120 protein-coding genes, 1 tRNA gene and 1 pseudogene (2 of these 122 cut by a window edge) are annotated in these 111961 nt (G+C 66.4%); 73 read left to right on the forward strand and 49 right to left on the reverse strand.

Going from position 1 to position 111961, the window contains the following annotated elements; genetic code table 11:
* A protein-coding gene (locus OG394_RS21350; RefSeq protein ID WP_328988775.1) for an NAD(P)/FAD-dependent oxidoreductase crosses the window boundary here: on the forward strand, nt 1-599 show its 3' portion. It extends 559 nt beyond the left edge of the window; only the last 599 of its 1158 coding nucleotides appear in the window; the start codon falls outside the window, past its left edge; the stop codon is at nt 597-599.
* On the opposite strand, the gene OG394_RS21355 is transcribed toward OG394_RS21350, so the two are convergent.
* From OG394_RS21355 to OG394_RS21365, 3 genes are read right to left on the reverse strand one after another with little or no spacing between them, the layout of a single operon-like run.
* Nucleotides 596-1450 (reverse strand): alpha/beta fold hydrolase, encoded by an 855-nt coding sequence (locus tag OG394_RS21355; RefSeq protein ID WP_328988776.1) that lies wholly within the window; start codon nt 1448-1450, stop codon nt 596-598. The two genes, OG394_RS21350 and OG394_RS21355, sit on opposite strands and share 4 nt — an antisense overlap.
* A 15-nt stretch (nt 1451-1465) precedes the next feature.
* Nucleotides 1466-2491: an ABC transporter substrate-binding protein gene (locus tag OG394_RS21360; protein WP_328988777.1), complete on the reverse strand. Its 1026-nt coding sequence runs from the start codon at nt 2489-2491 to the stop codon at nt 1466-1468.
* Between the two features lie 55 nt (nt 2492-2546).
* Nucleotides 2547-3554: a LacI family DNA-binding transcriptional regulator gene (locus tag OG394_RS21365; RefSeq protein WP_328988778.1), complete on the reverse strand. Its 1008-nt coding sequence runs from the start codon at nt 3552-3554 to the stop codon at nt 2547-2549.
* 155 nt (nt 3555-3709) lie between these two features.
* On the opposite strand from OG394_RS21365, the gene OG394_RS21370 reads away from it, so the two are divergent.
* The 8 genes from OG394_RS21370 to OG394_RS21405 are packed head-to-tail and all read left to right on the forward strand — an operon-like array spanning nt 3710 to nt 12063.
* Nucleotides 3710-5179 (forward strand): ABC transporter substrate-binding protein, encoded by a 1470-nt coding sequence (locus tag OG394_RS21370; RefSeq protein ID WP_328988779.1) that lies wholly within the window; start codon nt 3710-3712, stop codon nt 5177-5179.
* Complete coding sequence (locus tag OG394_RS21375; protein ID WP_328988780.1) at nt 5179-6114, forward strand: carbohydrate ABC transporter permease; 936 nt, start codon at nt 5179-5181, stop codon at nt 6112-6114. Before OG394_RS21370 ends, OG394_RS21375 begins: the two co-directional genes overlap by 1 nt.
* Nucleotides 6114-6953: a carbohydrate ABC transporter permease gene (locus OG394_RS21380; RefSeq protein WP_328988781.1), complete on the forward strand. Its 840-nt coding sequence runs from the start codon at nt 6114-6116 to the stop codon at nt 6951-6953. Before OG394_RS21375 ends, OG394_RS21380 begins: the two co-directional genes overlap by 1 nt.
* A gap of 7 nt (nt 6954-6960) precedes the next feature.
* Nucleotides 6961-7860 carry a 5-dehydro-4-deoxyglucarate dehydratase gene (locus OG394_RS21385; protein ID WP_328988782.1) on the forward strand — a complete coding sequence of 300 codons (900 nt, stop codon included), beginning with the start codon at nt 6961-6963 and terminating at the stop codon, nt 7858-7860.
* Complete coding sequence (locus tag OG394_RS21390; RefSeq protein WP_328988783.1) at nt 7857-9122, forward strand: glucarate dehydratase family protein; 1266 nt, start codon at nt 7857-7859, stop codon at nt 9120-9122. The genes OG394_RS21385 and OG394_RS21390 overlap by 4 nt, the downstream gene beginning before the upstream one ends.
* Nucleotides 9116-10276 (forward strand): hypothetical protein, encoded by a 1161-nt coding sequence (locus tag OG394_RS21395; RefSeq protein WP_328988784.1) that lies wholly within the window; start codon nt 9116-9118, stop codon nt 10274-10276. The genes OG394_RS21390 and OG394_RS21395 overlap by 7 nt, the downstream gene beginning before the upstream one ends.
* Nucleotides 10273-11226 carry a D-2-hydroxyacid dehydrogenase gene (locus OG394_RS21400; protein ID WP_328988785.1) on the forward strand — a complete coding sequence of 318 codons (954 nt, stop codon included), beginning with the start codon at nt 10273-10275 and terminating at the stop codon, nt 11224-11226. The genes OG394_RS21395 and OG394_RS21400 overlap by 4 nt, the downstream gene beginning before the upstream one ends.
* A gap of 51 nt (nt 11227-11277) precedes the next feature.
* Nucleotides 11278-12063 carry a polysaccharide lyase family 7 protein gene (locus OG394_RS21405; protein ID WP_328988786.1) on the forward strand — a complete coding sequence of 262 codons (786 nt, stop codon included), beginning with the start codon at nt 11278-11280 and terminating at the stop codon, nt 12061-12063.
* A 49-nt stretch (nt 12064-12112) separates the two neighbouring features.
* On the opposite strand, the gene OG394_RS21410 is transcribed toward OG394_RS21405, so the two are convergent.
* From OG394_RS21410 to OG394_RS21450, 9 genes are all read right to left on the reverse strand, one after another.
* Entirely contained in the window at nt 12113-13384 is a 1272-nt protein-coding gene (locus tag OG394_RS21410) for an alpha-L-fucosidase (protein ID WP_328988787.1), read from the reverse strand.
* Nucleotides 13385-13395: 11 nt separating this feature from the next.
* Nucleotides 13396-13572 carry a hypothetical protein gene (locus tag OG394_RS21415; RefSeq protein ID WP_328988788.1) on the reverse strand — a complete coding sequence of 59 codons (177 nt, stop codon included), beginning with the start codon at nt 13570-13572 and terminating at the stop codon, nt 13396-13398.
* Nucleotides 13565-14620: a glycoside hydrolase 5 family protein gene (locus OG394_RS21420; protein ID WP_328988789.1), complete on the reverse strand. Its 1056-nt coding sequence runs from the start codon at nt 14618-14620 to the stop codon at nt 13565-13567. The genes OG394_RS21415 and OG394_RS21420 overlap by 8 nt, the downstream gene beginning before the upstream one ends.
* The gene (locus OG394_RS21425; RefSeq protein WP_328988790.1) at nt 14617-15660 is read right to left on the reverse strand and encodes an ABC transporter ATP-binding protein; all 1044 of its coding nucleotides are present in this window, start codon (nt 15658-15660) and stop codon (nt 14617-14619) included. The genes OG394_RS21420 and OG394_RS21425 overlap by 4 nt, the downstream gene beginning before the upstream one ends.
* On the reverse strand, nt 15653-16684 hold the full coding sequence (locus OG394_RS21430) for an ABC transporter ATP-binding protein (RefSeq protein ID WP_328988791.1): 1032 nt from the start codon (nt 16682-16684) through the stop codon (nt 15653-15655). Before OG394_RS21430 ends, OG394_RS21425 begins: the two co-directional genes overlap by 8 nt.
* On the reverse strand, nt 16681-17577 hold the full coding sequence (locus OG394_RS21435) for an ABC transporter permease (protein ID WP_328988792.1): 897 nt from the start codon (nt 17575-17577) through the stop codon (nt 16681-16683). The genes OG394_RS21430 and OG394_RS21435 overlap by 4 nt, the downstream gene beginning before the upstream one ends.
* Nucleotides 17574-18644: an ABC transporter permease gene (locus tag OG394_RS21440; protein WP_328988793.1), complete on the reverse strand. Its 1071-nt coding sequence runs from the start codon at nt 18642-18644 to the stop codon at nt 17574-17576. The genes OG394_RS21435 and OG394_RS21440 overlap by 4 nt, the downstream gene beginning before the upstream one ends.
* A 7-nt stretch (nt 18645-18651) precedes the next feature.
* Nucleotides 18652-20340: an ABC transporter substrate-binding protein gene (locus OG394_RS21445; RefSeq protein ID WP_328988794.1), complete on the reverse strand. Its 1689-nt coding sequence runs from the start codon at nt 20338-20340 to the stop codon at nt 18652-18654.
* Nucleotides 20341-20565: 225 nt separating this feature from the next.
* The gene (locus OG394_RS21450; protein ID WP_328988795.1) at nt 20566-21564 is read right to left on the reverse strand and encodes an ArsR/SmtB family transcription factor; all 999 of its coding nucleotides are present in this window, start codon (nt 21562-21564) and stop codon (nt 20566-20568) included.
* A 64-nt stretch (nt 21565-21628) separates the two neighbouring features.
* Here OG394_RS21450 and OG394_RS21455 point away from each other — a divergent pair, with 64 nt between their 5' ends.
* Nucleotides 21629-22954 carry a tryptophanase gene (locus tag OG394_RS21455; RefSeq protein ID WP_328988796.1) on the forward strand — a complete coding sequence of 442 codons (1326 nt, stop codon included), beginning with the start codon at nt 21629-21631 and terminating at the stop codon, nt 22952-22954.
* 11 nt (nt 22955-22965) lie between these two features.
* On the opposite strand, the gene OG394_RS21460 is transcribed toward OG394_RS21455, so the two are convergent.
* Entirely contained in the window at nt 22966-23853 is an 888-nt protein-coding gene (locus OG394_RS21460; RefSeq protein ID WP_328988797.1) for a fumarylacetoacetate hydrolase family protein, read from the reverse strand.
* Nucleotides 23850-24248: a RidA family protein gene (locus OG394_RS21465; protein WP_328988798.1), complete on the reverse strand. Its 399-nt coding sequence runs from the start codon at nt 24246-24248 to the stop codon at nt 23850-23852. Before OG394_RS21465 ends, OG394_RS21460 begins: the two co-directional genes overlap by 4 nt.
* A gap of 163 nt (nt 24249-24411) precedes the next feature.
* On the opposite strand from OG394_RS21465, the gene OG394_RS21470 reads away from it, so the two are divergent.
* The 3 genes from OG394_RS21470 to OG394_RS21480 are packed head-to-tail and all read left to right on the forward strand — an operon-like array spanning nt 24412 to nt 26159.
* Nucleotides 24412-25029 (forward strand): TetR/AcrR family transcriptional regulator, encoded by a 618-nt coding sequence (locus tag OG394_RS21470; protein WP_328988799.1) that lies wholly within the window; start codon nt 24412-24414, stop codon nt 25027-25029.
* Nucleotides 25026-25727, forward strand: a complete 702-nt coding sequence (locus OG394_RS21475) for a YqeB family protein (protein WP_328988800.1) — start codon at nt 25026-25028, stop codon at nt 25725-25727. Before OG394_RS21470 ends, OG394_RS21475 begins: the two co-directional genes overlap by 4 nt.
* 33 nt (nt 25728-25760) lie before the next feature.
* Nucleotides 25761-26159, forward strand: a complete 399-nt coding sequence (locus tag OG394_RS21480) for a pilus assembly protein CpaE (RefSeq protein WP_328988801.1) — start codon at nt 25761-25763, stop codon at nt 26157-26159.
* 46 nt (nt 26160-26205) lie between these two features.
* Here the strand turns inward: OG394_RS21480 and OG394_RS21485 are convergent, their stop codons facing one another.
* A complete protein-coding gene (locus OG394_RS21485) occupies nt 26206-26457 on the reverse strand; it encodes a hypothetical protein (RefSeq protein ID WP_328988802.1) in 252 nt (83 codons plus the stop codon).
* Between the two features lie 71 nt (nt 26458-26528).
* Nucleotides 26529-26705 carry a hypothetical protein gene (locus OG394_RS21490; RefSeq protein WP_328988803.1) on the reverse strand — a complete coding sequence of 59 codons (177 nt, stop codon included), beginning with the start codon at nt 26703-26705 and terminating at the stop codon, nt 26529-26531.
* Nucleotides 26706-26871: 166 nt separating this feature from the next.
* On the opposite strand from OG394_RS21490, the gene OG394_RS21495 reads away from it, so the two are divergent.
* A complete protein-coding gene (locus OG394_RS21495; protein WP_328988804.1) occupies nt 26872-28161 on the forward strand; it encodes a sensor histidine kinase in 1290 nt (429 codons plus the stop codon).
* Nucleotides 28137-28898, forward strand: a complete 762-nt coding sequence (locus OG394_RS21500) for a response regulator (RefSeq protein ID WP_442914220.1) — start codon at nt 28137-28139, stop codon at nt 28896-28898. Before OG394_RS21495 ends, OG394_RS21500 begins: the two co-directional genes overlap by 25 nt.
* Here the strand turns inward: OG394_RS21500 and OG394_RS21505 are convergent.
* Nucleotides 28880-29224: an MmcQ/YjbR family DNA-binding protein gene (locus OG394_RS21505; RefSeq protein ID WP_328988805.1), complete on the reverse strand. Its 345-nt coding sequence runs from the start codon at nt 29222-29224 to the stop codon at nt 28880-28882. The two genes, OG394_RS21500 and OG394_RS21505, sit on opposite strands and share 19 nt — an antisense overlap.
* 54 nt (nt 29225-29278) lie before the next feature.
* Here OG394_RS21505 and OG394_RS21510 point away from each other — a divergent pair, with 54 nt between their 5' ends.
* The 8 genes from OG394_RS21510 (at nt 29279) to OG394_RS21545 (ending at nt 35591) form a co-directional block, all read left to right on the forward strand.
* Nucleotides 29279-30328 (forward strand): alpha/beta hydrolase, encoded by a 1050-nt coding sequence (locus OG394_RS21510; protein ID WP_328988806.1) that lies wholly within the window; start codon nt 29279-29281, stop codon nt 30326-30328.
* A gap of 73 nt (nt 30329-30401) precedes the next feature.
* Complete coding sequence (locus OG394_RS21515) at nt 30402-31148, forward strand: esterase family protein (protein ID WP_328988807.1); 747 nt, start codon at nt 30402-30404, stop codon at nt 31146-31148.
* 24 nt (nt 31149-31172) lie between these two features.
* Entirely contained in the window at nt 31173-32411 is a 1239-nt protein-coding gene (locus OG394_RS21520) for an ATP-grasp domain-containing protein (RefSeq protein ID WP_328988808.1), read from the forward strand.
* A gap of 47 nt (nt 32412-32458) precedes the next feature.
* Nucleotides 32459-32755: a hypothetical protein gene (locus tag OG394_RS21525; protein WP_328988809.1), complete on the forward strand. Its 297-nt coding sequence runs from the start codon at nt 32459-32461 to the stop codon at nt 32753-32755.
* Between the two features lie 6 nt (nt 32756-32761).
* Nucleotides 32762-34129, forward strand: coding sequence for a hypothetical protein (locus tag OG394_RS21530; RefSeq protein ID WP_328988810.1), 1368 nt, complete (start codon nt 32762-32764; stop codon nt 34127-34129).
* 16 nt (nt 34130-34145) lie between these two features.
* A complete protein-coding gene (locus OG394_RS21535) occupies nt 34146-34472 on the forward strand; it encodes a hypothetical protein (RefSeq protein ID WP_328988811.1) in 327 nt (108 codons plus the stop codon).
* A 79-nt stretch (nt 34473-34551) separates the two neighbouring features.
* Complete coding sequence (locus OG394_RS21540; RefSeq protein ID WP_328988812.1) at nt 34552-35184, forward strand: hypothetical protein; 633 nt, start codon at nt 34552-34554, stop codon at nt 35182-35184.
* A gap of 260 nt (nt 35185-35444) precedes the next feature.
* Entirely contained in the window at nt 35445-35591 is a 147-nt protein-coding gene (locus OG394_RS21545; protein ID WP_328988813.1) for a hypothetical protein, read from the forward strand.
* A gap of 58 nt (nt 35592-35649) precedes the next feature.
* Here OG394_RS21545 and OG394_RS21550 read toward each other — a convergent pair whose 3' ends face one another.
* A complete protein-coding gene (locus OG394_RS21550; protein ID WP_328988814.1) occupies nt 35650-36144 on the reverse strand; it encodes an ArsR family transcriptional regulator in 495 nt (164 codons plus the stop codon).
* A 108-nt stretch (nt 36145-36252) separates the two neighbouring features.
* Between OG394_RS21550 and OG394_RS21555 the strand changes: the two genes are divergently transcribed.
* On the forward strand, nt 36253-37131 hold the full coding sequence (locus tag OG394_RS21555) for an amidohydrolase family protein (RefSeq protein ID WP_328988815.1): 879 nt from the start codon (nt 36253-36255) through the stop codon (nt 37129-37131).
* Here the strand turns inward: OG394_RS21555 and OG394_RS21560 are convergent.
* Nucleotides 37118-37939 carry an epoxide hydrolase N-terminal domain-containing protein gene (locus tag OG394_RS21560; RefSeq protein WP_328988816.1) on the reverse strand — a complete coding sequence of 274 codons (822 nt, stop codon included), beginning with the start codon at nt 37937-37939 and terminating at the stop codon, nt 37118-37120. The genes OG394_RS21555 and OG394_RS21560 overlap by 14 nt on opposite strands.
* Before the next feature lie 368 nt (nt 37940-38307).
* Here OG394_RS21560 and OG394_RS21565 point away from each other — a divergent pair, with 368 nt between their 5' ends.
* Entirely contained in the window at nt 38308-40122 is a 1815-nt protein-coding gene (locus OG394_RS21565) for a glycoside hydrolase family 2 protein (protein WP_328988817.1), read from the forward strand.
* On the opposite strand, the gene pqqB is transcribed toward OG394_RS21565, so the two are convergent.
* From pqqB to pqqA, 5 genes are all read right to left on the reverse strand, one after another.
* Nucleotides 40119-41027: a pyrroloquinoline quinone biosynthesis protein PqqB gene (pqqB, locus tag OG394_RS21570; RefSeq protein WP_328988818.1), complete on the reverse strand. Its 909-nt coding sequence runs from the start codon at nt 41025-41027 to the stop codon at nt 40119-40121. The two genes, OG394_RS21565 and pqqB, sit on opposite strands and share 4 nt — an antisense overlap.
* Nucleotides 41024-42118 (reverse strand): pyrroloquinoline quinone biosynthesis protein PqqE, encoded by a 1095-nt coding sequence (gene pqqE, locus OG394_RS21575; RefSeq protein WP_328988819.1) that lies wholly within the window; start codon nt 42116-42118, stop codon nt 41024-41026. The genes pqqB and pqqE overlap by 4 nt, the downstream gene beginning before the upstream one ends.
* Nucleotides 42115-42378, reverse strand: coding sequence for a pyrroloquinoline quinone biosynthesis peptide chaperone PqqD (gene pqqD, locus OG394_RS21580; protein WP_328988820.1), 264 nt, complete (start codon nt 42376-42378; stop codon nt 42115-42117). The genes pqqE and pqqD overlap by 4 nt, the downstream gene beginning before the upstream one ends.
* A complete protein-coding gene (pqqC, locus tag OG394_RS21585) occupies nt 42375-43067 on the reverse strand; it encodes a pyrroloquinoline-quinone synthase PqqC (RefSeq protein ID WP_328988821.1) in 693 nt (230 codons plus the stop codon). Before pqqC ends, pqqD begins: the two co-directional genes overlap by 4 nt.
* An 86-nt stretch (nt 43068-43153) precedes the next feature.
* Nucleotides 43154-43249, reverse strand: coding sequence for a pyrroloquinoline quinone precursor peptide PqqA (gene pqqA, locus OG394_RS21590; RefSeq protein ID WP_328988822.1), 96 nt, complete (start codon nt 43247-43249; stop codon nt 43154-43156).
* Nucleotides 43250-43642: 393 nt separating this feature from the next.
* On the opposite strand from pqqA, the gene thrS reads away from it, so the two are divergent.
* From thrS to OG394_RS21615, 5 genes are all read left to right on the forward strand, one after another.
* Nucleotides 43643-44842, forward strand: coding sequence for a threonine--tRNA ligase (gene thrS / locus OG394_RS21595; RefSeq protein WP_328988823.1), 1200 nt, complete (start codon nt 43643-43645; stop codon nt 44840-44842).
* Nucleotides 44843-44846: 4 nt separating this feature from the next.
* The gene (locus OG394_RS21600; protein ID WP_328988824.1) at nt 44847-45626 is read left to right on the forward strand and encodes an arylamine N-acetyltransferase family protein; all 780 of its coding nucleotides are present in this window, start codon (nt 44847-44849) and stop codon (nt 45624-45626) included.
* A gap of 36 nt (nt 45627-45662) precedes the next feature.
* A complete protein-coding gene (locus OG394_RS21605; RefSeq protein WP_328988825.1) occupies nt 45663-46364 on the forward strand; it encodes an ArsR/SmtB family transcription factor in 702 nt (233 codons plus the stop codon).
* 47 nt (nt 46365-46411) lie between these two features.
* Nucleotides 46412-46642, forward strand: a complete 231-nt coding sequence (locus tag OG394_RS21610; protein ID WP_328988826.1) for a hypothetical protein — start codon at nt 46412-46414, stop codon at nt 46640-46642.
* Between the two features lie 484 nt (nt 46643-47126).
* Nucleotides 47127-48050: an aminoglycoside phosphotransferase family protein gene (locus OG394_RS21615; RefSeq protein ID WP_328988827.1), complete on the forward strand. Its 924-nt coding sequence runs from the start codon at nt 47127-47129 to the stop codon at nt 48048-48050.
* Here OG394_RS21615 and OG394_RS21620 read toward each other — a convergent pair.
* Genes OG394_RS21620 through OG394_RS21630 form a run of 3 tightly spaced genes read right to left on the reverse strand, consistent with a single transcriptional unit; the run spans nt 48045 to nt 49679 of the window.
* On the reverse strand, nt 48045-48716 hold the full coding sequence (locus OG394_RS21620) for an anti-sigma factor family protein (protein ID WP_328988828.1): 672 nt from the start codon (nt 48714-48716) through the stop codon (nt 48045-48047). The genes OG394_RS21615 and OG394_RS21620 overlap by 6 nt on opposite strands.
* A complete protein-coding gene (locus tag OG394_RS21625) occupies nt 48713-49222 on the reverse strand; it encodes a sigma-70 family RNA polymerase sigma factor (protein ID WP_328988829.1) in 510 nt (169 codons plus the stop codon). Before OG394_RS21625 ends, OG394_RS21620 begins: the two co-directional genes overlap by 4 nt.
* Before the next feature lie 37 nt (nt 49223-49259).
* Nucleotides 49260-49679, reverse strand: coding sequence for a DoxX family protein (locus OG394_RS21630; RefSeq protein WP_328988830.1), 420 nt, complete (start codon nt 49677-49679; stop codon nt 49260-49262).
* A 331-nt stretch (nt 49680-50010) separates the two neighbouring features.
* Between OG394_RS21630 and OG394_RS21635 the strand changes: the two genes are divergently transcribed.
* From OG394_RS21635 to OG394_RS21650, 4 genes are all read left to right on the forward strand, one after another.
* Nucleotides 50011-50086: transfer RNA gene (locus tag OG394_RS21635), tRNA-Lys, on the forward strand.
* Nucleotides 50087-50210: 124 nt separating this feature from the next.
* A complete protein-coding gene (locus OG394_RS21640; protein WP_328988831.1) occupies nt 50211-51989 on the forward strand; it encodes a tyrosine-type recombinase/integrase in 1779 nt (592 codons plus the stop codon).
* A 49-nt stretch (nt 51990-52038) separates the two neighbouring features.
* Nucleotides 52039-52479: a hypothetical protein gene (locus tag OG394_RS21645; protein ID WP_328988832.1), complete on the forward strand. Its 441-nt coding sequence runs from the start codon at nt 52039-52041 to the stop codon at nt 52477-52479.
* Nucleotides 52480-53044: 565 nt separating this feature from the next.
* Nucleotides 53045-54427, forward strand: a complete 1383-nt coding sequence (locus OG394_RS21650; protein WP_328988833.1) for a pentapeptide repeat-containing protein — start codon at nt 53045-53047, stop codon at nt 54425-54427.
* A 290-nt stretch (nt 54428-54717) separates the two neighbouring features.
* On the opposite strand, the gene OG394_RS21655 is transcribed toward OG394_RS21650, so the two are convergent.
* Complete coding sequence (locus OG394_RS21655; protein ID WP_328988834.1) at nt 54718-55731, reverse strand: NAD(P)/FAD-dependent oxidoreductase; 1014 nt, start codon at nt 55729-55731, stop codon at nt 54718-54720.
* A 173-nt stretch (nt 55732-55904) separates the two neighbouring features.
* Between OG394_RS21655 and OG394_RS21660 the strand changes: the two genes are divergently transcribed.
* A complete protein-coding gene (locus tag OG394_RS21660) occupies nt 55905-56528 on the forward strand; it encodes a TetR/AcrR family transcriptional regulator (protein ID WP_328988835.1) in 624 nt (207 codons plus the stop codon).
* A 244-nt stretch (nt 56529-56772) separates the two neighbouring features.
* Here OG394_RS21660 and OG394_RS21665 read toward each other — a convergent pair whose 3' ends face one another.
* Together OG394_RS21665 and OG394_RS21670 are read right to left on the reverse strand one after the other, a co-directional pair.
* On the reverse strand, nt 56773-59160 hold the full coding sequence (locus OG394_RS21665) for a tyrosine-type recombinase/integrase (RefSeq protein WP_328988836.1): 2388 nt from the start codon (nt 59158-59160) through the stop codon (nt 56773-56775).
* A gap of 98 nt (nt 59161-59258) precedes the next feature.
* A complete protein-coding gene (locus tag OG394_RS21670) occupies nt 59259-59411 on the reverse strand; it encodes a hypothetical protein (protein WP_328988837.1) in 153 nt (50 codons plus the stop codon).
* 20 nt (nt 59412-59431) lie between these two features.
* Here OG394_RS21670 and OG394_RS21675 point away from each other — a divergent pair.
* The 12 genes and pseudogenes from OG394_RS21675 to OG394_RS21730 form a co-directional block, all read left to right on the forward strand.
* A pseudogene (locus tag OG394_RS21675) lies at nt 59432-59881 on the forward strand (ATP-dependent DNA ligase); the annotation flags it as partial.
* A complete protein-coding gene (locus tag OG394_RS21680) occupies nt 59878-61146 on the forward strand; it encodes an MFS transporter (protein WP_328988838.1) in 1269 nt (422 codons plus the stop codon). The pseudogene OG394_RS21675 and the gene OG394_RS21680, both read left to right, overlap by 4 nt.
* A 93-nt stretch (nt 61147-61239) precedes the next feature.
* Entirely contained in the window at nt 61240-61383 is a 144-nt protein-coding gene (locus tag OG394_RS21685) for a hypothetical protein (RefSeq protein ID WP_328988839.1), read from the forward strand.
* A gap of 529 nt (nt 61384-61912) precedes the next feature.
* Nucleotides 61913-62272 carry an ATP dependent DNA ligase gene (locus OG394_RS21690; RefSeq protein ID WP_328988840.1) on the forward strand — a complete coding sequence of 120 codons (360 nt, stop codon included), beginning with the start codon at nt 61913-61915 and terminating at the stop codon, nt 62270-62272.
* Nucleotides 62273-62364: 92 nt separating this feature from the next.
* Nucleotides 62365-63507 carry a tyrosine-type recombinase/integrase gene (locus OG394_RS21695; RefSeq protein ID WP_328988841.1) on the forward strand — a complete coding sequence of 381 codons (1143 nt, stop codon included), beginning with the start codon at nt 62365-62367 and terminating at the stop codon, nt 63505-63507.
* Nucleotides 63504-63842, forward strand: coding sequence for a helix-turn-helix domain-containing protein (locus tag OG394_RS21700; RefSeq protein WP_328988842.1), 339 nt, complete (start codon nt 63504-63506; stop codon nt 63840-63842). Before OG394_RS21695 ends, OG394_RS21700 begins: the two co-directional genes overlap by 4 nt.
* Before the next feature lie 305 nt (nt 63843-64147).
* Entirely contained in the window at nt 64148-65383 is a 1236-nt protein-coding gene (locus OG394_RS21705; protein ID WP_328988843.1) for a hypothetical protein, read from the forward strand.
* Between the two features lie 82 nt (nt 65384-65465).
* Nucleotides 65466-65729 (forward strand): MFS transporter, encoded by a 264-nt coding sequence (locus OG394_RS21710; protein WP_328996856.1) that lies wholly within the window; start codon nt 65466-65468, stop codon nt 65727-65729.
* A gap of 376 nt (nt 65730-66105) precedes the next feature.
* Complete coding sequence (locus OG394_RS21715; protein ID WP_328988844.1) at nt 66106-66597, forward strand: peptidase inhibitor family I36 protein; 492 nt, start codon at nt 66106-66108, stop codon at nt 66595-66597.
* 51 nt (nt 66598-66648) lie between these two features.
* Nucleotides 66649-67053 (forward strand): hypothetical protein, encoded by a 405-nt coding sequence (locus tag OG394_RS21720; RefSeq protein WP_328988845.1) that lies wholly within the window; start codon nt 66649-66651, stop codon nt 67051-67053.
* Between the two features lie 56 nt (nt 67054-67109).
* Nucleotides 67110-68060 (forward strand): ABC transporter ATP-binding protein, encoded by a 951-nt coding sequence (locus tag OG394_RS21725; RefSeq protein WP_328988846.1) that lies wholly within the window; start codon nt 67110-67112, stop codon nt 68058-68060.
* Nucleotides 68057-69046, forward strand: coding sequence for an ABC transporter permease subunit (locus tag OG394_RS21730; protein ID WP_328988847.1), 990 nt, complete (start codon nt 68057-68059; stop codon nt 69044-69046). The genes OG394_RS21725 and OG394_RS21730 overlap by 4 nt, the downstream gene beginning before the upstream one ends.
* Nucleotides 69047-69554: 508 nt before the next feature.
* On the opposite strand, the gene OG394_RS21735 is transcribed toward OG394_RS21730, so the two are convergent.
* Entirely contained in the window at nt 69555-70802 is a 1248-nt protein-coding gene (locus OG394_RS21735) for a hypothetical protein (RefSeq protein ID WP_328988848.1), read from the reverse strand.
* 578 nt (nt 70803-71380) lie between these two features.
* Here OG394_RS21735 and OG394_RS21740 point away from each other — a divergent pair.
* Entirely contained in the window at nt 71381-71506 is a 126-nt protein-coding gene (locus OG394_RS21740; protein WP_328988849.1) for a hypothetical protein, read from the forward strand.
* A gap of 706 nt (nt 71507-72212) precedes the next feature.
* Here OG394_RS21740 and OG394_RS21745 read toward each other — a convergent pair.
* On the reverse strand, nt 72213-72647 hold the full coding sequence (locus OG394_RS21745; protein ID WP_328988850.1) for a hypothetical protein: 435 nt from the start codon (nt 72645-72647) through the stop codon (nt 72213-72215).
* A gap of 290 nt (nt 72648-72937) precedes the next feature.
* On the opposite strand from OG394_RS21745, the gene OG394_RS21750 reads away from it, so the two are divergent.
* On the forward strand, nt 72938-73351 hold the full coding sequence (locus OG394_RS21750; protein ID WP_328988851.1) for a hypothetical protein: 414 nt from the start codon (nt 72938-72940) through the stop codon (nt 73349-73351).
* A gap of 87 nt (nt 73352-73438) precedes the next feature.
* Here OG394_RS21750 and OG394_RS21755 read toward each other — a convergent pair whose 3' ends face one another.
* Together OG394_RS21755 and OG394_RS21760 are read right to left on the reverse strand one after the other, a co-directional pair.
* On the reverse strand, nt 73439-73564 hold the full coding sequence (locus OG394_RS21755) for a hypothetical protein (RefSeq protein WP_328988852.1): 126 nt from the start codon (nt 73562-73564) through the stop codon (nt 73439-73441).
* 620 nt (nt 73565-74184) lie between these two features.
* The gene (locus OG394_RS21760) at nt 74185-74958 is read right to left on the reverse strand and encodes a GAF and ANTAR domain-containing protein (RefSeq protein WP_328988853.1); all 774 of its coding nucleotides are present in this window, start codon (nt 74956-74958) and stop codon (nt 74185-74187) included.
* A gap of 194 nt (nt 74959-75152) precedes the next feature.
* Between OG394_RS21760 and OG394_RS21765 the strand changes: the two genes are divergently transcribed.
* Nucleotides 75153-75734 carry a TetR/AcrR family transcriptional regulator gene (locus OG394_RS21765; protein WP_328988854.1) on the forward strand — a complete coding sequence of 194 codons (582 nt, stop codon included), beginning with the start codon at nt 75153-75155 and terminating at the stop codon, nt 75732-75734.
* Nucleotides 75735-75846: 112 nt separating this feature from the next.
* Here the strand turns inward: OG394_RS21765 and OG394_RS21770 are convergent, their stop codons facing one another.
* Both OG394_RS21770 and OG394_RS21775 read right to left on the reverse strand, forming a co-directional pair.
* Nucleotides 75847-76224, reverse strand: a complete 378-nt coding sequence (locus tag OG394_RS21770; protein ID WP_328988855.1) for a hypothetical protein — start codon at nt 76222-76224, stop codon at nt 75847-75849.
* A gap of 2 nt (nt 76225-76226) precedes the next feature.
* Nucleotides 76227-76883 carry a hemerythrin domain-containing protein gene (locus tag OG394_RS21775; RefSeq protein ID WP_328988856.1) on the reverse strand — a complete coding sequence of 219 codons (657 nt, stop codon included), beginning with the start codon at nt 76881-76883 and terminating at the stop codon, nt 76227-76229.
* A 65-nt stretch (nt 76884-76948) separates the two neighbouring features.
* Here OG394_RS21775 and OG394_RS21780 point away from each other — a divergent pair, with 65 nt between their 5' ends.
* The 6 genes from OG394_RS21780 (at nt 76949) to OG394_RS21805 (ending at nt 82662) form a co-directional block, all read left to right on the forward strand.
* A complete protein-coding gene (locus OG394_RS21780) occupies nt 76949-77383 on the forward strand; it encodes a MarR family winged helix-turn-helix transcriptional regulator (RefSeq protein WP_328988857.1) in 435 nt (144 codons plus the stop codon).
* A 55-nt stretch (nt 77384-77438) separates the two neighbouring features.
* Nucleotides 77439-77810 carry a nuclear transport factor 2 family protein gene (locus OG394_RS21785; RefSeq protein WP_328988858.1) on the forward strand — a complete coding sequence of 124 codons (372 nt, stop codon included), beginning with the start codon at nt 77439-77441 and terminating at the stop codon, nt 77808-77810.
* A gap of 310 nt (nt 77811-78120) precedes the next feature.
* Nucleotides 78121-80379 carry a DEAD/DEAH box helicase gene (locus tag OG394_RS21790; RefSeq protein WP_328988860.1) on the forward strand — a complete coding sequence of 753 codons (2259 nt, stop codon included), beginning with the start codon at nt 78121-78123 and terminating at the stop codon, nt 80377-80379.
* A 36-nt stretch (nt 80380-80415) separates the two neighbouring features.
* The gene (locus OG394_RS21795; protein ID WP_328988861.1) at nt 80416-80874 is read left to right on the forward strand and encodes a MarR family winged helix-turn-helix transcriptional regulator; all 459 of its coding nucleotides are present in this window, start codon (nt 80416-80418) and stop codon (nt 80872-80874) included.
* Nucleotides 80875-80952: 78 nt separating this feature from the next.
* Nucleotides 80953-81867 (forward strand): LLM class flavin-dependent oxidoreductase, encoded by a 915-nt coding sequence (locus tag OG394_RS21800; protein ID WP_328988862.1) that lies wholly within the window; start codon nt 80953-80955, stop codon nt 81865-81867.
* Nucleotides 81868-81894: 27 nt separating this feature from the next.
* Nucleotides 81895-82662, forward strand: coding sequence for a dienelactone hydrolase family protein (locus OG394_RS21805; RefSeq protein ID WP_328988863.1), 768 nt, complete (start codon nt 81895-81897; stop codon nt 82660-82662).
* Nucleotides 82663-82857: 195 nt separating this feature from the next.
* On the opposite strand, the gene OG394_RS21810 is transcribed toward OG394_RS21805, so the two are convergent.
* Both OG394_RS21810 and OG394_RS21815 read right to left on the reverse strand, forming a co-directional pair.
* Entirely contained in the window at nt 82858-83250 is a 393-nt protein-coding gene (locus OG394_RS21810; protein WP_328988864.1) for a hypothetical protein, read from the reverse strand.
* 100 nt (nt 83251-83350) lie between these two features.
* Nucleotides 83351-84856 (reverse strand): fibronectin type III domain-containing protein, encoded by a 1506-nt coding sequence (locus tag OG394_RS21815; protein ID WP_328988865.1) that lies wholly within the window; start codon nt 84854-84856, stop codon nt 83351-83353.
* A gap of 123 nt (nt 84857-84979) precedes the next feature.
* On the opposite strand from OG394_RS21815, the gene OG394_RS21820 reads away from it, so the two are divergent.
* Nucleotides 84980-85336: an MmcQ/YjbR family DNA-binding protein gene (locus OG394_RS21820; RefSeq protein WP_328988866.1), complete on the forward strand. Its 357-nt coding sequence runs from the start codon at nt 84980-84982 to the stop codon at nt 85334-85336.
* A gap of 15 nt (nt 85337-85351) precedes the next feature.
* On the opposite strand, the gene OG394_RS21825 is transcribed toward OG394_RS21820, so the two are convergent.
* Complete coding sequence (locus OG394_RS21825) at nt 85352-85999, reverse strand: dihydrofolate reductase family protein (protein ID WP_328988867.1); 648 nt, start codon at nt 85997-85999, stop codon at nt 85352-85354.
* 81 nt (nt 86000-86080) lie between these two features.
* Entirely contained in the window at nt 86081-87052 is a 972-nt protein-coding gene (locus OG394_RS21830) for an RNA polymerase subunit sigma-70 (protein ID WP_328988868.1), read from the reverse strand.
* A 53-nt stretch (nt 87053-87105) separates the two neighbouring features.
* Here OG394_RS21830 and OG394_RS21835 point away from each other — a divergent pair, with 53 nt between their 5' ends.
* Genes OG394_RS21835 through OG394_RS21845 form a run of 3 tightly spaced genes read left to right on the forward strand, consistent with a single transcriptional unit; the run spans nt 87106 to nt 89461 of the window.
* Nucleotides 87106-87648, forward strand: a complete 543-nt coding sequence (locus OG394_RS21835; RefSeq protein WP_328988869.1) for a Chromate resistance protein ChrB — start codon at nt 87106-87108, stop codon at nt 87646-87648.
* Nucleotides 87648-88826, forward strand: coding sequence for an MFS transporter (locus OG394_RS21840; protein WP_328988870.1), 1179 nt, complete (start codon nt 87648-87650; stop codon nt 88824-88826). The genes OG394_RS21835 and OG394_RS21840 overlap by 1 nt, the downstream gene beginning before the upstream one ends.
* A gap of 11 nt (nt 88827-88837) precedes the next feature.
* Nucleotides 88838-89461: a class I SAM-dependent methyltransferase gene (locus OG394_RS21845; protein WP_328988871.1), complete on the forward strand. Its 624-nt coding sequence runs from the start codon at nt 88838-88840 to the stop codon at nt 89459-89461.
* Nucleotides 89462-89464: 3 nt separating this feature from the next.
* Here OG394_RS21845 and OG394_RS21850 read toward each other — a convergent pair whose 3' ends face one another.
* Nucleotides 89465-90163 (reverse strand): GAF and ANTAR domain-containing protein, encoded by a 699-nt coding sequence (locus OG394_RS21850; protein WP_328996857.1) that lies wholly within the window; start codon nt 90161-90163, stop codon nt 89465-89467.
* Between the two features lie 133 nt (nt 90164-90296).
* Here OG394_RS21850 and OG394_RS21855 point away from each other — a divergent pair, with 133 nt between their 5' ends.
* Nucleotides 90297-90866 (forward strand): O-methyltransferase, encoded by a 570-nt coding sequence (locus tag OG394_RS21855; RefSeq protein WP_328988872.1) that lies wholly within the window; start codon nt 90297-90299, stop codon nt 90864-90866.
* Here OG394_RS21855 and OG394_RS21860 read toward each other — a convergent pair.
* Complete coding sequence (locus OG394_RS21860; protein WP_328988873.1) at nt 90863-93454, reverse strand: S8 family peptidase; 2592 nt, start codon at nt 93452-93454, stop codon at nt 90863-90865. The two genes, OG394_RS21855 and OG394_RS21860, sit on opposite strands and share 4 nt — an antisense overlap.
* A 139-nt stretch (nt 93455-93593) precedes the next feature.
* Here OG394_RS21860 and OG394_RS21865 point away from each other — a divergent pair, with 139 nt between their 5' ends.
* A complete protein-coding gene (locus tag OG394_RS21865) occupies nt 93594-95456 on the forward strand; it encodes a hypothetical protein (RefSeq protein WP_328988874.1) in 1863 nt (620 codons plus the stop codon).
* Here OG394_RS21865 and OG394_RS21870 read toward each other — a convergent pair.
* Nucleotides 95439-96644, reverse strand: coding sequence for an MFS transporter (locus OG394_RS21870; protein ID WP_328988875.1), 1206 nt, complete (start codon nt 96642-96644; stop codon nt 95439-95441). The genes OG394_RS21865 and OG394_RS21870 overlap by 18 nt on opposite strands.
* A 58-nt stretch (nt 96645-96702) precedes the next feature.
* On the opposite strand from OG394_RS21870, the gene OG394_RS21875 reads away from it, so the two are divergent.
* Nucleotides 96703-97254, forward strand: a complete 552-nt coding sequence (locus OG394_RS21875) for a CGNR zinc finger domain-containing protein (RefSeq protein ID WP_328988876.1) — start codon at nt 96703-96705, stop codon at nt 97252-97254.
* On the opposite strand, the gene OG394_RS21880 is transcribed toward OG394_RS21875, so the two are convergent.
* Complete coding sequence (locus OG394_RS21880; protein ID WP_328988877.1) at nt 97251-98099, reverse strand: NmrA family NAD(P)-binding protein; 849 nt, start codon at nt 98097-98099, stop codon at nt 97251-97253. The two genes, OG394_RS21875 and OG394_RS21880, sit on opposite strands and share 4 nt — an antisense overlap.
* Before the next feature lie 119 nt (nt 98100-98218).
* On the opposite strand from OG394_RS21880, the gene OG394_RS21885 reads away from it, so the two are divergent.
* From OG394_RS21885 to fdhD, 6 genes are read left to right on the forward strand one after another with little or no spacing between them, the layout of a single operon-like run.
* Nucleotides 98219-98701 (forward strand): NAD(P)H-dependent oxidoreductase subunit E, encoded by a 483-nt coding sequence (locus tag OG394_RS21885; protein ID WP_328988878.1) that lies wholly within the window; start codon nt 98219-98221, stop codon nt 98699-98701.
* Nucleotides 98698-100218, forward strand: a complete 1521-nt coding sequence (locus OG394_RS21890; RefSeq protein WP_328988879.1) for a formate dehydrogenase beta subunit — start codon at nt 98698-98700, stop codon at nt 100216-100218. Before OG394_RS21885 ends, OG394_RS21890 begins: the two co-directional genes overlap by 4 nt.
* Nucleotides 100215-103034, forward strand: a complete 2820-nt coding sequence (gene fdhF / locus OG394_RS21895; RefSeq protein WP_328988880.1) for a formate dehydrogenase subunit alpha — start codon at nt 100215-100217, stop codon at nt 103032-103034. The genes OG394_RS21890 and fdhF overlap by 4 nt, the downstream gene beginning before the upstream one ends.
* Nucleotides 103034-103258 carry a formate dehydrogenase subunit delta gene (locus OG394_RS21900; RefSeq protein WP_328988881.1) on the forward strand — a complete coding sequence of 75 codons (225 nt, stop codon included), beginning with the start codon at nt 103034-103036 and terminating at the stop codon, nt 103256-103258. Before fdhF ends, OG394_RS21900 begins: the two co-directional genes overlap by 1 nt.
* The gene (locus OG394_RS21905) at nt 103258-104466 is read left to right on the forward strand and encodes a molybdopterin molybdotransferase MoeA (RefSeq protein ID WP_328988882.1); all 1209 of its coding nucleotides are present in this window, start codon (nt 103258-103260) and stop codon (nt 104464-104466) included. The genes OG394_RS21900 and OG394_RS21905 overlap by 1 nt, the downstream gene beginning before the upstream one ends.
* Entirely contained in the window at nt 104454-105296 is an 843-nt protein-coding gene (gene fdhD, locus OG394_RS21910; RefSeq protein WP_328988883.1) for a formate dehydrogenase accessory sulfurtransferase FdhD, read from the forward strand. The genes OG394_RS21905 and fdhD overlap by 13 nt, the downstream gene beginning before the upstream one ends.
* 36 nt (nt 105297-105332) lie before the next feature.
* Here the strand turns inward: fdhD and OG394_RS21915 are convergent, their stop codons facing one another.
* Nucleotides 105333-106532 (reverse strand): glycoside hydrolase family 64 protein, encoded by a 1200-nt coding sequence (locus tag OG394_RS21915; protein ID WP_328988884.1) that lies wholly within the window; start codon nt 106530-106532, stop codon nt 105333-105335.
* A 319-nt stretch (nt 106533-106851) separates the two neighbouring features.
* Here OG394_RS21915 and OG394_RS21920 point away from each other — a divergent pair, with 319 nt between their 5' ends.
* Nucleotides 106852-107418 (forward strand): dihydrofolate reductase family protein, encoded by a 567-nt coding sequence (locus OG394_RS21920; RefSeq protein ID WP_328988885.1) that lies wholly within the window; start codon nt 106852-106854, stop codon nt 107416-107418.
* 13 nt (nt 107419-107431) lie between these two features.
* A complete protein-coding gene (locus tag OG394_RS21925) occupies nt 107432-108001 on the forward strand; it encodes a dihydrofolate reductase family protein (RefSeq protein WP_328988886.1) in 570 nt (189 codons plus the stop codon).
* Here OG394_RS21925 and OG394_RS21930 read toward each other — a convergent pair.
* The 3 genes from OG394_RS21930 to OG394_RS21940 all read right to left on the reverse strand — a co-directional run bounded on the left by OG394_RS21930 (nt 107998) and on the right by OG394_RS21940 (nt 110555).
* Entirely contained in the window at nt 107998-108687 is a 690-nt protein-coding gene (locus OG394_RS21930; protein WP_328988887.1) for a hypothetical protein, read from the reverse strand. The genes OG394_RS21925 and OG394_RS21930 overlap by 4 nt on opposite strands.
* Before the next feature lie 6 nt (nt 108688-108693).
* Nucleotides 108694-109293 (reverse strand): hypothetical protein, encoded by a 600-nt coding sequence (locus tag OG394_RS21935; RefSeq protein ID WP_328988888.1) that lies wholly within the window; start codon nt 109291-109293, stop codon nt 108694-108696.
* A 119-nt stretch (nt 109294-109412) separates the two neighbouring features.
* Nucleotides 109413-110555: a peptidoglycan-binding protein gene (locus tag OG394_RS21940; RefSeq protein WP_328988889.1), complete on the reverse strand. Its 1143-nt coding sequence runs from the start codon at nt 110553-110555 to the stop codon at nt 109413-109415.
* Nucleotides 110556-110738: 183 nt separating this feature from the next.
* Between OG394_RS21940 and OG394_RS21945 the strand changes: the two genes are divergently transcribed.
* Nucleotides 110739-111191 (forward strand): SRPBCC family protein, encoded by a 453-nt coding sequence (locus OG394_RS21945; protein WP_328988890.1) that lies wholly within the window; start codon nt 110739-110741, stop codon nt 111189-111191.
* Between the two features lie 90 nt (nt 111192-111281).
* Here OG394_RS21945 and OG394_RS21950 read toward each other — a convergent pair whose 3' ends face one another.
* A complete protein-coding gene (locus tag OG394_RS21950; protein WP_328988891.1) occupies nt 111282-111725 on the reverse strand; it encodes an Hsp20/alpha crystallin family protein in 444 nt (147 codons plus the stop codon).
* 147 nt (nt 111726-111872) lie between these two features.
* Between OG394_RS21950 and OG394_RS21955 the strand changes: the two genes are divergently transcribed.
* Nucleotides 111873-111961, forward strand: the 5' end (the start) of a protein-coding gene (locus tag OG394_RS21955; RefSeq protein ID WP_328988892.1) for a hypothetical protein. The gene runs 580 nt beyond the window's last position; only the first 89 of its 669 coding nucleotides appear in the window; its start codon is at nt 111873-111875; its stop codon lies off the right edge, out of view.

Here is a 111961-nt window from a genome sequence, read left to right on the forward strand (position 1 = left end):
AAATCCGGCGGGTCGTCACCAACCAGGGCGTGATCGAGACGTCTACCGTGATTTGCGTGGCGGGCGCTTGGTCGGCGTCTGTTGCGGCGATGGCCGGGGTCGAATTGCCCGTCACGCCGTTGAAGCGGCAAGTGCTGATCACCGAGGCGATACCGGGGTTGCCGCCCGAGTTGCCGATGACGATCGACTTCAGCAGCTCGTTCTACTTCCACGGCGAAGGGCAAGGCCTACTGCTCGGCATGTCCGATCCAGACCAGCCGCCCGGATTCGACCTCGCGCAGACGGACACGTGGTTGCCGGGCCTAACCTCGGCAATGGAACGACGCGCCCCGGCGATCCTCGATGCGGGCGTGGCGTCGGGATGGGCTGGCCTCTACGAGATCACGCCCGACCACAACGCGTTGATCGGCGAGGCCGAAGGCGTCAACCGCCTGCTCTACGCGACGGGCTTCTCCGGCCACGGCTTCCTGCAAGGCCCAGCCGTCGGCGAGGTTATCCGCGACCTCTACCTAGGCCGTACCCCCTTCGTCGACGTCACCCCGCTCGACGTCCGCCGCTTCCACAACACCACCCAACGCCGCGAACTCAACGTGGTCTAACGCGGATCGAGGATGGCCTCGGCCAGGCGCTCGGGGTACTCCAGCGGCGCGAAATGGCCAACTCCGTCAACGAATTCAAGCGTGGCATCGGCGAAGTAGTCGTCCAGCCGGTCGGACCATTCGCGCGGGAACAACGGGTCGAACTCGGGCCACAGAACAGTGGTGGGTACGGCGATCCGCTCCTCCCGGGCGGGCGTCGTTTCGGCCGCCGAGGTGGCAACGGCGCCCGAGCCGGCGCGGTACCAGTTGAGCGAGGCGACAAACGCGCCCGGCTCGGCGTACACCTCGACCAGGTGATCCAGATCCGCCTCGGACGGGGTATAGCCAGGGCCCGACCAGTGCTGCCAGAAGTAGCTCAGGTACGCCCGCACGGCCTCGGGTTTGCCGTCGACCAACTGCTCGGCGAGATCCAGCTGATGGAACGCCTGATACCAGAACTCCCGCTGCGGCTGGACCCCGAACACCCGCGACCCGATCCCCGGCACGGGCGGCGCGATGACCAGCCTTGCGACCAGCTCCGGCCGGGCCTTCGCGATCGCCTGCGCGACACGACTACCAACGTCGTACCCGACGACCACCGGACGCTCCAACCCCAGCTCGTCGATCAGCCCGGCAACGCTCCGCGCCTGGCCAATCGCGCTGTACTGCTCGGCGGGATCGGCCTCATGCTTGCCGGACGCCCCGAATCCCCGAAGATCCGGCACCACAACATCCCGATCGCCGAGCAACGGCACCAACGCGCGATAGTCGGTCCGATCCCCCGGCCACCCATGCAACAACACCACCGGCGACCCGCTACCAACCCGGTCGTACGCCAACTCGAACCCGTCAACCGCCGCGCTCCGCCTCATGCACGCAATTGTGATCTAGGGGGTGGTGAGGTATTTCTCTAGGTCGGTGAGGGTGGCTTGGGCGCCGAGGGGGCCTAGGCCTAGGAACCAGACTTCGTCGTCTACGTGGACGGCTTTGCCTGCTTTGACGACCTTGAGGGCGGACCAGAGTTTGCCGTTGACGACCTTTTGCTCGGCCGAGTCCTTCGCGCCGGACTGGGTGGACCAGAAGAGGCGGTCGGCGTCGGCCTGGGTGATGTTCTCCTCGGAGATCTCGACCGCGAGGTCCTCGACATCCTGGATCTTCGGGCGCGGAAGCCCGATGTCCTTGAGGATGACGCCGATGAAGGACTTGTTGCCGTACAGCCGGATCGTGCCGCCCGGGCGGAAACGCACCAGCGAGATCGTCGGCGAGCCGGTGACCTTGGCCTTCACCTCGTTGGCGCGCTTCTGGTAGTCGTTCAGCACCTGGACCGCCTTGGTCTCCTCGCCCAGCGCCTCGGCGGCGAGCAGGAAGTCCTCCTTCCAGGGGAAGCCCGGGCGGATGCTGAAGACGGTCGGCGCGATCGCGGACAGCTCGTCGTACAGGTCGTTGGCCCGGAGCTTGCTGCCGAGAATGAGGTCGGGCTTGAGTTTGGCGATGCCCTCGAGGTTGAGGTCGCTGACCGTGCCGACTGCCTGGATACCGGAGGCCTTGTCCGCGAGGTAGGCCGGTACGCCGATCTGGCCGGTGTTGACGCCCATGCCGACCGGGGTGACGCCGAGCGACAGGACGGCGTCCAGCTCGCCACTGTCGAGTACGACGACCCGCTCCGGCTTCTTGTCGAGTTTGGCCTCGCCGAGCGCGTGCTTGACCGTACGCGGGAAGACGCCCGCCTCGGCGTCCGAACCGAGCTTGGCCGTCTCCTGGTCGGCGGTCGCGAACAACCGGCCACCGGTCGCCACGTCGGTATCGCCGACACCCGAGTCCGGCTGCTGCTCGGCGCTACCACAGCCGGCCAGCACCAGCGCAAAAGCGACCAGACCGACAACGCCACCGGTCAAACGATTGGTCCTGATCACGAACGAGACTCCCAACTAAGTACAAAGTATGGCGAGCCTTACCTTAGGTGAATCGTCAACGAACCGACGAACCGGTCGTATCCCGGACGCGCAACTCCATCGGCAGATACCGCGGCTCAGCGTCGTACCCCTCGGTGAGCAGCAGCTCGAGCATCTCCCCCGCCTGCCGCCCGAGCTGGTCCCGCGGCACGGACACCGTGGTGAGGTTCGAATGGGCCACCCGGTCCAGCGAGATGTCGTCGAACCCGGTCACCGACACCTCACCCGGTACGTCGACACCGAGCTCGCGCAGCCGCATCAGCGCGCCGAATGCCACCAGATCGTTGTACGTCACGATGGCCGTCACGCCTTCGCCAAGGACGCCGGCGACCTCGTCGTACCCGGCCTGGCTGGTCGAACCGCAGGGCACCACGGTCACCTCTAGACCGAAGGCCTTCGCGCCGGAGAAGGCGCGGATGCGTTCGGCGTTGGCCCACGAGGCGGGCGGCCCGGCCAGGTAGACCGCGCGCCGGTGGCCGAGTTGGGCGAGGTGTCCACAGATGGCGGTCATTCCGCCGTGGAAGTCGACCGAGATCGACGGCACCGACAGGCCTGGTACGACCCGGTTGAACAGCACCATCGGGTGGTCGCGCGCGGCGAGCTCGGCGAGCTCCGCACGCGTCATCCGCGGCGAGCAGAGCAGGACGCCATCGCAGCAGCGCATCAGGTCCTCGACGAGGTCGTGCTCGACCGACGGATCCTCGTCGGACTCCATCACCAACATCCGGCGCCCGTGCGATCGGGCGACGGCGGAGACGGCCTTGAGCACGTCGGGGAAGTACGGATTGGCGAGATCGGGCACCAGCACGCCGATCGTCTCCCACTGGCCTCGGGCGAGACCTTGGGCGGCGGCGTTCGGCCGGTAGCCGAGCTCGGCGACGGCTTGTTGCACGCGAAGCGCGAGCGAGGAGTCGACTCGGGCCGTTCCGTTGAGGACGCGCGAAACGGTGGCCGGGGATACGCCGGCGGCCGCGCCGACATCGGTGATGGTGACGCGGGCGGATCGCGCCGGCCGGTTCTGCACCCGCTCAGCGTAGCCCAGACGAGAAAGCGGTTGCCACAGCCGCTCAAAGAATTCTGAAACCGCTTTCAGACGAACCCTTGTCCACCACCCGCGACCGGGTCTATGGTCACCGGCAAGCGCTTACCCCCAGCAGCTCCTGCCCCTGAGGAGGGCTCATGAAGGCACTACGCCGTGCCGCCACACTCACGCTGACCGTGGCCCTGACGACGGCGCTGATCGCGGCCTGCGGCACGGACCCGGACGGTCCGAACGCGAGCAGCAACGGCCAAATCACGCTGAAGATCTGGGACTTCTCCGCCGAACAGGTCGACTTCCACAAGGCCGTCGCGGCCGAGTACCACAAGTCGAACCCGAAGGTGAAGATCGAGTGGCGCTCGATCACCCAGGACGAGTACGCCAAGACGCTGCCGCTGGCCTTCCAGAGCAAGCAGGCGCCGGACATCTTCTACTGGAGCGACGGCGGCCCGATGAACATGGGCCAGCTGCTCACCCAGCAGTGGATCAAGCCGTTGCACCCCAGCGGCAAACCGCCGGAGGACTTCCTCAAGCGATGGCCGGCCGGTTCCTTCATCGAGGGCATCAACCAGTCGGACGGCAAGACGTACGGATTCCCGTTCTCGGAGAACCTCTACTGGGGTCCCGGCTACATGTACCTCAACAAGCAGGTCTTCCAAGAGGCCGGACTCGACACGAACAACCCGCCGAAGACCTGGTCCGAACTCAAGGCGGCCTGCGCCAAGGTCAAGGCCAGCACGAAGTCGGAGTGCATCGCGTCGCCGAGCAAGGGCCGCGAACTCCAGCGCATCTACTTCGCCCTCGCCTCCGGCGTACGGTCCGACCTATTCTTCGACCTCAAGACGGGCAAGTTCGCACTGGACGACGCCCCTGCGCTGAAGACGTTCGAGTTCATCCAGGACCTCAACAACAACGGCTACCTGGCCCCGGGCACGAACGACAAGAACTTCTCCCGCCAGCAGTTCGCGGCGAATCAAGCGGCCATCTACTTCGACGGCACCTGGATGCCGAGTGTGTGGAAGAGCCAGGGGTTCAGCAACGACAAGTACGCCGTGGCGCCGCACCCCAACCCGGACGCTGGTGCAACCGGTGCGCTCTCGCGGCAGCAGGACGGCAACAAGTACTGGATCAGCTCGCAGACGCCCAACCACCAGCAGGCCTGGGACTTCCTGAACTGGATGACCGATCCCGAGGGCTACTTCGTCAAGGAGTACTACAACCAGGGCTTCGGCACCTTGGCTTTCACGGACAACAAGAAAATGGTCACGGATCCGGCCATCCAGCAGATCATGAAGATCGCCGAGACGCCGGGCTTCCGCGTGAACGTGCCGGTGCCGGTGCTGAAGTGCCCGGATATCGCCAAGTCCAAGGCCTATCTCGAGGCGACCGGCAAACGTCCGTCGGGTGAGTACGAGGCGATGGTCGAGGCCTTGGTCGGCAAGAAGCCGCTGGCACCTCTCGCGAGCGCCCTGGTCCAGGAGCGGCAGACGACGTTCGAGAACAAGCTCAAGGAGGAGGCGGCGGCCGGGCTGAAGGTGTCGAAGGACTGCTACACCTTCCCCGACTGGGACTACACCGCTGACTTCGGGCTGGACAAGTACAAGCGCTGATGGCGACCACTACCGACACCGGCCGTGAACGGGTCCGGGGATTCGACCGAGTCTGGATCTTCGTCTTCCTGGGCCCGTTCCTGCTGCTGTACTTCGGATTCACGCTGTGGCCGTTGGTTGCCACTGTCTACTATTCGTTCTTCGACTGGTCCGGGATCGGGCCGATCGACAACTTCGTTGGCATGGGCAACTACGGCTCAATCCTGAACGACAAGCTGTTCTGGCTGGCCGTGGTGAACACGTTGATCTTCGCCGTGCTCAACACCGTGATCAAGTTGCCGCTTTCCTTGCTGATGGCAATCATCCTGACGCGCAAGTGGCTACGCGGCACGAAACTGTTCCGCACAGTGTTCTTCGCGCCACTGATCATTCCGGTCGCGATGGCCGGCCTGATCTTCACGTACCTGCTGAACCCGTCCAACGGCGCGCTCAACGCCCTGCTGCTGGACCTGCATCTCGTCGACAAGCCGGTCGACGTGTTCGCGGGCCGGTGGAGCGCGCTGACCGTGATCGTGCTGGTCTCGATCTGGCAGATCTTCGGCCAGTACATGATCTATTGGATGGCCGCGTTGCAGAACGTGCCCGAAGAGCTCTACGAGGCCGCCGATATCGACGGCGCCAGCGAATGGCAGAAGGCCACGCAGATCACCTTGCCGATGATCAAGCCGGTCGCGGTGGTGATCCTGCTGCTCGCGCTGGTCAACGCGATGCACGTGTTCGGCCTGGTCGTCACGCTGACCGGTGGCGGCCCCGGTACCAGCACGTACGTCGTGTCGTACTTCATCTACCAAGAGGCCTTTGGCAGCGTGCCATTCGCGTACGGCTACGCGTCTGCCGCGGCGCTGCTCTTCTCGGTGATCGCGTTCGTGCTGGTCACCAGCCAGGGCATCTTCGTCCGCCGGGCCCAGAAACTCAGGAAGGAGTACGGCGTCTGATGCGTCCCTCGAGTCGTCGCGCCCTGCGCAACAACGCCGTCGCGATCCCGATCCTGCTGGTGATCAGCCTGATCTGGATCTACCCGTTCCTGTGGACGATCTCGGCCGCCTTCAAAACCCAGGGCGGTCTGTTCACCGGTGGCGCGAGCCTGATCCCGGATCAGCTCAACTTCGACAACTTCGCCCGGGCCTGGGTGAACGCGGGGTTCTCGCAGTACTTCGCGAACACCGTGCTCTACTCGGTCGTCTCCACGTTCATCGAGCTGGTCAAGTCGGCCCTGTGCGGGTATGTGCTCGCGCGATTCGACTTCCCCGGCCGGGTTTTGCTGCACCGGTTGATCATCGCCACGCTGTTCATCCCGGTGGCCTCGATCATCATTCCGCAGTTCGTGCTGGTGCAGCAGCTCGGCCTGCTGAACACACGGGCCGGCGTGATCCTGGCGATGTCCGGATCGGCCGGAGCCCTTTATGTATTGATGTTCACGGGGTTCTTCGCCAGTGTCCCGAGTGACCTGTTCGACGCGGCCAAGCTGGACGGCGCGGGCTTCCCGCGTACGTTCTGGCTGATCCTGCCGCTGGCCAAACCGGTCATCGCGGTCGTCGTGATCTTCCAGTTCGTCAGCAACTGGAACGAGTTCAACATCCCGCTGGTGTTCACGTTAGGCCAACCAGAGTTGCAGAACCTTGCCGTCGGCATGCTCTCGTTCAAGGGCGAGCACGCCGTCGACTGGACCGGTTTCGCCGCCGGTATGACCATCTCCTTCGCTCCCATGCTGATCGTCTTCCTGTTGTTCCAGAGCTACTTCGTGCGCGGCCTCGCCGGCGCCACCAAGGGGTGATCCCGTTATGCGTCTCGACCGTTTGTCCGCCTTCCCCGTCACCGCGTTCGACGCCGAGGGCGACCTCGCCCTCGACCGATATCGCGAGCACCTGCGGGTGCAGATCGATGCCGGACCGGCCGCGATCTTCGCGTGTTGCGGCACCGGGGAGTTCTTCTCACTCACCCTCGACGAGTACGCCGCCGCCATCCGCGCGGCGGTCGCCGAGGCGGCCGGCGCCCTCCCGGTTTTCGCCGGCACGGGGTACGGCACCGCGGTCGCCAAGCAGTACGCCGATGCCGCTCGCGAGGCTGGCGCGGACGGCCTGCTGGTCCTCCCGCCGTACCTGGTGAAGGCCTCCCAGCAAGGGCTGCTCGACCACTACGGCGCGCTGGCGCGGCATGCGGGTCTGCCGTTGATCGCGTACCAGCGGGACAACGCGGTCTTCACGGCCGACAGCGTTGCGGCGCTCGCCAAGATCCCGGGCGTGATCGGGTTCAAGGACGGCGTGGGCGATCTCGACCTGATGCAACGGGCGATGGCGGCCGCGCCGGAGTTGCTTTATCTGAACGGATTGCCGACGGCCGAGGTGACCGCGCGTTCGTACCGGGCGATCGGCGTCCGGGCGTATTCGTCCGCCGTGCACTGCTTCGCGCCGGAGATCGCGCATGCCTTCGAGGCGGCAGTCGTCCGCGGGGACGACGTACAGGTCAACAGGTTGTTGAAGGAGTTCTACCTGCCGCTGGTGGCCCTGCGCGACAAGGGACAGGGGTACGCCGTGTCGTTGGTGAAGGCCGCCGTTCGGTCGCGGTGGACGGATGTCGGATCGGTGCGTTCGCCGTTGACCGATCCGACGCCCGCGCATCTCGAAGAGCTGGAGTCGATCATCGACCGGGGTCTCGCCCTGGTCCGTAAGGAGGCCGCATGAGGATCTCCGAGGTCGTCATCACGCCGATCGCGATGAAGGACCCGCCGCTGCGCAACATCCACGGCGTGCACCAGCCGTACGCGTTGCGCTCGATCCTGCAGGTCCGGACGGACGACGGTCTGGAAGGGCTCGGCGAGACGTACGGCGACAAGGCCATTCTCGACGCGTTGCGCCTCGTGGCTCCGCGTTTGACGGGGCTGGATCCGTTCGACCTCAATGGGCTGGAGCGGATCGTTGGCGAGGCTTTGGGCGGGGTCGCGTCGGAGGCGACGCATGGGTTGATCGGCGCGGCGAGTGCGTCGAAGACGTTGTCCACGGTGTTCTCCGCCTTTGAGGTCGCGTGCTGGGATCTGCAAGGGCGTGCGCTCGGGCGGCCGGTGGCGGAGCTCCTCGGCGGCCGCGTGCGGGATGCCGTTCCCTATAGCGGGTACCTCTTCTTCAAGCCGGCCACGCATGTGCCGTCACCGAGCTATGCGGATGACCCCTGGGGTGAGGCGATGACGGCGGACGGCATCGTCGCGCAGGCCCGGCGGATGGTCGACGAGTATGGGTTCGGCTCGCTCAAACTCAAGGGTGGCGTGCTGCCCGCTCTTGACGAGGCGGACGTGATTCTCGCGTTGCGCGACGCCTTCCCGGCCCATCCGCTGCGGCTCGACCCGAACACCGGCTGGACCGTCGAGACGAGTATCGCCGTCGGCCGCAAGCTGGAGGGAGTGCTCGAGTATCTCGAGGACCCGACGGGCGGTATCGAGGGCATGGCGACTGTTGCCCGCGAGGTGTCGATGCCGTTGGCAACCAATATGTGTGTTACGGCCTTCGAGCATCTCGAGCCGGCGATCCGGCAGAACGCGGTCGGCGTGGTCCTCTCTGATCACCACTTCTGGGGTGGGATGCGTCGATCGCGCGAATTGGCGGCGGTCTGCCGCACCTTCGGCCTCGGGCTCTCCATGCACTCGAACTCGCACCTCGGGATCAGTCTCGCCGCGATGACGCAACTGGCGGCTGCCACCCCCGAGCTGACGTATGCCTGCGACACTCACTACCCCTACCTGGTCGAGGACGTCGTGGTCGAAGGCGTATTGCGGTTTGTGGATGGCGCTGTGCCGGTTCCGACGGGGCCGGGGTTGGGCGTTGAGTTGGATCTGGACTCGTTGGGACGACTGGCTGAGCAGTACGAGCGGGCCGGGTTCGACACGCGGGATGACGTCACGCCGATGCTGGCGGTCGATCCGGCGTGGGACCCGGTGATCCCTCGATGGTGAGGCACGGGGTCTTCGCTTACACCTGGGACCTCGTCGGTGATCCCGACGCGGCTCGCCGTCTCAACGATCTCGGCGCCGATACGGTCACGCTGCAGGCGGCGTACCACTCGGTGCGGGCGACGACCGGCTGGCATCCACGGCATCGCGTCGTTCACGCCGACCACGCGGCGACGTACTTCCGGATCCGGCCCGAACGTTGGCGCGGGCAACTACTTCAGCCCGTTGCGCCGTCCTGGGGTGTGCCGGATGACGATCGCTTCGGTACGGCGCTCGCGGCGTTGACCGCCGAGGGGTTGCGGACCGAGGCTTGGCTGGTGTTGACGCATTCGTCGATCCTCGGGCGTTCGGCGCCGGACCTCACGGTGCGGAACGCGTTCGGCGAGACCTTCCAGTACGCATTGTGCCCGGCGCAACCCGCGGTCCGGGAGTACGCGTTGACCCTGGTCCGGGAGGTGTGCGACCAGTACGACGTACCCGCGTTGATGCTGGAGGCGTGCGGGTGGCTCGGTTTCGATCATGGCAGCCATCACGAGAAGACGGCCGGCGCTGACCTGTCTCCTTGTGCGCGGGATCTCCTGTCGCTCTGTCTTTGCCCGGCCTGCACGGCACACCTTGTTGCGCTGGGCATCGACACGGTCGACCTCGCGCAGGACATTCGCCTCAGCGTGAATCGCGAACTCCAGCAGGGTGTTCCGGCCGGTGCGAACCTCGCCGAGGCCATCGGGGCTGCTCGCGCCGAGGTGTTGTACGGGTATCGCACGAAGGTCATTGCCGACTTGGTGGCTGATATCCGGGGCGTGTCGTCTGATCGTGACTTGTTGCTGATGGCAACGGATGATCCGCAGGTGACCGGGCCGGATGTCGGCGCGGACTTGACGGGGTTTGCGGAAGGGCCGCCCGACGCCTTCGTACTGAAGTGCTGGCACGACGAAGAGGCGGCGCTCGCGCGAGTCAAGGCCGCAGCCGCGCGGACTGACGTACCGCTTGTCGCGAACGTGACGGCCTTGGAGCAGCGGCCCGAGGATTTGGCGTCGTTCACCAGTCGGCTGGTCGCGGCCGGCGTCTCGGAGGTGCGGTACTACCACGCCGGGCTGGCATCGCCCGCACGTCAAGCGGCCATCCGTACGGCGATCCGCGGCGGTGGCGGCGTATGAAGCTCGTGCTGGTACCACCGCAGATCGATGCGACCCGGGATTGGCCGTCGCGGTTGATGGCGGACGTGCCCGGCTGGTTGGTGGTCCGCCCATCGGACGACGCTGTTTACGAGGAGCTGCGGACGGCGGACGCGGCGTATGGCGTACTCACGCCTGCGCTGTTGCCCGACGGGTTGAGGTGGTTGCAGGCGCCGCAGGCCGCTCCGCCGCCGGGGTACTTCTTTCCCGAGCTCGTCGCGCATCCCGTCGTGGTGACGAATATGCGCGACACCTACACCGATCACGTGGCGGCTCATACGTTGGCGTTGGTGCTGGCGTTGTGCCGCGGCCTGCCGAGGTACTTTCGCGATCAGGTGGACGCGCATTGGGCGCCCGACTGGGAGCCGGCCTCGGTGGTGAACTTGCCCGAGGCAACGGCCTTGGTCGTTGGCGCAGGCGCGGTCGGTGCCGAAGTCGGCCGGCTGTTGGGAGCTTTCGGTACGACGGTTGTGGGGGTGGACGAGCGCTCCAAGGGCCCGCTGGAAGGCTTTGCGGCGGTTGAACCGGCTGAGGCGCTGGACTCGTTGCTGCCGACGGCTGACCTGGTCATCCTGACCGTGCCACATACGCCCGCGACCGAGGGCTTCTTCGACGTACGACGCTTTGGGTTGCTCAAGCCTTCGGCGTACTTCGTGAATATCGGCAGAGGTCCGACCGTCCAGCTCGACGCTTTGGTTGACGCGCTCTCCGAGGATCGGTTGGCCGGGGCCGCGCTTGACGTGTTCGAGAGTGAACCGCTGCCGCCAGGGCATCCGCTGTGGCAGCGCCCGGATGTCCTGATCACCCCGCATGTCGCCGGCGTCGGGCCTTATGCCGACGAACGCCGCTATGCCGTCCTGCGGGAGAACGCGCGCCGATTCGCGAGCGGCGTGGACCTTGTCAACGTGGTCGACAAGACCTCCTGGTTCTGAAAGGAGCTCGATACCAAGGGAAGTTCCGCTTTGAGAGAAGGAGAGTCCGCGATGCGTGGATACCGCCCCCTCGCCGTCCTGTTGTCGGTCGTCGCCAGTGTGACGACTGTCGCCGCGACGTCGAGTAGTTCCACCGCAGCACCCATTCCCGTTCCTGCCTGCACCTATCCCGCCGAGATCTTGAACCTGTCCCGGTGGAAGTTGCAGCTGCCGATTGACGACCCCAACCAGTCCGGCACACAGATCCTGCAGGTGACTCAACCCCGGTTGAACACCTACCAGATCTCGCCGTGGTTCAAGGTGTCTTCCACGTCCACCTGCGATGCCGTCCAGTTCCGGAATGCCGTGAACGGGGTGAAGACCCCCAACACGACGTACGCCCGCTCGGAGCTGCGTGAGATGAACAGTGGCGGCAATGAGGCCAGCTGGTCCTCGAACTCCGGCACGCACACGATGGTGATCGACCAGGCCATTACCCATCTGCCCAAGGTGAAGCCGCATGTGGTGGCTGGGCAGATCCATGACGGCAATGACCGTTCGGTGTTCCGGTTGGAGGGCTCGAGCCTCTATGTGACCCGGGACAACGACACCCACTACAAGCTCGTGACCAGCAACTACACGCTGGGCACCCGCTTCCAGGCCAAGTTCGTGGTCAGCAATGGCTCGATCAAGGCCTACTACAACAACGTATGGCAGGCGACCATCCCGGTCTCGTTCACTACTGGGTACTTCAAGGCAGGCGTGTATACGCAGGCCAACTGCACCAACTCGTCTCCTTGTGACGGCAGCAACTACGGCCAGGTGAAGGTCTACAACCTCACGGTCTCGCACAGCTGACCCGGCCCTAGGCATCTACTGAACGCCCCCAAGGGCGGCCAGCACACTCCTAGTCGCGGGTGTGCTGGCGGTAGACGTCGAGCTCGCCGTCCAGCTCTAGCTCGATCACCGTGCAGTCCCGGTCGAGGGCGGTGTCCGAGGCGACGGAGAGGTACTCCCAGCCGGGGACCTCGCCGAGGCCGCCGACGCGACGGTGTTGCAGGTCGACGCCGCCGCCGAGGATGGTTGCCTTGAGCACCTGGTTCTTCAGACCGCGGACCACTACGTACTCGTTGGGCCGGTCGAAGCAGAACAGGTAGAGCCGGCGCCGGTCGGTGGAGACCGTGGAGGCGCCGTAGAAGTGGCCGAGCGGGAGACCGCGGCCGGTGTCGTAGATCGCGGGTTCGTGCCGGCGGATCCAGTCGCCGAGCTCCCGCAGGCGCTCCACCTGCGGGCCGGGGATCGTGCCATCCTCTCGCGGTCCGACGTCCAGCAGCAGGTTCCCCCCGCCGCCGATCGTCTCGGCGAAGATCCGGACCAATTGGCGGATCGATTTGTAGTTGTCGTCCGCGTGCTGGAAACCCCACGAGTCGTTGATGGTCAGGCACAGCTCCCACGGACCGGCCGGCGGCTCGATCGGCACTCCCTGCTCCGGCGTCGCATAGTCACCGAAGCCACCGTTCATCCGCCCGTTGATCACCGCCTGCGGGGTGATCCTCATGATCAGCTCGCGGACCTCGTCCATCCGCCACTGCTCGGGGTCGCGCTCCCAGTCGCCGTCGAACCACAGCAGGTCTGGGCCGAACCGTTCCAGCAACTCGGTCAGCTGGGCCCGGTGGAAGGTGAGGAAGCACTCCCACCTGGCCGGGTCCTCCTCCCCTGCCGCCGGCACCGCGAACGGGTTGCCGCGCTCGTCGACCGGCATCTGGGCCGGCCGGACCGAGGCGTAGTTCGGGTGGGTCCAATCCAGGTGGCTGAAGTAGAGCCCGACCTTGAGGTCGTGCCGCCGCAACGCGTCGACATACTCACTGACGATGTCGCGGCGCGCGGGCGTCGCCTTCACCGTGGACAGATCGTTGGCCGCCGTATCGTAGAGCGCGACTCCGTCATGGTGCTTCGTGGTCAGTACGGCGTACCGCGCTCCGGCCGCCTCGAACAGGTCGGCCCAGGCGTCGGCGTCGAACTTGGCGGCGGTGAAGCCATCGAGCTGCTTCAGGTAGTCGTCGTGGCTGATCCGGCCATTGAAGAACGACCAGGACTCGGCGATCCCGTTGACGGCGTAGACACCGTAGTGGATGAAGATGCCGAGCTTGGCCTCGTCGAACCAGGGCTGGATCGCCACGGAGATTCTCCTCAGGTCGCAGATAGAACGGGATAGGGGATGCCGCGCCGCCGGAGATAGTCCTCGTCGGTCGACCGGTCGCTGGTCACGATCGCCGGCGGCGTTCCGTTCGCGGCAGCGGCCATCCACGCGTCGAACAAGGCGCCGCCGGGAGCACTCGCCCGCCGCGGCTCCGCACCGTCACCCACGTCCAGCACAACCGCTGTCGAGCGAGTCCCGGCCTGCGACGGGCTGTGCTTCAGCTCCGCGGCGACATCGCGCAGACGCTCGCCGACCGGCTTCGGTAGGCCGCGCTCGTCGCACAGGCCGAGGCTGTACTCCAGCTCGGGGAAGTCCCGCATCGTGCGCGAGACATCGTGGCTGCACCACCAGGTAACACCCCACACCCCCTTCACAGCGGGCCAGGTTCCGAACCGTCTGTTCGGCGAACTCCGGTGCCTGCTCCGGCGTGACCGAGCCGGCCGGTGCGCCGATCTCCTGCACCCAGATCGAGCGAGCCGGGTCCGGTGCCCAGGCCCGGGCCAGCTCCACGACGTACTCGGCGACATGGGCCGCCTCCGTGCTGAGGCCGCCGTACTTCTTGCCGATGCCGGCGGAGAACACCCACGGATGGACGACGGTCCGGGCGCCGAGCGTGGTCAGCTGGCGAGGGGTGAACGTATGGCCCTCGTCGTACCAGACCGCGTCGAACGCCGAGTGCGTATGCGGGTGGTCCGGGTCGGCCTCGGTCGCGGCCGTCAGCAGCCGGGTGATCCAGGCGTCCACCTCGGCCTCGGTGACGGCGTCCCGACCCACCGGCGCGATCATGTTGTTCGGCTCGTTGGCCAGGCTCACGCCGAGTTGGTTGCCGTGGTCCCGTAGCCGATGCGCGACGGCGGCGACCAGCTCCGCCTCGGCCTCCACCACGTCGGGATCAGTGAAGATGTTGCGCTGATGGTGCGTCACCGTCCACGAAGGGTAGAACTCGAAGCTGCTCAGATGTCCCTGCAGGACGTCGACCGTCACATCCAGGCCTGCCCCGGCCGCGACGTCGTACAGGCGGGCCAGGTCGTCGAGCGCGCGCTGCCGGATCAATCCCCGCTGCGGCTGGAAGAGCGGCCACAGGCAGAACACCCGGACGTGGTCGAGACCGAGCCCGGCCAGTGTTTCGAAGTCCTCCCGCTGTTCGGCCGGATCGAAGTCCAGCCAGTGGTGGAACCAGCCGCGCCGCGGTGTGTAGTTGGCGCCGAATCTCATCGGGTCAGCATCTCCTCAGCGGGTTCGTGCGAGTGACCGCCGTCGCCGTACAACCAGCATCGGGTCCAGCTGCCGTCGTCGAAGGAGGTCAGCTCGGGCAGCCGGGTGCGGCACTCGTCGCGCGCGAACGGGCAGCGCGGGTGGAAGCGGCAGCCCGGCGGTGGGTCGATCAGACTGGGCGGTTCTCCCAGGTCGTCGTCGAACCTGTCCACGACGCCGTCGTCGCGCCGGTCCGGGTCCGGCGAGCAGTCCAGCAGCAGTCGCGTGTACGGGTGCTTCGGCTGCTGGCTCACCGCCTCAGCCGGGCCGGACTCGACCAGCTGACCGGCGTACATCACGTTGATGTCGTCGGCGAAGTAGCGCGCGCTGGCGATGTCGTGGGTGATGTAGAGGATGGCAAGGCCCTCGTCATCCCGGAGTTTCGCGAGCAGGTTGAGGATGTCGAGGCGGATGGACACGTCGAGCATCGACACCGGCTCGTCACCGAGCAGCACCGCCGGCTCGACCGCAAGAGCCCGGGCGATGACCACCCGCTGGCGCTGGCCGCCGGAGAGCTGATGCGGGAACTTGTCGATGAAGTCCTTGGCCGGTGTCAGGTTCACCCGCTCCAGCAACTGGAGCACCTTGGCCTCGACCTCGGCCCGGCCGGCGGCGCGCCCGTGGATGCGCAGTGCCCGGCCGATGATGTAACGCACCCGCTTCAGGTGGTTCAGCGACGAGAACGGGTCCTGGAAGATCAGCTGGACGCGCGCGTAGTACCGCCGCCGGTCCTTCTGCCCGCGCGGATCGGCGGGCTCACCGTCGAGCAGGATCTCCCCGTCGGTGAGCGGGTAGGCCAGCGCCATCAGCCGGGCCAGGGTGGTTTTGCCGCTGCCGCTCTCGCCCACCAGGGCGGCGATCCGGCCGCGGTAGAGGGTCAGGTTCGCGGACTCCAGCGCATGGACCTCGTGGCCCTTGCTGCCCCGGCCGCGCAGTGCGAAGTGCTTGGTGGCGTTGCGCGCCTCCAGTACAGGCGTCGCCTTCGCGGTTGCCTCAGCCAACCTTCTCACCTTCCACTGGACGCTGCTGGCGTGCCATCACGGGTACGGCGGGGTCGTGCAGGTGACAGGCCACCTGACGGCCCTCGATCGGCTGCAGCAGCTGCGGCAGTTCGGTGTCACAAGGCGCGAACCTCTTCGGGCACCGAGGGTGGAACGCACAGCCGGGCGGCGGGTCACGGAGGTCCGGCGGAGAGCCCGGGATCCCTCGCAGGACGCGGATCGGGCCGTGCAGGGGCGGAAAGGAGTCCCGCAGCCCGGCCGAGTACGGGTGCAGTGGGTCGTCGTACAGCTGGCGGGCAGGGCCGAGCTCGACGATCCGGCCGGCGTACATCACCGCGATGCGGTCGGCGATCTCGATCAGCAGCGAGAGGTCGTGCGTGATGAAGAGGATCGCGAAACCGAGCTCGTCCTGCAGGCGCTGCACCTGGCGCAGGATCTGGCGCTGCATCACCACGTCCACCGCGGTGGTGGGCTCGTCCATCACGACCAGCTCGGGGTCGCAGGCAAGTGCCAGCGCGATGGTGGCGCGCTGGCGCATCCCGCCGGATAGCTCATGCGGGAAGGCTCGCAACCGGTCAGCAGGGATGCCCACCATCCGTACCAGCTCGGCCGCCCGGGCCTCAGCGTCGGTGCGACTCAGCCGGCGATGCGCCTGCAGCGTGTCGACGAACTGGGCCCCGAGCCGCAAGACCGGGTTCAGTGCGTTCATCGCCGACTGGAAGACGATCGACACCTCCTCCCAGCGGATCTTCGCGAGCTGGTCGCGATCGGCTCGCAACAGGTCGACCTTGTCGCCATCCTGGGCATGGAAGACCGCGGTCCCGGCCGTGGTGACGGCCGGCGGACGCTGTAGCCGGGTGATGGCGTTGATCAACGTCGACTTGCCGCTACCGCTCTCGCCGGCGATGCCCAGGATCTCGCCACGCCGCAGCGTGAAGGTCGCATCCACCACCGCGTTGACGGGCCGGTCGTCGGTCTCGTACCCGACGTGCAGGCCGTCCACCTCGAGCAGTACGTCGGTCATCGCTTGGCTCCCGTCAAGGCGGTCAGCCTGGTCGACGCCTTACGCGCGACAGTGCGCAGGCGTGGGTTGGAGATCTCGTCGATGCCGAAGTTGATCAGCCCGGCCGCCGTCCCGAGCAGGGCGATACAGGCCGCCGGCGGGACGAAGGTCCACCACTCGCCGTTGAACAGGGCGTTCGGTCCAGCGTCGTTGATCAGCATCCCCCAGCTGATGATCGAGGGATTGCCCGCCCCGATGAAGGCCAGTCCGGCTTCGGCGAAGATCGCGCCGACGACCGAGAACAGCAGGCTGGCCGCGATCAGCGGCGCCAGGTGCGGCACCAGTTCGAAGACGATCACCCGACGCCGGGATTCGCCGAGCATCTCGGTGGCGGTGACGAAGTCGCGATTGCGCAGCGACAGCGCCTGCGCCCGCTTCTGCCGGGCACCACCCGCCCAGCTGGTCAGGCCGATGATCAGCGCGGTGACCCACCAGCCGCCGCGGCCCTTGACGTAGCTGCCGACGATGATCAGCAGCGGCAGCCCCGGGATCACCAGGAATATGTTGGTGAAGGCGGTCAGGAACGCATCGGTCCGGCCGCCGATGTAGGCGCCGGCGATGCCGAGCAGCGTCGCCAGGCCGGTCGCGATCAGCCCGGCCAGCAGGCCGATCTGCAGCGAGGTCCGGGTCCCGACGACGAGCCGGGCAAGCAGGTCACGACCGTTCTTGTCCGTGCCGAGCCAGTGCGACCCGGACGGAGCCTCGCGCAGGTGGTCGACGTCCAGCTCCGTCGCGCTCAGGCCGAAGACGTGGGTGACCACGGTCGGGCCGACGAGGGCGACGAGCACGAAGAAGCCGAAGATCACCAGACCGACCCGGACCTTCGTGCTGTCCGGCAGCCGCAGCCTGCTCACACGTCCTCCCTGGCTCGTGGGTCGATCAACCCGTAGACGGAGTCGGCGATGAAGTTCGCGGCCAGCACCGACAGCGAGATGATCAGGAACAGCGCCTGCATCAGCTGGTAGTCCACGCTGGTCACCGACTGGTAGAAGAGGTACCCGACGCCCGGGTAGGCGAAGACCACCTCGGCCAGCAGCGAACCACCGACCACGAAGCCGAGCGACACCGCCAGGCCGGTGACGCTGGGCAGGATCGCGTTGCGGGCCGCGTACTGCGTCATCACCCGGCGCGGCGACAGGCCCTTCGCCTCGGCCAGCAGCACGTAGTCCTCGGAGATGGTGGTGATCATCATGTTGCGCATCCCGAGCAGCCAGCCGCCGATCGACCCGGCGATGATCGTGAACGCCGGCAGCAGCGCGTGGTGGATCACGCTCGGGATGAAGTAGATGTCGAACGCCGGCACCAGGTTGTCGACGTCGTACCCGTGGATATCGGGGAACCAGCCGAGCTTTCCCGCCAGGAACAGCTGTAGGAGTTGCGCGACCGCGAAGAACGGCAGCGCACCGATGAACGTCGACAGCGGTGCCGCGATCGCGTCGAACCCCTTACCGGGCTTGCGTCCGGCCAGGATGCCGAGACCGGTGCCCAACGCGAAGGCGAGGATGGTGGTGGTACCGACCAGGCCGAGCGTCCACCAGATGCCCGACCCGATCACCTGTGAGACCGGGGTCGGGTAAAACGCCGTCGAGATGCCGAAATCGCCCTGTGCGAGCTGCTTCAGGTAGCCGAAGTACTGCTGCCACAGCGGATCGCCCGAACCACCGAAGAGCCGCTGGATCGCCCGCACCTGTTCGGCGGACACGGCCTGGGTACGTCGGAGGTTCTCGATGATCGCGCCGGCCGGGTCGCCGGGCATCAGCCGCGGAATGAAGAAGTTCAGCGTGATCGCGACCCAGGTCGCCACCAGGTAGAACCTGATCCGCCGGGCGAAGTACCGCCACGACGACCCACGACCACGGACCGGCTTCGCCCTCGGTGGGGGTGCCGCAGCTGAGTCGACGACCTCGACACTCGACGTCATCCCTGCTTCAGCTTCCGTAGGTGTCTGGGTTCGGCTTCAAGGACAGGACCACCCGCAGGTTGTCGCCCGCGGCCCACGGCGGCGGCATCGCGTACGGGTTCTCCTCGTTCGGCCACCCGACCCACTGCTTGGAGTTGTACTCCGCCGAGGCACCGATACTGGCCAGCGGGAAGCTCGGCACCTTCTCGACCATGATCTTCTGCAGCTCCCCGACCACCGCGAGCTGCTCGGCCTGGTCTCCGGTTTCGGACAACTTCTTCAGCAGCGCGTCGGTCTCCGGGTCCTTCCAGCTCCCGTAGTTGGCCCAGGCGCCGGCGTTCTTCGAGCTCAGGATGTCGTTGTAGTAGCTCCAGGGGTTCGCGCCGTACACCGCGCCGCCCACGTTGACGTCCAGGTCGGCCGACTTCTTCAGTGCGTCGAGCTGGGTGCCGGGCACCGGCCGGACATTGGTCTTCACGCCGATCTTCTTCCACTGCTCGGCGATGATCTGGTCACGCTGGATGGCGTCCTTGTACTCCGCGTTCTCCGGCAGATCGACGGTGAGCTGTTTGCCGTCGGGGCCGACCAACTCCTCGCCCCGCTTGCTGAATCCGGCCTTGGCCAGCTCGGCCAGCGCACCGTCGACGTTCGCCTTGCCGAAGGGCAGGTCCTTGTACTGCGGGGCGATCCACTTGCCCTGGGTCTTCTGATCCATCCCGGTCGGGCTGATCGAGTACGACAGATCCTGGGTGACGATCTTCATCACCTGGTCACCGTCGATCGCCAGCGACAGGCCCTTGCGGACGCTCGGATTGTCGAACGGCTTGCGGGCCGGGTTGAAGTACACGTTCAGCGAGCCGTACGACGGGTACCAGGCGTGGTTGTGCTCGGGATCCTTGTCGACATACACCTTCTTGACGTTCGCGATCGCACCGCCGGACCACTCCAGCTCACCGGACATCAGCTTCTGCTCCTCGGCCTGACCGAGGATCGGGATCTTGATCTGCGGCACCGGCACCTTCTGCTTCCAGTAGTCCGCCCGCGCCTGCAGGACAACCTGCTGGCTGGAGAACTGCCCGAGCTTGTACGGCCCGCTGACCACCGGCTCGGGGTTGGTCCACTTCTTGAGGTCCTGCGACTCCCAGATCTTCTTCGGCACGATGGACACGCCACCGATGGTGCTCTCGAGCGTGTAGGCGGGCCCGGCGAAGGTGATCTCCGCGGTCTTGGCGTCTACCGCCTTCGCGGCGACGTACTCGAACTTCTGCAGCTCGGGGTCCTTCTTCAGGGCCTCGAGGGTGAAGACGAGGTCCTCCGCGGTGACGGACGAGCCGTCGCTCCAGGTTGCGTCCTGGTTCAGCTTGATGGTGATCTTCTTGCCGTCCTCGGACCACGCGGGCTTGTCTGCCAGCCAGGGGATGAACTCCCCCTGCTTGAGGATGTTGAACATCCACAACGGCTCGTACATGAAGAACGTGCCCGACGTGGCCGTCGGGGAGAACGGGTTGAAGTTCCGAACGAAGGTCGACTGACCACCGGCGAGTCCCGCTGTCAGCGTCGTCGGACAGGACGTCTTGCTGCAGGTGTAACCGGGGTCGTATCCGTCGGACTGCGCCGACTTCTTCGTGTTCGGTGAATTTGGGCTGCTGCAGCCCACCACGGTCATCAGGACCGCAACTGCGAGAGCACCCAGCGCCGCTGGCGAATGCTTCCTCATGCCGACTCCGTTTCCCTGACCACCGGCCGCGGAGGGGTTGGCCGGACTTGGGGACATACGTTGTCAATGCTTGCGAGTGATGTCAACAGGCATCAAGCGTGCAGTATTGTGCGTTTTTAGCGCTCATCAACACGAACCAACGCGCACCGGAACCCCAAGGCGGGATAACGTTGTCTCCCCCGCAACATGCCGCCATGACCGCTGTGCAAGTCAGGGTGATCGGGTTCATCTAGCCAATGTGCGGAGGTCGTAGGCCAGGTCGATCAGGCGCTGGCCTACGACTTCGTACAACACGTAGTAGCCCTCACGGCGGGTCTGGACCATTCCCGCGTCGAGCAACAGCTTGAGGTGGCGCGAGACCGCTGCACCGGACAGGCCGAGCAATCCTGACAACTCCTGCGTACTCCGCGGCTCCTCCGCCAAGAGCCGGATGATGTCGAGCCGCGACTGCCCCGCGAGCGCACGCAGACCCGACGACAACTCGACGGACTCCCTGCTCTGCGGATTCGGCGGTACGACGGGATAGGTCATCCGCAACGGCCACGGCTCGTCGCAAGTGACCCGCACGTGCGGCCACGCGTAGTAGCTCGGCGTCAACCGCAACGGCCCACGCTCGGCGACTTCGACCCGATGATCGTGCGGGCGATCCAGCAGCACCAGCCTACGTCGCACGTCGAGCCGGATCGCGGGCGCGAGTTGGCGAAGCAAGGGCAGAACCCCATCAGGTAAGGCGGTTCCGGCGTCCGCGACCGTGTCGAGCAGTTGCGGTTCGAGATGCTCCCATTCCTTGCTGAAGGCAACTTCCCAGTACGACGTGAGCACCGCGAGGATCTCGTCGAGCACGCTGCGCGGTTCCTTCTTGACGCGGCGCCGGAGCTCGGGATCGTTGCCCTCGTTGACCAGGACCGCCTCGGACAAATCGCGTGCGATGTCGCGCGCCGGCAGGGCCCGCACGATCTCGATCTCCTCCGCGAAGGTGCGATCGAGATGACCCGCACCCGCCTCGAACAAGGCCGGCACGTAGTCCCGCACCACCCAGCTCAACCTGCGCAGGTCGTTGCGCAATTCGGCCGGCAGATCCCGGCAACGCCGTACCCAGGGCAGTTGCAGCGCGTGGTGGCCGGGCGCGCTCAGGGCGTGCCACGAGTGCACCGCCTCGGCGAGGGCGGACAGCTCGAAACTGACGTGCTCGGCCGCGTCCGGCGGCATCCGCAAGGTGATCACGGAACTGATTATCTCTTTCGCGAATCTGTTGTCCGCTGCGGACGTCCGTCTCGACACTCAGGTCATGACCGCCTTTATGGAGCCCTTCCGGATCAAATCCGTCGAACCGATCGCCTTCCCGACCGCCGCGGAACGCCGCGCCGCGCTGGAAGCCGCCGGGTACAACCTGTTCAAGGTCGACGCCGCCCAGATCACCATTGACCTGCTCACCGACTCCGGCACGGGCGCGATGTCCGCCGCCCAGTGGTCGGCACTGCTCTCCGGCGACGAGTCGTACGCCGGGGCGCGATCGTTCCGCCGGTTCGAGTCGGTCGTGCAGGAGCTGACCGGCTTCAGCGAGGTGCTGCCGGTCCACCAGGGCCGTGCGGCGGAACGGCTGGTCCTTTCGACACTGCTCAAGCCAGGCCAGGCGAGCGTGAGCAACACCCACTTCGACACCACGCGGGCACACGTGGAACTGGCCGGCGGTAAAGCCGTCGACATCCCTGCGCCGGATGGCGGCGACATCGACCTCGACCAGCTGCGGAAGGCGTTCGCGGTGGAGGACGTCGCGTGCGTCGTACTCACCGTCACGAATAACGGCCTCGGCGGCAAACCCGTGCTGATGCAGAACATCCGCGACACCCGGGCGATCTGCGACGAGTTCGACGTTCCGTTGATTCTCGACGCGGCACGCTTCGCGGAGAACGCGTACCTGATCACCGAACGCGAGCCGGAATTCGCCGGCCGGCTGCCGCGCGAGGTCGCCGAGGAGATGTTCCGGCTGGCCGACATCATCTGGGCCAGCCTCAAGAAGGACGGCATCGCCAACATCGGCGGGCTGATCGCGATGAACGACCAGGACCTGGCCGCCCGGTGCCGCCTCGAACTGATCGCCTACGAAGGCTTCCCGACGTACGGCGGCCTGGCCGGGCGCGATCTCGAAGCCCTCGCGCAAGGTCTGCTCGAAGTCACCGAGCCGTCGTACCTGCGCTACCGCGCCGAGTCCGCCCGCTGGTTCGGCGAGGCGCTCCGGGCGGTCGGCATGCCCGTGATCGAGCCGGTCGGCCTGCACGCGGTCTACATCGACGCGGGCGAACTCCTGCCCGGCCGGACCCTGCCCGCCAACGCCCTACTCGCCGAGTTCTACCTCGAAGGCGGCATCCGCGCCAGCGAACTCGGCACCCTCGCCTTCGGCCGCATCGACCCCGCCGGCGGCCCCGACATCCCCTCCGCCCGCGAACTCGTCCGCTTCTGCCTCCCCCGCCGCGTCTACACCCAAAGCCACCTCGAGTACGTCGTCGAAACCGCCGCCGCCATCGCCAAACGCGCCGAGTCAATCCCCAGCTACCGCATAACCCACCAATCCCCCGTAATGCGCCACTTCACCGCCACCCTCGCCCCGGTCTAACGCGCGTTTGGTCAGGAGGGGTACGAGAGGGGGGCGTGGGTTAGGTGGTTGCAGAGTTCGCCGATGGCGGGGGCGCGGACGATTACCTCGTCGCCGTCCGTCAGGAAGAGCTGGGGGTCGCGGGCGTTGCCGATGCCGGAGGGGGTGCCGGTGAGGATGAGGTCGCCGGGGTGGAGGGTCATGCCGAAGGACAGCTCGCTGATCAGCTTCGCGATCGGGAAGGCCATTTCCGCGGTCGAGGCGCTCTGCCGGAGTTCGCCGTTGACCAGGCATTCGAGCCGTACGTCCTGCGGATCACCGAGTTCGTCCGGCGTCACGATCCACGGTCCCAACGGCATGGTCTGGTCGATGCTCTTGCCCTTGAGCCATTGCCCGCCATGCGCCCGCTGGAGGTCCCGTTGCGAGACGTCGTTCGCGAGCGTGTAGCCCCAAACGTGGTCGAGCGCCTTCTCCTCCGGGATACTCCGGCCGCGCCAGCCGATCACCACCGCGAGTTCGGCCTCGTAATCCCATTTGGCCGAGACGGCCGGGTCGTACGCGATGTCGTCGTACGGCCCGATCGCGGTATCCGGCGCCTTACCGAAGAACGTCGGCCGCGCCGGCGGATCCACGTCCTGGCCTTCGCGTTTACCCGCGCTCTCGTAGAAGTGGTCCCAGTAGTTCCACCCGGTGCAAAGGATGTCGCGCCGGAATCGCCGGATCGGTGCGACCAGGCGGATCTCGTCCATCACCACCCGTCGCAAACCCGGCAACGCCGTACGGACCGCGTCGATGGCGGGTTGGCCGCCTTCGATCACCGAGACCAGGTCCGGCCAGGTCGACGGCAGCACCAGGACTTCCTCGCCGTCGACGACCACGGGCCGTTCGACGCCTTCCACCTCGGCCGTCGCGAACCTCATGCGGCCAGCACTGCGATGGCGTTGATCTCGATCAGATAGTCGGGATGCGCCAGCCGGCTGACCTCCACCATCGTCGAGGCGGGCAAAGGCTCGTGGAAGAACTGCGCCCGCACTTCGTGGATGGCGGCGAAGTCGTCGATATCCCGCACGTACACGTCCAGCCGGCAGACGTCCTCGAGCGTGCCGCCTGCCGCGACGAGTGCGGCCCGGATGTTCTCGCAGACCTGGCGGGTCTGGGCCGCGATATCGCCGACGCCCACGATTTCGCCGTCCGGCCGGCGCGCGGTCATGCCGGAGACGAACACCAACCGGCCACTCGCCTCGACCACGGTGGCCTGGGAGAAGACACCGTTCGGGCTGCGCAGATCGGGGCTGCTGAGCTGCGTTTTGGGCATGACGAACCTCCATCAGGGGAGATTTGATCAAACATCACGAGCCGCCGCCTCCGCAACCAATGCGATCTGGACCAAATATCGCGCTGACCCGACCAGGCACTTCCTGGCAGGTTTCCGACTGACCGAGTGCACCATCGCAGGCCGGGCGTGCTAATTTCAGGCCGTGCGGTCTAAAAACGGAGCAGGCGGCCGGATGTCGTTCATCCAGACCGCCCGGCGAGCCCAGATCATCGAGGCCGCGATCGCGACAGTGACCGCGGTCGGCTACGGGCAGGCCTCGCTGGCCCGGATCGCCGCCGAGGCCGGGATCAGCAAGAGCGTCATCTCGTACCACTTCGTGAACAAGGAAGACCTGCTGGAGAAAGTGGTCGAGCAGGTCCTGGCCGATTGGGACGCGTCGATGCGGCCGATCGTCGACGCCGAACCGACCGCCACCGGACAGCTCGCGGCGTACGTCCGTTCCCGGCTCGCCTATCTCCGCGAAAACCGCACCCGGCTGATCGCCCTGGCCGAGATCATCGTGAACCACCGCGATACCGATGGCCGTCCGGTCTTCGCCGAGCGCGATACCGAACCGGTCGGCGAACTGCTGACCATCCTCCACGCCGGTCAAACGTCGGGCGAGTTCCGCGCGTTCGACCCGGTGGTGATCGCGATGACCGTGACGCAGGCGATCGACGGCGCCGTGACCCGCTGGGCCGAACATCCCGAAACCGACCTCACGTCGTACGCCGAAGAGCTGGTCACGCTTTTCCGGCTGGCAACCCAGGAGCATCGATGAACGCCGAGCGGCAGACCGTGATCGGGCATTCCAAGTTGGACAAACTCGTGCTGTACGGCGGTTTCCCGCTCGTCGGCCTGGTCCTCGGCTTCTTCCTGCCGCGGATCGCCGACTGGGCGATGACGGTGGACTGGTTGCCGAAGGGCCCGCTGCGGTTCGTCGCGGAGTGGGACGCCTGGTGGGTGACGCTGATCCTGATGCTGGCCGGCCTGATCGCCGGTGTGCTGCTGGCTGCGGTCGCGCTGGAGGACACCCTCAAGGTGACGATCACCGATGCCGACGTACAACTGCTGAAGAACACGAAGACCCAGACCGTACGGCGGAACGACGTGGCGCTGGCGTTCCTCGACGGCAAGGAGCTGGTGCTGCAGGACGCTCGCGGTGGCGAACTCGCGCGCGAGAAACATGACGAGCTCAGCTCGGGCGCAGGCAAGTTCGGGCCGGCCTTCCGGCTGCACGGTTATGCCTGGTCCGATGACGGCGATCCGCAGGCGGGCGCCTTCCACCGCTGGATCGAGGATCACCCGGACATCCCGCCGGCGGTCAACGCCGTACTGAAGGCGCGAGCGAAGGCGATGAAGGCGGGCGACAAGGGCAAGTCCGACGTGCGCGAGTTCCGGCTGGAGATCAACAAGCTCGGGTACGCCGTTCGCGACGAGGACGGTAAGCAGTTCGTCCGCGCAGTGGGCAAGCGCTAACCGGGTTTGCCGCTTGGTGGGCAGACTGGTGGGGTGATCACACTTGAGCAGGCGAGGCGGTTACGCAAGGCCGGCGTGTTGTGGGTGCCCGGGCCGGGTGATCGCTTCATCGTGCCGAACCGGGAGATGGACGACGACGTCTTCGTGGTCAGCGATATGACGGTCGAGGTGCACGACTATCCCGGTGGCAAGGTGATCGGGTTCAACGGCACCACCGAGTGGGCGCTGGACAGTATCGAACAGCGCGAGGTGGTCTGGCTGCCGCGGGAGAACCAGTTGCGCGAGCTGCTGGCCGACCGGTTCGTCCGGCTGGAGGCGGCGCCGGACGGGTACGCGGTCGATCTGGCGGCCGACAGCGGTGAGCACAGGTTCACCGGGCCGGATGCCGAACAGGCCTACGCCGAGGCCCTCATCGCACTGCTGACGCCTTAACGACTACCGGTCGACCCCTCCGTCAACCGGTCGTCAGTGGCCGGAGTCAGCGGTCGAGCACCGCGCGCAGCTCGCTCACGCGGCTGATCAGGCGGTCACGCTGCTCCGCCGTACCCCGATGGGTGCGCAGCAGACCTTCGTACATCTCCAGCTGAGCGTGGGCCTGGAGAAGCTGATCCGGAGTCAGCGGGTGATGGTCGGTCCCTCGGTCGATCCGGCCGTGCTCGTTGCGAACCACCTGACGCCAGAGTGCCGGTACGGCGTGGTGGCGGCCGCGGGTGATGGTGACAGTGCTCATATCGTCCTCCTCTGAAACCGCCGGGGCGGTGTGTGCCTACTCTGACGACGGATCGCCGCCATAAGTTCGGACTAGTCGGTCCCAGTAGTGGTCACCTGCAGCTTCGGGCCCTCCGAGGGCTTGAGAAGCTGACCGATACCGGGCCGCCAGATCGCGAGAATCGCAACGACGGCGACGATGCCGATGACCGTGATCAGCTGGGCCTTGATGGAGGCCTGGCGGCGGCGGGGCAGGAAGTCGTTCGTCATGGTCTCTACCCTCGCGAAATAAGCGCCGCGGGACATCGGCCCCTGGGACCGTCCTTCCAGCCGCCGGGTAAGACCTCAGTAGGGTGCCGCCTCATCCTTTAGAAGGACCCGAGTACCGTCCGTCCGCCGGACGTCACCAACCGTGCCGACGGCTACTCTGAGCAATGTGTTGAGCTACTGGCGCCGGATGTCGCAGTGGGGGCAGGACGCCCTCGTCGCGGCAGCTCTGGCCGTTGCCTGGGGCATCGGTCTAGCAGTCCTCAACCGGTACTACTCGCTCCTGGTGGAGTGGCAGGCCTACCTGGTCGCAGGGATCTTCCTGGTCTTCAGTGTCGCCTTCGTCCGCAGATTTCCGCGTACGACGCTTGCGACCGTCTGCGCGCTCTACCCGTTCATCTACAACCTGATCCTGGACCACGAGCAGACGTTCAACGCCTTGCACTCAGAGGTTCACCTGGCTCCGCTACTGGTTGTGGGCTACCAAGCGGCCGCAGGTGGCGTTCGGGTGCCTACCTGTCTCTTCTTCACTCTTGGCAGCCTGGCCACTCTGATGGTGTTCATACCGACAGCAGCCTCTCTAGCCATCAGCGTGCTCGGCGCCGATGCCCTGCCGATCACCGGCTTCCCGAGGACTCTGCCCGGTTTGATCCGGTATATCGACCTCTCCCTCTTCGTAGCGGCTGCAGCACTTGTGGGCGGCATGGTGCTTCTTGGCGCCAGCAGCCGTCGCCGCCGGTCCAGCATGATCCTGCTCGAGCAGAGGAACGCTGAGCTGGTACGACTTCGCGCAGACGCCGCCGAGCGCGCTGCCGCCGCGGAGCGCACCCGGATCGCCAGAGACCTGCACGACGTCGTCTCGCACCACATGAGCGCAGTGGTCATCCGGGCGCAGGCAGCAGACCGTGTCGCGGAGCAACGGCCTGAGGAGCTGCGCGAGGCTGTGCGCTGGATCGCGGCCAGCGGCAAAGAGGCGCTGACGGCGATGCGGGAGACCGTGCGGGTGCTCAATACGGCATCACCAGGGGGTTCCGCCGACACCGCGCCCGTGCCAGATCTGGACGACGTGGTCCGGATGGGCGAGCGGCTCAAGGCGGTTGGCGTTGACGTCGTACTAGATCTGCCTGTGCGCCAATCGGCTTCCGCCACGCAAGTGACCGCCGTACGGATCATCCAGGAGGCATTGACGAACGTGATGGTGCATTCGCGCGCCACCTCGGCCCGGGTCACCTGGCACAGCGCGCCCGAAGGCGAACTGTTGACGGTGGACGACAACGGCCGGACCGGGCCGCCACCACCGAACGTGCTGGCCACGGCCAAGCGCGAGGAGTCGGGCCGGGGCAACGGCCTGATCGGAATGCGCGAGCGATCGGCTGCCGTAGGTGGCACGCTGTCGGTCGGGCCGAGCCCCTTGGGCGGATGGAGGATCCAGGCATGGTTGCCGGCACCGGCGAGATGAGCGATACGAAGATCCGGGTGCTCGTGGTCGATGACCAGGGCGTGATCCGGATGGGTCTCGCGATGATCATCGACCACGAGCCCGACCTGGTCGTGGTCGGTCAGGCCGGTGACGGTGAGGAGGCGTTGCGCCTGGTCGCCGAGCTCCGGCCGGACGTCGTACTGATGGATATCCGGATGCCGGTGATGGACGGTTTGACCGCCACCGCTCGTATTACCGCCGCCACCGGCTCGGGTCGGCCGGGGGTGCTTGCGCTGACGACGTTCGACGATGAGGCGTACGTGTTGGGAGCGGTGCGTGCGGGGGCGTCGGGATTCTTGCTGAAGGACACGGATCCGGATCTGCTGGTGGGAGCGATTCGTGCGATTCACCGGGGCGATTCGCTCGTCGATCCGGCCTCGACGCGGGTGTTGTTGGAGCGGTGCGTTGAGCTCGAGCGCCGGGTCGGCGGGCGGGATCCGGTGCAGGCCGACCAGCGCTGGGCGACTCGGCTCGCGTCTTTGAGCGATCGGGAGCGGGATGTGCTGATCGGTTTGGCGCGCGGGCTGTCGAATCGGGATCTCGCCGACCATTTGTTCGTCACCGAGACGACGATCAAGAGCCACGTCAGCAGCGTGCTGAGCAAACTGGAGCTGTCCAGCCGGGTGCAGGCCGTGGTGGTCGCCTACGAGACGGGGGTCGTGCGGCCGGGAGAGACCGGTCTACAGGGGCTTGGGCCTCAGTCTCCTTCGAAGTAGGCTTTGGCGACGCTTTTCGGGACGCACATGGTCCAGGCGTCGAGCACCAACTCGCGCATCTCCTCGAAGTCCAAGGCGTCTAGGCGGCACTCGATCCACTGGTACCGCTCGTCGGCCTTGCTCGGCGGAAGGAACTTGTGCGGCTCGGCTTCGAGGGCTGCCGCGCGCTGTTCCTTCGGAAAGCCGAGGCCCATCTGCGTCTCGTCCCGGGAGAACGCGAGGTAGACGATCCGGCCGACGCGGAACTTGACCCGGTCCCGGACCAGCACCTCGTAGCTGCGTGGCAGGTCCGCCGTCACCGCGCGGACGTCGTCGATCGTCACCATGGTTTGCAGCCTGCCAGCTGCCGGGGACAATTTCCGGCCGCGTACCGTGTTCTGGTGTCCGACAAGCCGCCGGTGAGCGCCGTAGAAGGGGCCGAGGTGGTGTTCCGCCTGGCCGACGCGGAGCATGCCCTGACCGGCGTACGCCTCTGGCAGGAGCTCGGGATCCCCGCGGAACACCTGGGCTTCAAACCCGTCGAGTACGGCTGGGAACTACGTCTGCCGAGACCTTCGGTCCACCGGATGGAGTACCTGTTCGACGTCGCGGACCAGGGTACGACCGTTGACCCGACCAATCCGCGCGTAGTCGGCGGGGCCTTCGGGGAGCACTCGTGGCTGCCACTACCCGGCTATACCGAGCCAGACTGGATTTCGGTGCCACCGATCGCTGCGAGCCTTATGCCGCTCACGGTGGACTCTCCAGTTGGGCCGATCGACGTACAGGTGTGGGCGCCAGACGGGATCCTGCCGTCGTACGAGCTCCCCCTGTTGCTGTCGCACGATGGGCCTGAGTTCGCGTCGTACGCCGGTCTCACGCATTACGTAGGCGCCATGGTTGCCCGTGGCGCCTTGCCGCCGCTACGGCTTGCTCTGGTACGGCCTACCGCTCGGAACCCCTGGTACGCGGCTAATCCTGCGTACGCGACGGCCTTGACCCAGTACGTCGTACCAGGCGTCATGGATGCTTTTAAGAGCCGTAAGCCCGTCATGATGGGAGCGAGCCTCGGGGCGCTCAGTGCGCTTCACGCCGAGTGGAACCACCCCGGCACGTTTGACGGGCTCTTCCTCCAGTCCGGATCCTTCTTCACGCAGGAGACGGATCCGCAGGAGTCCGAGTTCGAGTTCTACGCCGAAGTCACGTCGTTCGTCACTTCAGTCCTCGGAGCTTCGGCCTCGCCTACCAGCGCAGACGTAGCCATGACCGCCGGAACGCCCGAGGAGAACGTCCACAACAACCGCGTAATGGCGGCCAAGCTCGACGCCCTCGGCGTGACGGTGGACTTCCAGGAAACCCCGGACATGCACAACTTCACCGCCTGGCGCGACGTCCTCGACCCCTGCCTGACCAAGCTCCTCCAGCGCGTCTGGGAACACCCCGTCCAGTAAGTCCCGACATGCGCCCACTACCCGGCTGGGGGCGAAGTACGTGATTCTTGTCTGACGGATGGGAGTGAGGCGGATGGAACGCGAACAGGTCGAACTGGACGCGCCTGGGCTCGACAGACCCGGCACGCTGATCCGATACGGGCACTACGGACGGCCGGTGCTGGTCTTCCCCAGTGAGCAGGGGCGTGCCTGGGACTACGAGAACAATGGAATGGTCGACGCCGTCGCGGATCTGATCGAGGCCGGCCGGGTGAAGTTGTACTGCGTCGACTCGTACGACCACGTCAGCTGGTCCGACCGCTCGATTCCGCTGGAGGAACGCGCCCAGCGCCACGGTCTGTACGAGTCCTGGATCCTCGACCGGGTCGTCCCGGCGATCGGCGCGGACTCCCCGGGGACGACGGACCTCATCACGACCGGCTGCAGTCTCGGCGCGTTCCACGCTTTCAACTTCGCGTTGAAACGGGCCGACCTCTTCCCAGTGGCGATCTGCCAGTCGGGCAACTACGACTCGACGGCCTGGCACGGCTGGGGCGAGCGCGGCGACGCGACGTACTTCAACAATCCCGCGGACTACCTGCAGGGCCTGTCCGGCGAGCATCTGGACTGGTTGCGCAGCCGGGTCTTCCTGGTGCTGACCGTGGGCCAGGGCGATTGGGAGACGCATCCGACCGGTTCGTTGCCGTCGGCCATCGCCACCGCCGGCCTGCTGCGGGAGAAGGAGATCCCGCACGAACTGGACCTGTGGGGTCATGACGTGGCGCACGACTGGCCCTGGTGGCAAAAGCAGATCGCCCATCACCTACCGCGATTCGTCTGAACCATTTCTTCAGGAGGAGTGAACGTGGCTGACCGCTCGCAGCACCTGGTCGGATTGTTACTCGGCGCCGAAGAGGATTGGCCGCAGGCGTTCGAGGCGCTGCTGCGGCGGGTCGGGCCCGTCACGGACGACACCGGCGTGACCCACGACTTCGTCAGCGAGCGGCTCTCGATCGAGCCGTTCGACCTGGCCGACCCGGTCCGGACCGACCTGGTGATCGACCGGCTCGCGTACTGGTACTACCACCCGCGCGAGTGGCTGAAGAAGGCCGCGCTGATGGACGGCACGTACCTGCTGAACTCGCCGTTCACCTTCCAGTCGATGGAGAAGCACAGCGCGTACTGCGCGATGATGCGGCTCGGGCTGAAGATCCCGCGCACGGTGCTGGTGCCGTACAAGAACCCGGTCGACAACGTGCGCTGGGCGTACACGTCCGCGAAGTACAACAAGCCGTTCGACCTGGACGCGATCGCGGACGACCTCGGCTATCCGATGTACATGAAGCCGTTCGACGGCGGCGGCTGGCGTGGCGTCTCGCGGATCAACAACCGCGACGACCTGCATCAGGCGTACGACGAATCCGGCGAGATGCTGATGCATTTGCAGGCGACGGTGGAGTACGACAAATTCGCGCGGGCGTTGTCGATCGGCGCCGAAACGATGGTGATGGATTTCCGTCCGGACGAGCCGATGCACAACCGGTACGCCGTTTCGCACGATTTCCTCAGCCCGTCGGCCGGGCATCAGTCCGTCGCGATCTCGCGCATCGTGAACGCCTTCTTCGGTTGGGAGTTCAACTCCTGCGAAATGCTGGTCAAGGGTGATTCGGTCCATCCGATCGACTACGCGAACGCCTGTCCGGATGTCGCCATCACCTCGTTGCACTACTACTTCCCCTGGGCCATCTCGGCTTTGGTGAAATGGTCGGCGTATTCGCTCGCCACCGGTCGCCGTACCAAGGTCGACCTGCATACCGAACGGTATTTCGCGATCGCCGACGACGAGTCACTCGATTACGACGCGAAACTCGAGGGATACCTGGCGCTCGCGGACGAGTACTTCGAGACGGAGCGGTATCAGGTGTGGTGCCAGGAGAATCTGGCGCATTTCGATGAGCAGGTGGTCGACTGGGTGTCCGGGCCGGACTGCGACCGCATCCTGGTCGAGACCGTGCGGGCGATGTACCCGGCGCATGAGCAGGAGAAATTCCTGGCGCATTTCCGCGGACTTCTCGGCCTTTGGGTGGCAGATCAGGCTCGGTGAACCACGCTGCGTCACAATGGATGCCCTACTGCGTATGAGGGGGCCTCGTGTCCGAATCGGGCTTGGACGCCGAAGCTGTCGAGCTGATGCGCCGACGGCAGATCGCCCAACAACAACTGGCCGCAGTCGCCGAGCAGATCGGGCGAGTGATCCAGCAGGTTTCCGGCTACGAGGAGGGCTACCTGCGCCAGAACGACCAGGTGCAGCAGCTCATCCGCGGCACCGAACCCGGCACCGACCACGCCATCGCCCGGCACCTCGGCGACGCCAGCGGCGCCGTACGCCAGGCCATGCTCTCCCTTCTCGCCGCCCACGCCACGGGCCGCGCGGCCAGCCGAGCCTGACCGCCGATGGCATCTGACCTGGAACGGATCGCGCAGGGTCTGCTCGACTACCTCGACCAGAACCCGCGCCTGTCCGCCGATCTCCGCAACGCCGCCGGCCAATGCATGGAGCTCGCCGCCGTCGCCGGCGAACTGTCCGTCCTCCTGCCCGAGGCCGCCGCCGTTGCGGAACACCTCGCCGCCGCGGCCCACGCCTGCGACGAAGCCGCCGCCCTCTCCGCCAACGCCACCACCATCGGCCGCACCTGGGCCATCTCCGCGGTAGGCGGCGGCACCGGCCCGTCCCCCGCCGGCACCGCCGACCGCAACCCCGCCACCACCCTCAACCGCCCAGCCGACCGCGAGGAGCGCGACGAGCGGGCGGATGAGGAGCGCGACCGGTTCCTGGCCGAGCGCGACGAACGGGACAAGCTGCCCGAGTCGGAGGAACAAGACGACCGCCCGGCCGAACGCGGCGCGCTCCCCACCCCACTCGACCTCCCCCTCCCCGAAGGCACCCCTCCACCCGTCATCGCCCTCGACCCGACCGCTTCCGATGACCCACCCGCCACGGAACAGCCGGATGACAAGCAGCCGGAGCCGGAGCCCGAGGAGCAAAAGCCCTTCAACCTGGACGTCAAGTTCGGCGAAGGCGACGACGCCCCCACAGCCCGCGACATCCTCAAGCGGTACGACCCGGCCAAGGCCAACCTCCCCGAGCTGACCCTGGCCGAAGCCGTCGACTACATCACCGCCAACAAGGACGCCCGCCCCTGGCTAGCCCCCGCCGCCGACTGCGAACCCGAAGTCCAACGCGTCTACGCCACCCTCGACAACGGCCTAGGCCACGCCCACCACCGCCACAACGGCCTAGGCGAAGACACCCTCTACGAACGCCGCGTCACCTACCTGGAAGACCCCGCCCAAACCGACCCCACCAAACGCACCAAAAGCGAAGACGCCTTCCGCCCAGGCGACCTCCATTTCTGCGGGATCGACTCGACACGGATTGCTAGCCCGAGGGCATTCGCAACTGCCTTCGTCCGCGCACTCGACAACGAGGAACTCAGCCTGGCCCTGCAGAGGGATTGGGACGAAACGACTGAACCCTTCAGCTTGAAGCTTCCAATCTCAGATCTTCTCGGCCCGGCTGGCCACGAGGAGTGCATCGGATACCGTCTCAATGGTGAATGGCCGGCTTCACGGCGCGAACGCAAGGCATGGGCGGTCGCGCGGGCGCGAGGCCAAAATCTGCAAAACCTTCCCGAGCCGACTGGCGCTCCGATCCAGTCTTTTAAGGACGGCGATATCGAAATTCGCCTCCGTCCCAACGGCGCCATGACCGGCTATGAGATCGGTACGATGTTCCCGAATCCAGCCGAGCCGGACTCATGAAGACGCGGAGACGAAAATGACCAAGATCAAGGAGTACTGGTACAAGGATCGAAGCGTCCCGTTCGGGACCTTGCTGAACCTCGTCGACGCGTATTGCAACCCGGAGGCGTACGACGGCGCCTATGAGGCACTCGTCCAGCGAGCGAGGAGCTCTAAGCCGGAAGACTCAGATATCCGAATCTTCAAAGCTGAACTGACCCAGTTGCTCCAAGGCGACAGGGACGGTCTCCATCCCCACGCATTGGGCACTGCAGCGGAGTACGACGATTATGACGACACCGCCTTCCTTGCGCGGCTCTGGCACGACCTCTACCCAGACGAGCCTGTTCCCGAAGCGAGCTGAGGTACCCGTGGCCGGCGTTAGGCCCTACTGGCGCAGGGACCCGGAGAGACTTGTTCCGTTCTCAGCACTTCTTAGCCTGGTGGAGACCTACTACCACCCGGAAGTCAGGCATGACAACTACCCGTCATTGATCTCGCGGGTCCGCAGGAGCGGCGCCAACGATGCAGACATCCAAAGGTTCAAACAAGACCTGATTGCCCTGCTAACCGGCGACCGCGAGGGTCTGCATCCGCAAGCATTGACGGAGGCCGCGTGGTACGACGAGGACGATGACACCGGGTTCCTTCAGCGCTTGTGGCGTGATCTGTACCCGGACGAGCCGCTTCCGCGGCGCCCGGGGCAGGACTCTGCGGGTGTCGATGACGGCAGGGCAACAGTGAGTCGGGTCAAGGGCCACACGGACCGGGGGACTCCGTACGGCACGCTATTGCGGATCGTTGACACCTACTGCCATCCAGAGGCTGACGATGATGCGTACGCTGCGCTGATCCGGCGGGCTGCAACCAGAGCAGACGATGCCGAAATGGTGACCTTCAGGGGCGAGCTGGTTCGGCTTCTCGAGGGCGATCGTGAGGGCCTCCGTCCTGAAGCGCTAAGCACGGCCGCTGAATACCCCGGCGGCAACGATGACGCATTCCTTGAACGACTTTGGCGCGATCTCTATCCAGACGAGCCACTTCCGAAGCGGGACGGAGGGTTGGGAATGCGATAGGTGAGCTTCTGCGGTTGTGACGCGGCTTGCATCCCGGTCAGCCGGCGCCGCTCCCGCGTTGCGACGGCTGCCTACTAGAACGGGCAAGGCTGGCACATGGCTGGCGTGAAGCCGTACTTGCACCAGGATCCTGACGGGCCTGTTCCGTTCTCGACATTGCTGACCACCCCGAAATCCCGCACGACAATTACGGCGAACTCATCGCCCGGGCTCGGGAGAGCCGACCGAGCGACACCGAACTCCAGAAATTCAAGAGTCAATTGCAGACACTGCTGGGCGATCGCGAGTGGCTGCATCCACAAGTGCTAACGGAAGCAGCTTGGTACGACGACGAAGACGACACGGCGTTGCTGGAGCGGTTGTGGCGGGATCTCCATCCGGAGGAGATCGTGCCGGGTAGGAACTAAGCATTTCGTGACCACTCGTGGGATTAGTGGGCCGCCTTCCTGTGGGGAGGCGGTTTTTTTATGGGGTTAGGGCGGTGAGGAGGGTTAGGAGGGCGGGGAGGCGGGGGGTGGGGATGGTGTAGGTGGCTCGGGTGGGGGTGTGGAGCCAGCCTTCGGCGGTTAGGTGGCGGAGGTGGTGGTAGATCTGGCCGCTGGTGCCTAGGCCTTCGACTTCGCCTAGGGCGGTTACGGAGGTTCGGCCGGCCAGGATTTGCTGGAGCAGCTTTAGGCGGATGGGGTTCGCCAGGGCGGCTAGGGCTGAGGCTCGGGTGGACCAGTCGGCTTCTAGGAGGTCGGCGGTTGGGTGAGCGTTCTGCCATTCGACCAAGCCCGTGGTGGGCAGGGTGACCGTGCCTGCCGAGAGCACTGCTCCGGGTGGTGACACCTGCTCTCGCAATGACTCCAGGACCGCATCAGCGGTGATGACTGGGGAGCGGGCGGTGGAAGCGGTGGACTCCAGGGCCGCGAGGCGGCGTTCCAGCCGGGCGAGACGCTCGGCCAGGGAGTTATCCACAGGCTCTTCCACAGTTGTGGATGTTACGTAGTTACGTAAAAGCTCACAAGGAGCCACGCTTCCAGCACCGCCTGAGAAAGAGGGCGGCCAGGCTCCTAGAGTGGCCGGATGGTGGATGAGGAGGTGCCGGCGTGGTGGCAGCGGCTGGGGTTGCCCGGGTTGGTCGACGTACACGTGCACTTTCTGCCCGACCCGGTGATGGACGCCGTGTGGGCCTACTTCGACCAGGCCGAACGGCACTACGGCGTCGCCTGGCCGATCAACTACCGGACTGACGTAGCCACCCGGCTGAAGACGCTGCAAGACCTCGGCGTGCGGGCGTTCCCCGCGCTGGTTTATCCCCACAAACCCGACATGGCCGCCTGGCTGAACGAGTGGGCCCGCGCGTTCGCCAAAGACACTCCCGGCTGCGTCGCCAGCGGCACGTTCTACCCCGAGCCGGGCGCAGCGTCGTACGTCGCGAAGGCGATCGAGCAAGGCACGCGCGTTTTCAAGGTGCACGTCCAGGTCGGGGATTACGACCCTCGCGACCAGGAGCTCGACCGGGTCTGGGGTCTACTCGCCGAGGCGGGTACGCCGGTCGTGGTGCATTGCGGGTCGGGCCCGATCCCCGGCAGGCATACCGGACCCGGCCCGTTCGGCGACGTACTCAAGCGGCATCCACGGTTGACCGCGGTGATCGCGCATTTGGGCATGCCGGAGTACGACGAACACCTCGCGATGGCCGAGGGCTATCCCAACGTGCACCTGGATACGACGATGGCGTGTACGCCGTTCACCGAGGCGCTCGCGCCATTGCCGAAGGACCTCAGGCCACGGCTCGGCGCGTTGCAGGACAAGGTCGTACTCGGGACGGACTTCCCCAACATCCCGTACGAGTACGCCGTACAACTGGAAGCCCTCGAGAACCTAGGCCTCGGGGACGACTGGCTCCGCGCGGTGTGCTGGGACAACGGTAAAGGGCTGCTGGACGTCAGCGAGGCCTGAGCGGATCGCGGATCGGCATCCCCGCGAGCCGGCCGACGAACCACGCGAGCGTGACGCCGGTGAGGATCGAGTCGCGGTCGGCGTCGAGGTTGACCTGCTGGGCGTTCCACGCGAGCACGGCCGTCGCGAGCACGAGGGCCGGGATCTGCTGGCGCTCGGTGAACGCGACGAGGTTCTGGTTGAACCAGCGCACGTCGCGCAGCTCCTCCTCGTACAACCCCTCGGGCGCGGGCTGCGGGATCTCCGGACCCTCGACGATCGTGTACGCCGGGGCCTCGCCGGGACCGCTGCGATCGTCGGCGACCAGGTACGACGGGTAGCCCAGGCGGGCCATCAGCTCGGTCCACCCCGCGGCCGTCTGGCGACTGGGCGAACCGCCAGGCGGACCAGCCAGCGCCGCCCACGCGATCGACGGGATGACCAGGTGGTAGTCCCCCTTCGCCTCGAGTGGCGCGGCGGCATCGATCACGTCGATGACCGAACTCGGCCACGCGTGCGTCAGCAGCAACGGCGTCGCGCTCGCCGTGGCCGAGGGGATGTGCAGGAAATGCACGGGCTGCCCGGCGATCGCCGTCCGGAAGTGCTCATACGCGTTGAGCCGGGCCTCGTAAGTCCGCCAGTTGTAGCTGTCGCACCAATAGTCGAGAAGATCCTGCACGTACGGCGCGGGCACCACGCTGCCGAGGCCGGCGGCGGCGAACATGCCCTCGTCCCGGTACTCCCGCAGGCGCGCGGTCAGCGTATCCAGGTCGCTCTGCGGCACCCGCAAAGCGAACTGCTGGACATCGGCCGTCGTATCGCTCGCCACCCACACCCCAATCGCAGAAACCGGCTACGCCCGACATGACGCAAGCCGGCCGCAAAGAGTTGCCCCACAGTGTCCTGGACCCGAAGTTCCTTGAGTGATTGCGGTGTTCAGGTGCGTGCATCGCGGTGCTGGCGGAGCGTCCTCGATGCGGAGCATCGTGGATGCTTCGCCAGTGCCGCGAGGTGCGTGCCTGGGCGCCGCAAGCGCCAAGGAACTTCGGGTCCAGGACACTAGGCAATCAGTTCAGCAGGTGGACCGCAAATGAGTTCGTCCAGGCCCGAATCCAGGGCGCGGGACAGGCCTTGTTGCGGCGATTCCAACGTTGTAAACTCCGGAAGCCAGCCGCCGCCAATCTCCTGGAGTCCCCTATGACGACCGCCGTGCCCCGTCCCGAGCACCCGCGCCCGCAGTTCGTCCGGCCCAACTGGCTCAACCTGAACGGCGAATGGCAGTTCGAGCTCGACCAGGGCGACTCCGGCCTCGAACGCGGTGTCGCCGAGCGCGAGCTGCTGGCCCGGATCACCGTGCCCTTCGCGCCCGAGTCGGAGCTGTCCGGTATCGGCAACACCGACTTCCTCGAGGCCGTCTGGTACCGCAAGACCCTGCAAATCCCGGCCGAGTGGACCGGCAACCAGGTCCTGCTGCACTTCCAGGCCGTCGACCAGGACGCCACCGTCTGGGTGAACGGCGTCGAGGTGGTCCGGCATCGCGGCGGCTTCACCCCGTTCAGCGCCAACCTTGCCGGCGTGGCCGGTCCCGGCGACGAGGCCGTCATCGTGGTCCGCGCCCGTGATACCCGGTACGGCGCGCAGGCCCGCGGCAAGCAGGCCGTCCGTTTCGCCAACCACGATTGTCTTTACACGCGTACCACCGGGATCTGGCAGACCGTCTGGCTCGAAGCCGTGCCGGAGACGCACCTACGCCGGCCGCGGATCACGCCGGATGTCGCGAACTCGATGTTCCACCTGGTCGTACCGCTGTCGGCGAACAAGCCAGGCTGGAAGGTGCGCGCGCTCCTTGCCGACGGCAACGGTGAAGTCGCGCGGGCCGAGGTGCCGGCCGATCTCGATCTGGCGCCACGGTTGGTGCTGGCGATCCCGGCGGACCAGGCCCGGCTGTGGACGACGACGGACCCGCACCTGTACGACGTACGGCTGGAGCTGGTCGATGCCGAGGGCAACATCGCGGACGCCGCTGACAGCTATGCGGGGCTTCGCTCAGTCGCGATCAACGGCAAGGCCATCCTGATCAATGGTGAGAAGGTCTTCCAGCGGCTCGTTCTCGACCAGGGGTATTGGCCGGACGGCCTGATGACCGCGCCGAGCGAAGAGGCGTTGATCGCGGATATCGAGCTCAGCCTGGCTGCCGGGTTCAACGGCGCGCGGCTGCACCAGAAGGTGTTCGAGGAGCGCTTCCTCTACCACGCGGATCGCCTGGGTTACCTGGTGTGGGGCGAGTTCGGCGACTGGGGTTCCAACCTCGGCGGCGAGACGCAGAACGACAACCAGCAACCGACGCCGTCCTTTGTGGCGGAGTGGCTGGAGGCGGTCGAGCGCGACTACAACCATCCGTCGATTATCGGGTGGTGCCCGCTGAACGAGACCCACCAGCACCTGCACGACCGGATCACCCAGCTCGACACCGTGACGCGCGCGATGTACCTCGCGACCAAGGCGGCCGATCCGACCCGGCCGGTGCTGGACGCCTCGGGCTATTCGCATCGCGTGCTCGAGACGGACGTCTATGACTCGCACAACTACGAGCAGGACCCGGAGAAGTTCAAAACGGCCATGAGTGGTTTGGCCGAGGACAAGCCGTACGTCAATCCGGGCGCCCGCAAAGACCTGGCGATCTCGCAGCCGTATGCCGGTCAGCCCTATTTCTGCAGCGAATTCGGCGGTATCTGGTGGAATCCGGAAAGCGCCGCCGCCTCGGCCGGGAACAACAATCTCGAGTCCTGGGGGTACGGCCCGCGCGTGCGCGACGAGGAGGACTTCTACAACCGTTTCACCGGCTTGGTCGACGTGCTTCTCGATGACCCGTTGATGTTCGGCTATTGCTACACGCAATTGACCGACGTCTTCCAGGAGGAGAACGGGATCTACCGTTTCGACCGATCGGAAAAGCTCGACGTGTCCCGCATCCACAAAGCGCAGACCCGGCGCGCGGCGTACGAAGGCTAAAGCTCAAGGACCGTGCCGTCGGGGGGCAGTTTCACCCCGACGGCACGGACTTCGGCGTACTCAGGTGACCGTGAATCCAATACCGGGTTGGTGTTGTTGAGATGTACGTACGCCCAGTTGGTGCCGGGTTGTACGGCACCGAGTTTGCGAATGCGTTCGAGGCTGCCGTCCGGCCCCGCGATCGGCACATGACCCATCGCGCGCTGTGCGGTTGACCCGACACCCGCACGAGTCGAACCCGACATCTCGTCCGGGCTGAAGAAAGTCCCGTCCAGCAAGACGTACGACGCACCGTCCACGAAGGTCTCGAGGCCGTCCGGCCAGGTGGCGAGGCAAGGCGCGTAGACGATCACCCCACCCGTCGCCGGGTCTTCGATGCGATAGGCAACGACCCACGGACCACCCCCGTCCGCCCTTGCATACTTGGGCTTTTTGTTGCTAACGGCAAGGACTCGGACGCGCAAGCGGCCAAGCGTCATCCCATCCTTGGCGGCGAACCAGGCCCAATCGCCGTACCGGCCGACGATCTGCTGGACCGCGAAGTCGTCCCGCAAGGCGTTGAGCGCAGCGACCGGAGCATAGACCTCAAGCCCAGCACCTTCGCGCAGCATCAACAGCCCGAGGCTATGGTCGAGCTCCGCATCGGTCAGCAACGCGCCACGAATCGGCGTCTCGCGCGGCCCCGGCCCGGGATCGAGCAGGTCGGTCGCGAGGATCTGCGCGCGGATATCGGGCGAGGCGTTCACCAGGTACCAGTCGGACCCGTCGGCGCTGATCGCGAGCCCATCCTGGCTGCGCGGAACGACGCCGGGCGCACCACCACGGCAAGAGGCGCAGCGGCCGCAGTTGCAGTTCCATTGCGGAAAGCCGCCGCCTGCCGCCGTACCGAGGAGAACGACCTTCATGCTCGCTTGCCTTTCGGGCCACGCATCGCGAAGTCGAGCACGCCGGCCGGTTTGGGCGCAGCCAGGATCAGGTCGACGAGGCCTCGATCGGGCGACTTCTTGCAGACCGGATCGGTGCTGGCGCCATCGCCGGTGAGAAGGAACGCCTGGCAGCGGCAGCCGCCGTAGTCGATACCGCGTCGATCGCAACTGCGGCAGGTGTCGCTCATCCAGTCCTCGCCGCGATAGGCGTTGAACGACTCGCTGCCGTACCAGATCTCCGCGAGCGGCCGGGTCGTCGCGTTGTCCAGGTTGAGCGTCTCGATCGCACTCGCGGCCGGGCAGGGCAACACCGTGCCGTCTGGGGCGATCGTCAACTGCCGCGCGCCCCATCCGTACATGCACGGCTTCGGGTATTCCTCGTAGTAGTCCGCGACAACGTAGATGACCTGCATCTTTCCCTTCAGCCGGTCGATCGCCGCGCGCACGATCGGGGCGGCCACGGCCAACTGCTCGGGTGTCGGCATCAGCGCGTCGCGATTTTTCAGGGCCCATCCGTAGTACTGCGTATTGGCCAGCTCGAGCCGATCGGCGCCCATTCGTTCCGCGAGGGCGATGATGCCTTCGAGCTGGTCATGGTTGGCCCGATGCAGGACGACATTCACGCTGAGCGGCAGGCCCGTGCGTTTGATCAGCTCGGCGGCCACGATCTTGTGGTGATGCGCCTTCGTACCGGCGATCTTGTCGGCGCGCTCGGCATCAGCTGCCTGGACGGACAACTGGATGTGCGCGAGGCCACGGTCGATCAGGTGGTTGAGGCGTTCCTCGGTCAGGCCGAGACCGCTGGTGACCAGGTTGACGTAGCAGCCGAGGTTCGCGGTGTGCTCGATCAGCTCGGGCAAGTCCGGTCGCGCGAGCGGCTCGCCGCCGGACAGGTGGACCTGCAGTACGCCGAGCTCGCGGGCCTGGGTGAGGACGGACTTCCACTGGTCGGTGGTGAGCTCGGACTCGCGAGCCAGTAGCTCCAGCGGGTTCGAGCAATACGGGCAGTGGAGCGGACAGCGATGCGTCAACTCCGCGGTCATCCCGAGGGGAGGCTCCGCACTGGTCATACCCATTCCACCACCTGTCGGTCGGCCAGCCGGTTGAGCACGTCGACGATCTGCTTCTCCTCGACGCCGTCGTACTGCTTGCCTAAGGCAACTGCCAGTTCGGCGACGGTCGTCTTGCCATCGCAGAGCTGGAGAATCGCGGTGGCGGTGGGATTCGGGACTAGCACGCCTTCGGGATAGAGCAGCACCTGCAGGTCTCTGGTGTGGTCGTAAGTGATCCGCACACCCCGCCGAAGACGCGGGATCAGCGTCGGGTTCATGCCTTGGCCGCCGCGAGCTCGATGTTGTCGAGCATCGACCAGAGCACGTCACACTTGAACGACAACGCGGCGATGGCGGCGTCCTGCTGCTCGCGGGTGATCGCGTGTTCGACCACCAGGTCGAGCGTGCCCTGCCCTTCGCCGGAAACCGCGTCGATCCGGTTGGTGAAATAGGCCAGGTCCTCGCGACGGATCCACTCGTAGTTGGCCAGCATGTCCACCACGCGCTGCTTCATCAGATGGCCCGAGAACATCTCGGTCAGGCCCGAGGCGACCGCTTCCACCCAGGGCCGGGTCCGCGCGAACGTGACGTACGCGTCGACGGCGAATCGCACGCCCGGCGCGAGATGCCGCTCGTCCAGCACCTCGTCGCGGTCCAGCCCGACCGCCTCGCACAGCCGCAACCAGCGTTCCAGCCCGCCATCCGCGCCATCGCGGCCGTCGTGGTAATTGATGCGGTCGAGCCACTGCCTACGGACCTGCGGCAGCGGGCAATTGCTGATGATCGCCGCGTCTTTTTGCGGGATCATGCTCTGGTAATACCACCGGTTCGCGGCCCAGATCTTGAGTTCGCGTTCGTCCAGCTCACCGGCATGCAGGCGCCGGTGGAACGGATGCGTTCCCCAGTAACGATGGGACAGACCGCGTAATGCGGTAACGAATTCTTCGGGATTCCTCGCGGCAGGCATGACTGACATGGCACCTCACAGCGGTTGCGGCAGGCTGGACAGTCAGGGGAACGGCGGGAGCGCAATCGCCCCCGCCGCCAAAGCAGTCAGTCCACGCGAGCCGCGTAGGAGGTGACCTCCGTCGGCGTCTCGAACTCGATGAAATCAGGGGCGATCCAGATCTCGCGCTGAGCTTCCACCATGGTGCACTCCCAACGATCGTGACGGGGCGAGCCGTCAATCCGTTACCCGGCCCGGCGGACCGGGCAAATGCACACTAAGACTTCCGAAGCGTCCTTTACTAGTGCTGTCCCGAATGATTCACGCGAATTCGGTGATTTGAACGCTCATAAATTCCGGGTGTTCCCCCACACGGACATCCCGCCGCCGAAGTTCCATCCACTGGCCGAAAAAGATGTGCGGCCCCAGGGCGTCCCGTACTACGGTTGTGAGTATGAAGTTCGTAGTGGTGACGACGACGCCGAGGTTTGTCCCGGCGCGCTGACTGCTACCTGTCAATCGAAGCCCTGGGGCGAGTGTCCCGGGGCTTTTTCGCGTCTGGCCACTTCGCCTCATCCACTTGAGGAGAACCCAAGATGTACGACCACCGCCGCCTCGGCCGTGAGCTCGAGCTGTTCGACAGCGACCCCCTGATCGGCGCCGGCCTGCCCTACTGGCTGCCAAAGGGCGCGGCCATCAAGCAATCCCTCGAGGAGTACATCCTCAAGGTCGAACGCCTCGCCGGCTACCAGCACGTCTCCTCCCCCGTGCTCGGCAAACGCGAGCTCTACGAGATATCAGGCCACTGGTCGCACTACCGCGACGACATGTTCCCGCCGATGGACCTCGGTGGTGAGGAGGTGGTCCTCCGCCCGAGCCTCTGCCCACACCACGCGCTGATCTTCCGATCCAGATCGCACAGCTATCGCGAACTCCCGTACCGCATGGCCGAGGTCGGCAACATGTACCGCTCCGAGTTGTCCGGCGTGATCGGCGGCCTCAACCGCGTCCGCGCCATCCAGCTGAACGACGCGCACATCTTCTGCAGCCTGGACCAGGTCGCGGCCGAGGCCCGTGCCGCGCTGGACCTGATTCGCGAGGCGTACCAGGCGATGGGGATCGAGGCGGCCCGCTATCGGTTGTCCCTGCCGGGGCCGGGCGGCAAGTACGTCGGCGAGCCCGAGATGTGGGCCCAGGCCGCCGAGATGCTGATCGACGCGCTGGGCGATATCCCGTACGAGCGCGGGGAGGGCGAGGCCGCGTTCTACGGCCCGAAGATCGACGTACAGATAGAGGATTCGGCCGGGCGGGAATCGACCTTGTCGACCGTACAGATCGACTTCCACCAGCCGGAGCGGTTCGACCTGCAGTACGTCGGACCGGATGGCGCGAAGCACCGGCCGGTGATGGTCCATCGCTCGATCATCGGCAGCGTAGAACGGGCCATCGCTCAGCTGATCGAGGTCCATGGTGGCGCGTTCCCGCTCTGGCTGGCGCCGGTGCAGGTCGTCGTACAACCGATCGCCGACGCCGAAGCGGACCAGGCCGAGGCCTTCGCGCGAGCGTGCCGCGTCGCCGGATTGCGCGCGGAGGTCTCCTGGCCGGAGGCGGGCACCTTGGGCGCTCGCATCCGCGCCGCCCGGCACGCGCCGTACCAGGCGATCATCGGCAATCGGGAGGCCGAAGCGGGCCAGGTGGCGTTGCGTCTGCGCGACGGCTCGCGGCTCGAGCCGATGAGCTGGGAAAAGGCTGTCGAGGCGGTGTTGTCTTCAAGTCCGCTTGAGGTTGCAAGCTAGGGCAATGACGATTGATCTGGACGCCTACCTCAAGCGGATCGGGCATGATCGGGTGACGCCGTCGGTCGCGGCGTTGGAGTCGCTGCACGCGGCCCACGTCGCGACCATCCCGTTCGAGAACGTGGACGTCATCCTGCATCAGCATCCCGGCATCGCCCTCGACGCCGTCGAAGCCAAGCTCGTCCACCGGCAACGCGGCGGCTATTGCTACGAGCATGCCCCGCTCTTCGGAGCGGCACTCGAACAACTCGGTTTCACCGTGCACGGCCGGATGGCGCGAGTCCAGCCGCATAAGAACGGTCCGCGTACGCACATGCTGCTGCACGTCGAGACCTCCGACGGCTTGTACCTGGCGGACGTCGGATTCGGCGCGGGCATGCTGCACCCGATGCCGCTCGTCGACGGCGCGACCGTGAGCCAGGCGGGCTGGTTGCATCGTCTCGACGTCGAGCAGACCGCGATCGGCCCGGTCTGGACGCTGTCGAAGCAGACCCCGGACGGCTGGGAGCCGCAACACCAGCACGACCTGCAGCCGCAACGCCAGATCGACTACGAGGCGGCGCACCACTATGTGTCGAGCCACCCGCATTCGCCGTTCAGCCACAAGCTCATCGTGATGCGTCTTGAGGAAGGCCTGAGCCGCCGTCTCGTTGGCGACCAACTCACCTTCGAGTACGCCGATGGGCGGACCGAGAGCCGTCAGGTGACCGACCTCCCCGAGGCGCTGGCCTCTCTTGGCGTCGAACTCACCGTGGACGAGGTGTCGCGCCTTTTGACCAGTTAGGTGGCCGCCGAACTGTTGCGGCGGCAGGATGGCGGTATGACGACTGCAGCGGAAGGGCGTGAGCTGGCGGCGTGGGCACGGATGCTCGCCGACGGTACGCGCGCGACGATCTGCCTCGCGCTGCTGGACGGGCGGGCCTGGACGGCGACCGAACTGGCCCGCCTGACGAAGGTGTCGGCGCCGACGATCAGCGAGCACCTCAACCAGCTCATCGCCGGCCGCCTGCTATCGGAACTCCGGCAGGGCCGCCATCGCTACGTACGGCTGGCCGGCCCGGAGATCGCCGAATTGCTGGAGAACCTCGCGGCCCTCCAACCCCGGAAGGCCGAGGTCACGACGACTTTGTCCGCCGCCAGCCGCCGTGACGCGTTCGCACGGGCGCGGACCTGCTACGACCACCTGGCCGGACGGCTCGGTGTGGCTCTGGCGGATGCAATGACCAGTGCGGAACTGATCGACTGGAGTGACGGCGTGACGCTCACTCCGGCAGGCGCGCGCCGGGTGGCGGACCTCGGCATCGACGTACCGGCTCGGCGGGGGCGGCCGCCGTTGCGTTCATGTCTGGATGTAACCGAACGGCGCCCGCATCTGGCCGGGCCGATTGCGGCCGCCTTGTGCGGACATGCGCTGAGTGAGGCGTGGATCACGCCCATCCCCGGTGGACGCGCGCTTCGCCTGACAGACAAGGGGATTCGCGGTTTCGCGGAGCACTGGAATGTCGAGTTGTCCGCGATCTGACACGCGAGATCAGGCAAATGTCGGTGGGACCGCCTAGGGTCCGCCCCATGGACAAGTTCGTTACTCCGGCGGATCCGGAGCTGATCCAACGACTGCCCCTGCCGAGCCATGTCACCGTGTTCGCTGGTGGAAAATGGCGTCCCGCCTGGCTGATCGCGCGGGTGCACGACCCGGATGGATGGTTTGGCACGGTCCAGTTCGACGACGACGAGGGGACCGAGGTCACCACCCAGCTGCCGGCCGACCAGATCGCCGCTCCGGACAGCCTTTCCGCCTGACCAAACAGTTGATTTGGCGGCGGCGCCCGAGCGGGGCGCCGCCGCCGTTTTTGCGTACAAGGCCCGTCGGGGCGCCAGGCGACAGGACCGTCTTGTACACGGTTTTTGCACACGGAGGACCTCGCTCCAGAACCTTCGGGCGGTCGGGTCGGGAACGAGGTCCTCACGGTCTTACTGACCGCTATATCGCTCACTGGCACCAAAGCGTTACAGCCAGTTCACAAAAAAATCTCAGCCAGCCTTCTAGCGCCACTTTCAACCACTTCCCCCTGGGCTCCCGGGCGCCCCACGGAAGGGTCGGCGAGGCGGCCCCGGCGCACGGATTCTGAACGCCGGAGCCTGGAATTCCCAGCCTCTCGAGCGACCAGAAACCCCTAAGTCGTCGGGCCCCTCTCATGCCAGGCCGGTCCCCCGGTACCCGCGGTCGCCCTCGGCAAACAAGTTGCCCACAGCAACGACCAGTGCGAGTAGGTAGGCTCCGGCCATGATCGGACAGTGGCAGGACCCCCTTTGGCAACACGAGGCGCGGACCTGGATCCACGAACAACTCGCGGCAGCGGGGTTAACCGTCACCGGCGAGATCACCCAGCCGCACGTACGGCCCTGGTCCACCGCCATGCGCGTGCCGACCACCAATGGACCAGTCTGGTTCAAGGCAAACGGCCCGGGTACGTCGTACGAGCCCGCGCTCTTGCGTTCCTTGGCCGATTGGGCCGCCGAGTGGACGCTCCCCGTGCTGGCCGTCGACACCGAACGCGCCTGGTCCCTGCTTGCCGATGGTGGCGAGCCACTCCGGATCCGCTTCGCGTCGGACCCGGATCCGGCGCACTGGGAGCGGGCCCTGGTCCGGCACGGCGCCATGCAACGGGCCTCGCAAGCGCGAGTGCCGGAACTACTCGCGCTCGGCGTCCCCGACGTACGCCCGGAGCGGATGCCGTCGTACTTCGCCGAGTTCGTGCCGCCCGAACTGGCGCGCTTGAAGCCGTCGTACGACGAATGGTGCGCGGAGCTCGTTCGCAGTGGCATCGCGCCCGCCTTGCAACACGATGACCTGCACGACAACAACGTGCTGATCGGGCCCGACGGCGTTTACCGGTTCTTCGACTGGGGTGATGCCGGGATCGCGTTCCCTTTCGGCGTACTGCTGGTGATGTTGCGTAGCGCGGCCGGCCGGTTCACCCGTGCCGAGCTGACCCGATTCCGGGACGCCTATCTCGAGGTCTGGACCGGCGACTTCCGTCGGGCCGAACTCGTCGCGCTCAGCAAGACGGCGATCAAGGTGGCCAAGGTCGGTCGTTCGCTTGCCTGGCAACGGGTTCTGGCGCCGCTGCCGGCGGAAGAGCGCGGGGAGTACGACGACGCGGTCGCCGGGTGGTTCGCGGAGCTGGCGGAACCCGACGTCCTATAGCGAGGCCTTCAGCAGGACGCGACCGCTTTCGGTGCTCCGGATGTCGAGGGTGCGGATCTCCGCGCGCGAGAGTTTCGTCGTGGCCGTGGGCGTGGCGATGCTGCCGGGAGCGGCCGACCAGCTCGCGATCTGCGTGACCGTGCCGTACGAGTCCGTGACGAACAGGGCGTATCCCCTGGCCCTGGTGCTCGAGGACGGGCTGCGGTCGTACATGCAGGTGGTCTGGATCGTCGTACCCCATGGTTCGTCGACGATGCGGACTTTCGCGTGCAGTTTGCTCGTTACGATCTGCGCCAGCGACACCACCTGGCCCGTCGGTTCGGCAGGCGTATCGCGCGGGACGAAGAAGCCGACGCACGCGACAGCCGCGGTGGCGACGGCGGCGGCCGCGACGACGACGGCCCGGCGCCTCGTACGTCGCTGCGCCGCTCGGGCCAACCCGGGCATGAGGTTCGGCGCGGGGGGCGTAATGGCTGGGGGCGCGATCGTGGCGAGGGCGCGATCGGCCGGGAGCACGGCCAGGACGCCGGGCACTCCCGCCATGCTCGCGACCGAGGCTGCGCACTCCGGGCAGGTCGCCAGGTGCTGCTCGAAGGCCCGGCGCTCCCCGGGCGAGAGGGCGCCGAGGAGGTAGGCCGCATCCCACTCGCGGAACTGGTCGGTCATTCCTTGGTCACCCCCCTCTCCTGCAATGCGAGCCGGAGCGCGCGCAGCCCGTAGTGCAGACGTGATTTCACCGTACCCGGCGGGATGTCGAGCTCCGCCGCGATATCCGTCACCGTGCGCCGGCCGTAATAGGCCCGCACGATCACCTGCCGATGATCGTCCGACAACTGCGCGAGCGAGTCGGACACCAGCCAGGCGTCCAGTACGGCGGTCGCGTGGTCCGCGCTCGGCCGCTCCGGCAACTCGTCGCTGCTGAACTCCCGGTTCATCCGCGCGCTACGCCGATCGTCGATCACCAGGTTGCGCGCCACCGTGAACAACCAGGCCCGCGCGGCCGCCTCGTCCTGCGACAGGATGTGCGGGCGCCGCCACGCCCGCAACAAGGTCTCCTGTACGACGTCCTCGGCGAATCCGTCGTCACCGGTCAACCTGACCACGAACCGCCAAAGCGACGGCGCGTGGATATCGTGCAGGGCTCGCAGGAGTGCCGCCCGATCATCGGACATCGGCGCTCCTCACCCCTCTTCTGTTCGTTCTTTCTGTTTAGGCGGCGACTTTTTCGCGGTCGCGGCTGCCGCGCTTGATGCCGTCCTCCACGGCCCAGGTGCCGGCGCCGAGGAAGGCGATCAGGACGAACGCGAACGCGAACAGCGCCGCCTTCTCACCGCCGTTCTCGATCGGTAACAACCCGGTCGACTGATGGACGACGAAGTAGGCGTACGCCATCGAACCAGAGCAAAGGAGCGCCGCGTACCGGGTACCGAGCCCGATCATCACCGCGGCACCGCCGACCAACTGGATGACGGCGGCCCACCAACTCGGCCAGGCGAACGCCTCCAGCTGCTTGCCCTCCGACCCGAGCACCCCGAACAACGAGGCGAACCCGTGGGTCGCGAACAAGAACCCGACGACGATCCGGAAAACGGCCAGCACTTCATCACGCCAACGCTCGAGCACGGTCATGGTCTTACCTCCATTGGACGGGAACGGGGGTTCCACACCGCCACCCAGAGGGCTGGGCCGGCGATGCCCTCACACCCGCAGAACGGACCAGCCCACGATTCGGTTCAACGCCCAGTGACCTTTTCGCCACCCATAGCAACCACGCCCTGCCCCCGTCAATACTTGAATCTGTGACGTCCCTCCACAGCTTTTCCCTTGCAATACCGCAGCATCAGCCGCTATCCGTTGCCCAACCGCCGGGGCCGTGGACACGCCGCCGGCGTCCACCGAGAACCCGGCGAGCGGATTCACCCCAAGACCTGAGACACTATTCCCGCAGCCCCCGGGCTGCGGGGCTCTAGCTCAACTGGCAGAGCAGCGGACTTTTAATCCGCGGGTTGTGGGTTCGAGTCCCACGGGCCCTACCACCCGAAAAGTGGCCTCTGACCTGCAGTTTTAGGCCAGAGGCCACTTCGTTTGAAAGCCCCGGCAGGGATCAAAACGACCTCCCGTGGAGCCATTCGTGGGGCGAGCGCGCTCTAGGATGACCCCATGGGGTCATCGAACGGACGCGAGAAGCGAGCCACGGGCCAGGTCGAAGTTCTACCGAGCGGCTCGATCAGAGTGCGCGTCTACGCGGGGATTGACCCCGTCACGAAGAAGCGCCACTACTTGGACGAGACGGTCCCGGCGGGGCCAAACGCTGAGAAGCTCGCAGAGAAGCTGAAGATCAAGTTCCTGAACCAGGTCCACGAGAAGCGCAACCCTCGAACCAAGGCAACGGTCAACCAGCTACTTGACCGCTACTTCGCCGAAGCCGACTTAGAGTTCAACACCGCCGATACCTACCGCGGTTATGCCGAGAAACACATCCGCCCGCTGCTCGGCGACCAGAAGGTTGGCTCCCTCGACGCCGGTGTGATGAAGTCGCTCTACGTCGAGCTACGACGGTGTCGAGAACACTGCAAGAAGACCAGGGCTCTGATCGACCACCGGACGCCGCGTGATCACGAATGCGACGATCGTTGCCGGCCGCATCAATGCCGAGGCCTCGCCCCGTCCACGGTCCGGCAAATTCACTTCATCCTGCACGGCGCGCTGCGTGAGGCCATCGTTTGGAATTGGGTAGCGACAAATCCAATCGCCACCGCGACCCCGCCACCAGCACCGAAGTCGAACCCTCGACCACCCTCGCCGAAGCAAGCAGCGCGCATCGTCAACGAGGCGTTCAAGGACCCCGACTGGGGAACGCTGGTGTGGCTCACCATGGTCACCGGACAGCGTCGCGGCGAACTCTGCGGGATTCGGTGGGCCCACGTCGACCTCGACGTGGCGACGCTTCACTTGGAGAAGGCGATCGGTCAGCGAGGTGCGAAAAAGTGGGAGAAAGACACCAAAGCCCATCAGGACCGCTGGATCACGCTCGACCCTGGAACCATCGAACTTCTCCGGGAGCACCAGTCGCGCTGTGAGAGCCGAGCCGCAGCCCTGGGCCTGGAACTCAGCGAAGACGCGTACGTCTTTTCTCTCTCGCCCGACGGATCGACCCACCTGGTCCCAGACTCGGTCAGCCAGCGGTACAGCAAGCTGGCCGAACGCCTGAAGATCAAGACCACGATCCACAAACTGCGCCACTACTCAGCAACCGAGCTGATTGCCGGGGGCGTTGACATCCGTACCGTCGCCGGCCGACTTGGTCACGGCGGTGGTGGGACGACGACGCTCCGGGCCTACACCGCGTTCGTGTCGCTCGCGGACCAGCGCGCCGCGGGCTCGCTGGCCACTCGAATGCCGCCACGACCATCGACTGCGACCCCTCCAACGGCCCTCCCCGACTTCACGCCGACGAGTCCGTACGAAGTAGTCGCCGCTGCCCTCCGAGTTCAGATCGCCTCCGGAGAACTCCGCGCTGGGCTACCACTCCCCCCGATCAAGCAGATTGCCGCAGCCCACGGCACGTCAGCTAGCACCGCCCAGCGAGCGGTGAAGCTTCTCGCTGAGTGGGGGCTCGTGGAAGTGATGTCCGGTCGCCGAACGACGGTCCGCTACGCGCACGCGATGGCAGAGCCTGCGCCAATTCCGGCCGCTGACCGCGAGACTATAAGCAGTCCGTCAACGAGGCCCCTAGAACTTGAAGTCCGCCAACTCGGACACTCGATCTCACGCTTCCGGGCAGATGCCGACCCCGAAAGTCACCCGGCCCTTCGTGCGCTGCTCGTCGGCGCGATCCGTCGAAACGGCGGCACCTTAGAAGCCATCTCCGACTACGAGCTTGTCGTGCGACAGATCGGATCAGCCGAGCCGCTCATAATCTTCGTCGCCACCAACTGACACTGACCGGCTGTACCCAACCGACGCGCACGCGCATAGCCTGCGTGCCATGGCTCCAACTCTTGAACCCGAACACCCGAAGTTTGGTCAAGTTGCGGGGCGGGCGGTCGCTGGCGTCGCTGCTGCCGTGACAGTGCTTGCACTCACCCCAATCATCGGTCCGGTCGGAGTTGCAGTGGCGACCGGTGCGCTGGTACCAGTCTTTGAGCAAATTGCCGCCTATGACCAGCGGGCCGCTGAGAATGCCGGTCGGGCGGCCGAGCTGGGTGCGGAGTTTGCAGGCCTCACTCCAGAGGACCTCGCCGACTGGGCGAAGGGGTCTCCTCAACGACTGGCTCTCCTCGCCAATGTTGTCGAAGCTGCATGGCGCTTTACCGACGAGGAAAAGACCGTAATGCTCGCCCGGCTGCTAGCAGATGGAGTGCAGGACGACGCAAGGATTGACATCGATCGTTTGTTCGTAGCGGCCATCCGTTACTCCGTTCGGTGACGCACTGCTGGATTTCCTCCGTGCCTCCAACGCAGAGGTCGCCGATTAGAGCTCGCGCCGGACCATCGGTGCCGGCCTGTAGAGCAGTGTCGGCGGCTACCTCGATCACGACCCGCGGCTGGACCTTCACTAGTGCCACGTTGCTGTCCTGGCCGCCCCATCGGCGTGAGGTGATCTCGTCAGGCCACGGATGCGTCGCTCCGGCTGGTTTCACCACGGCTGCAAGCTCGGCGGACTGATGGTCCTTGAGTGGCAAAGTCCGGCCCACAACCTGAAGCTCTCTGCCGGTAGCGGCCAGTATCACCGCCTCGGGCCGCGTCAGCGAGCCGGTCAACGCTCCCACGATCACTTCGATCGTGTCTCGGTGGCGGACTTTTCATCGGGGTCTCTAAGGCCTCGCGTACTGTCGTGTTGAGAGTGTCGAGCGGCACGTGGGCGACACCCATATGGGGAAGTGGCAGAACCCACGAGGTGTTACTCGCTCGATGGACAGCCGGCTGTGGGATCCGGCACCGTGAAGGACCGCGGGGGTAACAGAGCCTCGCACCGTGCCAGTAGGGGGCCCGTGGTGATTTCACTTCAACGAGTTCTGCGCCCGGTTCGCCGCGAGCGGCGCGACCGTGATCTGGCCCGGACCCCGAAGTTCGGGCCGTTGCTACTGCAGGGGACTGTGGCCGTGCTCCTAGCGATCGGCGGCGCTGTGGGGCTCTATCTTCTCTTGGCCTGGTTGCTAGGCGTCTCACCACACCTGTCAGGCCCGACTGCCGGCCAGCCGAGCCTCCCCCGCGCTGACCAACAGAAGTTGCTGGCCGACCTCGTCAAGGTCGCCCTTGGTCTGGCAGCGGGCATCGGAGCCGCCTTCGCTCTCGTCGTCAGCTTCCGCCGCGCACGCGCCGAAGAAGCCAGCAGCCACCGCGACGACCGCCGGCTGTTCAGCAGCCGCTACCAAGACGCCGCCGATCTCCTCGGCAGCGATAAGGCCGCCGTTCGGCTTGCCGGCATCTACGCGATGGCACGCCTGGCCGACGATTGGCACGAACAGCAACAACAATGCATCGACGTACTGTGCGCCTACCTACGGCTGCCCTACAACACGTTAGACAGCGATCCCAGCGAACGAGGCGACCACGGCGAACGTGGCGAACGCGAAGTCCGCCTCACAGTCATTCGCCTCATCTCTGCACATCTCCAACCCTCGGCTACCCGTTCATGGCAAGGACGTGACCTAGACTTCACCGGCGCAGTCTTTGATGGTGGCCGTTTCAGCGGGGCCGTGTTCTCCGGCGGCAAGGTCGACTTCACCGGGGCGCAGTTCACCGGCGGCACCATCGACTTCACCGGGGCGCAGTTCACCGGCGGCACCATCGACTTCACCGAGGCGCAGTTCACCGGCGGCACCGTCCACTTCAGGCTGGCAAGGGTCGACGGCGGACGCGTCTACTTCACCAAGGCGCAGTTCGCCGGCGGCAGCGTCGACTTCTTGGCGGCAGAGTTCACTGATGGCGGCATCCCCAGCGACGAGAGGGAGCAGTTCACCGGCGGCACCGTCAGCTTCGCCGGGGCGGAGTTCTCCGGCGGCACCGTCAGCTTCCACAGGGTGAACTTCGGCGGCGGACGCGTGTATTTCAGCAACGCGCAGTTCTCCGGAGCTACCGTCTACTTCAGGGACGCAAGGTTTTCCGGCGGCACCGTGTACTTCGATAGGGCCCAGTTCTCCGGTGGGGGCGTCGACTTCGACGAGGCGCGATTTTCCGGCGGCAGAGTTCGGTTCCCCCAGGCGCAGTTCTCGGGCGGAACCGTTGATCTCTCCGCAGCGATCCTCTTGGCCGATGGCAGCGAGCCAGAGGGCCTTCCGACGCTTTCCATACACGGGACGGTGCGCGCGAGTGACACCGGCATCGCGGGTCTGCGGCTACCGGCCTGGCTGCGCACTCCCGAGCGGCGCTGAACAACCGGTCGCAGGCCGTTATCACGGGTAGTCCGGACTGTCGGAACCGATGACCTTCTCATTACGAGGAGGATATTCACCGGCGTGTATGCCCTCCACAGGCGCAAATTCTGACAGTCCGCGTGGCGCCACGCCCGCTATTCCCCATGTCTATCAGGTCCTGGGATCCACGAACGGATCCACGGCGCATCGGTGCCTGTCGCTGGGTAGCGATGCGGAAAACTGATCAATTTCCTCGCCAATGAAGGTGAGGCGAATGGGTGACGGGCTGAGATCTCAGGGCTTCAAGATCATCCTGTGGCCCCTTTGGGGCTTACCTCGGCGATCCCCTGGAGGGCCGCGTCGGTGTCTGCGGTGGCCAGCATCCTGTTGATGTCGGCGCCGGCCAGTGCGCCGGCCGCTGCGGAGGCCCCGACCTGGGCGACCAGATCGGTGGCGTTGCCGGCCACCCACACCCCCGGCACCTCAGTGGTGCCGGCGATTCCGGAGGCGAAACCGCGGCCCTTGTTCGGCAGGTCCTGCACCGGCAGGCTCAGACCTTCCAGGCCCTGGGCGCGGATCTGCAGCTGCGCGAGGACCGCGAGGATGCGGCGGGTCACGACCTGGCCGTCGGCCAGGCGCACCCCGGCCAGGGCACCGTCCTCGTCGTTGACGACCTGGGTGACCGGGGTGTCGATGATGCGGATGCCGCGGGCGGCGAAGCGGGCACGGCTGTCCTCGTCCAGGTCAGTACCGTTGGTGAAGTAGGTCAGATCCTCGGTCAACTGCCGGAACAGAAACGCGTGGCCGATGGAGACCGGGCCGGTGGCGAGGATACCGATAGGCTCATCGCGCACCTCCCAGCCGTGGCAGTACGGGCAGTGCACCACACTGTGCCCCCAGTGCTCGGCAAGCCCGGGCACCTGCGGCAGCACATCCGTGAGGCCGGTGGCCACCAGGATGCGGCGAGCGGTGATACTGCGGCCGTCGGCCAGGGTGACGGTGAACCGCAGGTCCCCGTCCGCCGACGGGGCGGCAGGCTCGGCCGAGACCACCTCGCCGAACACGACGCGTCCGCCGTACTGGCGCACCTGCTCCCGGCCCCGTCGAAGGATCTCGGACGGCGGGGTGCCGTCCAGAGCGATGAGGCCGTGCACGGCCTCCGCGGGCGCGTTGCGCGGGGAGCCGCTGTCGATCACGACGACCGAGCGGCGGGAGCGGGCGAGGATCAGTGCACCGTTCAGCCCCGCGGCGCCCCCGCCGATCACCACCGCGTCGACGGTCCCCTCGGCCAGTGCGTCGCTCGCGTACGGAGGACTCGTCACAGCCACGGCCTCCTGCCTTTCCTTATCAGTCATGGTCCGGTCAGCCCTTCGAGTTCTGGGTGGTTGGAGGCTCCTGCCGGCGAGCGCAGGACGGTTGTGTACTGAACTGTCAGAAACGTAGGCGGTTCTGTACTGAATTGTCAAATACGGTAGGTCGGCCCTACCTTCTATGTATGGCGAGACCACGAAGCTTCGACCGCGACCACGTCCTCCATGCCGCCGAACGGCAGTTCCGCACCACGGGCTACAACGGCACGAGCGTCGACGACATCAGCGCCGCCACCGGCCTGGGCCGCGGCAGCCTCTACGCCGCGTTCGACGGCAAGCACGGCGTGCTGCTGCAGGCGATGGCCGGGTACTTTGCCCGGCTGGGGCAGGCTGCGCCGAAGGTGCTCGCCGGACCGGACGAGGGCGCCCTGGAACGACTGCACGGGTACTTGCTCCGCGCCGTCCACGGGGTGCCACTCGCCGACGACGTACCCCCCGCCCCTGACCGGGCGGCGGCGGCCTGCTTCGCCGCCAAGATGGCCCTGGAGCTCGGCGCCTCCGACCCCGAGGTGCAATGCCTGGCCAACGCCTGCTTCTCCGCGGTCGCGACGGCGATAGCCGAGTGCGTGCGAGCGGCGCAGCGCAACGGCGACATCGACCCCGACGCAGATCCCGACGACCTTGCGTACCTTCTGCTGACCATCATCCGCGGGACCGATGTCGTAGGCGCGTACGGCCACAGTCCCGCCCGCCTGACCTCGATTGCGGAGAGCGCGTTCGCAATGTTGCCTCGCCCGCGCCGCCGCTGAGAAGGGCACGGCCGGCCTCGTTGCACAGGCATCTCATGCGGTCGGCCCACTTCGACGCCGCGGAGGCACGGCCCATAGGTTTACGCGCCGCCGTGACCTCGTGTGTTGGCGCGTGCTGTGGTGTTCCGGGGGTATGCGGGGTGGGCACTGCTCGGCGCTTCGGACGTGAGGCGATTCCATGGATGCTGCTGCGCAGCGACCTGGCACTGGGCGACGTGGAGAAGCTCCCACCTCGCTGACTGGCTCAGATCAGATTCGGATGAGGGGTGCGGAGCTGCTGTTCGGCGTCGACGCGGCGCTGCCGCAGGTGACGCAGCGACTCCTCCAGCGCCGCGACTTCACCCAGCCACGCCTGGGTTTTGGCCTCGGCCAACCGGGCCTCGGCATTGCTGGTCAATTCCTCGATCCGGGGCAGCTGGGCCGGGTCGACCTTCAGGAACCGGCACCTTATGCAGGCGTGCTCGTGGACGCACGGAGTGCCGTAGGGGCGGTGGCATTCACCTAGTGCGACCTTGCGCAGCAAGAAGTGGTCCTCGAACTCGGTCCACTCCTCGCTCGTGGCCGGCCGCATCTCCCCGAACGGCCGCGTGGCGCGGCGTCGCTCGATGAAGTGCTGGTGCGCGGCGATGACCTCCTCGGGAAACACCGCGGTGTATCCGCGGGTGGTGTCGAGGTTCAGGTGGCCGAGCAGCGTCGCCGCGATGTGCAACGGCAGCCCGGTGGAGACCAGCTCAGTGGCGAACAGGCGCCGGAAGTCGTGCGGCGTGAAGCGGATCGGCTGGCCGGCGTCGCGCAGGTCGGCCGAGGCCGCCACGGCGCCGATCATCCGCCGCACCACCGAGGGCGACATGACCTCCTGCCGCGTGCCGATGCGGCGGGCGAACAGGTGCGGGAACGGCTCGCCGTGCACCTTCTCGTGAGGGTCGTAGCGCACCGACAATGGCACGTGGCTGTGCGGCCCTTTCGCCCGGCGCTGCACCGCGACCAGCACGATCACGAGCTCCGGTGTCATTGGCACCAGACGCTCGACGTCGGTCTTGCTGGGAACGATGTGCAGCAGCGGGACCAGCGTGCCCGACGTTGCGGAGGTGTAGTGGCGCAGTGACAGCTGCGTGAGCTCGAGCAGTTCCTCGATGCGGATCCCGGTGAGCCGCAACGTCTCGATCACCGCCCACGCCCAGAACCCGTCACTCTCGGCCGCGGTGAGGTCGACCAGCCCCATCTTGCTGACAGCGATCGCAGGCATATTGTTGGCACCGGTGATCAGATGGGCTCGGAACCGGACCGGCCGGGCGTGCTCGTAGTGGCGCGGTGGCGGCTTGTGCAGCTCGAACACCGAGCCGTCCACGGTGAACCGTTCGCCGTGGCTGACCTGCTCGGCCGCGGCGAGTGCTCGCGCCGACCAGTCGCGGCGTCGGCCTGCCTCGGCGACCAGCCTTGGCAGGAGCGGCGTCAACGCCCGAGTCCGGTCCTGGGTCCGCGACTGCTGGCGCCGCTTCTCCTTCGAGGCGGCCTTCGATTCGTGCCGCGAGACGGGGCATTGAGCGACCCACGGGCCCCAGCGTGCGGGTTCGTCGTGCGCCCATTCCGCCAGGTCGCGATACATCCCCCGGACGGCGAACAGCGTCGAGTGGACCTCGCGGCGCGGTTGCCCAGCAGTGGTCAGCGCCAGACGCTCGCGCCACTGCGTCGCGACGTCAGGTGCCAGCTGCAGGCTGGACTGCGCGGGATTGATCTGCAGAACCTCCCACCAGAACAGGCGCACCAGGCGGTAGGCCCAGCCCTGCAGCGAGCCGTAGTCCATCGATGGCTTCAGCTCGCGCAAGTACTCAACCAGCAGATCGCGGACCCCGCCGGGCGGGATGCCGTAGCGGTCGACGAGCGTTTCGACCGAGTGCTGACGGGTGTTGCCCTTGGCCGACCACGCCGCACGCATCGTCAGCGGTTCGCCGGCGAACGGGCCGAGCGCGACCAGCAGCTCCCAGGCCAGATGCTCGCGGCGGTGCCGTCCGGAGGTCTTGACGATGTCGGCGTAGTGCAGCAGATGCTCGCCCTGGAGCTGCTCCAGGCGCAGGCCTGTGCGGATCAGCACCCTGGACAAGCACGCCTCGGCGTCACGCTGGTGCCGTTCCAGCACCGTCCGATAGGCCGGCAGCGCGCGCGTCCGCGCCAGCAGTTCAGGCTCGTGTGTCTCGAGCATGCGCTGCGGCTGGTGTGCTCCAGCGCCACTGGACAACTGCCAGCCGTAGGACGGCCGCAGGATCCGCACCACCATCAGCGCGTTCGACGCGACCTTCAACTCCGCCGGCATGCTCTGCGGTCGGACCGCCTGACGCCAGGTTCGCGGCGCCAGGTCAGCGCCGCTGCGCAGCCACCGCTCCTCCCAGGTGTCGCCCTCGAAGCTGTCCAGCCACTGCAGCAGCCGCCGGACGCCATAGGCGAGGTGTTTGCGGCTGACGAACACGCCGACCGTGGAGTCCAGCGTGTAGTCGATCGCCTCAGCCAGCCCCAGTCGCTGAACCAGCTGCCCGGGAGCGTCGGCGAGCAGCGGAGGCGGCGCCTGTCCGAGGTCGTAGCCATGACGCCTCAACAGCCGCCCGCCTGGCCCGAAGACTGCGTCCGGAGCCGCCATCGCCGGAGGAGACAAAAGCTTGGTCGATGGTCCGGAGGCCGCCCGGGTGGCGTTGGCCTGCCGGCGCGGGCCAGGCAGCTGGTCAGTCGTCGGGCCGGTCACGCCGGCAGCCCGAGCAGTTCACGAACCGCCGCGTCGTCATAGGCCGGCTCGATGACCGGACCGACCGCGCGGGGCCGGGCGTAGTGCTCCAGCACCTTCGAGACCAGGTCCTCCAACCGCGGCTGGGCGTAGATCTGAGTCGTGGACACGCTGGCGTGCCGCAAGGCGGCCGGCGATGTACATGGTGTTCGACCTGCTCGGGGTCGGCGGGGTCGACCTGCGGAACATGCCCTGGCTACGGCGCCGGCAACGGCTCGAAGACCTCGCCGCGGCCTGGTCGGGACCGCTGCAGCTGTGCCCGGTCACCTACGACCTGGACGAGGCCCGCGAATGGTTCGACGCGCTCGGCGCAATGGGGATTGAGGGCCTGGTCGTGAAAGGCCGCCGCACCCGCTATCTGCCCGGCCACTCGTCCGGCTGGCTAAAGGTGCGTTCTGACGGGGTGCCCAGTGGTCGGTTCGCCGGCGTTGCTGTGTTGTGCCTGGTCAGCGTGCTGCTCGCCGGTCGGTCGTCGTGCGCGACGGCTGTTGCACACGCGGACAAGCATGCTTGGTTTCATCGACACCTGACCTCCCTCCACGCCGACAGCGGTCGGCGCGGGGTTTACTGGGGCCGGTGAAAGCCCAATGGCGTGTCTTAGTCGACCATCGGAACTTCCGACGTCTGTTCGCTGGTAACTCGATCTCCCTCCTGGGATCGAGCGTGACGACCGTTGCGTTGCCCTTGACCGCCGTCCTGGTCCTCGGCGCATCGCCGGTACAGATGGGTTTGCTGGGAGCGGTCTCGTTTCTGCCGCACCTTGTCTTGGGCTTGCCGGCTGGGGTGTGGGTAGACCGGTTGTCGTACCGCCGGGTCGTTGTCGGTGCTGACCTGTTGGCCGCCGCTGCGCTGATAGCAGTGCCGATTCTGGCCGTGGCGGGACTGCTGCAGATGTGGCAGCTGTACGTCGTTGTCGTGATCACGGGGACCTGCAGCCTGTTCTCCGTGATCGCGGGCCAGGCGTTCGCGCCCATACTGGTTCCCCGCAGCGACCTGCTGGCAGCCAACAGCGCGTTCGCACTCAGCAACTCCGTCGTCGCCACGAGCGGCAGCGCCCTCGGCGGCGTCCTGGTCCAGCTCCTCACCGCCCCAGCAGCGATCGCTGTCGACGCGGCCTCGTTCCTGCTGTCGGCCATCTCGAAGGCGCGGATCACCGTCGCGGGCCGACCGACTGGCACCGAGCCGGCCAAAGAGTCGTTGTTTAAGGGTATTTGGGGCGGCTTGCGCGCAGCGCTTGAGCATCCCGCACTACGGGCGACCACGATTGCCGCCACCATCGGCGCTTTGGCAGGTCAGATGCAGGCGGTGATCATGGTGCTGTTCCTGGTCCGTGACCTCGGCTTGTCGGCTGGACTGGTGGGCCTGGTCATCGCTGTGGCAGGGGTCGCCGGAATCGTCGGTGCCACCATCGGGGTGCAGATCACTGGACGGCTTGGCAATGGGCCTGCCTTCGTCGTCGGCATGACTTTGTCGAGTCTGGCCGGACTGGTGATGGCCGCCGCAGGAGGACCGGCGGCGCTGGTGTTGGCGGTTGTCATCGTCGCGCAGCTCCTGCATGGCTGGGGGCCAACGCTGTACGGGATCAACCAGCAGACCATCCGCCAGATTTTGATCGCACCCGAACTCCTCGCTCGAACTCAGGCCACCTGGCGGTTCCTGGTCTTCGGAATGCAGCCGATCGGCGCCCTCCTCGGCGGCACGCTCGGCGCCCTGGTCGGTTTCCGCGCCACCCTGGTGATCAGCAGCCTGGTCATGCTGACCGGCACCACCCTCGCACTGCTAAGCCCACTACGAACGCTGCGCCAACTCCCAGGCAGCGAGACCGCAACACACCGTCGTCAATGACCGCAGAGCGCCCAGGGGTTCTCTAGTACGTCGTTCCTTGAGCTGTCCCGCTTGCAGCTGCTGTGGAGCTCGGTCTTACTGCCGCGTGTTGAGGTGAGTCATCAGCTCGCGGTTGGCCGCCCGGGCGGCGGCAAGCTCTTCGCCGCGTTCTTCGAGCTGACGGCGCAGCTCGAGCAGTTGTTGCTCGCGGTCGGTGAGTGTCTGCTGGAGGCTGCGGATGTCGTCGGGTGCCCCTAAGCCGCTGTCGCGGAAGACGGCTTCGCCGAAGGTCTCCGAGAGCCGGTTTTCCAGGGAACGGATGTGTTGCTGCAGCCGGACCCCTCTGCATGGCGCAGCCACAGCATGAACGCGCCCAGCCGATCGACCGCGTCCCACCAATCCCTGTGCACCTGCCCGCACCACGACAAGTACAGCGAAACCGACGTCGCGTGCGCCCTCGTCGTACTCTCCGCGCAACCCCGGCCGAACCGCAGATGCCGCAAGAAGTCGTCCGCGGCCCGATGCATCCGAAGATCCCAGTCCAGCACCGTCCAGTACCGAACACCCGACGGCAACTGAACCGCAAACGCTCGCACTCCGCCTCCCGCGGCCCACCCGTCACCCGACACGAGCGCCAACGTAGGACCTCGCCGGCCCGCACGCCCTCACCCCAGAACGGGGTGTCGTACACGTGCCAAATCGGTCCTCAACGCGACAGTGCACGACACAAAATCCAGCCCTTCAAAAGGTGCGCCATAGGGAGACTCTCGACGTTCTGGTCGGCGCAGTGACCGGTTCGCTGGCACGGCCTGAGGCAGTGATCGCCGGCCGCTACCGGGGCCAGGTGCTCGAGGTGGTGGGCCGAACAGTGCCGCTGAAGGACGCCCAGGCCGCCGACCTGGCCAAGGTGCTGAAACCGGCCGGCCCCAGCCATCCGTGGCCGGACGAAATCGCCTCGCACCGGTGGGGCGGCAGGGACAACCGGGTAGCCCTGACGAAGGTCCAGCCGAAGGTCGTGATCGAAGTAGCCGCCGACACGGCTCTGCAAACGGGCCAATTCCGCCACCCGCTGCGATTCGTCCGGATACGCGCAGAGTTGCACCCAAAGGACGTTTCGACACTTCCCGGTAACGGTGGTGGATTGTGAAGTTCCACTCCGGCACGGTGAGCGTAGGCGTTCTGGCCTGGGGTCTGCGCGTCGGCTAGGCAAAATGCATCAATGTTGTGTTTGATGCAACGGTGTCTGATGCCGGAATCGAGCTGCCAGGAGCCGCTCATCTTGTCTTGGTCGCGGATCTCGGTCTGCTGCAGCCGGAGCGGTCGGTGCTGGACGCGATGGTCGAGGGCTGGGAGCGGCAGCAGCGAGTGCGGTTCTTGAAGGCCGACACGATCCGGCGGCGCCACAGGGTGGTGGCTCGGATGGTTGAGTTCTCCGGCTTGTATCCGTGGCAGTGGACCGCGGCTGAGGTTGAGGCGTTCATCGATCAGATGCGGTCCGGAGGTGCGCCGATCGTAGCGTCGACGGCGCGGAGCTACTTGATTGATCTGCGGTTGTTCCTCGAGTACATCACCGACCGTAGGTATGGCTGGCCGGATGTGTGCCGGGAGCGCTTTGGCGCTGTCCCGTTGCAGGTGCTGGATGAGTGGAACACCGTCATCCACGTCAGCCAGTACGAAGGGTCACCGGGGCGCCGTCCACTGTCGTATGACGAGGTCCAGCGACTGTTCGACGCCGCCGATGACCTAGTCGACCAAGTCCGCGCGAGCGGCCGCAAGGGTGTCCTGGCTGCGCACCGCGATGCGGTGGCGCTGAAGACGGTCTACGCGTTCGGGCTACGCCGCCAAGAGACGTGGGGGCTGGACCTGGTCGACCTGCGCCGCAATCAGAAGGTTCCGCAGTACGGCGACTTCGGCGCGTTGATGATCCGGTGGGGCAAATCGTCGCGCGGAAGCCGCCCGAAGCGCCGCACGGTGCTGCTGGTACCGGAGATGGACTGGATCGTCCCCGTCCTCGAGCAGTGGACCGCCGAACTGCGGCCGCGGTTCGATCCGGGTGCACTGGTGGCGATGTGGGTGACCGAGCGGCGCAGCCGCCTCTCGATGCGCGGCCTCAACCAGGCCTTCGCGGTCGCCCGGGACGCGGCCGGCCTGGATCCGGTGCTCGATCTGCATTGCCTGCGGCACTCGTATGTGACTCACCTGGTCGAGTTCGACTACCCCGAACGGTTCGTGCAAGAACAGGTCGGGCACGCCTACGCAGCGACCACCGCGATCTACACCAGCGTGTCCGATGCCTACCGCAACACCCTGCTGCAACGCTCACTGACCGGGCGGAACCCTGAACTGTGGAACGACAATCTGGACGGCGAGGTCGACCGATGATCAAAAAGATGGGGATCGAGTGGAACCTGCGGCTGCGGATGGCCGAGCAGGACCTCTACTCCACCACTGAGCTGGTGCCGCTGCTGGCCGAACGAGGGATCCACCTTTCCCGCGAGCAGGTCTACCGTCTCGTGACATCCACACCGCAGCGGCTCAGCACCGACGTGCTCGCCGCCTTGTGCGACATCCTCGGCTGCACGCCCAATGACCTGATCACGGTTGCCGTGGTCAACCAGCAGGTCTCCAAGCCGGCTTCAGGCGGCTCCAGCTCGGCCGCCGGCGGCAGCCCAGCGCCGCGACGGACAACCATCCGTCGGCCCGGAGAGGCGATGTGACGGCCGATCCCAAACCTGCCGTCCAAACGCGAAGACGCATCGCCTGCGGCGGATGCGGTCGGCTAGAGCCGCCGAATGCGCTCTGGCCGATCGGACCGGTCTGCAAATTCTGTTACCGGACCGCCCGAGCGAATCCGGCGTCCTGCCAGGCCTGCGGGCAAGTCCGAGTGCTCATCGCCGAGGCACCGACCGCGGCAGGACCAACCGTCCAACTGACAACCTGCGGACCGTGCGCCGGCAGTCATCTCAGCTACCTGTGTGACCGTTGCGGCGGCGGTGATGAGCCCTACAAGGACGGGAGTTGCGTGCGATGCGCTGCCCGCGAAAAGCTCACCACTGCCTTCACCGGCCCAGATGGACAGCTGAGTCCACAGGCCGCGCTCGTGGTTGACGCGATGGCCGCCAGCCGCCGACCGCGATCAGTGCTGAAGTGGCTGTCGAACCCGCGCGGCGGCGCAGAAACGCTCCGCGAAATCTTCGGCCGGGGCCAGTTGGTCACCCACCAAGTGCTCGATCAACTCAACGAGATCACCGTCTGGTCGCTTCGTCGCACACTCACCGACCTGAACATCCTCCCGGTTCGTGTTGAAACCCTCGCCCAGCTCGAAACACGGATCCACAAGGTCGCTGCGCCCCTTCCGGGCCGCAACCGCGAGCTCATGCTCACCTATGGGACCTGGTGGGTCCTGCGGCACGCTCACCGACAGCATGAACGCACCGGCCGGTTCAGCCGCGCCCAATTGCGATCGGCTGCACGGCGCATCACCACGGCAGCCGGCCTCCTGGCCTGGGCCGACGGCCAGGGCCTCAGCTTGGACCGCCTGACCCAGGGCGACCTCGAGCGATGGATCGAGGGCTGCCCACTCGCGCGGGAAGCCGCCGATTTCCTGCGCTGGGCGTACCGGCGACGGTTCGCCGAGCAGCTGAGCCTTCCCCATCAGCCGTGCTCGGATCCGGATATCGTCATGAGCGATGACGAACGCTGGGCCCTGCTGTCGCGCTGCCTGCACGACGCCACCCTCCCACTTGAGGTGAGAGCGGCTGGAGCCGTGATCCTCCTCTACGGCATTCCACTGGCCAAGGTCGTCGAACTCACCAGCGCGCACCTCAGCCAACGCCCTGGCCCTGCGACTGACCGTGGGATACCGGACGGGCTGAGGGTGTCGCTGGACTCCCCGGTGATCGCTGCGCCACCAGCTCTAGGCCGCCTACTGGCACAGCTCCCAGCTGCTCCCGCGAACCCGAGATCCCGCCCACTGATCGAGGCTGCCGAAGACCCCCGCGATTGGCTCTTCCCCGGCAGATCCGCTCTCGGCCACGTCAATGCCTCGGTCATCGCGAAACGACTCAAAGACCACGGCATCCGCGTCCGGCCTTCACGCAACGCCGCCCTCATCGCTCTGGCCGCTGACCTCCCAGCATCGGTAGTCGCCACACTGTTCAACATCAGCATCAGCGCGGCCGTGCGGTGGTCACGGCGAGCCGGCCGGGACTGGAACGCCTACATCGCCGCGGAAGCAGCTACTCGCGCTACCCAATGAGCTTCAGCTCCACTGGCCCAGCTCCTGCATCCACCCCGTCGAGCGTGATGCCAGGGCGGATGAGCGAACATCAATCCGTGCGCTGCTACGTCAGCGGTCCTATCGTCAACTATGGACGGCGCGGACCGTGTCGCAGTGGGGCGACGCGTTCAACACCGTCGCGCTCGCGCTGCTCGTTTACTCGCTGACCGGATCTGGTCTCGGCGTGTCAGGCGTCGTGTTCGCAGAGATCATCCCTGTGCTCGCGCTCGCGCCATTGGCTGGTGCGCTAGTCGACCGGCTACCGAAGGTGCGGGTGATGATCGGCGCCGACCTGCGCCCCGGCGACGTCGAGAAGCTGGCCTGAGCCGTGAACTCATGTGTTGGCGGCCGCACGGCGTACTTCCGTGTGGTCGCCGTTCTGTCCCAACGCCCGCCACGGACGGCGGCACCAAGCGGTGCGACGGGGACGATTTTCCTCACGGCCGTAACGCACGGTGGGTCAACAACGATGAGCTCAGTGTAACGCTCGACTCGCTTGACCGAGTCGCGCGGATAGCAGTGCGCAAAGGCGCGAAAATGCCACCCGCCCGGGCGGCTCTTTGTTGTACCCAAAAGCATAAGCCTGGGCCAAGCAAGGCGTTTACAAAGCAAGAATAGACTTCAGTGAAACATTGACGACGAGACTGCAAATATGGTGCGCTTCATGGCATTCTCTTCCGCCCATTGCGAGTGAGGTAGCCATGAAGCGAACGCTCGGAATCTTCTCTGCAGCCGTCATATCGCTGGTTGCGCCCACCCTGCCTGCTGCCGCGGCAGATACGGCAGACGGTCCACCGAGAGCGCCAGCAACCCAACAAAGCCCTGGGCTGAAATCAACATTTGGCCCCGCGTCCGCTTCCCAATGCAACTCCGGATACGCGTGCCTGTGGGGAAACCGTGACTGGAGCGGAGGGCCGTGGAGGCAGGAGAACGATCCCGGTCTCTACAACACTGGCTATTGGAACAATGACGAGACCTCGTCGGTGTGGAACCGGCAGACAAACTATCGGCTGTGGCTCTACAACCGGGAGAACGGAAGTACGACTGAAGGTGTCGTCTGCGTGCCCAAAATGTACGGCGTGAAGAACCTGGACGACTACAACTTTGACGACCGTGTCTCATCATTCAGACTGGATATCGGCAGTTGCCCGTCAGGCACGACCACAATCGGGTCCTACAAGCCGAACCCATAGACCATGCGTCGCAAGGCAGCGTTGCTCCTGGCCTGCGCTAGTTTGAGCATCATGCCGCTAGCCGCGGCCGCCGGACAGAGCGAGCCGAAGGGACCCAGCGTGAACCAGCACGAACAGGCGCTCGCGAAATGCCTCGAGAAGTACGATATCCGACTGTTCGAAGACGAGTCCGGCAGTCTGCGCCTCGGCGGTGATGTGAACAGGATGGAGGAGGCGACACTGCGTGGACCATGCGGCGCACTGGTGAATGCCGAGATTCAAGGCAAGCTTGAGTTGTTCTATGCAGACCAGAATAGAGCAGTTGTTGCGTGTCTTCGGCGCCATGGCGTTAATGCCGTCTACGACGAAGGCGACCGGCCAGGTATCCAGATTGTGGAAAAGCACCCGCAGCTACAGGAGTACCTGGAAAGGTGCGCTGCGGAGGTCTTCGCGGCGGCACGAAACGACGGGCTCTGAAGACGGTTGAACACTCCAAGTAATGAACACCAGGACCTGGCCGCGGGAAGGTCCTGGTGACATTTTCGGCAGCGCTAGCGGTCAGCGCGCGGGGATTGCGCAAGACCTACCGCAGCCGACGGGGCCGGAGGACCATCGCGGTGCAGGGCCTCGACATGGACGTGCCGGCCGGCGGCGTCCACGGGTTCCTCGGTCCTAACGGTTCGGGCAAGACCACGTCGATCCGGATGCTGCTCGGGCTGGTCCGGGCCGACGCGGGCACGATGACGATCTTCGGCCAGCCGGTGCCCGAGCGGCTACCAGAAGTGGTCGGCCGGGTCGGTGCGATCGTGGAGTCGCCGAAGTTCTTCCCGGCGTTCAGCGGCCGGAAGAACCTCGAGTTGCTGGCCGAGGCGATCGGCACGCCACGTTGTGTGGTCGACGAGGTTTTGGAGGAGACATCACTCGGTGACCGTGGCCGAGACCGATTCAAGTCGTACTCGCTCGGCATGAAGCAACGGCTCGCGATCGCGGCTGCCCTGCTCAAGCAGCCGGACCTGCTGATCTTCGACGAGCCGACGAACGGCCTCGACCCGGCTGGCATCCGCGAGATCCGCGAGACGATGCGGGGCCTGGGCGACCGCGGTAAGACGGTGCTGGTCAGCAGCCACATCCTGGCCGAGGTCGAGCAGGTCGCCGACACCGTGTCGATCATCGGGCACGGCCGGCTGCTCGCATCGGGAACCGTCGCTGACGTGATCGGCAGCAACGCGGCAGCCTCGGTTCGCCTCCGCATCGCGGACCGCGAGGCCGCGGTCCGGGTGCTCACCGACGGTGGGCTGGTAGTGCGGGTCGAGGGTGAGCAACTGCTGGTCGATGGGGTGACTGACAGTGCCGACGTGACGAGACGGCTGGCCGAGCACGGGCTGTACGTTGCCGAGATAGTTCCGGTGCGAGCGGCTCTCGAGTCGGTATTCCTGGAGCTCACAGCGGGCGAAAGTCTCACCGGGACGAAGGAGCCGCGATGATCAGGCTCACCCGCGCCGAGATCCGCAGGCTGCTCTCTCGCCGGCTCAGCCTGGTCGGTGCGCTCGGTGCGCTGGCAATCACCGCCGGGATACTGCTGTCCGTCTATCAGGAAGCCAAACCGCTTCCAGCCGACGCACAGGCCACAATGCGCGCGGACTTCGAACGAGCGCACCAAGACTGGGAGAGCAACCGGAAGCAGCTCACTACCGACTGCCTCGCAGCTCAAGCCCAACATAGAGCAACCGACCCTAACGCCGACTTCCACTGCAACGATCTGGAGCCGAGATTGGAGCATTGGGGCAAACCCGAGACTAGATTCACCGAACTTGCTCCTGAGATCCTTCTCGGCTCCGGTTACATGCTCGGCCTTCTCGCTTTCCTGATCGGAGCCAGCTTCATCGGCGCCGAGTTCAGCACCGGCTCGATCGCCACCTGGCTGACCTTCGAACCCCGCAGGCTCCGCGTCTACATCAGCAAGCTTGCAGCCGCCGCGCTCGTCGTGGCGCCACTAGCGGTCCTCGTTGTCAGCTTGCTGACGGGTGGGATCTGGCTGATCGTCGATCGCCATGGGTCGACTACCGGCGTCACTGCCGACGCATGGAGCGACCTGTCCGGCACGGCAGGACGAATCGTCCTGCTGACTTGCGCCAGCGCGATCGTTGGTACGGCCGTGGGGCTAATGGTGCGCCACACAGCCGCCGCCCTGGGCATTGTAATCGCCTACTTGGCGCTGATCGAAGGCACGTTCTCCGGGGTGCTCCAACAGCAGCAGCTATGGCTGGTCGGGCCAAATATCCGCAGTTGGATCCACCACGGAACGACCTACCCTGCCCTTGAGTGCAGCCCGGTGGCCGATGGCAACTACCAGTGCAGCAACGTCGATAGGCTGCTGACGTTCACTGACAGCTCACTTTATCTCGGCCTCACGTTCGCCCTGGTTGTAGCCCTCGCAGCACTGGTCTTCCATCGACGCGATATCACCTAGCCCGGCGCTTTCACGTTGGTTGGCTGTGACGTCGTGTTAGTGAAACTGAAGGTGCTCCTGACCAACGACGATGGGTCTGCCACCTCGGGGTGTTCTTACCAGCACCCCTAAGTCACTCGACTCGGTTGCCGACGCAGACACGCGGGCCTGCCGGCCGGTCGCCACGGCGCGGCGTGCGCCGGGTCCTTCGCGTCGGCAGCGACACAACAGCGGCTGCACATTGGGCGAGCTTCGGGAGTTCCAGGCCTACCGACATGCCGCCTCGCGGAGTATTCGGCACGAATCAGATAACGCCGTCCCCCAGCCATACGAGCCGACCTGCGTGCCTCCGACGTTGACCAGCTGACCTAAGGCGTCAGTGACGCGCTGGCTGAGCTGGTCGTGGCCAGAGTGCCCCGGTGCAGGCATGGAACGGGGTGCGGCCAGGCCTTACTGGTCCGGCCGCACCCAATTGCGGACGCTTAGTGGTGGTTTTTGCTTCGTCGTTCTGGTGGTGTGGGCACTGCGGTCAGGAGACGATCAAGGACGCGCCGACCCGCGCTGCGATGTTCTTGATACCGGCGAAAACCCAGTCTTCGTCGCCGTCTCCGTCGCAATCCTTACGGCCGATGTACTGGCCCCAAGCCTTGACGGCGCCGCCGGTCGCCGTCGTGAGCACGGGACCGCCGGAATCGCCCGGTCCTGGTCCGTAACCGGTGACCTTCGAGACACAGGTGAGCTTGCTGAGCGAGGCATAGCCGTACTCAGCGCCGTAGTTGAATGTCGTGGTGCGATTGAGGATCACGCCGCAGTTCAGCCCGAAGTTGGCTCCACTCGAACACACCGTGACGCCAGTCTGCGTACCGTCGTTGTCGGCCCACAGCACCCGGCGATGTGAGGCATCCCGGGTACCGCCGACCCACACCGAGTTGTCGACACTTCCGTAGGTGATCCGGATGTACTCGAAGTCGACGTACTCGCCGGTGTTGAGGTACCTGGTGCCGACGTAGCCGATGCGCTGATCCGGGAGGCCGTTGTAGAGACTGGTCCCGGGCGCCCAGCAGTGGCCCGCAGTACTGGCGTAGCGGAGGTTATCGGCCCATCGTCTCCAGTTGTAGCCCTGGGTGCACTGGGCCGTGGACCGGCTCGCGTCTTGCGAACCCCACAGGGCGTTGCCGGCGGTCCATGGTGAAGAGGAGTAATAGCGGTCGTCGAGTTTGATGGCCGTTCCGGGCCGCAAGCTCACGGTCTTGCCGAACCGGCGCTGTGCCGCGGTGCGCAAGGCGGCCAGGTCGCCGCTGACCTGGGCGAAGAGAGTTCCGGTCTTTGCGTCCACGGTCGCGCCGACAACATTGCGGACCGCCGACTGTCCGCCCCATTTCGCACGGCCGGCCATGAAGGTGTCGAGTAGCGCCTGTTGCCCGTCCAGCGAGAGGGGGACCGGACGGAACACGGTCTTGACCGGCGACTTGGCGGATCGGAGTTTGCCCGTGACGGCTTGCTGGAACACGGTCCGGAGGTCGGCCCGCTTGGCGCGGGGAGCCGCGACATTGACGTACAGGGTCTTCGTGGCCGCATCCCAGTGGGTGCCGGCAAACGCCTCCGGGTAGGCGGCGGCGATGGCGGCGATCTGCGCCCCGGCGTCCTCGGCGGGAATCTGGTCGACCGGAGTGATGTTGGTCGGGAGCTTGCCGGCAGCCTCCGGTGTTGGAACGGCCAGCGCGGCCGAAGAGTTGGTCAAGGCGACCGCGACCAGCATCGCTGCTGTGGCCGCCATGACAGGCAGGGTGATGGGTAGACGACGCACTGGTGCCTCACGTCTCTGCGACCGGAATCGCTGGAGGTGATGAATCTGGTCGTCCGACAGTGACAGAGGCAGACCGGCTTCGGCCAGGAAAGTGCAGCTACCTGCAGACCACTTCGCACCTTCCTGCGAAGCACCGCCATCAGCAGCTCGGAGGCGGCGGTGGGTCAGCCGTCGACGCTGACAAGTTCGATGCTGGCGGATTGCTCGGCCACTTCTTGGACCGAGCGGTTGGGCAGGGGTGGGGAGTGCCGCCCCAGGCTGGGCAGCGGGCCTTGTGGTCGCACCAGACGCAGAGTGGACCTTTGCTCGGCCGCCAGTCGCCGTACCGACTGCGATTCATCCGCATACGAGCAGAGTTGCAGCCACAAGACATCCCGACACTTCCTGGTAACAGTGGACGGTTCTTGAACGCCCGGGCCGGCCCGGGCGCCTTCGAAACTGTCGCGACGTTGACAGTCCCTGCGTCGCGCGCGCTACAGACCTCGCGCACGTCCTGCCGAATGCTTGACGCAGAAGACGTTCACCCCGAAACCCAGGAGGAACAACAGATGCGCAGGATTAAGCAGTCAGTGGCAATGGTGCTCATGCTCGGCACTTCGATGGCGGGCGTGGCCGTCATGGCTTCACCCGCGGACGCGGCCCTGAAGCCGTGTTACCCGAACTGCCCGTGGTGACAACTCGATGACGTGAAGGGCTGGCGCCGGGCTACCAGCCGTGCGCCTGCCACTCGCTATTCCTCTCGGCGGGCCGAGAGGAATAGCGCACAGTGCAGATATCGCTCGCCCCCAGCCATACGGCCCGACTTGCGTGTCTCCGACGTTGACCAGCTGACCTAGGAGTCAGTGACGGTCGGCTGAGCTGGTCAGTGGTCAGAGTGCCCCGGTGCAAGACAGGAAACGGGTGCGGCCAGACTGTGAGGTTGAGGCCGCACAACCCATTGCCGACGCTTGGCGTGAGTCGAGCTAAGAGGCGGCTTTACCGCCCGTCTGGGTGCCATGCGCTGTCCATGACCATGTCCACGAACGCCAATCAATTTGGGACACTACAGACAGGTAAGGCAGGCGCGGATACACAGTGAGCCGGTCAAAACGGACCAGCCTTGGCGACGCGTGCAACTTTTAATCCGCGGGTTGTGGGTTCGAGTCCCACGGGCCCTACAAAACCCCAGGTCAGTACGCTGACCTGGGGTTTAGCTTGTTTGGGCCCATGGTTTACCACATGGTTTGCTCCAGCCACCCGCCTCCGCGGGCTCCTTTCGCCGGGCGCCGAAGGCACCTTCAAGCGCGTTGGCGGCGCCCGGATTCTTCGCCTTGCGCCCCAAGTAGACGTCCTGCGTACGCAAGGCCACCAACGTCGCGTTCTACGAGCTCACCTCTCGCGTCACGCGCGATACGCTCCGAAGGAGTGGATTGTCACCATGCCACTCCTGCTGACCTTCTTGAATTGGAGCCGGTAGGTGCCGCGGGCAACAGTTCCGAAGGACAGCGTTCCGACCTTCTTGGACGTCGTGCAGGCAACGTCGGCTGTCTGGTCCACAACTCTCCACCCGCCAGTGGAGGTCTCCTTCAGCAGTCTCGCCTCCCAGTAGCCGCCCGCAACCACGCCATAGGTGCACGAAGCGTAGTAGGCCACCTTGATCACACCGCCGTTCCCGGTAAAGGTTTTGAGCGCGCCGATGTTGTCCGTGAACCGGTAGTTCGTACCCTGAACCAGATAGGTCACCGCTTCGCTCTGCTCCGTCTTGGCGACAAGCCCGGCGGACAGCACCATGAAGAAAGACAGTGCCGCCAAGGCAGCGTGGGTCAGCCTTTTCACTTTGCACCTCTCAAGAAACAGCTCCGAGTACGAGCAGCTCCAGGATCCGGAGCCGCCCGCTGAACGTGCGCGACGTTACGAGCGGCCCTTGTCACCTCGCTGCCCGCACCCCGCCCGTACCAGCCGTGGCGGCGGTGGTGGTGCCGTCTGACTGATCGGCGGTGCCGGGACTGGTTGCTGATGCGGTCTGTTGCTGGGCCCGGGGTGGTGGCAAGCGGACAGAAAGCGGACGGAAAGCACCCGTGGTTAGCGTCGTTGCCTCGACAACTCATCACAAGGAGCGATTTCGTATGCTCACTCTGAGCACCAGGCTCAAGGCAATCCTCGGCGTGCTGGTCCTGGCCACCACGGCGTTCACTGCCGTCAGCGTCACCCACCCGGGCGAGGCTCAGGCAGCGGGCTGCATCGACGGCGGCAACTACCAGAGCGTCAACTTGCCGAGTGGTACCACCCGTTTCCCCAGCAGCGGCTACCTCAAGACGACCAGCAGGTGCCAGGACATCAACCTGTCGGCGAGCCCCTGGCACGCACCCCAAACGGTACGTGCCATCAAGGTGTGCTTCAGGACGGCAGGCTGCCAGGATCACTGGACAAACGTCCGAGATAGCGGCTGGTACGAGATCGCGACCAACGTCAAGGACGGCACCGAGTACTACTTCAAGTTCTACTCCTACGGAAAGTGGTACGGCACAGTCGCCGACTGAGCATCGCCGCGGAGCGGCCGGTGATGCTTCGGTGTCCGTGGATGCCATCGATCGCTGTGACCGCAATCGCCTGGTCTCATCGAGTTGTCACCACGGGCAGTTCGGGTAACACGGCTTCAGGGCCGCGTCCGCGGGTGAAGCCATGACGGCCACGCCCACCATCGACGTGCCGAGCATGAGCACCACTGCCACTGCCTGCCTAATCCTGCGCATTTGTTGTTCCTCCTGGGTTTCGGGGTGGACCTCTTGTGCGTCAAGCATTCGGCAGGACATCCGTGAGGTCTGTCGCGCGCGCCACGCAGGAACTGTCAACGTCACGACAGTTCGAAGGCGACCAGGCCGGGCCCGGGCGTTCACGAACGGCCCTCCCGCGCGTGTAAGGACCAATGCCTGGGGATTCAGGACCTTGTACCAGTGTCCGGCGGTCGCATTGCTGATGCTGGGGAGGCGGAGAGTCACGCATCACAACCAACCGTCACGGAAGAGGATCATGAGGACCACCAAGGTTCGATCGGCGCCAGCAAGGCCGGATCCCCCCGTTCGCGTACTTGCCGCCACCACTGATCGGCAAGGGCCGCGACTATGCCTTCCCCGGTGCCGTCGACGCGCTCAAGATCAACGCCGAGACCTTCGACTTCGAGCCCTCGGCGTGAAGTAGCCAGTCCGTTCTTGAAGGTCCGCGACGCTCTACTGCGGCGTCGCGGACCATGGCGCCGGCGGGGAGGATGGCGAGGGCGAGGATGGTGCGAGGTGAGCTGAGGAGATGGCTGCCAGGCCTGTTGGTGGCCAGCCTGGAGGAGGGAATCGCGGTCTCAGGGTCCTCCAGCGAGCAGTTAGTGATGGAGGTTGGGACCCCAGGTGGGGAGCCGGCCGGTGTCGAGGAGGTGCCGGGCAACGTCTCGCAGCTTGGTGTTGGAGTCTTGGGAGTAGCGTTTCAGGATGTCGAAGGCGCGGCCTTCGTCGATGCTGAAGCGTTCCCTCAGGATGCCGACGGCTTGCCCTATGCACTGGCCGGCGTACACGGCCTCGACGAGGGAATCGTGCTCCTTGGCCGCCGCGATCGCGACTGCGCCGTAGGTCGCCACGCGCGGTGCCTTGGCGTCCTCGGCGTCAAAGCTGTGCGGGTGTTCACCGATGAGGGTCAAAGCGCCGAAGGTGGAGCCGGAAGCCGTGAGTGGAATGGCGAAGATCGAGCGACCGTGGGCTGTGACGTTGCTGGTCCACAGCGGCCAGCGGGTTTCACGGGCGGTGTCGGGGACCAGAACGCTCAAGCCGCTCGAGATCGCCGTCAGGCACGGTCCTTCGCCGCAAGCCAGCTGAGCGAGCAGGGCAGCGTGCGAGGCGTCGTCGGTGGCAGCTCCTGCCGTGATCCTGGCGCGATGGCGCAGCGCGATGGTCGCGTGGTCACAGGCCAGAAAGTCGACTGCGAAGGCTAGGAACCGATCCATTGTGTGCTGCAGGTCGGGTGCCTCGTGCAGCTCGACGACCAAATTCTCCAGCCGGTCTTCGTCGAGGATCGGCGCCGGCCGCGAACCCGATTGTGCATTGCTGTTCAGCTGCGTCGGGTCTGGGGGCTGAGGGCCCCGGTCGGCTGCGGGTACGGGCATTCGCTTCCTCCGAGTCGGAACCGTGGGGGTTCCATTGCGCTCGATGCCCTGCTCGGCACACCGTTGTCGGCTTGGTGCGCCCGGGCCAGACGAGAGCCGGGAGGCTCCGACTGCCAACCACCTGAAGGCAGGTAGAAAGACAACTCTTTCTACATGGTATCCAGGCCGATGTCGAGGGCGTAGGGTTGCGTGGCATGACGGTCAACGGGGCTGTGGAACGCAAGCAGGCACCCCGGCAACGCATCCTCGACACCGCCTACCAACTGATTGCGCGGCGAGGTGTCCGTGACGTCGGCGTCGAAGAGGTGATCGCCAGAGCAGGTATCGCCAAGGCGACGCTGTACCGGCACTTCCCGTCCAAGACCGATCTCGTCCTGGCGGTGCTCGAGCAGCGCGAGCAGCTCTGGACGCTCGGCCTGGTCGAGGCCGAGGCGCGGCGACGAGGCGCCACCCCCGAGGACCAGCTACTAGCCGTCTTCGATGTCTTCGACGAGTGGTTCCGCAGCGACGGATTCGACACCTGCACATTCGTGAACGTGCTGCTGGAGATGGGCGCCGACCACGTACTGGGCGAGGCCAGCATCCGCCACCTGCGGAACATCCGCACCGTGATCGCGGGGATGGCCCGCGAAGCCGGTCTGCGGGAGCCCGAGGAATTCGCCCGCTCTTGGCACATCCTCATGAAAGGCTCCATCGTCTCCGCCGCAGAAGGCGACACCGAAGCCGCGATGCGCGCACAAGCCATGGCGGCCAACCTGATCGACCAGTTCCGCTAAACCCATAGCGCGACAAGCTTGGCGACGTCCACAGCGCCGCTACCTCAGACCCCATGCCGGCCGCCATCTCCGAGAGCGGCAATTGGCGTGTGATCCGGCGTGGGCAGGCGGCTTAGTCGAGCTTGGGCCAGGCGGCTAGGAGGAGGGCTGTGCGGGCAACAGCGACCAGGGGTGGGATGGGGAGGGCGAAGCCCCACCAGTAGATGGCGCCGGCGGGGAGGATGGCTAGGGCAAGGATGGCGCCGGTGCGGTGGTTTCCCCAGAGCAGCCAGCCGGCGGCGGCTTCGACGAGGCAGACGGCTAGGAAGCCGGCGAGTAGGGGCACGGTTGACTTGATGCCGTGGTTCTCGAAGGGGCCTTGGCCGTACGCCGGGAAGCCGAACACGATCGGGAGGTCCTTGCCTGCCTGGACTCGCGCGATGGCCGGGATCGTGAAGACGCCGAACCCGATGGCGTTGAACCAGCACAACACCGCGGCGGTTCGGATCATGGCTAATCGCCCCGAACGCCGCGCATGTAGCGGGCGTACTTGCGCCGCCCCACGACTCGCCACATCACCTTGATCGGCAGCGGGAGCTCACCCGTGAACCACTCGACCTCCTCAGGCGACGCGACGTCCTCCAAGGTGCCAGTGGCAACGAGCTTCTCGGGATTCGTGAACTTCTCGAACGTCTCCTGGCCAAACCGCTTCCACTCTTCGGCAGTGACGTAAGCCCGGATCAGCGGTACGACGTACCTCTCCTCGTCATCGAGATGCTCGACAAGGGCCGCGGTGAAATCGTCCAGCGCGACCGCCAACGCCTCGCCATCAAACGCCGTACGTCGCCAAGTCCCCAGCAGCGCACGCACTTGCGACGAGCGCTCGGCGACGACCTCGTGCTGCGCCTCCATCCGGGTGATGAGGTCGGCCTGCGGTGCGGCGCGTTCGAGCAGGCGCGGCCAGATGTTCGCGTCCTCGCCGGTGTGGTGGTTGTGCAGGCCGTTGAGCAGGAAGTCGAGATGTACGGCGATCGGCTCGGCGCGCGTGGTGTCGCCCGGCGGCGTCTGCCGAACCAGCTCGGCCATCATCGGGAAGCCGCGCCGGAAGGTCCGGTGGATCACGGCCATCTCCTCGGTACGCGCCGAGGTGGAAGGGATCTGGGTACGCACAACGTCTCCCCCGTTCGAGATGTACTAAGGTATTCCTGATAATCAGGTATACCTGAGGAGTGAGAGTGGAGCAAGACCTTCCGGAGCAGGCGGGCAACACGATCGCGATGCTCGGTCGCGCGTACAGCCTGCTCGGGTTCCAGATCGTCGACGGAGTGGTGGGGGCGGGGTTCCCGCAGAAGCCGTCGCACTCGGCGGTGTTCGGCCAGATCAGCCGCGAGGGCAACCGCCTCTCCGAGCTGGCTCGCGGCGCGAACATGACGCCCCAGGCGATGGGGGAACTGGTCGACGAGCTGGAGGAGCTGGGGTACGTCGAACGTCGCCCGGATCCGACCGACCGCCGCGCGAAGCTCATCGTGCTCACCCCGCGAGGGCACGAGTGCATCGCCGCCGGGATCGCGACGATCCAGGGCATCGAGGAACGGATCGACCAAGTCCTCGGCGCCAAAGGGCACGCGGAGCTCCGGCGTCTTCTCGGCAAACTGCTCACGACCGATTGACGAGCAGCAGCCGCTTGCACGTTAGGCGGGACGGCTCGGACAGTACGCTCGAGCGGTGAACCAGTTGCGGGCGTATTTCGACGGGTGGCGTCGCCACGACATACCGGCGGTCCTCGCCACTCTGGCGGACGACTGCGTCGTGATCGAGTCGTACGGGCCCGTCTATCGCGGCAAGGAGCGGGTCGAGCAGTGGATGCGCGCTTGGTTCGGCGCCGGTGGTTCGGTCGACGGGTGGGAGATCACGTCTGAGGGCGTGGCCGGCGACTTACTTGTCGTGGAATGGCACTTCGAGTGCACTTGGAAGGGCAGCCCTGGAGCGTTCGACGGCTCCACGGTGGCCCGGCTCGAGGGCGGGCGAATCGGCTATTTGAGGGAGTACGCGACGACTGCGCCGCTGTACGACTGGACCGGCGCCTGGCGCGATTGAAAACGCGTCCGACGAGTCGAGGTATGGCTCGGGCCCGGTTGGCACTAGTATTGACGGTAGTAACCCCTGGCAACGCCGCACATTCAGCGACGGGCGGTGCCTCGTGGCAGGTGCCACGGTCATCGACTCATGGTCGGTTCCCCACGCTGGGCGGTCCCTTCGGACCTCGACAGCGTCGATCGCCGCAGAAGCGGGTGGGATCGAGTCGCGTCGCCGAGTGACGACTGAGGATCGGCGTCGGCCGGGGGAACGTGCGATGTCGCCATCGCGCCACGGGAAACCCACCCGTGGCAGTACAGAGGAGGGGTCTTTGGCCCGACAACGTCAGCGCCAGTCCGGCACCGAACGCCAGTCCGGCACTGAGCGCCGATCCGCGACCACCCGCGGATCCGGCAGCAAACGCGAGCCCGCCAAGCGCGAGCCTGCCAAACGCGAACCCGCCAAGCGCCAATCGGCCAAGCGCGAGGATGGCGCGGCACCTCGCCGCCGCCGTCGCGTCCGCGATCTCGACACCGACGGCGTCATCCCGGTCCTTGCCCGCGCCGTACGGGAGGTGGAGACAGCCGTAGAGCGCGGCCGCATCCAGCCTTCGGTGCGCACCAAGTTCCAGGTCGTCGGCCTGCTGGTCCGCCAGGAGCGAGCCCGCGTGAAGACCGACGAGGCCGCCACCGAGACCTACCGCTCCGAGCAGCTGAGACGCCTCGACGGAATCGCGACGATTCTCGCGAAGACCGCCGCCCGCGACACCTCGCTGCTCGCGCTGCTGGCCGAGGACGCCGTCATGTCCGACGCGGCCGTCGCGCTCAAGCGCAACATGCTGGCCGCCGCCGGTCTCGAGGCGCCGCCCGAGGAGCCGGCCATCGCCGAGCCGAGCCCGACCGACGTCAAGCCCGAGCGCCGGGTCGTGCCGCAGGCAGTCGTTTCGCGCCAGCTCGCCAATCCCTTCCTCGCGCCCGACTTCTCGGCCGCGCCACCCCGCGAGCCTCTCGCGCGGCGCTTGGCCGGGTGGGAGCTGATCAACCCGCTGCTCAAGTCCTTCGAGTACGCCGGACCTTCGGCGTGCAAGGCCCTTCCCGAGCCATCCTTCGTACGGGTGCCGGACGGCCTGGAGTTGATGCGGCACCAGGCGCAGCTGGTCGCGTCGGCCGCGGGCGGGCATCGGACCTTCCTGCTGGCCGATGAGCCGGGCCTCGGCAAGACGGCGCAGGCGTTGCTCGCCGCGCAGGCCGCCGACGCGTACCCGCTGCTCGTCGTCGTACCGAATGTCGTCAAGACCAGCTGGGCCCGCGAGGCCGGTCGCTGGACACCGCGGAAGACCGCCACGGTGATCCACGGCGACGGTGATGCGATCGATGGGTTCGCGGACATCGTCGTGGTCAACTACGAGGTGCTCGACCGGCATGTCGGCTGGCTCGGCGACCTCGGTTTCCGCGGCATGGTCGTCGACGAGGCGCACTTCATCAAGAACAAGAAGTCCCAGCGCTCGCAGCATGTTCTGCAACTGTCCGAGCGGATCCGGGCCCGCACCGCGCGTCCGTTGCTGATGGCACTGACCGGCACCCCGCTGATCAACGACATCGAGGACTTCAAGGCGATCTGGCAGTTCCTCGGCTGGATCGACGACACCAAGCCGGGCGCCGCACTGATGGAGTCGCTCGAGGACACCGGTCTGACCCCGGCCGATCCCGGCTTCTACGCGGCCGCTCGCGGTCGGGTGATCGACATGGGAGTCGTACGCCGCCGCAAGGTCGACGTGGCTGCCGATATCCCCGCCCGCCGGGTCGCCGATATGCCCGTCGAACTCGACGACGCCGCCGGCCGCTCGATCCGGGCGGCCGAGCGGGAGCTCGCGGACCGCCTCGTGGCGCGCTACGAGACCGCGCTCGAGACGCGTATGGCCGGCAGCGTCGTGGACGGCATCGACCACGAGCTGGTGCGTTTGGTCGCGGGTTGGGAGCGGACCGAGGCGAACAAGTCGAAGTCCGGCGACAACGTGTTCAACCTGGTGCGCCGGATCGGCAAGGCGAAGGCCGGCTTGGCCGCCGACTATGCCGCGCAGCTCGCGCACAACGTCGGCAAGGTCGTCTTCTTCGCCAAGCACATCGAGGTGATGGACGTCGCCGAGCGGTTGTTCGAGGAGCGCGGTATCCGCTACTCCTCGATCCGGGGCGATCAAACCTCGAAGGCCCGGCAGAAGAACATCGACGCGTTCGTGAACGATCCCGACGTCTCCATCGCGGTCTGCTCGCTGATGGCCGCGGGCGTCGGCCTCAACCTGCAGGTGGCCTCCAACGTCGTGCTCGCCGAGCTCTCGTGGACGGATGCCGAGCAGACGCAGGCCATCGATCGCGTCCACCGCATCGGTCAGGACCAGCCGGTCACCGCGTGGCGGATCATCGCCGCGCAGACCATCGACACCAGGATCGTGGACCTCATCGACAGCAAGGCGGGTCTTGCCGCCGTAGCGCTCGACGGTTCCGACGACGAGGTGTCGTTGTCGGCCGACATCCAGCTCGAAGCGCTCGCCACCCTGCTGACCAACGCCCTCGAGGAGCGTGACGCCCGATAGTTCGTCTCGCGAACTTCTCCCTGTTATCTTGGCTGCGTGGGCAAAGGTGATGAGGGTCAGATCGGCGTTGTGGCCGCGCTGGTTCGGTCGGCGTTCTTGGTCAATGCCGTGTACGCCGAATCGGGGCGCGAGTTCGGCCTTACGCCGCAGCAGGGGCAATTGCTCTGCGTTTTGATGGCGCAGCCGTTCGGCATGGGCGAGCTGGGCGCGATGCTGGGACTCGCCAAATCGAGTATCACCGGGCTGGTCGATCGCACCGAGCGCAACGGTCTGGTGCGGCGCGAGTCCGATCCGTCGGACACGCGCGCGGTTCGGGTCGCGCTCACTCCGCGAGGACGCAAGCTGGCGGAGGAGTTCTACGCCGAAACCTGCCGCCGGGTTGACGAACTACCGGCCGGACTCACCGCCGCCGAGCGCGACGTACTCGCCGGATTGCTCGGCCGGGTCGTGGTGGACAACGAGGTCCCGGTCGTCTTCATGGAACTGGAGCACTGACAGCGCATTTAGGTTGCGGTTCGTAGTACGAACTATTATGGTTCGTACTACGAACTCGATCACTGTGAGGTGCGCAAAATGTCTGGACAGGAAATTTCCTTCGGCTTCGGTGCGAATAGCGCCATCGGCCGGGTGCCGGAGCTGCTGCGCCTGGTCCAGCAGGCCGACGCCGAAGGACTGGATGTCTTCTCGGTATCGGATCACCCCTATCTCGGCACGAACCTGGACGCCTATGCCACGGTCGGATTTCTGCTGGGGCGTACGCAGCACATCTCTGGCCTGGTCAACGTCACCAACCTGCCGACCCGGCCGGCCCCGATGCTGGCGCGCACGGTGACGTCGCTGTCGGCGCTCTCCGGCGGCCGCATCGTCCTCGGCATGGGCGCGGGCGGTCTGTGGGATCGCATCACCGACCTGGGCGTGCCGCGACTCTCGCCCGGCGAGGCCGTGGACGCCTTCGAGGAAGGGATCATCCTGGTCAAGCGGTTGTCCGGTGGCGGTCCGCCCGTCACCCACGAGGGGCGCCACTACCGGGTGAACCGGATCGACCCGGCGCCCGTGGCCGCGTCCCCCGTGTGGACCGGCTCGGTCGGCAAGAAGTCCCTGGCCGCCACCGGTCGCGTGGCCGACGGCTGGATCCCCGGCCACGCGGCCGATTGGCTCAGCGAGCGCTATCGGACCTCCCGGCCGATCATCGACGAAGCGGCGATCGCAGTCGGCCGCGATCCACGCGAGATCCGCACGGTCTTCAACCTCCCCGGCCGCATCACCGAGCGCCCGCTGGCCGCCACGCGTGACCACAACGGCCGATGGCTCGGCGGCTCGGTCGACCAGTGGATCGAAGAACTCACGGGCGCCGTACTGGAACACAACGCCGCCGGCTTCACCCTCTTCGCGTCCGACCACGCCACTCCAGACGCCATCACCCTCAGCCGCTGGGCCACCGAGATCGCGCCCGCCGTACGCGAACTCACCGCAAAAGCGGCCGCCTGACCCGCGTCTGGCTGCCAGGATGCTGGGGTGGAGGAGATTCGCTGGCCTGGTTCGCCAGTTGTCGCGGACGGCGTTTTGGAGCGCCGGTTCGACCTAGTGCGGGACGGCGGCGTCGTACCGGGAGTTTTGTGGTTGCCGGAGCGGGGTGGGCAGGCGGCGCCGCTTGTGCTGATGGGACACGGTGGCAGCGGGCATAAGCGGACAGATCGTCAGGTACGTATGGCCAGGTGGTTCGCGTGTACGGCGGGGATCGCGTCGGCGGCGATCGACGGGCCGTACCACGGCGACCGAGTGCCCGAGCCGGTCGAGAGTCGCGAATACCAGCAGCGAATGGCGGCCAGCGGCGTCGACGTGATCACGAACGGCATGGTCGACGACTGGTGCGCAACCGTCGACGCCCTTGCGCAGCTAGACGCCATCGATGCCGACCGCGTTGCGTACCTAGGCTTCTCGATGGGCACACGCTTCGGCTTGCCGTACGTCGCAGCCGCAGGCCCACGTTTGCGCTGCGCGGTGCTCGGCAAATACGGAATGCGCCAGCCGTCGGCAATGCCTGCAGGAGTGGATATGGCGCCACGCTTCACTCGGGAGGCGCCGAGGATCACCGTGCCGACGCTGTTCCACGTGCAATGGGATGACGAGCTCTTCGACCGCGCCGGCCAATTCGAGTTGTTCGAGCTACTCGGCTCGCCGGACAAGCAACTAATCGCCTTCCCCGGCGCACACCACACCACCACGCCCGCAGCCATCACCGCCTGGTCCAGCTTCGTCGCCCACCACCTCGCGAACGGGTGAGAGGGTCCGTCCCGTGCGGTACGGGGTTTACACGGCACGGGACGGACCGAGCGGAACGATCCCGGGGGGAGGAGATCGTTCCGTCTTGCCGAAGATGTCACGCGAAGCAAGGGGCCGTCAGCAACAATTGCAGCTAGTTGCATCGCGTTGCCGGAAGCTGCAACGCATCGCATTCACTGCACGTCGAGACGGCCGTCAGACGCGCGAGAGGTGCAGCGCTACGGGCTGGTCGCTGCCGAGCCAGACCATCTCGCCGTACGACGAGTCGCTCCGGCGCATCCTCAGACCTGGTACGCCTTCGATCTCGCCCTCGTAGTCCTTGGCCGCCAGCTGCGACAGTACGACGGCCAGTTCCGGGCCGCCGCTCCACTCGAGGCGGGCGGCGTGCGAGTGGGTCTGCCACATGTCGACCCACTCGGCGGGGTCATCGGTGAACAACGACGTCCGCAGGTTCTCCGCCACCTGGCCGAGCAACGTGGCCGCTGGGGTCGCAGAGACCCGGAGGCGTCTTCTCTCGTTGGCGGACAGCTCCTGGCTCTGCAGGATCTCCGGGTCAACACTGGCCAGACTCAAGTCAGTACGCTCCACTTGTCTCATCACGGACTACACAGTCGTGAGAACAGAATCGTGAAGCGGCGAGGCTGCCCGGCGCGCTCGACACGCCGGGCCGCACTCTGTCAGAACTCAATCAGCTCGGGACGATGATGTGGTCGGAGTAGTTCGACAGCACCACGTTCGAGCCGTCGGTCACCTCGACCCGGTAGAGCTGGTCCGAGCCCGGCGTCAGCCCGGTGTCGGTGAAGGTGAGCTGCTCCGTCCGCCACCACTCGGCGAAACCCGTCCAGGTGTGGACCAGCTGCCGGTTGGTACCGCGGAAGAGCTTGTACGTCAGCGTCGTGTCGTCCGCGTCGTACACCGTTCGCACGTTGACGCGGATGGACCCGCGCGCCACCCCGGAGACGAGCGGCTTGGTCGGTTTGGCCGGCGCCGCACCAGGGCCGGTCGGTACGAAGCGGGTGATGCCCTGCTGGCCGCCGCCGTTGACCTTCTTGAAGTCGCCGCCGACCCAGAGGTTGGTGCCGTCGGTCGTCATCGCGAGCGGGCCGACCTCGGTGGGCGGTCCGGCGTCGGTGTTCGGCGTCCAGGGACCGATCTTGCCGGTGAGCGGATCCTGCACCAGCAAAAAGCGATAACCCGCGCCTTCGGGGAAATTCCCCATGCTCGAGCAGTCGTGCGCGTGCGAGCCTTTGTAAAGCCAGCCATTGATGTATTCGATGGCCTCGGTCGCACCCAGGCAGGTGTTTCGCCAAACCAATTCACCGGTGCCGGTGTCAGCGGCCCAGGTGCCGTCGAAACACCCCCTTCCACTGCCGGCATTCGCGAAGAAGACGCGATTGCCGTGGGAGGTGATGTCGCGGACCCGGGAGGTGCAGCTCCAGGACGGCGCGGGCACGGCCTTCGCGGCGGCGAAGGAGCGGACGGTGCCGCTGACCGGGTCGAGGCTGACCACTGTGTTCGCCGCCACACCGTTCACCTTGCTGAAGGGGCCACCGGCGTACAGCTTGGTGCCGTCGTCGGTCACCTCCAGCGCGTAGACCTCGTTGTTGGCCTCCGGTGCCCAGGGCAACAAACTTCCGGTGTCGGCGGTGACGGCCGCGAGGCGGAGCCTGTCGACGTTGTTGACCAGGCTGAACGAACCGCCAAGCCAGACGGTGTTGCCGCGCACCTCGATGGCCTTGACCCGCCAGGACGCCGACGGCTTCCACTGGTTGCTGAGGGCACCCGTTGCCGCGTCGAAGGCGGCCAGCTTCTTGCGGGTGACGCCGTTGACCGTGGTGAAGTCGCCACCGACGAAGATCCGCTTGCCATCGGCCGAGGCGGCGATCGAGTAGACCGCGTCGTTCAGCACCGGGTTGAAGCTCGTATCGAGGGCTCCGGTGACGGCGTCGAAACGCGCCAGGTACGTGCGGGCGACCTCGTTGGTCCCCGCGACGGAACCCGGCGGACGGACCGAGGTGAACCGGCCGCCCGCATAAACCTTGCCGCCACTGACCGCCAGAATGCGGACATCGGCGTTCGTCTGCCAGATCGGCTGGGCGACAGCCGTCAGCGACGCACCGGTGCCCTGGGCCGGGATCGACGGCAGCAGTGCCGCGCCCAGGACTCCGAGCACGGCAAAGCAGACTTTCCTCACGCAAAACCCCCACAGATCAGTGGCCGAATCCCCCGGGGCACTAGAGCACGGAAACCGCCGTCCGCACAATGACGGTTACCAAAACTTTGCCCAACGAACCTGAGCGGCAGGCATCATGGGCGCGTGCTTGACGCAGACGACGTACGCCGGATCGCCCTCTCGCTACCGCAGACGACCGAGAAGGAGCGGTGGAACCATCCGACGTTCGATGTGGCCGGCCGGATGTTCGTCACCGTGCCGGATGACCAGACGTCGTTCGCGGTGCGTTGTCCCCGGCTCGAACGCAACGAGCTGATCGCGGCCGAGCCGGAGAAGTTCTGGGTACCGCCGCACGAGGCCGGCTCGTCCTGGGTTCGCGCCCGTCTCGATGCGCTGGAGGATCTCGACGAGCTGTACGACATCCTCGTCGACTCGTGGAAACAGGCCGCGCCCCCGGCCCTGGCGGACGAAGAACTCCCGCCAGGGCCCGGACGCCGCTAAGACCTACTGGGGGACCTACGACTGGGGGACGACGGCGTACTGGGCGACGAAGTTCTCCGAGCCCTCGAACGTACGAACGCCCTGCAGCTTGAGCGGGGAGACCGTGCCGGCGGGGAACGGCACCACTCCATCCGGCCGCTGCACGCCGACCATGCCGACGGGAGCGACCGTACCGGCCTCGAACATCGGCGTACCCTCGCCGAGCACCACCGGCCCGTACATCAAGTGGATCTCGTCGACCAGGCCCGCGGCCAGCAGGTCATGCCAGAGCGTGCGACTGCCGAACATGATGATGTCGCCGCCCTCCTCGGCCTTCAGCTCCGCGATCCGCTTGCGGGCGTCCGCCCGGGCGACGACCTCGGTGTCGGCCCAAGGCGCGGCCGCGGTCAGGGTGTCCGACACCACGACCCTCTCGATCGTGTTGTTGATCCGCGAGATCGCCCGCAACACCTCCGGCGCCTCCTCATCGGCGGCCACGTCCGGCCAGAAGCCGAGGAAGTCCGTGTACGTCTTGCGGCCGAGCAGCAACGTGGACGCGGCCTGCAACCGCTCGAGGTTGTGGTCGTTGAACGCGTCGCCCATGGGCAGGGCCATCACGTCGAAGTCCTTGCCCTCGAAGTAGCCGTCCAGGGAAACGATGGCGGTGACGATCAGCTTGCGCATCTCGGGTGCTCCTCTCGATGGCGTGCGTTCGTTCGCACGCTCTTATTCAGGTAGAGACGAGGAGTCGCCCGGATTCATCGGTCAGTCCGAAAATTCTTCCGGCAGGCCGTAGCGCGCGAGCATCGCCGGATCGATGAAGGACGCCAGCCAGCTGATCCGGCCGTCGCGAATGCTCAACACGGTGACGCCTGTGAGCGCGAACCGGCCGGCCTCGTTTCGCATGTAGCAGACCAGCGCGGGCTGCCCGTTCGCCCAGATCGGCCGCACTCGCCAAGGCGCGACGAACATCCGCTCGGTCAGGAACGCCCCGACGTTCGCGCGGCCCTCGAACCAGGCCGGCAGCGGCGGCATCGTGAACTTCGCGTCCTCTGTCAGCAGCGCCAGCAAGGCGTCGACGTCAGCCTTGTGCCAGGCCGACACCAGCGCCTCGACCAACTCGCGTTGTGCCGCCGCGCCAAGGGCCGCCACCTCGGCCTGCTGGGACACCGGCGGCACCCGCTCCTCGACGGTCTTACGCGCCCGCTGCAACGCCGAGTTCACCGATGCGGGCGTGGTGTCGAGGATGTCGGCCACCTCGGCGGCGGAATACTCCAGCACCTCGCGAAGAATCAGGACGGCCCGCTGGTTGGCCGGGAGGTGCTGCAGCGCCGCGACGAACGCCAGCTCCACCGACTCCCTTTGCGCGAGCGGATCGTCTACGTCGTCCAGCCAAGGCTCGATCCAGACCTCTCCGGGTACGACGTCGCCGAGGTCCGCGGTCTGCGTGAACGCCGGGCCGTGGTCGGGCGAGAGCATTCGCGGCGGGCGTTTCGCGCTCAGTCGCAGGCAGGCGTTGGTGCAGATCCGGTAGAGCCAGGTGCGCAACGAACTGCGGCCCTCGAAACCACCGAAGGCCTTCCACGCGCTGAGCAGGGTCTCCTGGACGGCGTCCTCGGCGTCGTACATCGAGCCGAGCATCCGATAGCTGTGCGCCGTCAGCTCCCGGCGATGTCCCGCGACCAGTTGCTCAAACGCCGCCGCGTCGCCACCTCGCGCCGCCTCCACCAGGTCCATACCGCGACCCTAGTACTCCCGCGGGTGATGTAGCAGGTGTTACATTTCTGGATGTGACTACCCGGTGGATCGTCTTGCTCGTACGACTGCCCGCAGGCCCGTCTCGTCATCGCGTGGCGGTGTGGCGGGAGCTTCGCCGGATCGGCGCGCTCTCGCTGGGGCAAGGGTCCTGGGCGGTGCCGGACGTGCCGGTCTTCGCCGCGGGACTCGCGCGCGCGACTGAGCTCGCGACTCGCGCTGAGGGCGAGGTGGTGACGCTGGAGGCAGCGGGTCGTACGGCGGCGGACTCCCGGCGGCTGGAGGAGCTCTTCGCGGCCGCCCGTCGGGAGGACTGGACGGAGTTCTTGGCCGACTGCGGCAAGTTCGAGGCGGAGTTGGCGAAGGAGATCCGGCAGGCCAAGTTCACTCTGGCGGAGCTCGAAGAGGAGGAGCAGTCGCTCGAACGGCTCCGCCGCTGGCATCGCGACCTGACCGCCCGAGACGTCTTCGGCACGCCAGAGGCTGCACAGGCTTCGCAGCGACTTGCTTCCTGTGCAACCGCGTGCGAGGACTATGCCGAACGTGTGATCGCCGCACTCCACGGCACGGACGTTTGATGTCTACCAAGCGGCAGATGTGGCCTTTGTACGCCGCAGGCTTCACGACCGCCTTCGGCGCGCACGGGATCGCGGCAAGCCTTGGAGCGTCTGGCGATGCCGTTACCTCTCTGCTGGTTCTCGGTGGACTACTAGCGCTGTACGACGGTGCTGAGGTCGTACTGAAGCCACTGTTCGGCACACTCGCTGATCGGGTTGGTGCGCGTCCTGTGCTCTTGGGAGGCCTAGTCGCGTTCGCAGCGGCCTCGGCGCTCTATGCGTTGGCGGACAGCCCTGGCTGGTTATGGGCGGCACGGCTCGGGCAAGGCGCTGCAGCCTCTGCCTTCTCCCCCTCGGCCTCTGCGTTGGTAGCAAGGCTCAACCCCACTGCCAAGCACGGTAGAGCCTTTGGCAGCTACGGGTTCTACAAGAGCATCGGCTACACCCTTGGCCCGTTGCTTGGCGGCGTACTCGTGTGGGCCGGCGGACTGCGGTTGTTGTTCGCCGTGATGGCTGTACTGGGCGTGGCGGTCGCTGTCTGGGCGTTGTTGGCTGTGCCGGCTGTGGCGCCTTTGCCCCGGTCGCGGCAGACGGTGGTCGACCTGGCCCGGCGGCTGGCCGAGCCGGCGTTCTGGCAGCCGACTGCGGCCCTTGCCGGTGCTACCGCCGCGTTGTCGGTGGGCGTCGGCTTCCTCCCGGTCTCGGGCGCGATCGCGGGTCTCGGCGCCATCGCGACCGGCGCGGCCGTCTCGGTATTGGCCGCGACCGCCGCGTTCGTCCAACCACAAGCCGGCCGAGCTCTCGACAGCGGACGGCTCACCACTCGCGCCGGGCTGACGATCGGCCTACTGGTGACCGCTGCCGGATTGGCCTTCGCGATGGTGCCGGGATTGCCGGGCATCCTGGCGGCCGCCGTACTGATCGGAACCGGCACCGGCCTGATCACGCCGCTGGGCTTCGCCGCCCTGGCCACCTCGGCACCACCGGAACGCCTCGGCCAGACGATGGGCTCCGCCGAACTCGGTCGCGAACTCGGCGACGCGGGCGGCCCACTCCTCGTCGCAGCCATCGCGACCGTGACCACTCTCGCCTTCGGATTCGCCGCTCTCGCCTTGTTGCTGGCGGTTTTCCCCGTCGTCTTGCTCGTCGTACGACGTGGCGCATCGCGCGATCCGGAAAATGTCGGAGGCGAGCTCTAGGGTCCTCGACCATGGACTTCCTGCAGAGCACCCGCGAGTCGTACGACGCCATGGCACCGGCTTATGCCGAGGCCCATACCGGTTTGTCCGAGCAGCCTTTGGACCGCGCGCTGATGGCGGCGTTCGCGGAGCTGGTGCCGGCCGGGCCGATCGCCGAGCTGGGGTCGGGTCCGGGGCAGACGACGGCCCATCTGCGGGAGCTCGAGCTGGATGTGTTCGGGATCGACCTGTCGCCTCAGATGGTCGAGATCGCGCGGGCGAGGAATCCGGGCGTGCGGTTCGAGGTGGGATCGATGACCGCGATCGACGAGCCGGACGAGTCGTTGGCGGGGATCGTCTCGTGGTTCGCGCTGATGCACATCCCGCCTTCGGAATTGCCCGGCGTCTTCGCGGAGATGCGCCGGGTGCTGAAACCGGGAGGCCAGATCGCGATCGCAACGCTCGCCGGGGACGAGCTCGTCCGTCGTACCGAGGCATTCGGGCAGGAGATCGAGCTGGAGTACTACATGCGTGGCGTGGAGACCGTCGCGACGGCGATGAGCGAGGCCGGCCTGGTCCCCCACACCCGAGTGAGCCGGGATCCGGCCGGAGAGGAGCGATATCCGCGTACCTACATACTTGCCGGCCGCCCCTAGCTGTCAGTGCGCCGGGAGGTTGCGGGTGTCGATTACTTGTTGGGCGACGTCGCGGAGTTTGGTGTTGGTGTCCTGGGAGTAGCGCTTGAGGATGGCGAAGGCGCGATCCCCGTCGACGTCGAACTTGATCATCAGGATGCCCATCGCCTGCCCGACCAGCTTGCGGGCGTCGACCGCCTGCGTCATGGACTCGTCGTGCCGGGCGTGCGCGACGGCGACCGAGGCGTGCCGGGCGAGGATGTGGGCGATGGCCAGATCGTCGTCGCCGAACGCGTTCGGCTCGGTGCTGAACAGGCTGAGTACGCCGACGGTCTGTTCGCCGATCGCGAGTGGCATGTGCAGCACGCTGCCGAGGCCGAGCGCGCGCGCCTTAGCGGCCCATTCCGGCCAGCGGGTGTCGGTGCCGGTATCGCGCACGCCGATGATGATCTGCTCGCCGAGGGAATCGAGCAGCGGCCCGTCACCGGCGTCGAGCTGGAACCGGTAGAGCTTTTCGATCAGCGGATCCGTGACCGCGCCGATCTCGGCCCGGCCACCGCGCGCCGCGAGGACCAGCCCGGCGTACGTGCAGCTGACGGCCCGCAGAGCGAACTGCAGAACCGCGTCGACCGTCTCCTCCACGGAGGGCGCGTCATGCAACTCCACGGCCAACTCCGCGAACGTGCGAGCCACCAAGGGCTCGTCGGGGTTGAACTCCACCATCACCCGGCTCCAGACCTGCGTCACCCAAAAGCCACCCGCGCCAGTGGAGTGGTGCCCGATTTCTACCACGCCAAGCAACCGCCAAACCCCCTGGGCCTCGGCAGTAGCCGGTGCGGCGACCACAATGGGGCAGATGGGAGTCATTGAGGCGCCGTTGCTGGTTTTGGCAGCCATGGAGTTGGCGGGACAGACGGGGTTCACGTCGTCCTGCCAGCCCGAGCAAGGCCGGCTGTTGCACACGTTGGCCGGTGGTGCGAGCGCGGCCATTGGCGAGACCGGGACCGGCTGTGGCGTGGGGTTGGCGTGGCTGATCAGCGGTCGGCGGCCCGGCGTACGCGTGGTGAGCCTGGAGCGGAATCCCGAGCGAGCGGACGAGGCCCGCCGGTTGTTCGCCGACGAGCCGGACGTCGAGATCTATACCGGCGACTGGACCGAGATCACCCGGCACGGCCCGTTCGACCTGTTGTTCCTGGACGGTGGCGGCCACGGCAAACACGGCGTACCGATCGACCCCACCCAGGCCCTCAACCCCGGCGGCACGCTGGTCATCGACGACTTAACCCCGATGACCAGCTGGCCGCCCCACCACGACGGCTCGATCGACCAGGCCCGCCTGCACTGGCTCAACCACCCCGCCCTCCTCACCACCGAACTCCGCCTGGCCCCCAACCAGGCAACCCTCGTCGGGACGCGCAAGCCCTAGCGGAGGCGGCGGTTTGGCAGCGGTGGGACTACGCGAAGTTCGGTGAGGCTGGCTTCTTCGGGGCGGGAGATCTGGACGATGTAGGGGCCGGGTTCCAGGCCTTCGGTGTCGAGGAGGAGGCGGTCGTCGAGGGTTCGGGCCTCGCGGACGATCTCGCCGTTCCGGTCGATGAGGTCGATGCGAAGGTCTTCGCCAGGGTTACTGAACGCCAGCGCGGGCCCGTCGCCACGGTCTTCGCCGAGCTCGTAGAGGTAGTGCGTGACCCGGTCGACCACGCGCAGCGGCGGCGGATCGCCCCACCACTTCGGGAACACGTGCACCTCCTCCCATGGTCCGGGGATGATCCGGCTGTCGGTCTCCATCCGGGTGGAAATGCGATAGCGGGTGACCTGGCCACCGGTGACGCGGAGGTAGCACGTCGACTTCGGCGGCGGGTAGAGCGTCACGTTCCGGAGGTTCGTCCGGATTTCGATGACGTTGCGCCATTCGTCGTACAAGGTCACTTCGAGTGGCCGGTCGGAGTCGAAGACCGCGACGGCGGGACGGCTGAAGATCTTGCGATCCGGCACGTCCAGCCGGAAGTAGTCGGCGTTGACCGAGGTTTTCACGCCACCACCGATGTACGGCGAGAACAGCAGGTCGCGGTGCAACGTCGCGTCGTACGTGCCGGGGCCCCAGCTCCGCGTGAAGAAGGGGCTCCACTTGTTCGTCTCGAACAGCATGACGGCCGCCGACTCGAACGAGTCGTTCTTCTCGAACACGTCCCGCGGCAATGAGGCCGGCTGTTGTGTCACCCGCAGGCTGTACGCCGTTACGCCGCCGCCGGTGACACGAATTCGGTAATCACCGGGTGGCAGCAACCCGGTCAGCGTGAGCCCGCCGGAGGTGTCCGTCCGGGTCATGTCGTCGGGGCCGCGGACGTCCGGGTCCTCCCCTTCGACGAGTACGCCGAGCGTGCTGAGGCGTTCGTACCAGTCGACGGCCACGGTCACCGTCGAGAACCGCTCCACCCGGAACTTCCAGTAGTCGGTATCCCCCGACTTCGACCGCGCCGTGAACGGGCCGAGCCCCGGCTGGAGCGCACCACCCGGACCGGTCGGGATGAGCTGACTCGCGGTTGCCGGGGTGTTGTTCGGCTCGCTGTTGTCGGGCATCGCGGTACCGATGGCGGCGAACAGCGCGGCGAACGCGTCTAGTCCCTTCGTCACCCGGCCCGTCCCCTGCCAGGCGGTTTCGACCAGGATGCGGCGAATGTCGTGCGCGCTCAGGTTCGGGTTGGCGCTGCGCATCATCGCGGCAACGCCCGCCACGATCGGCGCGGCGAACGACGTACCGTTCTTCGTCGATCCGAGCGGGGCGGCTCCGTCCGGCGCGACCGGGATCGCCGTACCTGGTGCCCAGAGGTTGACCGACGAGCCGTAGTTCGAGAACCCGGCAGCGTTGTCGGAGGCGTCGAGTGCGCCGATCGTGAGTACGCCCGGCGTCCTGGTGGCAGGCCGGATGTTCTCATCATCCGGAAGGTCGAGCGTGCTGTTGCCGGCGGCCGCGATCAGCACCACGCCGTTGTCCGCCGCGAACTGGAACGCCTTGTCCCACGCGGTGGTCGGGAACCAGATTTCGTCCTGACCCCAGGTCCCGATGGACATGTTGAGTACGTCGAGCCCCCAGGCCGCGCAGATCCGTGCGCAGCGCATCATCTGGTCCACCGAGATGTCGGTCCGGAACAGCATCGGCGTGGCCACCGTCCCGCCGCTGCCCGCCGCCCCGGCCGCGTTGTTCAGGATGCCCGCGCCCGCACTGGCGACCGAGTTGCCGTGCCAGCCGTTCGACGGCGAAATCCCGCCCGCGGGCGTGCCCTCGGCCATCAGGTTGAGCTGCATCACGCCGGCGCCGAGGTCGGACGCGGTCTGCCCCGCCGCGACGATCGGTGCACCGTTGGCGTCGAGCCAGAACCCGTTGTCCAGCACGGCCAGTACGACGAACGGGTTGCTCCGCATCCGCTGGATCGAGTCCATCAACTGCCAGGCCTCGACCATCCGGGTCCGCCCGGCGAATGCCGCATAGGCGAACGGGTTGGCGCCGGCACCCGGTATCGCGCTTTCCGTTGCCGTCGACAACGGCATGGCGAGTGGTTCGCCGAACAGGTTGAGGCCGATCGGCCTTCCGTCCAAGGCGAATCGGGCCGTCATCGCCGCGACGGCCGCGCCCATCTCCGAACTCGCGAACACCTCGTCACCGCGGTCGCCGACCGCCCGCTGCAACAGATCGTCCTGCCCGTCGACCGCAGGCACCTCGCGAAACTTCAACCGTACGGCGACCGGGCCGCGCAACGCGTCTTCGCGGACGTGGATGCCCTCCGGCGGCTCGGGCAGTTCCCGATCGTCGATCACCTCCGCGCCGTACCGGCCGACGAGTTCGTCGATCAGCTCGCGGTCTTCCTCGTCGACGATCACCTCGTCCGCGACGTACACCGCGGCAGTCAGATCCGTCGGCCCGAGCGCCGCGACCGATCTCCCGGCCGTCCGGCTCCGCCAGTCGGCGTAGTGGGCGAGCACTCCACCCTCGTCAACACGCACTTGTCCCGTCATGCCATCCCCCAACGTTCTTACGGCCCCGGCTTCGGCACAGCCAAGAGCACCCCCGTCACCGAGTGTGCCCCCACCACGGCCACCACGACCAGACCTCGGCACTAGGCAGTAGCCGCGGTCCCTCCTACGGTGGTCAGCCATGACAGCGCTGTCCTCGGCCGCCGACCTGTGGCGCGACCTCTGCGAAACGAAGAAGCTGCGACTGAAGGGCTACGACCAGGACCTCGCCGACACCATCCGCACAGCCTTCTCGCTGACGGCCCGCGAGGACATCGCGGCCGGACTAACCCGTGTCGACGCCACCGCTGAGGCATTGTTGCGCGTCATGCTCGCGTCTTTGCGCCCCTTCACGGAAATGCTCACGGATCTGCTTGGGCTGTATGCGCGAATAGACGCCGATACCGGCACCGGGGACAATCTTCGAATCGTCTACGAATTCCAGCAGGACAAGGAGCTTGACCTCCTTCTCAGCAACTTTCGCGAAGAGGTCAAGAGGACCGTCACGAGACTGGAATCAGTCTTGGCCGTTCAGGTGACGATCGACTCTCCGCGATTCCCGCTAGCCGGCCGGGCAGGCGTTGGCCGGATTCCGGCCGAGCTAGGAGATTGGGTCGATCAATACGCCAATGGCGACATCTGGCCTACCGGAATTCCGTCGCCACCGAAGACGGGTATCGATGATTTGGACCGGGCGGCCGCTGAGGCGATGGAGGTCTTTCACAGCGTTCTCGGACGCGCCCGCATGGTGTCGGCAGGCCGACCCGCATTGGCTGCGGAGCTTGGCGAGGAGGCCGGCTCACCTGAAGACCTCCGGGCGCTCTGGATGCTGGTCTCCGAATTCTGGCTTCTCGAGTGCGTGATCGGCCTGCACAGCGCGCTCGCAGCCGAGGACGTCAACGAGCTGGCGCCTGATCTGACCGGCATGCTGCGCGGCTGGCTGGATTCGTTGCCCACCAGGTTGCACCTGGCAGAGGTACGACGCGAGGTCCTCGAGTCGATCCTGTCGTTGCCGACCTGGGGGTTCCGGCACGAGCTCTACGCGGCATGGGTCATCACCGAGATCGACGCGGCACTCGACCAGCGCCTGCGCTTCCGCGTCGACAACGGCCGGCTCGCCTTCCCCTTCCACGAAACGCTGATCGCCATCCTGCCCTGTGCGGGCAGCACCCTCGAGTTGTGGACCGAGCTGCGTTCACCCCTGGATAACCCGGTCGGCAAGTCGCGAACCAAGAACATCCAGCCCGACTACCGCTTCTTCGACGCCGCCGCGGACGACCGGACGACCGGCACACCTCTCGCGATAGAGGTGAAGCAGTACGGCAAGGCCGCGAACAAGAGCCATGGCCTCGCACTAGCCGACTACACCGAGGGCCTTCCCAACGCGAAGGTGATTCTGGCCGCGTACGGCGTGGTGGGCCCGAAAGTGAAGAACTGGGTCGCCGCGGCGAACCGCGACAGGGCCATCATCGTGGCCGACCTCCGCCCGGCCCGGCCTGCCGAATCAGCGGCGTTCCGGCAAGCCGTCATCGAGGCGTTGCCCCCAGCTCCTGCGCCCGCCGCCGAAGTCGTCCTCAACGGTGAGGATCTGACCATCAGCTTGCACTGGAATTCCTCGGTGCATGACCTGGATCTTCACGCGATGGTGAGACACGAGCGCGGGACGTCGTACATCTATCACCGGTTGCTCGTCGGCGACCACGCCAGGCTCGACGAGGACGCTCGGGACGGTGGGCCGGAGACCCTGCGCATAACCAACCCAGCCGACGAGGGATGGCGCACCGTCGAGATCTGGGTTGATGTCTATCCGCACGACGAGCCCGCCACCTTCGCCGATGCCGATCCGGTTCTGGTGTTGACCGGCGCTACCGAGACGCACGTGCTGAAGCCGCCACTTCCACTTCCCGATGACGACCAGCTCGCCTGGCGCGCGGCGACGATCCGTGCGGATGGGACCGTGTTTGCCCATGGCGTGTACGCGAGCCGGTCACACCTCCGGGAGTGAAAGGTGGCGTCGCATTGCTGGTTGGACTAGCGCAAGAACGAGGGCGGTTAGGGCGGAGAGGGTCCAGAGGGTGGTGGGGCCGGCGGCGGTGAGGAGTTGGGTGCCGGCGATGGGGGCGAGGGTGGTGGCGATTCCCCAGCTGAGGCCGTAGGTGGCCATGTAGCGGCCGCGGGCGTTGTCTGGCGCGAGGGCGGCGACGATCGTGTAGGCGCGGCTGAAGAGCAGGAGGTCGCCCAGGCTCCAGACGACTGTGGCCGCGAGGAATGACGGCAGGGTCGTGGCGAACGCGTTGGCCAGCAGGCCCGCGCTGAGGAGGAGGTAGCCGATCGCCATGGCCGCGAAGTCGTCTAGCTCTCTGACTTGCCGTAGCCGTTGCAGTGGCTGAGCCAGCACTAAGGTCAGCGCTGACACCGCCAGAACCAGGCCGACCGTGGAAGCCGGTAGGTCCCGTGCGAGCAGCGTGAACGGGAGTCCGATCACCAGTTGCATGTAGAGCGTGGCGAAGACTGTTCCGGTCGCGAGCATGGCCAGCAGCCGTGGATCCCGCCAACTGCCACCAGCGGCCGACGATGCCGGGCGGCTGGACGTGGTCGGGAGAGCGAAGGCGATCAGGGTGGCGCAGGCCAGGCAGGTGATGGCGTCGGCTGCGAAGAGCCAGCGTAGGTCGAAGTGGCCGAGGGCGGCTGCCAGGAGGCCGGCGAGTACGGCGCCTGCTGCGACGGCTGCGCCCAGGAGGCCGTAGGCGGCTGGGCGGTCGAGGGCTTCGGTTACGTCAGCGATGATCGCTTGGCTGGGTGGTTCGTAGATCTCGAATACCAAGCCGAGCAGGATGGCGGCGAGAACGGCCGACCACAGGGTGCTCGAGAGGGCGATCCAGGCCTGAGCGATGGCACATCCCACCAGGCCGACGACGATCGTGTGCTTCGCTCCGAGTCGATCGGCCAAGTGACCACCAAAGACGCGGGACGGAATGGTCGCGAGGCCGAACACCGTGAGCACCAGCCCGGCCTCGGCCACCGAGGCGCCGAGTTCGACCGTCAGGACGACGCCGAGGAAGGGCAGGGTGAAGGCGCCGAGCCGGTTCACCGCCCGTGCGACCACCAGCACCCAGACCGTCGACGACAAACCGCGCCACGACACCGCCGGGGCGGGCCGTGCGTGACTGTCGAAAGCACTATGGTTGGTCACGACCTGGACTTTACGGAGATTGGGGGTGACTGGTCAAGTGAACTTCGATAGTCACGTATTGAACCTGCTGACCGCCGCGGTCCAGCTGGTGAACAGGCTCACCCCGGGCCAGACCGGCGGGGCTGACTTCGAGGTGCCGGTTGGCACGGCGCTGGTCGAGGCCGTCGCGGATGCGCTCGGGGCGGACGGGCGACGGCGTCCGAAGGTCAGCAAGGCCGATGCCGAGAAGCTGAGCGCAGTGGCGGTCAGGATGCGGGTGGTGTTCGAGGCGGCCCACGGGGGCGATACCGACCAGGCCGCGTCCGAGGTCAACGGCCTGCTGCGGGCGACCGATGCCCGGCCGCAGCTCGACAAGACCGATGGCTGGAACCTGCATTTCCACGGGCCCGATGACACCCTGGCCAACGGCTGGGCGGCCGGATGCGCCGCCGGACTCGCGATGGCTCTGGGCAGCGACCTCGCCGGCCGCCTCGGCGTCTGCGCCGCGCCGGCCTGCGATCGCGTCTTCGTCGACACCTCGAAGAACAGCAAACGCCGCTTCTGCTCCCCCGCCTGCCAAAGCCGCGTAAAAGCCGCCGCGCACCGAGCCCGCCAAGCCGAGACCCGCTAAACCAGGTTTGCGGCCGCCCAGGAGGCGAGGGTCGTGGGCGTGGTGGTCAGCAGGGTGCGGGGGTTCTCAGGGGTGAAGTCCCGGAGCGTCATGCCGAGGATGCCTTCCACCTGAGCCTCGGTCATCCCCAAGGATCGAAGCGCCGAACGCTGCCGGTCGTCCGTGATGTGTTCAGCGCGCACCTCCCGCCCGAGCACACGCGTGAGGATGTCAGCGACTTGCGCGAACGAAAGGTCCTCGGGCCCATGCACGGCCTGTACGTCGCGCCCGGCCCACTCGGTCGAAAGGAGCCGAACGGTCGCGATCTCGGCGATATCGCGCGGGTCCACCCACGGCATACTCGCGTCGAGCGCCATCGTCGTACGAAGAACCCCTTCCTGCAGCGCCGACGGATCGAGCAGCAGGTTGGTGAAGAAATACCCGCACCTCAAATGCAGTACCGAAACACCGGTCGCGTCGAGCAATTCCTCCGTCCGCGCCAGGCCATCGATCTCACCCGCTCCAGACCGCTTCTCCGCGCCAATACTGCTAAGGAAGACCGTCCGCTCAATCTGGTTAGCGACCACCGCACGAGCCGCGCTGAACCCCATCCGCGCATACCCAGCCACCGGATCGTCGTCACCGGTCGGCGGATCGACCCAGAACAAGGCCTCCACCGCCTTCGTCGCGTCCACCACGAATTCCACGTCGCCCTGGTCCCCGACAGCCACGTCGACGTACGGCAGCAGCGCCGGATCGAGCTTCTGCGGATCCCGCACGAGAACCATCGGTCGCACTCCAGCCTGCACCAGCAGCCGTACGACGCGCGACCCGACCTGTCCCGTTGGCGTGGTGACCGCGATCATCGCCAATTCCCTTCCCTCGAGTAGTCGCCAAGTACCCAGGACCGCGCGATAGGAACGGCCTATGACGACATAGATAAGTTGTATTTGCCGCGCTCCCGCCGGACCGGGACCCTCGTGACATGACGACTGACGTGACGAACCCAGCGGCGGTGCGCACGGCACGAGTGCGGGAGATCGCCTCGGACCTGCGGGAACTCCGCGGTCCACTGATCCCGATCCTGCACGCGGTCCAGGAAGATCTCGGCCATGTCGATCAGGTCGACGTCGCGGTGATCGCCGATGTGCTCAACCTTTCCGTGGCCGAGGTACACGGTGTCGTCACGTTCTACAAGGACTTCCGCCGCGAACCAGGCGGCCGTACGACGCTGAGGATCTGCCAGGCAGAGGCTTGCCAGGCGGTGGGCGCCGAGGCCCTCGGTGACCACGTCAAACGGCGTACCGGATTGAGCTTCGGCAAGACGTCGGTCGACGGCAAGCTCACCCTCGACGAGGTCTTCTGCCTCGGCAACTGCGCCCTCGGTCCGGCGGTCCAGGTCAACGGCAAACTCCACGGCAAGGTCACCCCGGCACGGCTCGACGCAATCCTGGGAGAAGCCCGATGAAGGTATACGTCCCCAGAGATTCCGCAGCCGTCTCGGTCGGAGCCGACGAGGTCGCCGAGCGCATCCAGGCATCAGCCAACACTATCGGCCGAGATGTCGAGATCATCCGAACCGGCTCCCGCGGCATGCTCTGGCTCGAACCACTGGTCGAAGTCGAAACCCCGCAAGGCCGCATCGGCTACGGACCAGTTGCACTAGAACAGGTGGACGGCCTAATCGCGGCAGGCTTACTAGACGGCGAAGGCGAAAGCCTGGGCCTGGTCGAAGAGCTCGACTGGATGCGCCGCCAGCAACGCCTGACCTTCGAACGCGTCGGCGTGGTCGACCCGAGATCGGCCAACGACTACGAACAAAACGGCGGCATGCAAGGCCTCCGCAAAGCGCTGACGATGACCCCGGCCGAGGTGGTCGAAGAGGTCACCAACTCGGGCCTGCGCGGCCGAGGCGGCGCCGGCTTCCCCACCGGCATCAAGTGGCGCACGGTCCTGGGCGCGGACGCCGATCTCAAGTTCGTCTGCTGCAACGCGGATGAAGGCGATTCCGGCACCTTCGCGGACCGGATGCTGATCGAGGGCGATCCGTTCGTCCTGATCGAGGGCATGACCATCGCCGCGTACGCCGTCGGCGCCACCGAGGGCTACGTCTACCTCCGCTCGGAATACCCCGACGCGGTCGAAGCTTTGACGAAGGCCATCGAAGCGGCAAGGGCCAAAGGCTGGCTCGGCGAGGACATCGAGGGTTCGAAACTCACGTTCGACCTGCACGTACGGGTGGGCGCCGGCGCCTACATCTGCGGCGAGGAAACGTCGATGCTGGAGAGCCTCGAAGGTAAACGCGGCACGGTCCGGGCGAAACCCCCGATCCCTGCTCTGGAAGGGCTCTTCGGCCGTCCGACCGTCGTCAACAACGTCCTTTCGCTCGCCTCGGTCCCGACCATCCTGGCCAACGGCGCGGCGGCCTACGCGTCGTACGGTATGGGTCGTTCGCTGGGCACGAGCGTCTTCCAGCTCGGCGGCAACATCGCCCGCGGCGGCATCGTCGAGACCGCCTTCGGCATCACCCTGGGCGAACTGGTGAACGACCTCGGCGGTGGGACGGCGTCCGGCCGGCCTGTTCGCGCCGTACAGGTGGGTGGGCCGCTGGGGGCTTACCTACCGGTCGACCAGTTCGACCTGCCGATGGACTACGAGGCATTCGCGGCCGCGGGCGCGATGGTCGGGCACGGCGGCATCGTGGTGTTCGACGAGACGGTCGACATGGCGGGGATGGCCCGGTTCGCGATGGCCTTCTGCGCCGAGGAGTCGTGCGGTAAGTGCACCCCGTGCCGGGTCGGCGCGATCCGCGGGGTGGAGACGATCGACCGGATCCGTGCGGGTGAGGACCGGAGCAAGAACCTCGTACTGCTCGACGACCTGTGCGAGCTGATGACCGACGGCTCGCTCTGTGCGATGGGCGGATTGACCCCGATGCCCGTTCGCAGCGCCATACGCCATTTCGGAGAGGACTTCAGCGCATGACCCTGCTCAAGGAACCGGATTTCGGCACCCCCGCCCGCGACGGCGATCCGACCGTCGAAGTCACGATCGACGGCATCAACGTCACCGTGCCACCCGGTACGTCAGTCATGCGCGCGGCCAAGGAGGCGGGCCTCGACATCCCGAAGCTGTGCGCCACCGACAGTCTGGAGGCGTTCGGCTCCTGCCGGTTGTGCGTGGTGGAGATCGATGGCGCCCGCGGTACGCCCGCATCCTGCACGACGCCGGTGCAGCCCGGCATGGTCGTACGGACGCAGACCGAGAAGCTCGGCAAACTCCGTCGCGGCGTGATGGAGCTCTACATCTCGGACCACCCGCTCGACTGCCTGACGTGTTCGGCCAATGGTGACTGCGAACTGCAGGACATGGCCGGCGTGACGGGCCTTCGCGAGGTCCGGTACGGCTCGGGCGTCGACGCCGGGGCGAACCACCTGGACGCTCCGAAGGACACGTCCAACCCGTACTTCGACTTCGACGCCTCCAAGTGCATCACGTGCTCCCGTTGCGTACGGGCTTGCGACGAAGTCCAGGGCACTCTCGCGCTGACGATCGAGGGCCGCGGGTTCGAGTCGAAGGTCGCGGCCGGTGCGGGCGTCTCGTTCATGGAGTCCGACTGCGTCTCGTGTGGCGCCTGCGTGCAGGCTTGTCCGACGGCCACACTGCAAGAGAAAACCGTTGTCCAGTTGGGAATGCCGACCAGAAGCGTCCTCACCACGTGCGCCTATTGCGGTGTCGGCTGCTCGTTCAAGGCCGAGCTGCGCGGTGACGAGCTCGTCCGGATGGTCCCGTACAAGGACGGCGGCGCGAACGAGGGCCACTCCTGCGTGAAGGGCCGTTTCGCCTTCGGATACGCGAGCCATCCGGACCGCGTGATGGAGCCGATGGTCCGCGAGTCGATCACCGATCCCTGGCGCACGGTCAGCTGGGAAGAGGCGATCACCTACACGGCTCGTCGCCTCCGCGAGATCCAGGCGTCGTACGGCGCGGGGTCGATCGGCGCGATCACCTCCTCCCGTACGACGAACGAGGAGGTGTACGCCGTCCAGAAGATGGTGCGAGCCGTCTTCGGCAACAACAACGTCGACACGTGCGCCCGCGTTTGCCATTCCCCAACGGGTTATGGCCTCAAGCAGACGTTCGGTACGTCGGCCGGTACGCAGGACTTCAAGTCGGTCGAGAAGTCCGACGTCATCCTGGTCATCGGCGCCAACCCGACCGACGGCCACCCGGTCTTCGCCTCGCGGATGAAGAAGCGGCTCCGCCAGGGCGCGAAGCTGATCGTGATCGACCCGCGTCGCATCGACCTGGTCCGTTCCCCGCACATCGAGGCGGCCCATCACCTCCAGCTCGCGCCCGGTACGAACGTTGCCGTGGTCAACGCTTTCTCGCACGTCATCGTCACCGAAGGCCTCGCCGACCGCGAGTTCATCGCCGAACGCTGCGAGGACTTCGACACCTGGGAAGCCTTCATCTCCCAGCCGGAGCACAGCCCCGAGGCGGTCGAGGCCGTCACCGGCGTACCGGCCACCGAACTTCGCGAGGCCGCGCGCCTCTACGCGACTGGTGGCAATGGCGCGATCTACTACGGCCTCGGCGTCACCGAGCACAGCCAGGGCTCCACGATGGTGATGGGTATGGCCAATCTCGCCATGCTGACCGGAAACATCGGCCATGCCGGCGTCGGCGTCAACCCGTTGCGCGGCCAGAACAACGTCCAGGGCTCTTGCGATATGGGCTCCTTCCCGCACGAGCTGCCCGGCTATCGGCACGTCTCGGACGACGGCGCTCGCGCGGTTTACGAACAGCTCTGGGGTACGGCGTTGCTGGACGAGCCGGGCCTGCGTATTCCCAACATGTTCGACGCAGCGATCGACGGCAGCTTCCGCGCGTTGTTCGTGCAGGGCGAGGACATCGCGCAGTCCGACCCGAACACCACGCACGTCCATGCCGCGCTCGCCGCGCTCGACCTCCTCGTCGTACAGGACCTCTTCGAGAACGAGACGGCGAAGTTCGCCCATGTGCTGCTGCCCGGTACGTCGTTCCTCGAGAAGGACGGCACGTTCACCAACGCCGAGCGCCGGATCAACCGGGTCCGTCCGGTGATTGCGCCGAAGACCGGTAAGCAGGAGTGGGAGATCGTCTGCGAGATCGCACAGGCGATGGGCTATCCGATGCACTACAACTCGGCGTCCGAGATCATGGACGAGATCGCCTTCACCACGCCGACGTTCGCCGGGGTTTCGTTCGCCCATCTGGACAAGGTCGGCAGCGTGCAATGGCCGTGCAACGTCGACGCCCCGAACGGTACGCCGATCATGCACGAGGAGGGTTTCGTCCGCGGTAAGGGCCGGTTCGTCGAGACGGTGTACGTGCCGACGAGCGAGCGGTCGACCCGGAAGTTCCCGCTGATCCTCACCACTGGGCGCATCCTGTCGCAGTACAACGTGGGCGCGCAGACACGTCGTACGGCGAACGTGGCCTGGCATCCCGAGGACCTGCTCGAGCTGCATCCGCATGACGCGGAGGTTCGCGGGATCAACGACGGCGACATGGTCGCGATGTCCAGCCGGGTCGGCAAGACCACGCTGCGGGCGGTGTTGTCCGAGCGGATGCCGGTGGGCGTTTGCTACACGACGTTCCACCATCCCGTGACCGGCGCCAACGTGATCACCACGGACAACTCCGACTGGGCCACGAACTGCCCGGAGTACAAGGTCACAGCGGTCCAGGTGGCGCTGACCACTTCGGAGACGCCAGTGCAGTCCGTGCGCGAACCGGTCGCCGCGGTGAACGACTGATGAGCGAGCACGGCGTGCCACCACACGTCCGGCTGGCGAACGAGATCGCGATCCAATTCCACCACCAGTCGGCGGACCGGGCCTCGATCGCGATCGCCGAGCACATGCGGACGTTCTGGGAGCCCCGGATGACCTCCGCTCTACTCGAGTATCTAGATGCCGGGGGCAACGAACTCGATCCGGTCGCGGTCCGCGCGGCCGACCGATTGCGGCTCGGTAAGTGATGCGCGCGGTACACCTGCCCAGCCACGTCGGCCACGCCGTCGGCTGGGACGACGCGCGCGAACTCGCCCACGCGGCCGCCACCCCGTTGAGCCCGCGCGCCCTCCCGCTCACACAGGCGCTCGGCGCCGTACTGGCTGACCCGCTGATCGCCCTCACCGCATTCCCACCCTGCGACCGCTCGGCCATGGACGGGTACGCCGTGCGCGGCCCGGGTCCATGGACGGTCATCGGCACCAACCGGGCCGGTTCGGGGTACGCCGGACGGTTGACCGACGGGCAGGCGGTCGCGATCGTCACCGGCGCGGCCGTCCCCGCAGGCGCCAGCGCCGTACTCCCCGACGAGGACGTCCTGCGCGAAGGCAACCTCGTCCATGGCACGCCCGGTCCCAAACGGCACATCCGGTACGCCGGTGAGGAATGCCGGGCAAGCGAGGTGTTGCTCCCCGCGGGCACTCTCGTCCGGCCGGCCGTACTCGGACATGCCGCCGCCCTCGGGCACGACCAGCTGACGGTCATCCCCCGGCCACGCGTGGCGGCCCTCGTCACCGGCGACGAACTGGTCACGACCGGCCTGCCCGGCCCCGGCCGAACCCGCGACGCCATCGGCCCCATGCTGCCCGGCCTGTTGCACCAGGCAACGGCCCTCCCCCTGCAACGAGTGCAAGACTCACGACGGTTGCTTATAGACGCCCTCGCTCAGGCCGATGCCGACCTGATCCTCGTCTCCGGCTCATCCGCCGCCGGACCAGCGGACCACCTTCGGCCATCGCTGGAGGCCCTCGGTGCCACCCTGCTCGTGGATGGCGTGGCCTGCCGCCCAGGCCATCCCCAGGCGCTCGCGTTGCTCCCCGACGGTCGGCTAGTCATCGGCCTGCCCGGCAACCCTCTCGCAGCGCTCACGGCATTCCTCACCCTGGCCGTCGCCGCCATCGCCGGACTGCGCGGTGAACCGCTGGCTTCGTTGCCGACGGCCCCCATCCACGGTGGCCTCGACTGCCATCCGGCGAACACGCGGCTCGTGCCAGTGCGACTCCGCGACGGCGCCGCCGAGCCCGTCGGTCATGCGGGCTCCGCGATGTTGCGTGGTGTCGCGATGGCCGACGCGCTCGCCGTTGTCGAACCAGGTCCCGCCACGGCGATCACCGCCCGGCTGTTACCACTCGGTTTCGGATTTCCAGGGCAAGGGGAGCACGCATGGGCCGACTGATCGCGCGAAAGCCAGTGGTGCACTACGGACCCGAAGGGACCCGGCGGCGGCCGGACTCGATCGCCGTGGAGGAACCACTCGAACTGCGGGTGAACGGCAAGGCGCTGGCGGTGACGATGCGTACGCCCGGGCATGACGTCGAACTGGCCCACGGGTTCCTGCATACCGAAGGCGTGATCGGTGGTCCCGACGACATCCTCAGCGCCCGGTATTGCGACTCGCGCGATGACGAGGGGCGTAACACCTACAACGTGCTCGACCTCGCGTTGGCGCCGGGTGTGGCAGCGCCCGAGGTCGGGGTCGAGCGCAACTTCTATACGACTTCCTCTTGCGGGGTTTGCGGAAAGGCGTCGCTGGACGCCGTACGGCTGAAGTCTCGGCACTCGCCTGCCGGTGACCCCGTCCGGGTCGCGCTGGACGTGCTCGCTGGTCTGCCGGATGTCTTGAGGACGCAGCAGCAGGTGTTCGACCGTACGGGCGGGTTGCACGCGGCCGGCCTCTTCACTGCCGAGGGCGAGCAGTTGGTCGTACGCGAGGATGTCGGCCGGCACAACGCCGTGGACAAGGTCGTCGGATGGGCTTTGTTACAAGGGCTTGTCCCGGCTCGGGGTTGCGTCCTGGTCGTCTCCGGACGGACGTCGTTCGAGCTGGCGCAGAAGGCGGTGATGGCCGGAATCCCTGTCCTGGGCGCGGTTTCGGCGCCTTCCTCCCTGGCGATCGACCTGGCGGCCGAGTGCGGATTGACCTTGGCCGGGTTCATCCGGAACGGCTCGCTGAACGTCTACGCCCACGCCGAGCGGATCGCCGTACCGGCTCTGGTCGAGACGTGACCGTGCCCGCCCGAGCGGCGGGCACGGTGCACGCGTTCAGTTGAAGGTATCGAGGCTCACGTACGCCTGTTGCGGGTTGCCGTCGTGCACGAGGGCCTCGTGGGCGCCCACGTCGTCGAAGGCGAAGCCGTACGCCTTGCCGTCGACCATCTGCGCGTGGATCTTGCGCGAGTAGTGGTTGGTGACGACGTCCTTGTAGAAGTTGGCGTTGTTGGCGTCCGGCTGGTTCGGATTGACGATCAGGGTCGACCGGTTGTACCCGGCGCACAACGTGCGCGAGATCGGGCCGCGGACCTGGTCATTCGGTGCGTCGAGCAACTGGTGACAGCCGAAGATGCTGCTGGCGTTGGGCTTCTGGAACGACGTCACGATCTGCCCGGAGCCGTTCCTGAAGTTCATCACGCCACCCGAGACGCGGCCGAAGTACTTGAGGTTCGGCTGGTTGGAGAACGGGGTCACGGTCAGGTCCTGCGCGCTGTACTTGCTCCAGACGCGGTTCACATAATCGTCCATCACCGAGGCCGGCAGGGCACCGGTCTCGACGCCGTACAAGGGTGCAAGCGCTCGCAGCGGCTGGCCGTTCGGGCCGTTGTGGATCAGGTTGGCCCAGCCACCCGGCTGACCGCGGAGGGCGTTGTAGAAGTTGTTGAGGCCACCCGGCTTCAGCTTGCCAGTGGTGATGGTGCTGCCGTCGCCCTTGCGGACACCGACGGAGTACGGCACGGAGACCATGTCGACGTGGGTCGTGTTCAGCCAGACGCCTGAGTCGTTCAGCGTGTACTCGGACCAGCTGAACAGGATGTTGCGGTTCGGGTCGCTCGGGTTCTGCACCGCGGGCTGCACCAGCCCGCCCGTCGTCAGCTTGAAGACGAGCTTCTGGCCGTACGAGAAGTAGATCCGCCCGGAGAACTTGGGCATCTGGATCGTTTTCGACTGACCGTTCGCCGGGCCGGCGATCGACGCGTCCGGCGCCGGGGTCGGCGGGTTGCCACCGGCCGGCCACGGGTGGAAGCCACCGCCCGCGTCCGCCCAGCCCTGCCGGCCGGTCGAGAGCTCGGTGCCGAGGTTGTAGATATAGATGGCGTCACCACGACCGGAGTTGTTGGTGATGGTCAACGGAATCGTTGCTGGTACGGCGTTGGCCGATGGTGCGCCGGCAGTGGCGACTGCGGTCAGGCCCGCTGCCAACGAAGCGACAGCCGTGAGCAAGGCCAGGGTCTTCTTCTTGATACGCACGCTTGCATACCTCCTCAGGTCGGTCCCCGGGAAGTGACGGGTGAGATACCGGCGGAGGCACGGCTCGCAGGTCGGTCCGGGGGCGGACCAGCCCGCACCAGGAAGAGCGGCGCGACCAGGCTGGTACTCACAGTCCATCCGGAGGGGGCGGTCCGAAATACTGTGAGAGCGCTCTCACCTTTACCCTACGTTCACCGCCTGTCAATGCCTCAGCACCCACAGTCTCGGAGAGAACATTCTGGGGCGATGTCAAAAGGGCGGGAGTGGCTCCGACCTGTCTGTGAGAGCGCCCGTCGGGTGCTGTGGAGAGGGAGTACTTATGCGCAAGCTCATCTACATCGTTCATCAGTCGCTTGACGGGTTCATCGAGGGGCCGAAGGGAGAGTTCGACTGGCCGTTCGTGGGGCCGGAGTTGTCGGCGTACTCGATTGGGCTGCACGAGCGGGTTGACGCCTTCGTTTATGGCCGGCGTACGTGGGACTTGATGTCGTCGTACTGGCCGCAGGCCGAGTCGATGTCGAACGACCCGCACGATCTGCAGTTCGCGCCGATCTGGCGGAGCACGCCGAAGATCGTCTGCTCGAACACCCTGACCGAGGCCGACTGGGGTACCAAGGTGATCGGCGGCGACTTGGCGACCAAGTTCGCCGAGCTCAAGGCGCAGCCCGGCAAAGACCTCCTGCTGACCGGTGGCGCCGAGCTGCCCGGCGTACTGACGGAGCTCGGGTTGATCGACGAGTACCACGTGTTCGTGCACCCGGTTGTGCTCGGCGGTGGCAAGCGGGTGTTCAGCGCGGATCGCAGCCGGTTCGACCTCGAGCTGGTCGAATCGCGTACGTTCGACGGCAAGACCGTTTTGATCCGCCAGGACCGCGCCAAGGCCTGAGGAGGCTGTCCGAATGCGAAGGCTGATCCTGCAGCAGTACGTCACGCTCGACGGCTATGCCGCTGGGCCGGGCGATGACCTGAGTTTCTTCGAGACCGTCGCGGATGCGGAGGAGTCCACCCGCGACAATCTCGAGTTGCTCCGGTCCATCGACACGATGTTGCTCGGCGCAACGACGTACCGGCTGTTCGTCGAGTTCTGGCCGACCGCGACCGACGAACCGATAGCGCCACTGTTGAATGACCTGAACAAGGTGGTGATCTCGTCGACGCTGACGGAGGCGCCGTGGGGTGATCGCGAGCCGGCCACGGTGCTGAGCGGGGACGCGGCCGAGCTGGTCGCGGACCTCAAACGCCAAGCAGGCAAGGACATCGTGCTCTGGGGCAGCATCTCGTTGTCCTACCGCCTCTTGGCCGCGGGGTTGATCGACGAGGTCCAGCTGCGGGTCTGCCCGATCCTGGTCGGCGCGGGCAAACCAGCCTTCCAGGTGACCGATCACCCGATCTCGCTGGACCTCGCCGAGGCCCGGCCGTATGCGTCCGGCGGCGCCTTACTCCGTTACCTCCCGAAGGAGACGACCTAGCCGGCGCCGGTGCCGGTGGTCTGGTTGGCGATATTGGAGGGCTCGCCGCGGTAGAAAGCGCGCACCCGGTACGACGCCTTGCGTTCGCCGGGCATCGTGCTCAGTTCCACGAACGTGGAATCGGCATCGATGTACCCGGCCACGCGATAGTCGGACTGGCCAAGCGACCGGATCTCCAGCAGGTATCCCTCCTCGCCCTGCGCGTTATCCGACCACGTCACGCGAGCGCCATCCGCCACCGGCACAACGCTGACGTCCGACGGCGCCGCGCCCGCCTCCCGCACCGGCCTGACCGCCTTGGCCGTGGCGGCCTTGGGCTTGGCCGCTTTGGGCTTTGACAGGTCGACCTCAATCGGCGCCGAGACGGGCCCGAGCACGGGCGTGACCTTGTAATGGAAGGGCGTTCGCGGCATTAAGTCGGGATGCCGGAACGTCGTACGCCCGACCGGCACGAACTCGAGAATCGTGTACCGGCCTCCCGGTTCGGTAGCGAACTCGACGATCGCACTACTGGCCTCGCGGTCGATCCCGGCCCAACTCAGCTCCACGTCGACCGGTGAAACAAGCGTGGCAGTCAACGCGAGGCCGCCTCGGACAGGAGCCGGTGAGCCACCAGCCGGCCCACCGGTTCCTGAGCAACCGGTGAGCACGACCAGCAGGACAGCCGTACAGGCGAGTCGGTTCAACGGAACCTACTTCCGCCAGAACCGGATGTCGCTCCACTGCGTGGTGATAGGCCCGGCGCCACTGTTGGTGCGATACGAGCCGAACTTGTCGTAGAAGCTGCCGCCAGGGCTGCTCATACTGTGCCGCTGGGACCCGTTGATGTAGGTCCGATGGGCGCTGCCGACCACGTGCACGGTGTTCACGCGGACGGTGGTTCCGACCGGCGCGGCACCACTCTGAATGGTGTCACCGCCGACCCGGTAAAGGCGGCCGCCACGTTCGACGGCGAGCATGAAGAATGGGCCGGAGCCGCTTTCGTTGAAGGTCTGTTTCAGGCTGATCCGGGTGCCGGCCATGCTGGTGATCCGGAAATAGCCCTCGAACTGGCGGCTGCCGCCGGAATAGGTGGCATACCGCCGTTCGGCGCGCTGGTCGCCGCTGGCGGTGGAGCAGGTCAGCTGGAAGGTCAGGTTGTTCACCTGGCCGCAACCGCGTTCCTGGACAGAGAAAGAGGGCGAGTACGACGTCCAGCCGCCGGGCTCGACCTCAGCCCAGGCGGTAGGGGCCACGAGCATCGATCCGAGCACGGCAGTGGTTGCCGCGAGCAAGCGTAAACGTGGGGGCATTGTTTACCTCATCGCAGAGAGTGGGCGGGTTACTTTCCGCGTACGCTCGCTCACGATAAGGGCAAAAGTGCTCCGGTTAGAAGAGTTCCCAGTGGAATCCTCAGCGCGTTTGTTCCACGTTATTTGCCGGTTTGGAGCGCGGTCCATGTCCCAGTTCCGACGATGCCGTCGACAACGAGTTGCCGGGTCGTCTGGTAGTCCCGGACCGCCGTCTTCGTCCCCGGTCCGAACTGCCCGTCGATGGCGACAGTGCGACCCAGTGCCGCCGTCAGCGATCGCTGCAGCCTACGGACGGCTGTGCCGGTTGAACCCTCACTGAGCGTCGGTTTATCTCCCGCCGACAAGAGCGCCGTCCACGTCTTAGACCCGACTATGCCGTCCGCTAGCAGCCCCACCCGGCTCTGGAACGCCTTGGCCGCATCAGTTGTCGCGGCATCGAAGGACCCCGTAGGCGGTTCAGCCATGCCGAGCAAACACTGCGCCGCCATCACGGACCCGCCGGTCGAACCGGCCTGCAACGTGGGGTAGCTCGTGAACTCGGCATTGGTGTTCGCACAGGTCTGGACCCCACTGACCAGGCTGTTCGCGGCAGCCTCGCCCTTTGCGACGGCATCAGTCGCGCTCTCGATCGGCGAAGCACTGACGCCCGGGAAGAGGATGTACGTCACGACGGCGCCGGAAACGCCTCCGGTGGCAGGGTTCGGGTTGATGCCGAGCAGTTGCGCGAGCTTGTACGACCCCTCACCGATCGCGCCGGACGGACCCGCGTCGCCGACAACGGCGTACGCGACCTTGCCCTGGTAGACGACCGCCGCGACGGTCGCACCCCTGATCCCCGCCGTCTTGTAGTCCCAGGTCGAACTCGGCAACGGTACGACGATGAACGGCAGACCGGCCGAATTCAGCGGGCGTCCATCGGACTGATGCCACGAGGTATCCGGCTGGAACCAGGGATCGGCGTTCTCGTTGCACTGCGTGGTCCGCTGGCCATCGCAGTCGATATCGAGGTCAGCCGTCCAATGCACCGCGCCGCCGGTCTTGCAGACGGGAATGTTCCGCGTCCCGCCCGCGTCGTGCGCGTACATCCCGCTCGACAGCTGGTTCGAGCAGCCCGCCACCTTTGCCCTCAACTGATCCGCGGTCGGCCCCGCCAGCACCCCCGCCTCGGCCTCCGGGTGCACGGACACGAGCATCGAGACGAAGGTGGCGACCAGCATCGCCACCACCAGCAACCGCCGCCCACCCAAACCCACCGAGCCCACCGAGCCCACCGAGTGCCTAATCAAAGCCTCCACGGATCATGTAGCCATCTGTCCGCAGAGTATCCGCATTGCGTAACCTTTTACCAGTTTCGGCTATCGGACGTTAGCCGGTTCCACCCGTGTCACCCCCTGATCGATGGGTACCCGAGGGGAGAACCCCACAGATCAAGGAGGTACGAGCCGATGAGCACCATCACCGAATCGGTCGACGTGGCAGTCCCGATCACCGCGGTCTACAACCAGTGGACCCAATTCGAGTCGTTCCCGGCCTTTATGGACGGTGTTGAGGCGATCCGGCAGATCGACCCCACGCACACGCACTGGGTCACCAAGGTCGGCGGTGCCACGCGCGAGTTCGACGCGACCATCACGGAGCAGCACCCCGACGAGCGGGTGGCGTGGAAGTCCGACAACGGGCCGACCCACGCCGGCGTAGTGACGTTCCACAAGCTCGACGACACCCACACCAGGGTGACCGCGCAGATGGAAATCGATCCGGAGGGCTTCGCCGAGAAGGTCGGCGACAAGCTCGGCGTGATCGAGGGCAAGGTGAAGGGCGACATGAAGCGCTTCAAGGCGTTCATGGAGAGTCGCGGCAGCGAGACCGGCGCCTGGCGCGGCGACGTTGCCCGCTGACCCCGCACAGACCACGCTGCCCCGAGCCCGCCAGGGCCGGGGCAGCGTCGATCGCGGCTCAGGAGCTGAGCGGCTCAGGAGCTGAGCGGCTCAGGAGCTGATCTGCTGCCGCTCGGTACCGGCCGAACCGACGGCGATCTTGCGCGGCTTGGCCTTCTCGGCGATCGGGATTCGCAGGGTCAGCACGCCGGTGTCGTAGTGAGCCTCGATCCGGTCGGCGTCGAGCGTGTCACCGAGGAACAGTTGGCGCGAGAACACGCCCAGCGGCCGTTCGGCGACCTGCATCTCGACGTCGTCGGGGACCTCGATCGGGCGGCGCTCCGCCTTCACGGTGAGCACGTTGCGCTCGACGTCCAGGTCGATCGCGTCCGGGCTCACCCCGGGCAGATCGAACACCACGACGAACTCGTCACCACTGCGGTAAGCGTCCATCGGCATCGGGCTCGGCCGTGACCACGTGCCTGGCGCGGCGGCGCCGAGGACCTGCTGGGCCAGCCGGTCGAACTCACGGAACGGGTCAGTGCGCATCAACATCGCCTTTCCACCTCCTGTTTTGTCGTTGAGCGACGGTGGTCAATACGCACTTACCGTTGTAACATGTCATCGGAACGACGACAAGTAGCATTGTCACTGAAACGACGACAGCCTTGACGCGCCACGACCTGGACGGAGCGCTTCCCGATGCCCCTCGACGCCGAAGCCCCAACGCGACCGGCCGCCGATGCCGTCCGAGTCCTGACCGACCTGCTCGCCGGCCTGGACAACTCGAA

Origin of the sequence: Kribbella sp. NBC_01245, from assembly GCF_036226525.1 — a bacterium.
Taxonomy (GTDB): domain Bacteria; phylum Actinomycetota; class Actinomycetes; order Propionibacteriales; family Kribbellaceae; genus Kribbella.

What these genes read in the sequence shown, in the direction of transcription:
- OG394_RS21355 (WP_328988776.1), bottom strand. Translation starts at nt 1,450, where the DNA reads ATGAGGCGGAGCGCGGCGGTTGACGGGTTCGAGTTGGCGTACGACCGG.
- OG394_RS21370 (WP_328988779.1), top strand. Translation starts at nt 3,710, where the DNA reads ATGAAGGCACTACGCCGTGCCGCCACACTCACGCTGACCGTGGCCCTG.
- OG394_RS21375 (WP_328988780.1), top strand. Translation starts at nt 5,179, where the DNA reads ATGGCGACCACTACCGACACCGGCCGTGAACGGGTCCGGGGATTCGAC.
- OG394_RS21380 (WP_328988781.1), top strand. Translation starts at nt 6,114, where the DNA reads ATGCGTCCCTCGAGTCGTCGCGCCCTGCGCAACAACGCCGTCGCGATC.
- OG394_RS21385 (WP_328988782.1), top strand. Translation starts at nt 6,961, where the DNA reads ATGCGTCTCGACCGTTTGTCCGCCTTCCCCGTCACCGCGTTCGACGCC.
- OG394_RS21390 (WP_328988783.1), top strand. Translation starts at nt 7,857, where the DNA reads ATGAGGATCTCCGAGGTCGTCATCACGCCGATCGCGATGAAGGACCCG.
- OG394_RS21395 (WP_328988784.1), top strand. Translation starts at nt 9,116, where the DNA reads ATGGTGAGGCACGGGGTCTTCGCTTACACCTGGGACCTCGTCGGTGAT.
- OG394_RS21400 (WP_328988785.1), top strand. Translation starts at nt 10,273, where the DNA reads ATGAAGCTCGTGCTGGTACCACCGCAGATCGATGCGACCCGGGATTGG.
- OG394_RS21405 (WP_328988786.1), top strand. Translation starts at nt 11,278, where the DNA reads ATGCGTGGATACCGCCCCCTCGCCGTCCTGTTGTCGGTCGTCGCCAGT.
- OG394_RS21420 (WP_328988789.1), bottom strand. Translation starts at nt 14,620, where the DNA reads ATGAGATTCGGCGCCAACTACACACCGCGGCGCGGCTGGTTCCACCAC.
- OG394_RS21430 (WP_328988791.1), bottom strand. Translation starts at nt 16,684, where the DNA reads ATGACCGACGTACTGCTCGAGGTGGACGGCCTGCACGTCGGGTACGAG.
- OG394_RS21440 (WP_328988793.1), bottom strand. Translation starts at nt 18,644, where the DNA reads ATGACGTCGAGTGTCGAGGTCGTCGACTCAGCTGCGGCACCCCCACCG.
- OG394_RS21445 (WP_328988794.1), bottom strand. Translation starts at nt 20,340, where the DNA reads ATGAGGAAGCATTCGCCAGCGGCGCTGGGTGCTCTCGCAGTTGCGGTC.
- OG394_RS21455 (WP_328988796.1), top strand. Translation starts at nt 21,629, where the DNA reads ATGACCGCCTTTATGGAGCCCTTCCGGATCAAATCCGTCGAACCGATC.
- OG394_RS21460 (WP_328988797.1), bottom strand. Translation starts at nt 23,853, where the DNA reads ATGAGGTTCGCGACGGCCGAGGTGGAAGGCGTCGAACGGCCCGTGGTC.
- OG394_RS21465 (WP_328988798.1), bottom strand. Translation starts at nt 24,248, where the DNA reads ATGCCCAAAACGCAGCTCAGCAGCCCCGATCTGCGCAGCCCGAACGGT.
- OG394_RS21475 (WP_328988800.1), top strand. Translation starts at nt 25,026, where the DNA reads ATGAACGCCGAGCGGCAGACCGTGATCGGGCATTCCAAGTTGGACAAA.
- OG394_RS21485 (WP_328988802.1), bottom strand. Translation starts at nt 26,457, where the DNA reads ATGAGCACTGTCACCATCACCCGCGGCCGCCACCACGCCGTACCGGCA.
- OG394_RS21490 (WP_328988803.1), bottom strand. Translation starts at nt 26,705, where the DNA reads ATGACGAACGACTTCCTGCCCCGCCGCCGCCAGGCCTCCATCAAGGCC.
- OG394_RS21500 (WP_442914220.1), top strand. Translation starts at nt 28,137, where the DNA reads ATGGTTGCCGGCACCGGCGAGATGAGCGATACGAAGATCCGGGTGCTC.
- OG394_RS21505 (WP_328988805.1), bottom strand. Translation starts at nt 29,224, where the DNA reads ATGGTGACGATCGACGACGTCCGCGCGGTGACGGCGGACCTGCCACGC.
- OG394_RS21515 (WP_328988807.1), top strand. Translation starts at nt 30,402, where the DNA reads ATGGAACGCGAACAGGTCGAACTGGACGCGCCTGGGCTCGACAGACCC.
- OG394_RS21530 (WP_328988810.1), top strand. Translation starts at nt 32,762, where the DNA reads ATGGCATCTGACCTGGAACGGATCGCGCAGGGTCTGCTCGACTACCTC.
- OG394_RS21535 (WP_328988811.1), top strand. Translation starts at nt 34,146, where the DNA reads ATGACCAAGATCAAGGAGTACTGGTACAAGGATCGAAGCGTCCCGTTC.
- OG394_RS21555 (WP_328988815.1), top strand. Translation starts at nt 36,253, where the DNA reads ATGGTGGATGAGGAGGTGCCGGCGTGGTGGCAGCGGCTGGGGTTGCCC.
- OG394_RS21565 (WP_328988817.1), top strand. Translation starts at nt 38,308, where the DNA reads ATGACGACCGCCGTGCCCCGTCCCGAGCACCCGCGCCCGCAGTTCGTC.
- pqqB (WP_328988818.1), bottom strand. Translation starts at nt 41,027, where the DNA reads ATGAAGGTCGTTCTCCTCGGTACGGCGGCAGGCGGCGGCTTTCCGCAA.
- pqqE (WP_328988819.1), bottom strand. Translation starts at nt 42,118, where the DNA reads ATGACCAGTGCGGAGCCTCCCCTCGGGATGACCGCGGAGTTGACGCAT.
- pqqD (WP_328988820.1), bottom strand. Translation starts at nt 42,378, where the DNA reads ATGAACCCGACGCTGATCCCGCGTCTTCGGCGGGGTGTGCGGATCACT.
- pqqC (WP_328988821.1), bottom strand. Translation starts at nt 43,067, where the DNA reads ATGCCTGCCGCGAGGAATCCCGAAGAATTCGTTACCGCATTACGCGGT.
- pqqA (WP_328988822.1), bottom strand. Translation starts at nt 43,249, where the DNA reads ATGGTGGAAGCTCAGCGCGAGATCTGGATCGCCCCTGATTTCATCGAG.
- thrS (WP_328988823.1), top strand. Translation starts at nt 43,643, where the DNA reads ATGTACGACCACCGCCGCCTCGGCCGTGAGCTCGAGCTGTTCGACAGC.
- OG394_RS21600 (WP_328988824.1), top strand. Translation starts at nt 44,847, where the DNA reads ATGACGATTGATCTGGACGCCTACCTCAAGCGGATCGGGCATGATCGG.
- OG394_RS21605 (WP_328988825.1), top strand. Translation starts at nt 45,663, where the DNA reads ATGACGACTGCAGCGGAAGGGCGTGAGCTGGCGGCGTGGGCACGGATG.
- OG394_RS21610 (WP_328988826.1), top strand. Translation starts at nt 46,412, where the DNA reads ATGGACAAGTTCGTTACTCCGGCGGATCCGGAGCTGATCCAACGACTG.
- OG394_RS21615 (WP_328988827.1), top strand. Translation starts at nt 47,127, where the DNA reads ATGATCGGACAGTGGCAGGACCCCCTTTGGCAACACGAGGCGCGGACC.
- OG394_RS21620 (WP_328988828.1), bottom strand. Translation starts at nt 48,716, where the DNA reads ATGACCGACCAGTTCCGCGAGTGGGATGCGGCCTACCTCCTCGGCGCC.
- OG394_RS21625 (WP_328988829.1), bottom strand. Translation starts at nt 49,222, where the DNA reads ATGTCCGATGATCGGGCGGCACTCCTGCGAGCCCTGCACGATATCCAC.
- OG394_RS21630 (WP_328988830.1), bottom strand. Translation starts at nt 49,679, where the DNA reads ATGACCGTGCTCGAGCGTTGGCGTGATGAAGTGCTGGCCGTTTTCCGG.
- OG394_RS21640 (WP_328988831.1), top strand. Translation starts at nt 50,211, where the DNA reads ATGGGGTCATCGAACGGACGCGAGAAGCGAGCCACGGGCCAGGTCGAA.
- OG394_RS21645 (WP_328988832.1), top strand. Translation starts at nt 52,039, where the DNA reads ATGGCTCCAACTCTTGAACCCGAACACCCGAAGTTTGGTCAAGTTGCG.
- OG394_RS21660 (WP_328988835.1), top strand. Translation starts at nt 55,905, where the DNA reads ATGGCGAGACCACGAAGCTTCGACCGCGACCACGTCCTCCATGCCGCC.
- OG394_RS21665 (WP_328988836.1), bottom strand. Translation starts at nt 59,160, where the DNA reads ATGGCGGCTCCGGACGCAGTCTTCGGGCCAGGCGGGCGGCTGTTGAGG.
- OG394_RS21700 (WP_328988842.1), top strand. Translation starts at nt 63,504, where the DNA reads ATGATCAAAAAGATGGGGATCGAGTGGAACCTGCGGCTGCGGATGGCC.
- OG394_RS21715 (WP_328988844.1), top strand. Translation starts at nt 66,106, where the DNA reads ATGAAGCGAACGCTCGGAATCTTCTCTGCAGCCGTCATATCGCTGGTT.
- OG394_RS21720 (WP_328988845.1), top strand. Translation starts at nt 66,649, where the DNA reads ATGCCGCTAGCCGCGGCCGCCGGACAGAGCGAGCCGAAGGGACCCAGC.
- OG394_RS21730 (WP_328988847.1), top strand. Translation starts at nt 68,057, where the DNA reads ATGATCAGGCTCACCCGCGCCGAGATCCGCAGGCTGCTCTCTCGCCGG.
- OG394_RS21735 (WP_328988848.1), bottom strand. Translation starts at nt 70,802, where the DNA reads ATGGCGGCCACAGCAGCGATGCTGGTCGCGGTCGCCTTGACCAACTCT.
- OG394_RS21740 (WP_328988849.1), top strand. Translation starts at nt 71,381, where the DNA reads ATGCGCAGGATTAAGCAGTCAGTGGCAATGGTGCTCATGCTCGGCACT.
- OG394_RS21750 (WP_328988851.1), top strand. Translation starts at nt 72,938, where the DNA reads ATGCTCACTCTGAGCACCAGGCTCAAGGCAATCCTCGGCGTGCTGGTC.
- OG394_RS21755 (WP_328988852.1), bottom strand. Translation starts at nt 73,564, where the DNA reads ATGCGCAGGATTAGGCAGGCAGTGGCAGTGGTGCTCATGCTCGGCACG.
- OG394_RS21760 (WP_328988853.1), bottom strand. Translation starts at nt 74,958, where the DNA reads ATGCCCGTACCCGCAGCCGACCGGGGCCCTCAGCCCCCAGACCCGACG.
- OG394_RS21765 (WP_328988854.1), top strand. Translation starts at nt 75,153, where the DNA reads ATGACGGTCAACGGGGCTGTGGAACGCAAGCAGGCACCCCGGCAACGC.
- OG394_RS21770 (WP_328988855.1), bottom strand. Translation starts at nt 76,224, where the DNA reads ATGATCCGAACCGCCGCGGTGTTGTGCTGGTTCAACGCCATCGGGTTC.
- OG394_RS21800 (WP_328988862.1), top strand. Translation starts at nt 80,953, where the DNA reads ATGTCTGGACAGGAAATTTCCTTCGGCTTCGGTGCGAATAGCGCCATC.
- OG394_RS21825 (WP_328988867.1), bottom strand. Translation starts at nt 85,999, where the DNA reads ATGCGCAAGCTGATCGTCACCGCCATCGTTTCCCTGGACGGCTACTTC.
- OG394_RS21830 (WP_328988868.1), bottom strand. Translation starts at nt 87,052, where the DNA reads ATGGACCTGGTGGAGGCGGCGCGAGGTGGCGACGCGGCGGCGTTTGAG.
- OG394_RS21840 (WP_328988870.1), top strand. Translation starts at nt 87,648, where the DNA reads ATGTCTACCAAGCGGCAGATGTGGCCTTTGTACGCCGCAGGCTTCACG.
- OG394_RS21845 (WP_328988871.1), top strand. Translation starts at nt 88,838, where the DNA reads ATGGACTTCCTGCAGAGCACCCGCGAGTCGTACGACGCCATGGCACCG.
- OG394_RS21850 (WP_328996857.1), bottom strand. Translation starts at nt 90,163, where the DNA reads ATGGTGGAGTTCAACCCCGACGAGCCCTTGGTGGCTCGCACGTTCGCG.
- OG394_RS21855 (WP_328988872.1), top strand. Translation starts at nt 90,297, where the DNA reads ATGGGAGTCATTGAGGCGCCGTTGCTGGTTTTGGCAGCCATGGAGTTG.
- OG394_RS21860 (WP_328988873.1), bottom strand. Translation starts at nt 93,454, where the DNA reads ATGACGGGACAAGTGCGTGTTGACGAGGGTGGAGTGCTCGCCCACTAC.
- OG394_RS21865 (WP_328988874.1), top strand. Translation starts at nt 93,594, where the DNA reads ATGACAGCGCTGTCCTCGGCCGCCGACCTGTGGCGCGACCTCTGCGAA.
- OG394_RS21880 (WP_328988877.1), bottom strand. Translation starts at nt 98,099, where the DNA reads ATGATCGCGGTCACCACGCCAACGGGACAGGTCGGGTCGCGCGTCGTA.
- OG394_RS21885 (WP_328988878.1), top strand. Translation starts at nt 98,219, where the DNA reads ATGACGACTGACGTGACGAACCCAGCGGCGGTGCGCACGGCACGAGTG.
- OG394_RS21890 (WP_328988879.1), top strand. Translation starts at nt 98,698, where the DNA reads ATGAAGGTATACGTCCCCAGAGATTCCGCAGCCGTCTCGGTCGGAGCC.
- fdhF (WP_328988880.1), top strand. Translation starts at nt 100,215, where the DNA reads ATGACCCTGCTCAAGGAACCGGATTTCGGCACCCCCGCCCGCGACGGC.
- OG394_RS21900 (WP_328988881.1), top strand. Translation starts at nt 103,034, where the DNA reads ATGAGCGAGCACGGCGTGCCACCACACGTCCGGCTGGCGAACGAGATC.
- OG394_RS21905 (WP_328988882.1), top strand. Translation starts at nt 103,258, where the DNA reads ATGCGCGCGGTACACCTGCCCAGCCACGTCGGCCACGCCGTCGGCTGG.
- fdhD (WP_328988883.1), top strand. Translation starts at nt 104,454, where the DNA reads ATGGGCCGACTGATCGCGCGAAAGCCAGTGGTGCACTACGGACCCGAA.
- OG394_RS21920 (WP_328988885.1), top strand. Translation starts at nt 106,852, where the DNA reads ATGCGCAAGCTCATCTACATCGTTCATCAGTCGCTTGACGGGTTCATC.
- OG394_RS21925 (WP_328988886.1), top strand. Translation starts at nt 107,432, where the DNA reads ATGCGAAGGCTGATCCTGCAGCAGTACGTCACGCTCGACGGCTATGCC.
- OG394_RS21935 (WP_328988888.1), bottom strand. Translation starts at nt 109,293, where the DNA reads ATGCCCCCACGTTTACGCTTGCTCGCGGCAACCACTGCCGTGCTCGGA.
- OG394_RS21945 (WP_328988890.1), top strand. Translation starts at nt 110,739, where the DNA reads ATGAGCACCATCACCGAATCGGTCGACGTGGCAGTCCCGATCACCGCG.
- OG394_RS21950 (WP_328988891.1), bottom strand. Translation starts at nt 111,725, where the DNA reads ATGTTGATGCGCACTGACCCGTTCCGTGAGTTCGACCGGCTGGCCCAG.